This is a genomic window from Winogradskyella jejuensis (genome assembly GCF_900129745.1).
Lineage (GTDB): Bacteria > Bacteroidota > Bacteroidia > Flavobacteriales > Flavobacteriaceae > Winogradskyella > Winogradskyella jejuensis.
The window spans coordinates 1,268,774-1,384,116 of sequence record NZ_FQWS01000001.1; the positions used below are offsets into that span (position 1 = coordinate 1,268,774).

Consider the following 115,343-nt stretch of genomic DNA (forward strand, 5'->3'; position numbering starts at 1 on the left):
TAAATTATTTGGTACGCAGAACCAATTTAAGGACGAAATAGTTACAGAGATTGCTGCTACTTTGGCGTTTTCAGCAACTCAAAACAATGACAAAATAGGACTGATTCTATTTTCAGATGAAATAGAATTATTCATTCCGCCAAAGAAAGGACGTTCTCACGTTTTAAGAATTATCCGAGAGTTGTTAGAGTTTCAACCAAAAAGTAAAAAGACCAATATATCTGAAGCTTTAAAGTTTTTGTCTAATGTTATGAAAAAGAAAGCCATTGTTTTTATGCTTTCAGATTTTGTGGCAGACGATTACAAACAAACTTTAAAGATTGCTGCTGGTAAACATGATATTACAGGTATTAGGGTTTTTGATAGACACGAAGAAGCTATTCCAAATATTGGAATGGTACAAATGCAAGATGAAGAAACAGGAGAACTGCTATTAGTTAATACAGCGTCAAAAAAAGTGAGACAGGATTACACCTCTTTTTACAGAGGAAAAGTAGACTACTACAAAGATGCCTTTACAAAGTCTGGCGCAGGAACTATAGATTGCCGTGTTGATGAAAGTTATGTGAAGAAGCTGTTGGGTTATTTTAAAAGAAGAGGATAAACGAATGAAGAATTACGAATTACAAATGATAAATAAAAGAAACGCTACGAGCTACAGTTTTTTGGCTTCCAGTATTTTTTCTGTTTTCTTTTTTCTCTTCTCATTTGTTTCATTTTCTCAAGTCACTACTGAGGTAGACACAACAAACATAAGAATTGGCGAGCAGATTTCGTACAAAATAAAAGTTGAAACCGACTCGACTAAACTTGTGGTTTTCCCAGAAGGGCAAACATTTCTGCCATTAGAATTGGTTGAAGCGCTCAAAGTAGATACCACTAAAAATGCTTCAAAATTTGAGCTACTTCGCGAATATAAATTGACACAATTCGACTCAGGTTCGTATTATATTCCACCGCAAAAAGTCATCATTGGTGATAATCCATTTTTTACAGATTCGCTAAAAGTTGAAGTCAATACCATTGAAGTAGACACTACAAAACAAGGATTGTTTGATATAAAACCAATTATAGAAGTAGAGAAAAGCGCAAATAAATGGTGGCTGTATTTATTACTAGTCCTAGCCGCATTGGCTTTGATAGGTTTCTTATTGTATTGGTTTATATGGCGAAAAAAACCATTAACTGAAGAAGAAGAAATAGCTCTATTACCAGCTTATGATAGAGCAAAATTAGCCATTTCAAAATTAGAAGAGCAGAAGTATCTTGAACGGTCGGAGTTAAAATCTTTTTATTCGGAATTAACTTTTATAATCAGAAAGTTTTTAGATGAAAAAGTCTATGACCGCTCGTTAGAAAGTACAACTGATGAGCTCGTAGAAAGGCTACAACTTTTAAAAGATGGTAATCAATTCGCATTTAAAAAAGATACAATTTCTAATATCGAAACTATTTTTAAGCGTGCCGATTTGGTAAAGTTTGCGAAGTCAAAACCAGATATTGCTTTAGCAGAACTAGATAAGCAAACCATTGAAAAAGAATTAGAAAACGTAAAGCTCACCTTACCAGAGCCAACAGAAGAAGAAAAGCTACTTGACCAGCAGTATAAAGAGGCTCAAGAACGAAAAGAAAAGCGTAAGAAGATTATAATTACTACTGCGATTTCATTATTCATCTTAATTGCAACGTTTGTAGGTTTTGGTGCTACTTATGGTTTTGGTTATGTTAAAGATAAGCTTATAGGTCATAGCAGTATTGAGCTCTTAGAAGGTGATTGGGTGCAAAGTGCATATGGTTTTCCACCAATTTACATAGAAACTCCAAAGGTTTTAAAACGTCAAGAAATAGAACTTCCAGAAGAAGCTAAGGGTAAAGTTAAAGTGACAGCTTTTGGCTACGGAAGTATGCTTGACGATTTTTATATCGCTACATCTACAACCATAGTGGGCGAACAAAAGGAAGAAGATGCAGATGTACAGAAAGCCATTAATCTCAATAATATAATTGAACAAAGTCTCAAGAATTGGGAGAATCTTGGAGTACAAAATATCATTACTAAAAATGAAGAATTTTTAACGCCCAATGAAGCTCAAGGCATCAAAACTTTTGGTAGGGCAGATTTCCCAAAATCTAAAGACGGTGAATTTTATGAAGGAGAATATACCCTTTTGAGCTTTACTACAGAACAAGTTGTACAACAAGTTATTATCATGTGGCGTGCCGATGATGTTTACGCAAAGGATATTGTAAAGCGTATTATTGATTCTGTTGAGCTAAATCCTAATGTTAAACGCGAAGAAGAAACCAAATAATGTTAGACAACATAGAGTTTTTAAATAAAGAGTTTTTCTGGTTGCTATTGCTTCTTCCAATAGCTATAGCTTGGTATATATTCAAATCTAAACGTCAAACAGCTGAGTTGAAGATATCTTCAATTCAAGGATTTAAAACTTCAGGTTCTTTTTGGGCAAAATTTAAGCATGTGCTTTTTGCATTACGATTAATAGCGTTAGCGTTATTGATTACAGCTTTGGCAAGACCAAGAACTGTCGATGTTTCTACTAGAACAAAAACCACTAGAGGAATTGACATTGTTATGGCTATCGATGTTTCTGCAAGTATGTTAGCTAAGGATTTAGTTCCAGACCGTTTAGAGGCTTTAAAAAAAGTAGCCGCAGATTTTATTAATGGTAGACCAAATGACCGTATAGGTTTAGTAGAATATGCTGGAGAAGCTTTTACCAAAACACCAATTACAAGTGATAAAAATATTGTATTACGCTCGCTTAGAGATATAAAATACAACACCATTATACAGCAAGGAACAGCAATTGGTATGGGCTTAGCCACTTCGGTAAATCGATTAAAAGACAGTAAAGCAAAGAGTAAGGTTATTATTCTATTGACGGATGGTGTAAACAACTCTGGATTTATAGACCCAAAAACAGCAAGTGAGTTGGCAGTAGAATATGGTATTAAAACTTATACCATTGGTCTAGGAACAAATGGGATGGCCTTATCTCCTATTGGTTACAGAGCAGACGGAGGATTTCGTTATGGTCGTGCACAAGTAGAAATTGATGAAGATTTACTAAAAGAAATCGCAGATGCCACAGGCGGAAAATATTTTAGAGCAACAAATAATAAAAAGCTTGCCGAGATTTATGCCGAAATAAATAAACTTGAAACTACAGAAGTGGAAGAGCGTAAATATTACAACTACGAAGAAAAATATAGACCTCTAGTTATTTTAGCTTTGTTTTTGGTGCTGTTAGAGTGGGTTTTAAAACATACAATTTTTAGAAGCTTTGTTTAGATTAGATGAAAAAATATGGTTTTGGACATTGCTGATAATCCCAGCAATCATAGTGCTTTTTATACTTGTTCAAGTATGGAAAAAGTCTGCGCAGAAGAAATTTGCAGATGCCAGATTGTTGAAGCGTTTGAGTCCTAATCAATCTTTATTCAAAAGTATATTAAAGCTTGCTGTTTTGTGTGCAGCATTTGGATTTTTGTCATTAGCATTAGTAAATCCTAAAATAGGAACTAAAATGGAAACGATACGTAGTCAAGGTGTAGATATTGTATTTGCTGTAGACGTCTCAAAAAGTATGCTTGCGGAGGATATTGCGCCTAATCGTATCGAAAAATCAAAGCAGTTAGTTACACAAATCATCAACAACTTAGGAAGTGACCGTGTTGGCATTATAGCTTATGCAGGTAAAGCTTTTCCGCAGTTACCAATTACAACAGATTATGCGGCTTCAAAAATGTTTTTACAAAACATGAATACAGATATGATGACCTCGCAAGGAACTGCCATTCGTGAAGCTATAGAGTTGGCAAAAACCTATTATGATGATGAGGAGCAAACCAATCGTATTTTGGTTATCATTTCAGATGGAGAAGACCATGAAGGAGATGCTGCAGAAATAGCAGAAGAAGCCAATGAGCAAGGCATTCGCATTTTTACAATTGGAGTTGGGGATATTAAAGGTGGACCAATTCCTATAAAACGAAATGGTGTAATTCTTAATTATAAAAAAGATAAAAACAACGAAACGGTAATTACCAAACTCAACGAGGATACTCTAAAGGAAATAGCAAATGAAGCCAATGGTGTTTATATCAATGGGTCTAATACAAATGATGTTGTAGAAACCATAAAAGATTTGCTAGATAAGATGGATAAAAAAGAATTTGAGTCTAAGCAGATAGCAGATTTTAAAGACCAATTTCAATGGTTCTTAGGATTTGGGATATTCTTCTTGTTCATAGATATATTCTTTTTAGAACGAAAAACAGAATGGTTAAAGAAGCTTAATTTGTTCAATGAGCAGTTTTAGTACTATTTTAACGCAATCAAAAACAAGCTTTAGTAATTTTAGATAAAGATGAAAAGTAAATTTAATATGAAAACTTACAGTTTGGTTTTAGCACTATTAGTGTCAGTTTTTGGCTTTTCTCAAGATTTTGAAAAAGAAAGACAAAAAGCTGAACGCAAAGCTAAAGATTTGGTTTATGATGCAAATTCTTTATTAGAAAAAGACGATTTCATTTCAGCAGAAATGGAATATAGAAAAGCCATATCAGCTCAAAAAGACAATGTAGCTGGCGCTTACAATTTAGGGAACTCCTATTACAATAAAGGGAATTATTCAGAAGCACTATTCCGCCATCAGGAAGCGGCAAATAATGCAACGACCAAAGAAGCAAAGCACAAAGCATATCATAACATTGGTAATATTTTGATGCAAAACAAAAAATGTAAAGAAGCTGTTGAAGCCTTCAAAAATGCATTAAGAAATAACCCAAGTGATGAAGAAACACGCTATAATTTTGCTTTAGCTAAAGAATGTGCTAAACAGCAACAAGACCAAGATGGCGGTGGTGATGACCAGAAGGAGGACGAAAAGAAAGAAGACCAAAAAGACAAAGACAAAGAGAAAGAAAACAAAGACGAAGAAAATAAGGAAAAGGATAAAAAGGAAGAAGAAGGCGAAAAAGACAAAAAGAAGGGAGACGATGAGAAAGATGAAGACGGAAAGCCAAAAGATGAGAAAAAAGACGACGGTAAAGGCGATAAAGAAAAACCACAGCAAAAGCCAAAACCACAACCTGGAAAAATGTCTCCTCAACAAATAAAAAATATTCTTGAAGCGATGAACAATCAAGAACAGAAGGTTCAAGAAAAAATAAATGCCAAAAAGCAAAAAGGTGCAAAAATAAGAACCGAGAAAGACTGGTAATCGCAATTTGGCTCCATGAATTTAAAAAATATCATATCAATATTTATTTTACTTCTTGCATCTACAATTTCATTGGCGCAAGTAAAGTTCGAGGCAAAAGTCAGTAAAAAGACACTTGGCATTAATGAGCGACTGCGTATAGATTTTGAAATGAATAAAGATGGCGATAATTTTGTGCCGCCAAGCTTTAAAGATTTTACCGTAGTTGGTGGGCCAAATACATCTGTAAGTAACTATTGGGCTAACGGTAAGCGGTCTTTTACCAAAACCTACAGCTATTTTTTATCTCCCAAAAAACAAGGAAGTTTTACGATAAAACAAGCACAAATAGAAATAGACGGTCAGGTTTATAAAACGTTTCCTGTAACCATAAAAGTGACTAAGGCTATAGAAAAACCAAAAGACCCCAATGACCCTGCTTATTTAGCATCGCAGAATATCCATTTGGTTGCAGAGGTATCAAAGACTAATCCCTATCTCAATGAAGCGATTACCGTAGTTTACAAATTATACGTAGCCTTAGATACTGGTGTTAGTGGTTGGAGAGATAAGCAGACTCCGCAGTTTAATGATTTTTGGAATCAGAATATAGAAGTCAAGGCTTTTAGACCTTTAAGAGGAAATTATAATGGAGAAGAACACCAATACGTAGTACTTAAAAAAGTGGTGCTCTATCCTCAAAAAACAGGTAAACTTAAACTTGACCCATACGTCCTAGATTTAACCGTAGAGGTTCCAACTAGCCGTTATGATATTTTTGGTAACAGAATTGTTAGAAAAGTACCTCAAACTATAACAGCAGGCAAACGTACAATTAATGTTTTACCCTTGCCCGAAGAAGGAAAACCAGCAGATTTTAAAGGAGCAGTAGGATTGTTTGAGTTTAACGTTACAACAAATAAAGTGTCCTTAGATGCTGGAGAATCTTTAGAGGCGAAAGTTGAAGTTTCAGGAAAGGGAAATCTAAAATTATTTGAATTACCAAAGCTCACGCTTCCAAGCTCATTAGAAGTTTACGAGCCAGAACACCAAGAAAACATAAGAACTAATCTGTCTGGAATGCAAGGACGTAGTCTAGATACCTACACCATTGTTCCACAGTATAAAGGCAAATATCCAATACCACAAGTTTCGTTTTCTTATTTTAATCCGGAGGCAAAAGAATATAGGACACTGACTTCGGATGAAATTGTTGTAGACGTTATTAATGGGCCTTCGTCTGTAAATACTTCAGAAAACACTATAGCAAATACCAACAAGCAAGCGGTGACTACAAATTCAAACACCTTTGCTTTTATAAAAACAAATTCAGCTTGGGTGCCAAAAAATAAGACGCCTTTCTTTAAATCTAATCTATTCTGGGGGCTTTTACTGGTGCCATTTATATTTATTCCAGTTGCCATCTTAGTTAGGAGAAATCAAGAAAAGCGAAATGCAGATGTAATTGGTAATAAACGAAGAAAAGCAGACCGTCTTGCAAAAAAATATCTAAGTGAAGCCAAAAAAGCCTTAGGACAAAAAGAAGCTTTTTATATTGCTCTAGAACGTGCATTTCATAATTATTTAAAAGCAAAGCTTCAGATTGAAACTAGCGATTTTAATAAAGAAAAAATTGAAAGTTTATTACTTGAGAGTCATGTAGAGCAGCCTATTGTTTCTGAGTTTATTTCCATATTAGAAAATTGCGAATTAGCACGTTACACTCCAATAACACAAGTAACTATGCAAAATGATTACGATAAGTCTGTAAAAACAATTAGTGCAATAGACAAACAAATACGATAAAATGAGAGTGATAGTTATCTTATTATTTTGCTTGTGTAGTGTTTTTACAAACGCTCAAAACGATGTGCTTTTTAAAGAAGGTAATACGCTTTATAACAGTGGTAAATACGCTGAGGCTATTCAGAAATATGAAACCGTTTTAAAAACAGGAGAGCATTCTTCGGCATTATATTTCAATTTGGCAAATGCCCATTATAAGCTTAACAATGTGGCGCCAAGTATCTATTATTACGAAAAAGCTTTACAGTTAAGTCCTAATGACAAAGACATAAAAAATAATATTGGTTTTGCTCAAAATATGACAATAGATGCTATAGATACTGTGCCAGAGGTAGGTTTTTCTAGAATAGCAAATAATGTTGTTAATACGTTTTCTACAGATTCGTGGGCAAAATTAGCCATAGCAGGTGTTTTGCTATTTGTTCTTTTATTTTTGATGTATCATTTTTCTCAAGCGACAAGGCAAAAAAGGATTGCTTTTATTGTTAGTATTTTTGGTGTGTTTTTAGCGGGTTTTTCTCTGGTTATGGCATTTCAAAAAAGTAGAATAGAAAAGAAAAATAATCCGGCAATCGTATTTGCACAAGAAAGTAGGGTTAAGGTAGACCCTAATAAGTCAAGCGAAGAGGCCTTTAGATTACACGAAGGCACAAAAGTGCAAGTTCTAGAAAACTACAACGATTGGTACAAAATAGAAATCGCCGATAAAACTTCAGGCTGGATTCCACAAGAGGATGTTAAGCTATTAAATGAATTTTAGTAACTTTAGCTTTAGTTAACTAAGTAAATACTATATTAGCTATCCATGATAAAAAAAGCCAGCCATAAAATAGCTATGTTTTTTGCAATATTTTTCATTGTTATTGTTGCTGCGCCTACAGTAATTATTTCGATGGATGACAATGTAGATGTTACTTTTTTCTTTGGCGAAAATGAAGAGGAAGAAAAAGAAAATCTTAAGCTCCTTTTTGAAATAACAACGACAGATTCTGAAAACCAAAGTCTAGTAAAAACTAGGGATAACAGAGATGGTTACACGTTTAAAAACTATCCAAAGCCGCATAGAAATCTAATTTCGCCTCCGCCCGACATCGTATAGATTTCATACAATTTTTATCAAACAGACTTTTTTAAAGTCCTAACTATTTCAATCTGTCTTAGTCATGCTAAGACTCTCAAATTTATTATATGTTTAAATATTTAAAAAATGACTTACCTGCGAGTATAGTCGTGTTTTTCGTCGCATTACCTTTATGTTTAGGTATAGCAGTTGCTAGTGATGCTCCACCTTTTGCAGGGTTAATTGCTGGTATTATTGGTGGTATTGTTGTAGGTGCCATATCTGGTTCCCAAGTTGGTGTTAGTGGTCCAGCAGCTGGCCTCGCAGCAATAGTTCTTGCTGCAATTGCATCCTTGGGATATGAAGCCTTTCTAGTAGCCGTAGTACTTGGTGGTGTTATTCAAATTGCATTTAGTATCCTTAAATTAGGAATCATTGGGTACTATTTTCCATCATCCGTTATTAGAGGAATGCTTACAGGTATAGGTATTATAATTATACTAAAACAAATACCTCATTTCTTTGGTATAGATAAAGACCCAGAAGGTAATTTTGTATTATTTGGAGGAAATAGTAATATATTTTCTGATATCATTAGTATTCCTGCAAATCTTGGAGTTGGTTCTACTGTCATTGCACTTATTGCAATGGGAATTTTAATTTTATGGTCAAGTGTTTTGGTGCATAAGCATCAATTTTTCAAGCTTGTCCAAGGTCCATTAGTGGCTGTTGTTGCCGGCGTAGTTTTCTTTATTGTTGCACAAGGTACATCAATGGAGATTGCTGGCACACACTTGGTAAGAGTCCCTGTTCCAGATAGTTTTGATAGTTTTTTAGGGCAATTTACAACGCCAGATTTTAGCGTAATTGGTTCTCCAGAAGTTTGGATTACTGCATTTACAATTGCTTTAGTAGCCAGTTTAGAGACACTACTTTGTGTTGAGGCTACAGATAAGTTAGACCCAGAAAAACGTGTAACGCCAACCAATCGTGAGCTTTTAGCTCAAGGTTCTGGTAATATACTTTCTGGTTTAGTTGGAGGAATTCCTATTACTCAGGTTATCGTAAGAAGTTCTGCCAATATTCAGTCTGGTAACAGAACAAAGATGAGTGCTATAATTCATGGTTTCTTCTTATTAATTTCTGTGATTATCATTCCTAATGTATTAAACATGATTCCTTTATCTGTTTTAGCTGCGGTTCTATTTATTGTAGGCTACAAACTTGCTAAGCCATCTACGTTTAAGGCCATGTGGTCATCAGGGTGGAAACAGTTTGTTCCATTTATAGCTACAGTACTTATTATAGTTTTTAAAGACTTATTATGGGGAATTGGTATAGGTCTAGCTATTGGAATCGTCGTTACACTATACCACAGTTTTAAAAACTCTCACTTTTTGCATAAAGAAGGAGAAGATGTTGACGATGGTAAGATTAAAATGACTCTTGCGGAAGAAGTGACTTTCTTTAATAAGGCAACTATTTTAAAAGAATTAGACGCGCTTCCAGAGAACACTTACTTAGAATTAGATGTTAGAAATACAACCTATCTGGATCATGATGTTATTGAAATTCTTGAAGATTTTGCTTTTAAGGCAAGAGAACGAAATATTACAATAAAACTAGTTTCGCAAAGAGGCATAGTTGAAAATCCAGAGAGTTTTATTGAGTTTTTTAAACTCGAAAAAATATCATAATAATACTCAAAATAATAATCACTCATGAAAAATATAGCAATAACAAAAGATGTACAGAGTACATTAACACCAGATAATGTTTTACAAGATTTATTAGACGGAAACGATAGATTTGTCAATAGCGATTCTCAAGCTACTGATAACGCAGCTTTAGTAAGTCAGACTACAGGCGGACAATACCCAAAAGCGGTAGTGTTGTCTTGCATAGACTCTCGTGTACCAGTAGAAACTGTTTTAGATCAAGCCATAGGCGATATTTTTGTAGCTCGTGTAGCAGGCAATTTTGAAAACGTAGATATCTTAGGAAGTTTAGAGTACTCATGCAATGTTGCAGGTAGTAAATTGATTTTAGTTTTAGGTCACGAAAGTTGTGGTGCAGTAAAAGCTGCTTGCGATGGCGTAGAGTTAGGTAATATTACAGAGATGTTAAGCAAAATTATGCCAGCTGTAAAAAAATCTGCTGTTGAGGTAGAAGGCGAGGCAAATTCTTCTAATAAAGCTTTTGTTGCCAAAACCGTTGAGAATAATGTAAAATTAACTATAGAACGTATTAGAGAAAACAGTCAAATTCTTGCAGAGATGGAAGATAATGGCGAGATTAAAATCGTTGGAGGTGTTTATAGTTTACATACGGGTAGAGTTGAAATGCTCTAAATTTTAAAATGTAAACACTATTATTCGGTTGGTGTATTTATTTAGTATTTAAATCGTATTCATATGCTTTCAAAATTTTTCGACTTTAAAAACTTCAAAGGAGATTTCACAGGTGGATTAGTCGCTGGAGTTGTGGCTTTACCTCTGGCATTAGCCTTTGGTGTTCAATCTGGTATGGGTGCAACTGCGGGATTATATGGCGCAATTGCCGTAGGTATTTTTGCAGCAATGTTTGGTGGCACAGAGACTCAAGCTAGCGGGCCTACAGGACCTATGACAGTTGTTTCTGCAGCCTTAGTTGCAACAGCTATCGAAATTACGGGAAGCTTAGAAAGTGCGATGAGTATTATTTTACTAAGTTTCCTGCTAGGCGGATTGTTTCAAGTTATTTTTGGATTTTTAAATATCGCAGGATATGTTAAATACTTTCCTTATCCAGTAGTATCAGGCTTTATGAGTGGCGTAGGTCTCATTATTGTAATACTACAATTGTTTCCTTTTGCAGGCTTAGACTCAGCAAAGTCAACTACGGCTGTAATCAAAGATTTTCCTAGGTTATTTGCAGAATTTAATTTGTCTGCACTGCTTTTGGGAGCTATTACTATTGCCGTATATTTTGTGTTTCCAAAAATAACCAAAGCCATTCCAAGTGCTTTAGTTGCTTTAATTGTAGCCACATTAGTTGCTTATTTCTTTAAAATGGATGTGCCTTTGATAGGTGAAATCCCATCAGGACTGCCATCATTTCAATTGGGTGGAATTTTAGAGGTCGATTCTAGTGCATGGGGGATTATTATAGAATACGCGATTGTTTTAGCGGTACTTGGCAGTATAGATTCTTTATTAACCTCAGTTATCGCCGATAATATGACTAAGACAAAACACAATAGCAATCGAGAACTTATTGGTCAAGGTATAGGAAATATGTTAGCAGCTGCTATTGGTGGTATTCCTGGTGCAGGAGCAACCAAAGGAACGGTAGTAAATATCAATGCTGGAGGTCGAACGCGTCTTTCAGGAATACTTCATGGGGTTTTTCTTTTAACAGTTTTGCTGGGATTAGGACAATTAGCATCGCTGATTCCACTATGTGTTTTAGCAGGATTATTAATTCCAATAGGATTTAAGATAATAGATTTTAAAGGTTTAAAGCATCTTTTTAAAGTACCTAGAGCAGACGCTGTTGTTTTAATTCTGGTATTGCTCATTACTACATTTGGTAGTTTAATACAAGCTGTTGGTGTTGGTGTTGCGCTTGCGTGTCTATTATTTATGAAAAAATCTGGAGACATTAGCGAGAAAGGTTTGGAAGTTGGTGCGGTTGCAGATATTGATGGTTCCAAACCGTGGCAAGACGAAATTGAATTCTATGAGGAGTACAAGGATAAAGTAATTATTAAACACTTATACGGACCTTTATTTTTTGGTTTTACATCGTATTTCAAAGATCAAATAACAGCTTTGTCAGGTGAGGTAAAGGCAGTTATCTTGAGGATGGACAGAGTTCCTTACATAGATCAATCAGGATTATACACTTTAGAAGACGTAATCTACGATTTAAGAGAGCAGAATATTGAAGTTCTTTTAATTGGTCTTAAGGAGCAACCAAAAGATATGCTAGAAGCGGTTGATGTTATTCCAGACCTTGTACCAGAAGAAGATATTTTTGAAAATATAGAAGATGGTTTTGTTTACCTAAAAAGTAAACTTAAAAAGTAATATTCTGAAAAGTCGCTATTAGCGACTTTTTTTATGCGTCGCCCTCAACAACTAATTCTTCTCCACTTTTTATTAGTGTTGGAAAAATCATCGGAGCTAAAGATTTCACGGGTTTGTAAAGTATACTTTCTTTTAATTCCTCTTCTTCCATAAATGGTAATGTGTTATTCAACTTATTAAAGACAATAAGTAATACACTAAGGATTAAGCCTATTTTTAAAGCACCAAAAACACCACCAAGTAGTTTATTAAGCATGCCGAGTGCAGCAAAATCAGCAAGTTTGGTAAGTGCTTTTCCAGCAAGGCTAATGGCTAAAACAATAATCACAAAGGTGATACCAAAGGCTACGATATTTATGGTTTTTTCATTCCAATCAAATTTAGGTTCTAACAAATCTGCAGCGAAATAACTAAAATGTATAGCGCCCCAAACACCCAAAACTAAGGCACAAAGTGATGCAATTTCTACAAAAAGACCTTTCATAGCACCTCTTATTAATCCAAACAATAAAAGGGCTCCTAAAACAATATCAATGATGCTCATAATACTAGCGGTTTAAACAAAAGTACATGAAATTTTTAAGTTGAAAATTTAGCGAAATTCAACTTATAAAATTTATGGACTAACGTAGTGGTTCCCTCTATAAAAGGAATTTTTGTAGATTATATTTACTAAAAATTCGTTTCTCTAGAGGAAATATAAATTAACTTTGCCAATTCTATAACGCAATTATAGAGGTATAAATTATGGCAAGAGACGAACAGTTAAAAGAGCGATGGGATTTGGTGGTAGAAAAACTCTCTACTCAATTTGCTGACGGCGATGTTTTAGACTTAGATGCCATCATATATCTCATAGGCGTTCAAGAACTTGGTCAGATACATAGAGAGTACAAAAAAGATCATAAATTAGACTTAATGCACATAGCCATTTGTAAGCTTCTAGAGCCTTACGGTTTTTACGAGTTCGATTTTGTAGATGATGACGGTTGGCCACATTACAAAGTAAAAGCACAATTGCCTCATCTTAAGGCTGGAGAGCAAAGTGTATTGATGAAAGAAGCTATTGTCAACTATTTTGTTGAAACGGAATATATCGAATAAGATTTTTTAAATTTGCGGTCTCAATAGAAGGAAAAGATACTGAACTAAATTCAGCATAAATGATAGATAAGTTAAAAGAACTCATTGCCGAAGCCGAAGCATTTACAGCACAATCTAAAGAAGAGGTTGAGCAGTTTCGTATTAAATATTTAGGCTCAAAAGGCTTACTTAAAGAGTACTTCGCAGAGTTTAAAAATGTTGCTAACGAGCAGAAGAAAGAGTTTGGGCAAACTATAAATCAGCTCAAGAAAACAGCTGAAGATAAAGTAAATGCTCTAAAAGAAGCGTTAGAAAGTCAAGAGGAAGACAACGGACTTTATGGTGATTTATCTCGTCCTGGTGAGCCAATTGCATTGGGAGCACGCCACCCTATTTCTATTGTAAAAAATCAGATTATAGATATCTTTTCTCGTATTGGTTTTAATGTTAGTGAAGGCCCTGAAATTGAGGACGATTGGCATAATTTTACGGCTTTAAATTTACCAGAATATCATCCTGCGCGTGATATGCAGGATACGTTTTTTATACAAACAGACCCAGATATTTTATTGCGTACACATACCAGCTCGGTACAAGTACGTTATATGGAAGAAAACAAACCGCCAATTCGTACAATTTCTCCGGGGCGCGTGTATCGTAATGAAGCTATTTCGGCACGATCACACTGTTTTTTTCACCAAGTAGAAGGTTTATATATAGATAAAGATGTAAGCTTTGCAGATTTAAAACAAACACTTCAATATTTCACTACGGAGATGTTTGGGAAATCTAAAATTAGATTACGTCCATCGTACTTTCCGTTTACTGAACCAAGTGCTGAGGTAGATGTCTATTGGGGTTTAGAAACCGAAACCGATTACAAAATGACCAAAGGTACAGGTTGGTTAGAGATTATGGGCTGCGGAATGGTAGACCCAAACGTTTTGGATAATTGCGGAATTGATTCTAAAGAATATTCAGGATTTGCTTTTGGTATGGGAATAGACCGTATAGCCTTATTACTACACCAGATTAGTGATATCCGTTTATTAAGTGAAAACGATGTACGTTTCTTAGAGCAATTTAAGTCGGCTTTATAAGTTTTGAAAAAAGACATAAAAATACCAGAAGTAAAAGATGTGTACATCGCTGTTGTGCAAGAGCAACATTTAGAATATAAAACTCTGGATTGGAACGCTTATATCATAAATAATACTGATAAAGATTTAGAAACTGTACTTATTGTTTCTCAAGGTTATAATGATAACAAAATGACACCGCCTATGCGTCATACAATTTCAAAATTGCCAGCAAGAAGTTATGCAAAGGTTGAATATTTACAAGACAAAGTTTTGGAGCTTAACAATGTATTTAAAGTAACTTTTTTTGAGGGCAATCAAATGTTTGACAAATCATATACCTTTAGAAAAAACACTATTAATACAAAGGCGCTTCAAAAATTACCTTTAATGCAACTGAAAGGTGTTTTGGTAAAATAGAACCTATTAGTTAAGGACTAATCTAATCCAATTTTTCCGTTAATTTATTAAATACTTTCTTAGGATTTTTGTTTTCGTAGAGTATGGAATAAACCGCATTTATAATAGGCAAACGCGTTTTTTTCATATTCTTTTCATTCAATAAATAGGCGCTTTTAGCAGCATAGTAACCTTCGGCTACCATATTCATTTCCATTTGTGCAGATTTTACGGTGTAGCCTTTTCCAATCATGTTACCAAACATACGATTACGCGAAAAAACGGAGTAGCCTGTTACTAATAAATCACCCAAATAAGCTGAGTTATTGATGTTACGTTTCATTTTGTGCATCTTTTTAATAAAGCGTTTCATCTCACGGATGGCATTACTCATCAATACACTCTGAAAGTTATCTCCATAACCCAAACCATGTGCAATTCCAGCGGCAATGGCGTAAATATTCTTTAGCATTACGGCGTATTCAGTACCAATAATGTCGTCGCTGATTTTTGTTTTTATATAATCGCTAGCTAAAACATTGGCAATAGCTTGTGCTTTTACAGGGTCTGCACAAGAAATTGTGAGATATGACAAGCGTTCTAGAGCAACCTCTTCTGCATGGCATGGCCCAGCAATAACTCCAATATGCTCAAAGGGAATGTTGTAATGGTCATGAAAATGCTCGCCTACTAACAATCCGCTTTCTGGAATTATACCTTTTACGGCAGATACCACAACTTTCTGGCTAATATCAACCTTTAGTTTTTCTAATTCGGAATGCATAAACGCCGATGGAATTACAAAAATGAGCACATCTGCCCAATCGGCAATTTCGTTAATATCGTTACTGAGTTTTAATTGTTCGGTATGAAACTCAACCGAACTTAAATAACTAGGGTTGTGTTGTTCTTTTAAAATATGTTCTTTGGTGTAAACGCTTCGCATGTACCATCCTACTTGGTCAAGGTTTTCGCAAAGCATTTTTACAATAGCTGTTGCCCAACTTCCTGAGCCAAAAACGGCATATTTTGTGGTTTCGTTCATAAGGGTTTTTACTTCAATGTTTACCAAAAATACAAAAATAAAACGGCTTTAAAACCTACGTGATTACTACGATTGTGAGTTTGGCACGCGTTTTGAAATTCTTTAAGTATAAACTTTTAAAACGTGGAATTATGAAGACATTAAAACTACTTTTCGGATTTGTACTAAGTGCAACACTATTAACATCTTGTGTTGTGGATGATGTGGTTATTGTTGATAATAATCCACAACCAATATCTTTAAATCAGTTGTTAAATTCATACGATTTATGGTATGTAGACGTAAATGCAACGCAAGGTTTTGGAGAAGTTCCTTTTTTACAAATAGCTTTCACAGTATCATTTAGAAACGGTGTGTTATGGGTAAATAATAATTTGGTGGGTATAGGAAGTCAAGGTAACGGCTATGGCATACCAATAGGGTATTACGATACTATAGGGATGCAGTTAGATGTAGACCATGATTTAGATGGATACGATTCTTTCGATGTATTTCAAATAGATAATAACACGATTGAATTATACAATCCGTTTACAGATACCTCTTACTTTTTAGATGGTTACCAAAGAGCAAATTTCGATTATGATTTTGTATTCTATGATAACATTCACTATTTCTTACAAGAATATGAGGCTTGGGAAAAAACGTTTACAAGCGAGTTTGGAGCTCTAAATGAGTTTGATAACGAGAACTATTTACAGTTTTTGGCTGCAGGTAATGATTCTGAATTTAGAAGTTCACAAGATGTAAATATCACTAACCCAAATAACATTTTTTGGGATTACACAGGTGTGTATAATGTGAATAATGTTCCTGGTACATTGTACGATAAAACTTTAACACTAGATTATGACTTTTTCAGCAATGAATTCTTCAATCTTAGCGTTATTGATGATGGTACTATAGAGTTGCTACATGCAGCATCGGGTACAGTTTACGAATTTAGAGGTCGTGGTTACATTGAGTTCTTAAGAACAGAAAATGCTCAAGGCCGAATGGTACACCAAGAAAATACGCCTAAAAAACGTAAACAAAAAACGGTTAAGAAAGATAACCCAAGAACAAATACACGAAGCTAAATTTTGGTTGGTTATTTAGTTTCAAAACGCTCAGTCGACATCTGTTGACTGGGCGTTTTTATTTTTTTCAAGAATAAAAGTTTTATATTTAAATACAACGTCATTTTCCTTACCCTCAAAAATTCTTTTTTGACACCAAGCAGTAGGAAATAGAGTGGATTCATTCCAAGAAAAAGGAAATGAATTTTGTCCAAAATCTTTATGATTTATTTGGAGGTTACCTTTACCATGATTTTTCTCTATTACATCAACTATATATAATCCAAGCATAAAAGCTAGCCCGTTTAAGCCATAATCATCTTTTGCAATGATATAATTTTCATGTAAAGCTGAAAGTATTAATTCTACATTATCTATAGACTCGTCGGTAAAATCTAATTCTAAATTACAGTCTTTAGCCAAACTGATAGCACCATCAATAGCTCTTTTCTTTATTTGAAGTATTTCGGAATTATCCATTGATACAGTAAAATTTAAATCTTTTCTTAATTAAAATCTATTTTCCACCAAAAAACTTCTCTAACCCTTCAACATCATAAGGCTTTGCAATAATTTTTTTGTTGGCATCTAAAACAAAATAGGTTGGTGTTGCGGCAATTGCAAAGGTTTGTACTAAAGGATTTTCCCATTTGCCTAAACCAATACCATGAACAAAATCAGGGTATTTTTTAATTTCTTCAGACCAACTAACAGCATCGTTTTCTAATCCGTAGGCAATGACTTTGGTATTAGAAACGGTTTTCATAAAGTCGTTGACTTTAGGCAGTTCTTTAAGACAATGACCACAACCACTACTCCAAAAAATAAGTACGTAGTATTTATCTCCTTTTAGCTCGGATAATTTAAGAGAAGGCTCAGTTTGTATTTCAAAATCTGGCGCAACAGCACCCAATGATGTGTTTTTATAACTTACCAATTGCTGTTCTAAAATCTGATTTCCGGTTTCGGCGGCTAAGCTTAATAAGTAGTTGTCCGAAATATAATTGGCCATATCATGGTTTTCACGACGTTTAAATTCTTGCCATAATAATTCTAAGAGCTGCACTTGTATGTCCTTATCGCCTTTCTTTACGGCATTAGCCACAATATCTACATGAGCTTTGTAGGTGTCTAAATCTGTATTAGGCGAAAGACCAAAAACGAAACCGCTGACACGGTCGGTTAATAGGCTAGAACTTCTTAAAAAGTTGTCATTAAAATCTATATGCTTAAAAAAGTTGGCTTTTAAGTTTTTAGAATACGTCACCAAATCTTCATATTCAGAAGGCATGTATGGTGTGTTGGCTTTTATAAATTTCTGCACCAATTTACCTTCTGCTAAATCCTCGTATTGCTTTTGCGTGTCCTTTAGTGTTTCAAAAATTGATGAGAACGCATTTTTGTCCTTTCCGCCTTTAGCGTAAAAATTACTTATAGTTTGGTTAACAACATCCATACTGTTGAGGTACGAATTCCAAAGCTTATTTTCGGACGACTCATTAAAATTTACACCTTCTTCAAGGCTAAAACTAAAATCAACATCCTCTTTACCATTATAAACCAAATCAAAATTATTTTCCTCTGGAGGAATAGCATAAACTATTTTGTAAATACCAGGTTTTGCATTTGCGTCGAGCGTTAGAGAAAAACTACCTAAACTGTCGAGTTGTGCTCGATTTACATAGTTTGCACCTTCTGGCGTGGCTTCGTATAAAAACGCATAGGTGTAGTCTGATGCGGGAGAAAATGTGCCGCTAACTGTGTGCTGAGCAAAAAGTAAAGTGGGCAGTATTAAAAACGCAAAAAATATCTTTTTCATGAAAATTAAATTTTGAAGGTGTTGAGAAAACAACAACTATTGCGCCAATTTAAAACATTTTATTTTTTCTTAGATCGAATACTTTCAATAATTACAGTTGCTAAAATTAGACTTCCACCAATAAAGGTATTAGAAGTTGGTATTTCGTTTAGAAAAATATAGGCAATAATAATCCCAAAAATAGGCTGCGAACTCCCAATAATACTAGCTGTACTTGCCTTAAAATACTTTAGACTATTTACAAACATGGTATGTCCAATGGCAGTAGTTAATAAGGCTAAAAGAATAACAAAAGGGTACTGAGTAGAAATATTTGAGGAGTCGCCAATTAAAACTACAGGAATTAAAATAACGCTTATAATTGCCACTTGATAAAACATAAGTACAGTTCCATTGTATTTTACAACCTGACCTTTTAACAATAAAATTCTAACAGCATAACAGACGGCTGAAAGCAGTCCAAAAAAGACACCTTGAAGTTGCGAACTTTCAAGATTAAATTCTGGCGCCAGGATATATACACCAATAAGAACTAAAATGCCTAAAAACAAATGAACACTATCAAACTTTAGCTTAGAAAATAGCGGTTCTAATAGTGCAATAATAACGGGGAATGTAAATAAGGTTAGCATTCCAATAGCAACATTAGATAGTTTTAGGGCATAGAAATAGGTAATCCAATGTGCTGCCATAAAAAATGAAGCGATAATAAAAATACGTCGGTCTCTACCAGATTCTATTTTTAAAGAAAAGCCTTTGTATTTGCAAAAGATGAATAGGAAAACACCCGCTAAAGCAGAACGCCACCAAATGATGACGGGTGTTGGCATATCTATAAATTTACCTAATGCTCCCGAAGAACTAATAAAAACGGTGGCTATAGTAAGCCATAGTAAATTCTGAATATGGACGTTCTGTTTCATTCTATTTTAGAAAGCACTGCTAAAGCTTGCGATGTTGATTTAATATTGTCGAAAGTTAAAAGTAAACGCAAACCATTTCGGGTCTGTTTTTCTTTCATCTTACAATATTGTGGATGTTGTTGAACAAATTGTAACACTTTAGTAAAATTATCGCTCTGATAAAACTTGCTCTGTTGGTCTTGGATAAAGTAGCCAATAAGCTTCCCTTTTTTCATGATGAGTTTTTCTAAGCCCATTTTAGTAGCAATCCATTTCAATCTTACACTATCAAATAAATCTAAAACTGGTGTTGGCATTTCACCAAAACGGTCGACAATTTCGGATTCGAACTTTTGTAACTCCTCTTCGGTTTTTATCTCGTTAAGTTTGGTGTAAAGATTTAATCGTTCGGTTATACTATTGACGTAGTCGTCTGGGAAAAGCAATTCAAAATCTGAATCTATAGTGACATCTTTAACGTAAGTTTTTGGCTTACCGTCATCTTTATACAAATCTGCAAATTCTGATTCTTTAAGTTCATCAATAGCTTCATTTAGAATTTTTTGATAGGTGTCAAAACCAATGTCGTTTATAAAACCACTTTGTTCGCCACCCAATAAATCTCCTGCGCCACGGATTTCTAAATCTTTCATGGCAATATTAAATCCACTGCCTAACTCTGTAAATTGTTCTAAAGCTGTAATACGTTTTCGAGCATCTGTAGTCATTGCAGAATACTCTGGTGTAATAAAATAGCAGAACGCTTTTTTGTTACTTCGACCAACGCGACCGCGCATTTGGTGCAAATCACTTAATCCAAAATTATTGGCGTTATTAATAAAAATAGTATTGGCATTTGGGACGTCTAAACCACTTTCTACAATGGTTGTACTCACAAGAACATCAAAATCACCATTCATAAAGGCAAGCATTAACTCTTCTAGTTTTTTGCCATCGAGTTGCCCGTGTCCGATTCCAATTTTTGCATCCGGTACTAATCGTTGTAGCATCCCAGCAACTTCCTTGATATTTTCAATACGATTATGAATAAAAAACACTTGTCCGCCACGTTGTATTTCGTAACTAACCGCATCTCGAATTGTTTCTTCATTAAACCGAATCACATGGCTTTCTATCGGATAACGATTTGGTGGTGGCGTAGTAATTACCGATAAATCACGTGCCGCCATCAAACTAAACTGAAGTGTTCTTGGGATTGGCGTCGCCGTTAATGTAAGCACATCTACATTCTCTTTGATGGTCTTTAATTTCTCTTTTACCGCAACGCCAAATTTTTGTTCTTCGTCAACAATAAGCAAACCTAAATCTTTAAACTTTACATTTTTATTAGCAAGTTGGTGCGTACCAATAATAATGTCTACAGCACCATTTTCTAGACCTTCTAAAGTTTCGCGTTTTTGTTTCGCCGTTCGAAACCGATTGACATAATCTACCGTCACAGGAAAGTCTTTTAGACGCTCTTTAAATGTCCTAAAATGTTGATAGGCTAAAATAGTTGTTGGAACTAAAACAGCAACTTGTTTGCCATTATCCACAGCTTTAAAAGCGGCTCTAATGGCTACTTCGGTTTTACCAAAACCTACATCTCCACATACGAGACGATCCATAGGACGTTCGCTCTCCATATCGGCTTTAATATCTGCCGTAGAGCTTATTTGGTCTGGTGTGTCCTCGTATATAAAAGAGGCTTCAAGCTCGTGCTGCATGTGGCTATCTGGTGCATATTGGAAGCCTTTTCTCAGTTTTCGTTTTGCATAGAGTTTTATAAGATTAAAGGCAATTTCCTTTACACGAGATTTGGTTTTCTGCTTAAGCGTTTTCCAAGCTTTACTTCCTAATTTATAGACTTTTGGAGGCTTGCCATCTTTACCATTAAACTTGGTGATTTTATGAAGCGAGTGAATGCTTAAATACAACACATCGCGCTCGCCATAAACCAATTTAATAGCTTCTTGTTTTTTGCCTTCGACATCTATTTTTTGCAAGCCGCCAAACTTTCCGATACCGTGGTCTATGTGCGTTACATAGTCTCCAATTTCGAGATTTGTGAGTTCTTTAAGTGTAATAGCCTGCTTTTTAGCGTAGCCATTTTTAAGATGAAATTTATGATAACGGTCAAAAATTTGATGGTCTGTATAAACAGCAATATTATGTTCTCTATCAATAAATCCTTGGTAGAGTGAAAGTACTACGGTTTTATAGCGAACGGTTTCATCCGAGTCATCAAAAATATCGTGAAAGCGTTTGGCCTGTTGCTCGCTAACGCAGGCAATGTAGTTGGTTATACCTTCATTATGATTATCATTTAAATCATCAATTAATAAATTGAATTGTTTATTAAACGAAGGTTGAGGTTTTGTATGGAATTCAATGACATTACTACCCTGATTGCTTAGCATGGCAGAAGTCCCAAATTCAACTAAATTGTATTCTAAAAACTGACGTTTCAATAATTGCGAGTTGCAAAACAACTCATTTGGATAAGTATGCTTGATGTCATCAGAAAGCTCATGAAACGCCTCAACCGCTTTTTCATAAAAACTATCAATTCTTGAAAATAATAAAGATGGATTCTTAGAAAATACAACAGTTTTTGAGGAGATATATTTTAAGAAACTTTCGCGTTTTTCCTCAATAAACTTATTGGCCACATTTGGTATAATGCTCACTTTTTTGATGCGCTCTGTTGAGAGTTGCGTTTCTACATCAAAAGTTCTAATGCTGTCCACTTCGTCACCAAAAAACTCTATACGGTATGGCTCGTCATGCGAAAACGAGAATACATCAATAATACCACCTCTAACAGAAAATTCGCCTGGTTCGGTCACAAAATCTACACGCTTAAATTTGTATTCAAACAAAACTTCGTTGACAAAATCAGGACTTAGTTCGTTGCCTACTGTAATTTTAAGCGTGTTTTTTTCAAGCTCCTTTTTGGTGACTACTTTTTCAAAAAGTGCATCTGGATACGTAACAATTATCGCAGGTTTTTTTCTTGAGTTTATGCGGTTTAATACTTCAGCACGTAGTAGAACATTAGCATTGTTTGTTTCTTCTATCTGATAGGGTCTGCGGTAGCTTCCAGGATAGAAAAGCACATCCTTATCGTTAATCAATTGTTCTAAATCGTTAAGGTAATAAGCGGCTTCTTCCTTATCGTCAAAAACAATTAAAAATGGTATGTCAGCACCTTTAAAAACCTCAGATATCACTATAGAAAGTGATGAGCCAACAAGACCTTTTAAGTGCGTTTTTCCTTCGGTTTGGGCAATAGAAGTTTGCAGATTTTGCGTTTGCAAAGTCTGTGCATAGGTTTGGGTAATTGTAGTTTTACTCAATGGCCTTATTTTGAGTGTGCAAATATAAAATTTTTAAGTCTTTATATATTTAAAAATCTTTTAATAGAATTATATTTGTGGCGACTAAAAAAACACAAAAGATATATGTCATTTTCAGATTTATTCGAGAGCGGATTTCAAAAACGTAACCAAGACCATTTTGCAGCGATTGTAAGAGTTGCCATGAGCGACGGAATTATCAATGATGCAGAAAAAGCATTTTTAGACAGATTGGCTACACGACTAGATATTAACGAGCACGATTATAAGGAAATTCTTAAGGATTATGCATCTCATCCAATAAATGCACCACATTCCTATAACGAGAGATTAGAGCGTTTGTACGATTTAGCACGTATGGTTTGGGCAGATCATATCGAAGGACCTAATCAAGTTGCTTTATTAGAGAAGTTATGTATTGGGTTAGGTTTTAACCAAGACAATGTAAAATACATTGCAGATAAGGCCTTAACTTTGGTACACTATGAGGTAGACTTAGACGAGTTTACAGAAAAAATGAAGAATATGAATCAGTAATTATAAAGTACGGATTATAATATAATAAGCGGTTGCCGAAATTTTTGAAGCACCGCTTTTTTTTATGCGTTTCGCATAAATTCTTCAGCTTTTTCTACCATATTTTTACTTCCACAAATAAAAGGCACACGCTCATGAAGTTCGGAAGGTTGAATATCCATGATACGTGTAAATCCATCACTAGCTTTTCCGTTTGCTTGTTCAGCTAAAAATGCCATTGGATTACATTCGTATAATAACCGTAATTTTCCTTTAGCATTCATAGAACTTTTAGGGTACAAATAAATACCACCTTTAATCATATTTCTATGAAAATCTGAAACGAGAGAACCAATATATCTTGAGGTGTAAGGTCTGTCGCCTTCTTCCATTTGGCAATACTTTATATAATCTTTTATACCCTTTGGAAAATGAATATAATTACCTTCATTAACAGAATATATTCTACCGTTTTCAGGAAATTGCATGTTTGGATGCGATAAATAGAAAGAACCAATAGCAGGGTTTAATGTAAAGCCATTTACACCATGTCCAGTCGTATAAACTAACATTGTAGAGGTCCCATAAACCACATAACCAGCAGCCACTTGCTGATTGCCTTTTTGCAAAAAATCCTCAATAGTAACAGGTGTTCCTACAGGAGTAACTCTTCGGTAAACTGAAAAAATTGTTCCAACAGAAACATTAACATCTATGTTTGAGGATCCATCAAGAGGATCTATTAAAACTACATATTTATTTTGGTGATTTTCGTCTTGGCTATTAATAGATATAAAATCGTCTTCCTCCTCACTTGCTATACCACAAACAATATTACGCTTGGTTAAGGTTTTAATAAATGTATCGTTGGCATACACATCTAATTTTTGTTGGTCTTCACCTTGGATGTTAGTGTCGCCAGCAGTACCAATAATATCAACAAGACCAGCTTTATTAACTTCGTGATTTACAACTTTGGCGGCTAATCTAATAGAATTGATGAGTCGAGATAACTCTCCCGATGTGTATTTAAAAGCAGATTGATTTTCAATTATAAATTCCCCAAGAGTTTGGTTGCGGTGGGACATGCAATAGAATATTTGGTTACTAAGGCAAATATCGCATATTTTAAACAACTATAACGTTTTCGTTGTGTAAATAAATTGAAAACTATACCCACTTTCAGTTATATTTGAAAACCTATTTGTAAAAACATGAGCCAAACAAGATTAGCTACTAAAGATGATATGCCTAGAGTTTTTGAACTCATTAAAGAATTGGCAGTTTTTGAAAAAGAGCCTGATGCGGTAATTATAACTCCAGAACAGCTTATAAAAGATGGTTTTGGAGAACAACCAAAGTTTGTTTGTTTTGTGATTGAGGTTGATGGTCGCATAGAAGGTATAGCTATGATTTACCCTAGATATTCTACTTGGAAAGGTGAGGTTATTCATCTTGAAGACTTAATTGTTTCTCAAGCTTGTAGAGGAAAAGGTTTAGGAACTTTATTACTAGATGAAGTGGTTAAATATGGTAAGCAAAAAGGGGTTAAGCGTATTTCTTGGGATGTATTAGATTGGAATGAACCTGCGATTAAATTCTATGAACAAAAGGGAGCAAATGTAATGCGAGATTGGGATATCGTGCAGATGGATGAGGCAGCGATTGATAATTATATAGCCAATATTTAGATGAAAGTTTTCAAATTTGGTGGTGCTTCTGTAAAAGATGCTGAAGGTGTAAAAAATGTAGCTACCGTACTTCAAAAAGTAGGTTACGATAATACACTTATTGTCGTCTCTGCAATGGGAAAAACAACCAATGCCATGGAGTTGGTTATTAAAAATTACTTTGAAAATAAAGCAGAGCTCCAAAGTGCATTACAAGAGGTCAAAAAATTTCATAACGAAATACTGCTCGACCTTTTTGGTAATGAAAGGCACCAAATTTTTGAAGAAGTAAAATCACTTTTTACTGAATTAAGCAATTTCTTCAAAATAAATAAATCTCCAGATTACAATTTTGTCTATGACCAAGTTATAGGTTATGGTGAGTTACTGTCAACGACAATAATTAGTTTCTATCTCAGTGAAATAGGTATACAAAATCATTGGTTAGATGTGCGAAGTTGTATTAAAACAGATAGTTATTACCGCCGTGCTAATGTAGATTGGGAAGTTACCCAAGGACTAATAAATAAGAATTTTAATAAAGACATATTAAATATCACTCAAGGGTTTTTAGGTAGTGATGCCAATAACTTTACAACATCCTTAGGTAGAGAAGGAAGTGATTACACTGCAGCTATTTTTGCCTACTGTCTTAACGCTACAGGTGTTACCATTTGGAAAGATGTGCCGGGTGTTTTAAATGCAGACCCACGTTATTTTGAAAATGCTACGCTACTCCATCAGATTTCGTATAGAGAAGCCATTGAGTTGGCATTCTACGGAGCCTCGGTAATTCACCCCAAAACGCTTCAGCCGCTACAGCGCAAAGAGATTCCGTTGTATGTAAAATCGTTTTTAAATCCAGAAGCAGAAGGTACAAGCGTAAGTAAGGGCAAAACTCTGGAGCCGGAGATTCCTTGTTTTATAGTCAAAAAGAATCAGGTGCTTATTTCGTTATCATCACTTGACTTTTCGTATATCGTTGAAGAAAATATTAGTGAAATTTTCAGTTTACTTCATTATTATAAGATGAAGGTAGATGTTATACAAAATTCAGCTATTAGCTTTTCGGTGTGTTTAGAGAACACCTATAATAATTTAGACAAATTATTACAGCATCTCAAAGCAAAATTTAAGGTGAGATATAACGAAAATGTAAGTTTGTATACAATAAGACATTTCACTGAAAACGCTATTAAAGCCTTAGAAAAAGATAAAACCGTTTTACTAAAACAGTTAACACAACAAACCGTACAAATAGTTACTAAATAAATAATATTACATTTGTTTATATGAGCAAATCATCAAATACAGGATTGGTTTCCGCAAAAGAAGTCGCAAAAGCCATAAACGCAGACAAGTATGGTTTTTTGGGCACATTTGCAGGATGGATTTTGATGAAAGTTTTAAAGATATCTTCGTTAAACAGAGTCTATAATCGTAATAAGCATTTAAATGATTTGGAGTTTTTAGAAGGATTGTTAGATGATTTTCAAATTAAATTTGAAATCCCAGAAGAAGATCTAAAACGGTTACCAAAAGAAGGTCCATATATTACGGTGTCTAATCATCCGCTGGGTGGAATTGATGGTATTTTGCTACTAAAGCTAATGATTGAGCAAAGAAGCGATTTTAAGATTATCGCAAACTTTTTATTACATAGAATAGAGCCACTAAAACCATACATTATGCCTGTAAATCCTTTTGAAGACCGAAAGGATGCAGCAAGCAGCATAACAGGATTTAAAAATGCCATTTTGCATCTAAGAGAAGGACATCCTCTAGGTGTTTTTCCTGCTGGTGAAGTATCAACATATCGCGACGGCAAACTCGTTGTAGATAAACCTTGGGAAGATGCTGCCATGAAATTGATTCAAAAAGCAGAAGTACCAGTAGTTCCTATTTATTTCCATGCGAAAAATAGTAGATTGTTTTACAGACTTTCTAAAATAAGCGATACGCTTAGAACCGCTAAATTACCATCGGAATTATTGACGCAAAAGCGACGTGTTATAAAGGTAAGAGTCGGAAAATCAATTTCTGTAAAAGACCAAAAAGAGCATGAAAGCTTAAAGGATTTTTCAGACTTTTTAAGACAGAAAACGTACATGCTATCTCGTGCTTTTGAAGACAAACCAAAGATTTTAGACAACATCCAATCGACTTTAAAAGTTCCAAAACCCGCAAAGCGAATTGTTACTCCTGTAGATTCTCAACTAATGATAGAAGAAGTTGAGCGTCTTAATGAAAAAGATTGCAGATTACTGAAGAGCAAGAACTACGAAGTCTACCTAGCCACTGCTGATGAAATGCCAAATATTCTCCGTGAGTTAGGACGATTGCGAGAGATTACTTTTAGAGAAGTTGGTGAAGGTACTAATGAGTCTATAGATTTAGATAATTTTGATAAGTATTACCACCACATGTTCTTATGGGATAGTGATGCAAAGCTGATTGCAGGCGCCTATAGAATGGGTTTAGGTTCTAAGATTTTTGAGCGTTATGGTATTGATGGTTTTTATCTTCAGGATTTGTTCCGTTTTGAGCCCGAACTTTATAAAATGATGAGCCAATCTATTGAAATGGGTCGTGCATTTATCATTAAAGAATACCAACAAAAACCAATGCCTCTCTTCTTACTTTGGAAAGGGATTGTACACACCACATTGCGCTATCCAGAGCATAAATATTTAATTGGTGGCGTAAGTATTAGTAATCAGTTTTCTAACTTTTCTAAAAGTTTGATGATTGAGTTTATGAAATCGCATTATTACGACCCATATGTGGCGCAATATGTTCATCCTAAAAAAGAATTTAAGGTGAAGCTAAAGGATGCAGATAAAGATTTTGTTTTTGATGCTACAGAGGCCGATTTAAACAAATTTGATAAAATTATTGATGAGGTAGAACCAGGAGCGTTACGTCTACCTGTTTTACTTAAAAAATACATTAAGCAAAATGCAAAATTAGTAGCTTTTAACGTTGACCCATTGTTTAATAATGCGGTAGATGGCTTAATGTACATCAAAATTGCTGACTTACCAGAAAGTACCGTAAGACCTGTTATGGAAGAGTTTCAAGCGGAATTGGAACGTAAATTCATGGATAACAATGACAAGTAAAATTGTATATATTTTACTGTTCTTTTCTTGCCTAATTTCTCGTGCCCAAACCTTAAAAGGTAAAGTTGTTGATGCTTTTAGTAAAACTCCAATAGAAGTTGTTTCCGTATATTTTAATAACACAACTATTGGAACAACAACAAATGAAAATGGTGAATTTTCTATTGATTATAACAACGCTGTACAATCGCCACTAATTATCTCATATCTAGGTTATGAGAAGGTTGTAATTTCAGATTTTAGAAATTATACCTATTTAGAAGTTGAATTAAAAGAACTTTCAAGCCAGTTAGATGAGGTGGTAATTAATGCAGATGATGGTTTAACTCGAAAGCAAAAGCTCAGTATTTTTAGAGAGAATTTTTTGGGCACCTCTAAATATGGGAAGTCCTGTAGAATTTTGAATGAGGACGACCTTATTCTCAGATACGACAGAAAGGCAAAACAGTTGAGTGCAAGTGCTAAAGCGCCCCTAGAAATAGAGAACAACGCTTTAGATTATCATATTACTTATGATTTGATGGATTTTGAAGTCATCTTTAATTACATAGACCTTTTTAAGAATGATTTTAACGTCTATTCTACGTTTTATTCTGGTACATCACTATATAAAGACGAAAACAAGGAACAAAAAGAGCGTGTTTTAAAAAAACGAGATAAGGTGTTTAAAGGCTCAATCCAACATTTTATGCGTTCTCTATACCGAGGTGATTTAAACGAAGAAAAGTACAAGATTTTTAAACGAGGTTTCGGAGTCAAGTATGCAGAACACATTTTTGTAAAGCCTGTTGATAATTCTAATTTCAAAGAAATTAAGCTTTCGGGTCGCTTAACTTTGTTATATAGAGGTAAAGCGCAATCGGATATTATCCCAAAAGAAAAATCATTTTTTGTCGACAAGTACGGTAATTTTATACCCGTAAAAGCACTGTTTTTTAATGGAGCAATGGGTAATCAGCGTGTTGGTGATGCATTACCGCTAGATTATGGTTTGTCTGAGAAATGAAAAAGCCCAAGACACTAATCTTGAGCTTTACATATTTTATTTCAATAGATTTTACAATCCTTTAAACCATTCTTGAAATTGGTTTCCTAGTAGAAAAGTTGTTTTCTTTTCACCACTTAATGAACCAATTAAACTCATTATCCAAGCTACAAATAACACCACTGCCAAAATCCATCCTACAACTGGTATCCAAGTTAAGAATGCTAATAAAAACAAACCAAGAGTTTGTCTAAGATAAAATGCTCCTAATTCAGATTTATTACCAGAGTGCATAATAAATGAAATTATCCAACCTATGATGGTTATATGTGCAATTATTGCAATATTTTTACCATCGCTAAGAACTTCTTTAGCTTCATCAGCAAATTCTGAGGCTTTCTCTTTAGCTTCTTTCCCTAGTTCTTTAGCATCATCTGCCAATTCACTCGCTTTTTGACTTATTTTTTCTCCTGCTTTTTTTGCGCCTTCTTTAACGTCGCCTATCATATCATCAAGGTCATCACTTAAATTTTTATTGTCTTCAGACATAACTTTTTAGTTTTAGGTTAATACTAGTTAGCTCTTAAAATTACTAAAAAAACAATTCAAAATTATTTAAATGCAGCATCAATAGGCTCCCATAATTCAATCTTATTGTTTTCATTATCAAGTATCCAAGCAAACTTTCCGTATTCATATGTCTGCATATCACCAACAATTGTTACACCTTCTTCTCTTAAAGTTTTTATAAGAGCCTCCAAATCTTCAACACGATAGTTGAACATAAAGTCTTTTTTTGAGGGCTCAAAATAGGTGGTGTCATCTTTAAAAGGACTCCATTGTGTTGTAGCATCATTACCTTGTTTGTCTTTCCACCAAAAGGTACAGCCATAATCGTCTGTGTTAAAACCTAAGTGTTTTTTATACCAGTCTTTGGAGGCTTTTGGGTCTTTAGACTTAAAGAATAATCCGCCAATGCCTGTAACGCGCTTTTTCATGAGTGTTTTTGTTTTGTAGTTGTTATAGATTTTGAAACAAGGGTTTTCAATACATCAACATCGATATCTGATAAGCGATTAATGTACAAACACGATTTTCCTGTTTTGTGTTTTCCCAGTTTTTCTAATAATTCGGGGTTGTTTTCAAAACCTGCAATAATGTAAAGTGATATATCTTTTTTTCGAGGAGAAAATCCTGTTAAAAACCAAGTGCCTTCCGTAGTTTTGTTTTTGTAATTATAGCTACCAAAACCAATCATTTGTTTACCCCAAAGCTTAGCAGGTTCACCAGAAACGTCAGACATAATAGCCATGATATCTAATAAGTCTTGATAGCGTTCTTCGTTTTTAAATTCACTTAAAAATGACCGGACATCAGCATTATTTTCTTGAATTTTCTGCACCATTTTGCTATTACTTTTTTATTGCAGCTTCATAGATGTCTATCCATTCTTCAACCGTCATTTTTCCTAACAATTCTTTAATTAAATCGTATGGAATATCCTCAACTTTTTTAAAACGCACACAGCTTTTACCCATGTCTAGTTTATTCTTAGCATGTTTTGGGTATTCTGCGACAAACCAATCGTATAATTCTTTTTTTGCATAAAGCCCAGAGTGGTATAATGCAATAAAATTTTTTTGAGAAGCCACATTTATAAACGGTAAAGGCGGAAAAGGTTTACAATGATAGCCAGCTGGATAAATTGACTTTGGGACAAAATAAGCTAGCATACCGTAGCCTATACCAGCTTCTAAACCTTCTGGCATATTGTCTTTAATAAGGTTATGCAGTTTTGTAACTGCAGCTTTTCGGTCGTCAGGAAGCTGACTGATATAGTCTTCTGGTGAGTCTGCTTTGTATTGCATGATGCTTGATTTAGTTGTTATTTACGTTGGAGGATGAGTCCAGATACTAAAGATATAATAAAGCCAATAATAGTAACCAAAACCAACATAAAAACTGCAGCTGTAGCACTTGTCATTTCCATTATCTCATCTGCTTTATCTTGGTCTCTCATCATTTGCTCATAATTACTAAAAAAATCAGGATCTATAAATTTTGTATAAGCATAATCTGCAATAGCTATTCCTAAGCCCACCATCAAAGAAATTAGGATTCCCATAGCTAATGCTTTTCCTAGAGATAATGCACCATTATTTATTTTATCTCTATAGTGTTTTAGTCCAAAAAAAATAAAAGAAAGCGATAGAAAAATAGAGATATAACCTAGTATTTCATTAGTAGAGTAATCAAGGTTATTTATACCTAAGGTAAGGTGTAAAGTGAAAATAACGAATCCGGTGATGAGTCCATAAGAGCCAAACTTCAATACAGTATTTTTCATAATAATTGATTTAAAGATTTAATATGTCAAAAGTAAATTTGTTCAGAGATTTTTAGCTCATACTAAAGTACCAAAGTTCTTATACTTTAGTCTAAAACTACCTTAAATCAAAGAATTTCGAAAGATTTTGCCTTTGTAATAGCTTGAGTACGACGCTTGGCATCTAATTTCACCAAAAGACTTGATACGTGAGTTTTAATAGTACTTTCTGATAAAAATAATTGCTCTGCAATTTCTTTATTAGATAAACCTTCAGCTATTTTTTGAAGCACCTCATATTCACGATTGCTAATATCTAGTTCTTTTATTTTTTCCTCATTTATATTAACAACAGTTGTATCCGTTTTAGATAAACTTTTTTTATTAATGTAGATACCAACAAAGAAAAACACAATAGCAATTGCGGCAACAATCAATTCAACCTTTAAATCACCAGAAATAATGGCATACTTACTAAATTGAAATAAGAGAAGCAATGCAAGAATGAGCATTCCAAAAACAAGAATGGTTTTCTTCATTCTCTAAAATTAGCAAAATTTTGCTTTTATTTTATCTATAATAGTTTGTGCTAATTTTTCTTTGCTTTCTTTAGTCCAACCTGCAACATGTGGACTTAAAATCACATTTTCTGCCTGAATTAAATATTCAAATGCTTCTGGCATTTGTTCTGAGGTAAATAGATTTTCAAAAGAAGATTTTTCATATTCCAATACATCTAAACCTGCGCCTTGAATTTTTCCTGACTTTAAAGCTTCAACCAAGTCTGCAGTCACCACACTTTTACCACGAGCTGTATTAATAAGCCAAAAAGATTTTTTAAAGTCATTGATAAATGCTGAATCAACCATGTTGATTGTTAAAGGTGTTTGTGGCGTATGCAGACTCAAAACATCTGCTCTGTCTTGCAATTCTTCTAGTGAAACTTGTTTGCAGTTGGCATCACCAACATTTGGCTTAATATCATAGCACAAGACGTTAGCATCAAAGCCAAGAAGTTTTTTTGCAAAGGCTTTACCCATATTACCGTAGCCAATTAAGCCTACTGTTTTGCCATCGAGCTCAATACCTCGATTGGCTTCTCTAAGCCATTTACCTTGTCTAACTTCGTTGTCAGCTTTATTAAGTTTATTAAATAGGGAAAGTAACATTGCCAGTGAATGCTCACCTACAGCATTACGATTACCTTCTGGGGCGTTAAAGAGCGAAATGCCTTTACTTTCCGCATACTCACAATTGATATTTTCTAATCCTGCTCCAACACGACCAATGAATTTTAAGTTTTTAGCAGCATCTAAAAATTGTTGGTCTATGCTAAAGCGACTACGAATAATAATGCCGTCATAATCTGAAATTTTGGCTTCAATTTCTGCTTTTGAAGACGAATAATCTTCGTGATTAGTGAAGCCTAAATCGTTGAGTTGATTTATGAGGAGTTCGTGATTGCTGTCTATGTGTAATACTTTCATAATTGTCATTCTGAACTTGTTTCAGAATCTTTTTACTTAAAATTTATGAGATGCTGAAACAAGTTCAGCATGACAGAAAATTATATCCAAGGATATTCGGTTTGTGTCATTTCGTCTTTGACATTTCCTGTATGGGCGGTTTCTAGTTTTTCGAATAATAAAAGATGTACTTCTTCACCATCTTTGGTTGATGGATTATGTTCTACGCCTTTTGGGACGACTATGAGTTCGCCTTCTTTTACAACTTCAGTACGGTCACGAAATTGCATATACAATGTGCCTTTTACAACCTGAAATAACTCGTCTTCATTCTCATGGCTATGCCAAACAAATTCGCCTTTAATCTTTGCTAAAATAACTTGCATATTATCTACCATGGCAATGCGATGTGGATGCCATTGTTTAGAAAAAAGAGCGTGCTTATCTTTAATGTTTATTGCTTTCATATTATAAAGTTACAAAAGCCAAGAGAATTAAATGCCTAGAATTAATTTAGCAATCCAGAAATAGAGTAAAATACCTAAGATGTCGTTACTTGTGGTTATAAATGGACCAGTGGCAATAGCTGGGTCAATACCGCGCTTGTTTAAAAATAAAGGAACAAACGTCCCAATAAGACCAGCAATAATAATTACGGCAACTAGAGAAACTGAAATTGCTAAGGCTTTATCCATTTCACCGTTATAAGCCCACACAAATACAAAGAGAAAAATAGCCAAAATAACACCGTTTAGAGCAGCAAGTAACATCTCTTTTATAAGTCTGCTATTAACACTTCCTTTAACATCGTCATTAGCTAAACCTTGTACAATAATTGCGCTAGATTGTACACCTACATTCCCTGCCATTGCAGCAATGAGTGGTGTGAAAAAGAATAAGACAGCATATTGATTAAAAGATTCTTGAAAACCTTCCATGATGATAAATGCCCCAATTCCACCAATTAATCCTAAAAATAACCATGGTAAGCGTGCACGAGTCAATTCTATAATACTATCATCTGAGTCTACATCTTGCGTAATACCTGCTGCTAATTGGTAATCTTTATCCGCCTCTTCTTTAAGGACATCGACAATATCATCAATTGTAATTCTACCAAGTAGGGTTAACTCATCATCTACAACGGGAATAGCTTCTAAATCGTATTTTGCCATGACTCTAGCCACATCCTCCGCATCGTCCTTAACATTGACATAGTCTACATTGTCCTTTGCAATGTCTGCTATTTTTTCTTCGCTTTTTGCTGTGATAAGGTCTTTTAAAGACAATCTGCCTATAAGCTTTTCTTCTTTATTCACAACATAGATAGAGTGTACTCTTGTTACATCTTTGGCTTGTCCTCTTATTCGGCGTATACATCCGGCAACTGTCCATGTACCATAGACTTTTACAAGCTCTTTAGCCATGAGTCCACCAGCAGTGTCTTCGTCATAAGCTAAAAGCTCTTGAATTTCAGCTTTGTGTTCTTCGTCTTCAATCTGAGAGATTACAGCTTCTTGACGAGCTTCGGGTAACTCTGCAATAATATCTGCGGCATCATCGGTGTCTAATTCTTCAACCTCTTCTGCAATCTCTTTTGCTGAAAGGTTTTTAAGAATTTTTTCACGGACATCTTCATCAAGCTCAGTTAAAATATCTGAAGTGGTTTCGCTATCAAGGAGTTTGATAATATAGATAGCTTCTTCAAAATTTATCTCATCTAAAATCTCTGCAATATCTGCATAGTGAAACTCATTAAGAAGCACCTTCAACTGCTTATTATCTTGATTAATGATAAGTTGTTGAACGTTCTCTAAAAGCTCGTCCGTGAGTTGAAATTGGATATTTTCTTGAGTTTCTTCCACAGAGAATTTAAAAGTAATTAGCTTAATTTTTGTCTTTTTCAATCAAAGTCGTCAACTCAATAAATTGAGCGACACTTAATTGTTCTGGACGCTGCCCAAATATAGCATTTGCTTTTAAATTATCGGAAAGATTGAATGTTTTTAAACTGTTACGGAGTGTTTTTCTTCGTTGTTGGAATCCCATTTTTACAACCCTGAAGAACAATTTTTCATCACAAGGTAAGCTGTAGTTTTCTTTTCGTGTGAGTAATAACACTCCAGAATCTACTTTTGGAGGTGGATTAAAAACACTTGGAGGCACTGTAAATAAATAGTCTGCATCGTAAAATGCTTGTGTTAAAACCGAAAGAATACCATAAACTTTGCTGCCTTCTTTAGAGCAAATGCGTTGTGCTACTTCTTTTTGAAACATCCCTGAAAACTCAGGAATTTGATCTCGCATTTCTAAAGTTTTAAATACGATTTGGGATGAAATATTGTATGGGAAGTTACCAATAATGGCAAAGGGTTTACCTTTAAAAACTTCATTTAGATCGTAGCGTAAAAAGTCTTTTTCGTAAATTCTATCTGCCAAGTGTAGATAGTTATTTTTAAGGTAATCTACAGATTCGGTATCGATTTCTACAACATGAGTTGTCGTTGGTTTTTCTAGCAAATATTTTGTGAGTACGCCCATTCCAGGGCCAATCTCTAGTACATTATCATAACCATTTAATGAAAGCGTATCTGCTATGTCCTTAGCAATGTTTTCGTCTTTTAAAAAGTGCTGACCTAAGTGTTTTTTGGCTTTTACGCTCATGGTTTTTATGTTATTTAAAGTTTACAGCATATTCGTCGATAACCTCTAGCTCAGTTCTAAAAGCTAACATTTTATCGGCAAACTTTTTTAAACCTTCTTGGCGTAATTTATCTGCATCTTCTTGATAGTATAAGTCTAGTGCTTTTCTAGAATAAGAACGGTATTGAATAGAATAGGTTTGTCCGCCCATTTCTTCTTCGACCATAACTTTAGAAAACGTAGCACGGTCAAACTTACCGGTAGCCAATACTTTTGGGATGTGTTCTTTTATCCAGATTAACCATTCGTCGTGAACGGAATTGTCTATGTTTACAGTTACGTTGTAAATTATCATTTAAAGTTGTTTTTCATACAAGAGAAGGTCTTCATTCTTCTCAAAAGGATTGACGGTTTTTTTATAACTGAATCCTAATTTTTCAATCAGTCCTATGGATACTTTATTAATGGGTAATGTTATGGCACAAAGCGTTTTAATGTTGAAAGCGTCTTTAGCTAAATTTAGAAGCTCAGAAGACGTCTCAAAGCCATAGCCTTTTCCATGAAATTCAGGCAAGATTGAGAAGCCAATATCTACATGTTCTAATTTGTCTCTTTTGAGCAAGCCAGCTGTACCAATAGGTTTAAGATTGTCAGATTTTAGTTGCATTTTGTAATAGCCAAAATTATGCTTTTCGTAGCATTTTAGCTGATTGTTTTTAATGTATTCTGCAGCTTCATGTACAGTTTTTACATTTCTATCGCCAATAAATTTTAACCAGCCTGGTGTATTCATCAATTCCAAAACAAAAGGCGCATCTTCCACTGTGATTTTTGAAAGAATTAATCGTTCGGTTTCGGCTACTTTCATCCTAGAACTTAATTTATAGTATCTCCACGAAGCATCCGGAATTTTTTTCGAGCCTCTACAAAATAGATGCTATCCTCATGATTGAAGATGATTTTTTCGTAAAGCGGTTTGGCTTCTTCAGGTTTTGCTAGATGTGTATTGTAAAGTTCTGCTAAATAATAATAAGCATCATCTATAAAAATGTCTTCGCGATAATCCGCAATTATTTTTTGGTAATTAACTTCGGCTTTTTCAAACTGATTTTGCTTTTCGTATAATTTTGCTTGTGTAAAAAGGGCTTGGTCTATAATGCTTTCGCCATTGTGTTCGGTTAATACCTTATCTAAAACCTTGATTGCCTCGTTTGTTTTATTCTGAAACGCTAATAAATCTGCTTTTGCATAGTACTTTAGTGCTGTTTGGGTGGTATCATCGTATTTATTATCCGAAATCAATAGTTTTAAATCTAAAGCATCATTGGCAATGAGTTGCGATGTTGATGCTTTTAAAACCTTAAGCTGAGATTCGGCCCACTCAAAATCACCTTTGTAGTAACTTGTTTTTGCAATCTTATAAGAAGCCTCCTGTGCAATAGTACTATTCTTTAAGTTTGCTTTTATTTGAGTGTAGTAAATCAGGGCTTCATTAAACTTTTCTTGAAGCACTAAAATATCTGCTAATTTTAGTTTTACCAATGCTTCTTGATATGGTGAAATATCTAATTTGTAGGATGCTTTTAAGAATTTTGAAGCTTCTTCCGGCTGATTAAAGCTAAAGGCTAAAAATTGACCATAAGATAATTGAAGCGGTAAAGAAATTTCTGTTTTTCCGTAATTCTCAAATAATGCTAAGTATTTGTCATTGATTTCTTTTAGGGTTTTCTCATTTGCATTTTCAGCTTCAATTTCTAAAATAGATTGGTGAGCAAGTAGCAAAACATCTAAATCTTGTGCGGTTTCTATAATGTAGTTGAAGATATTGCTAGCAGTAGTTTTATCATCGTCATCTTTTGCGGTAAAAGCCAAATCTATAATGCGTTCTAGACTTTCGGGGTTACGTCTGTAAAGTGCTTTTTCCTGAACAAAGGATTTTCCGTATTGTTTCTCTTGTACATAAAGCCAACTCAATAGTTGATACCAATGCGCATAAGGATTGGACTGAATGCGTTTTAGCAATAAGACTCTAAGCGACTTATTATTTTCGGTATCCTTATTTTCAGAGATAAACTGACTCAGATTTCGCTTAATATTATTTAGTGCATTTGGTTTAAAAGCCACATAATCTATGTAATTGGCAAACATGTTTTTTACATCACCTAAATCTCCATAAATCCTAGCTAATTGAACGCTGAAGTTTTTGTCTGGCAATTGCTCTGCTCCTTTTTTATAAGCTTTTATGGCTTGAGGAAGGAGTGAATGTTTCTCAAAACGTTGACCTATACCATAGACATAAGTTGGTTTTTCGTCAATGGAATTTATGGCTTCCTCAAAAAGAGCATCTGCTTTAGAGATACTATCCATCAATTGATAGTTATATCCCAATTCAACCAGTATTATCGGAATTCTATTCTTTGTAATGCGTTTCTCTAGAAGTAATCTTGCTTCATCATACCTCTCAAGTTGTTGGTAGGTGTCTACCATTTTATACATATAGTTGTAAGCGTATGGCTTAGTGTCGTAAAGTTTTTTGTAGATAATTAAGGCTTTAGAAAACTCCCCTTTTTTAAAATACTCGTCACCTACAGCCAACTGTTTTTGGTCTTCGCGTTGACCTAATACAGAAAATGAGCAGAGAACAACTAGGATGAGAGATAATATGTATTTTCTATATGCCATAAGTTGTAAATATAACAAATGACAGCTTTAGATATTGTAAATGCTTTCATAAAAAAATGCCCAAGTTTCCTAGGGCATTCATTTAGTCATTTAAGACTATTACTAGTTAATGATATCAAATCCTGTATATGGAATTAATACTTCAGGAATTTTTATGCCTTCTTCAGTTTGATAATTCTCAAGGATACTTGCCAAAATACGAGGTAATGCTAAAGAACTACCATTAAGTGTGTGGGCTAATTCGTTTTTACCATCAGCATTTTTAAAACGAAGTTTTAAGCGGTTAGATTGAAAAGTTTCAAAATTTGAAACCGAAGACACCTCTAACCAACGCTCTTGAGCTGCTGAGAAGACTTCAAAATCGTAAGTCAACGCAGAGGCAAAAGTTAAATCACCACCACACAATCTAAGAATACGATAAGGCAATTCTAGTTCTTTTAAAATATCTTGAATATGAGATACCATACCATCCAAGGCCTCATAAGATTTTGAAGGGTGTTCTACACGGATAATTTCAACTTTATCAAATTGATGCAAACGGTTTAAACCTCTTACATGAGCGCCATAACTACCTGCTTCACGTCTAAAACAAGGTGTGTAACCAGTAATGCCAATAGGTAAGTCACTTTCATTAAGAATCACATCTCTAAAAATATTAGTCCCGGGAACTTCAGCTGTAGGAATAAGATATAGATTGTCTTCTGTAACGTGGTACATTTGGCCTTCTTTATCTGGTAATTGCCCAGTACCAATACCTGAAGCTTCATTAATTAAATGTGGTAATTGGTATTCTGTATAGCCAGCATCCGTATTTTTATCTAAAAAATAAGCAATTAAAGCACGTTGTAAACGAGCACCTTTACCTTTGTAAACTGGGAAACCTGCACCAGTAATTTTGTTACCAAGTTCAAAATCAATGATGTCGTATTTTTTGGCCAACTCCCAATGTGGTAATGCACCTTCATGTAATTTAGGTGTTTCTCCGTCACAAAGTGTTTCTAAATTATCTTCATCAGAATTTCCGTTTGGTACAATTGGGTTAGGAACATTAGGTATTTTGTAAAGCGTATTGGTTAAAGCTTCTGCTTTTTCATTAAGCTCTTGTTCAAGAGTTTTTATGGTTTCTTTAAGCTCAGATGTTTTAGCTTTAAGTGTGTTTGCTTGTTCTGCTTGTCCAGATCTAAATAAATTTCCAATCTCTTTGGACATCGCATTCATTTCAGCCTTTGTTGCATCTAATTGCGTTTGTAATTGTCTGCGTTGTTCATCAAAGTTTAAGACATCATCAATCATTGGCTTTGCATCAATGTTTCTGATGGCCAAAAGTTTAATAATGCTTTCGCTGTTTTCTCTTATGTGCGATACCTGTAACATGCGTACTTAATTTTTGCGCCGATTAAGCGCTTATTAGCAAAGGGCAAAAGTAAAAAGATTTTATGGCTAGTGAAACAAAAAGCAGCCTATTTTGAAGGTAGTATCCACGAATTGTGTTTGAAGTGATTCCACTCAACCTTAGCCAAATCAATTTCAGGGTTTATAAAGCGTTTTGAAGGTTTTCCATTAACGCTAACATAAGAAGTTACGAATATGGATACGGTTTTACCTTCACTTTTGAACTTGTCTTTTAGACGTTGCGAGAATTGCCAGATAAAATCGGGTTTGGTTTTTAAATTTCGCTGCTGCTTTTTAGTCAAATAATCGTTTAAATTAATCGGAATTATTGAATTATTTGATTGGTCTACAACTCTAAAATGAATACTTCCGCTTTTAGCTCTAAGCATCATACGCCAAGACAGACGATGGCCTTCTTCTGTCCAAAGCACATTATCTTCAATAAAGTGATGGCGAAGAGGTAATGCGATTTGAATTATGAAATAGGTGACAAAAACGAGTTTGAAGACGTTTGCATAATTGGGTGTTTTAATCGTGTTTCCAGAATAAATCTCTTTCTTTTTAAGGAATATATTCCGAATAGTTTTTGGTTCAAAAAAGAACAGGCAAAATGCTAAAGATAAAAATGGAAAGATACCTATGTGGAATACTGCCGAATTAAATAAATGGAAGAAGATTGAAGCAAAAAAGGCATACTTCCGCGTCGGCTTATATAATAAAAGAGGAATAATTAGGCCATCGAATATGATTCCTGAATACGCTATAAAATAATGCACATATTCATTTTGAAGAAAACCGCCAATTATTGGAAAATGAGACTTGCCTTGCATTAATAACTTTATAACTGAAGCATCTAACCAGTCAGGGTATAATTTTGCAACTGAAGCGTAGGTGTAAATTATAAATAACTGAATAAAAAACACCAATTTACACCAATTAGGCATGGAGATTTGCTTTAGCTTAGGATTTAGCTTTACATCTATAGAGGCATACCTGTTAGCGGGCATTGCAACCATTATAAAACTCAGCAAGAACAATAAATAATAATGATTATTATATGCTGACTTTTGCATAAAATAGATGGCGCTCCACATAAGTGCAAACATTAATGCGCTAAATCTGTATTTATACCCCACCATTATTAGTAAGCCAAAAATGCCCATTACTGCATAGAAGGTATACATCCAATTACCAGACAGTGGTTGAAGCCAATCAAAACCTATAAAGTTAAAGGTAAACTGCGGATCAACAAGTGTGCGTTTTACCCAACCCGTAACTATTGCGCCAACTGATTCTAGAAAGCAGAGTAGTCCAAAAAATATTCTAAAAACAATTAGAGACGTGTTATCTATATGCTTAAAGAGGAGTGTGTTCATCGGTTTGTTTTCAAATAAGTAAGCGAAGCTTTTTTGTCTTTTTTCAGTTGAGTTTTTAGAGCATCAACAGTTTTAAATTTATGTTCATCTCTTAATCGATGTAACATTTCTATTACAACTTCTTTACCATATAGGTTATCTTCAAAATCAAAAAAGTGAACTTCAATAGAACGTGGCTTGTTTTTAATAGTTGGGTTAGAGCCTATATTCATCATCCCATAAACTTCTTTTGAATTCACAAAAGATTTAACAACATAGACACCATCTTTAGGGATTAGTTTGTAATCTTCTTCTATATATATATTTGCTGTAGGGAAGTCAATGGTGCGCCCTATACTGTGTCCACTAACAACTTTACCTGTTAGGAAATAATTGTAACCTAAATAAGTATTAGCTAAAGAAACGTCGCCGTCGTTGAGAGCATTTCTAATTTTGGTAGAGCTCACGGTAACTTGTTCTATATCTTCTGCAGATATTTCTTCTATTTCAAAATCGAACTCTTCTGAAAACTTGATGAGGTCATTAATATTTGCGCTTCTGTTTTTCCCAAAATGATGGTCATAACCAATAACTATCTGTTTGGTATTTAGTTCTTCAACTAAAATATTCTTTACATAATCTCTTGCTGAAAGGTCAGCAAATTCTTTCGTGAAGGTTTTAACACATATTAATTTTACACCAAATTTCTCCAATAGGAATTTTCGTTCGGATATAGTATTCAATAATTTTATGTCTTCATTTTGCTTGAGCACCATTCGCGGATGAGGAAAAAAAGTTAATACACTGGGTATTAGGTTTTTCTTTTTTCCGAGATTTTTGACTTTTTTTAATATAGCTTGATGGCCAATATGCACACCATCAAAGGTTCCAATTGTTAAAATTTTAGTAAAACGACCCGTATTTAGTGACATTGAAAGATTTCTTCAAAAATTGTTAAGGAAATGTAAAAAAAAAGTATAAATTTGATGCTAATTTAATAATACTGTACTTAATGCATATGGCAAAAAAACTACATTTAATTCACTTAACTAAATATTTAAACTTTTTTAACTAACCATTAGGTTGTCTTTCACAAAGCACATTAGTGTGGTTGAAAGACTTTTTATATTACATTAATTAAACTCACTTCAAATGAAAAAAAATCTTTACTTTTTAGTAGCTGCTTTTTTCTTTATTTCTACGCCGATTTTTGCACAGGAACGAACATGTGCTGCGGCTGAAAATCTAGAATTGCAACTGCAAAAAAATCCTAATCAAGCTGAAACATTAGCGAGATTAGAAGAACGAACAAGGCTTAGAGCAAACAATGACCCAAGCGTTCAAAGAATGGATGGTATTCTTTATGTTCCAGTGGTAGTTCACGTTGTTTATAATAACGATGCTCAAAATATTTCTGATGCTCAAATTCAATCACAAATAGATGTGATTAATAAGGATTTCAGAGGAACTAACATTGAGTTTGACGACATTCAAATGAATCAATGGCCTCAAGCAGCGGATATGGAGATTGAGTTTTATTTAGCTCAAATAGATCCAGATGGTAACCCAACAAATGGAATCACAAGAACTGAAACAAGTATTGCTTCTTTTGGTTTTGAAGAGACTATGAAAAGTACTGCTGCAGGTGGTAAAGATCCATGGGATACTAGTAAATACTTTAATTTCTGGACAGTAAACTTCTCAGGAGGTCTATTAGGATTTGCTCAATTCCCTGGAGGAGATCCTTCAACAGATGGTATTGTAATGGGGTACAACTTCTTTGGCTCTTCGGATGACGATGATGGAAGCTTTGTATTATCAGCTCCTTTCGATAAAGGAAGAACTACAACCCATGAAATGGGTCACTTTTTCAATCTTAGACACATTTGGGGAGACGGACCATGTGGTGCTGATGATTTTGTAGATGATACACCTGAATCCGATGCCTCTAATGGAGGTTGCCAAACAGGATCCGTGTCTTGTGGGTCAGTTGACATGGTAGAAAATTATATGGATTATAGTGATGACGCTTGTATGGGGTTATTTACTCTAGGACAGAAGAACAGAATGAGAGCAACACTAGAGCCGGGAGGTCCTAGAGACTCTTTAGAGCAGCCGCCATTTCCATTTATAGTAAGTGTTGATGCGGGTAGTCAAGAACAAGACGTTTGTACTACTGCTTCAGCTAATATAAACTTCACATATACTTTAGTAGACCCGGCATTCACTTCTCCAGTAACATTCTCTGCTTCTGGTTTACCTGCTGGTGCAACGGCGACTTTTAGTCCAGCATCAGTTACTGCTGATGGTACTATGGTTACTTTAACTATAGACAATCTTGGTGGAGCGACGATAGATACTTATTCTATTTTAATTGAAGCTACAGATGGAAACGACGTAGTTCCAACAGGAGCTTCTTTAAGCGTATATGATACAAACTTCGCAACTTTAGGAGCTGTAGCACCTGCAGACGGTTCTATAGATGCTAATCCTACAGCTACAATAGAATGGACAGAAGATACAAATGCAGCTGCCTACGAAATTGATGTTGCAACTGATGCAGCTTTCACAAATATTGTAGCATCTGGTGTGCCAGATAGACCAGAATTTGAAGCAATGCTTATGAATTCAACTCAATATTTTTGGAGAGTTAGATCTGTAAACGATTGCGGTATTGGAGCGTATTTAACAGCTAGTTTCACTACAGGTAATATTCAGTGTGATGTATTTGATTCTACAGATACTCCACTTGCAATTCCAGATGGTTTTGGTTTCTTTGGCCCAGCTGATGGACCTCCTGCAGAATCACAACTTCTGGTAATTTCTGCAACTTCTATTACAGATGTAAATGTAACGGTTGATATTTCTCATACTTGGGTTTCAGACCTAAGACTCGTATTAACTGCTCCAGACGGAACTGATGTTGTTTTAGCAAATAATATTGGAGGTTCTGATGACAACTATACAAATACTGTTTTTGATAGTGATGCTCCAACTTCAATCAACTCTGCTTCAGCACCTTTTACGGGGACATTTGCTCCAGATGGTGATTTATCTACTCTTAATGGACAAATTGCAACAGGAACATGGACACTAACTGCTGTTGATAATTTTACTGGTGATACTGGTACAATAAATAGTTGGTCAATCGAAGTTTGCGGTGTGCCATTACCAGATGCAGATGGAGACGGCATCCCAGACGATTCTGATAACTGTCCTGATATTGTTAATACTGATCAATCTGATATCGATGGAGATGACATAGGAGATTTGTGTGATGATGATATTGATGGTGATGGTGTATTAAACATGGATGATAACTGTCCTGAAACTGCCAACCCAGATCAAGCCGATTTAGATAATAATGGCATAGGAGAAGCTTGTGATGAGATATGTAATTTTGGACGTTCTGAAGATACCCCAATATTCATTCCCGAAGAACCAGACGATATTCCATTTGTAGTAATTTCTGAAATTTTTATTGAAGATAATTTTATTATCAATGATATTAATGTATCTGTTGATATTACTCACACATGGACAGGTGATTTAAGAATAGCGCTAATTGAGCCTACCGGAACGGATTTTATCTTACTATCTGACCAAATTGGTGGAAGTGGTGATGATTATGCAAATACAGTATTTGATGATCAGGCTTCTACACCTATTACTGCAGGTTCTCCTCCTTTTACTGGAGTGTTTAGCCCAGAACAACCATTATCTACATTTAATGGAACATTCTCAAGAGGAACATGGTTATTAGGAATCGTAGATTTTGCAAATTTTGACGGTGGTTCTTTCAACGAGTGGACTATAGAAATTTGTGGATTGAGAGATCCAAGCGACTATGATGGAGATGGTGTATTAAATGACGATGACAATTGTGTATTAGTATATAACCCTGATCAGGCAGATAATGATGGAGATGGAGAAGGTGATGAGTGTGATCCTGATGATGATAACGATGGTGTTCTTGATGTAAATGACAACTGTCAGTTTGAAGCAAATGCAGATCAAGCAGATAATGATGGCGATGGTGAAGGTGATGTTTGTGACCCTGATGATGATAACGATGGTGTGTTAGATGAGGACGACAATTGCCAATTTACAGCCAACTCAGATCAAGCAGATGTAGATTTCAACGGAGTTGGAGATGTCTGTGATAATTTATACGCTAATGATGTATTATCACCAAACGGAGATTCTGTAAATGATACATGGACTATTATTGGAATTGATAGATTCCCTGGAACAAAAGTGAAAGTATATAGTAGATGGGGTAATGAAGTTTTTGCTTCTGATAATTATGGTAATAATTGGAATGGTACTGGACCTGGAGGTAATTTATTACCAGCTGGATCATATTATTATGTTTTAGACCAAGGCGGTACAGGTGAAACTATCATTGATGGATGGTTAGTTATCATTTTCTAAGAAGTAGAATTATTAAATTAAATCAATACAATGAATTTTCTTAAAAACTCAATAAAAATTGGTGCACTGTTAATGTTTGGAGCTATATATGCCCAACAACAGCCTAACTATGCACTTTATAGATATACAATGAATGCTATCAACCCTGCATATGCAGGGGCTGATGGTGTTTCAAGACTTACAGCGAACTTTAGGAGCCAATGGGTGAATATTGAAGACGCACCTGAAACACAAACACTATTTTTTGAAACCTCTTTAAATGATAAAGTTGGTTTAGGGCTAAGTGTTGTTAACGATGATGTGTATGCTAACCAGAATACTACATTTATGGTAGATTTTTCTTATAAGTTACAGTTAAATGAATCTACAGATATTTTTCTTGGACTTAAAGGAGGCGGAAGCGTATATAGTTTTATATCAAGTGATTTAGCAAACAATGCTTTTCCAGTTGATCCTGCAATAAATAACATTGATACTGGTTTTAGACCAAATATTGGAGCGGGTGCATATTTAGTTCATGATAAGTATTTCATATCACTCTCTATCCCTTCAATTTTATTAAGTGAGAGAATTAATCTTAACGAAAATGGTGTGGTAACAACTGTGAATGAAAAGACACATTTTTATCTATCAGGTGGATATAATATTGATCTTGCTACAGATTGGGAATTTAGACCATCTACAATGATTAGAGCTGTAAGCGGGTCACCTGTATCTGCGGACTTGACTGCTGCTTTCAGATATAATGAGCGCTTTGAACTAGCTCCTATGTACAGAACTGATGGTGGATGGGCTGGAACAATGATGTTTAATCTTTCAGACTGGATGGATTTAGGATATGCTTATGAAGGGTCTTCTAGAGAAGTACTTAATAATTCTAATGATGGAACTCATGAGATTATGGTACGTTTTAACTTCTAGAACATAGACTTTATACATCTTAATATTAAAAAAAGCCACTCATTGAGTGGCTTTTTTATTTTCCATTATAAGTGTTCATTGTGATACTTGGCCCGGACAAAACAAAAGATTCAATAATTTTATGACACATTTCGAGTCGATTTTTTATATCTAAAGTTTCTTGTTCTGACCAATTTCCTAGGACATAGTCTACTTGCCTTCCTTTAGAGTAATCCGCACTTATACCAAATCTTAACCTATTATATTTTGTAGTTTGTAGTTTATCTTGCGTATCCTTTAATCCATTGTGACCACCGTCGCTTCCTTTTGTTTTTAATCTTAAAGATCCAAACGGAAGGTTTAAATCGTCTGTTATAACCAGAATGTTCTCTAAAGAAATTTTTTCTTTAGTCATCCAGTATTTAATGGCCTTTCCGCTTAAGTTCATAAAGGTATTTGGCTTTAAAAGAACGAGTGTACGTCCTTTTATTTTATAATATGCGATATCACCAAGCTTCTGTGTTTCAAAAGATATATCTTTTTTCGTGATGTAACTGTCTAGAATTTTAAAACCAATATTGTGCCTAGTGTTTGCGTACTTTTCACCAATATTACCTAAGCCAACAATCAAGAATTTTTTCATTGGGTCAATTTTTTCTTTAGATTTAAAAAGGGTCGTCAACCATTTTAGCATAATCTTATTGTTTATTCAAAAATAAAAAAGCATCCTGATTAACAGAATGCTTTTTATGAGATAAATATAAGTCTTATTTATTCTTGGCTAGTTTCAGTTGCTGCTGCATCCGTAGTTGTTTCTTCAGTGTTTTCTGCATCTACATCTTCATCTTCGTCTTCTACATCTACAACTGCTAATCTACTACGTCTTACTTGACAAACAACAACGTTGTCTGGATGAAGTAGCTTATAGTCATCATTTTTTAATTGAGAAATATAAAACTTACTTCCAATTTTTAAAGGTGTAATATCTATTTCTATAAATTCTGGTAATTTTGATGGAATAGCCTTAACTCTTAACTTTCTGTAAGGAACCCTTAAGTTTCCACCGTTTAAAACACCTCTTGAGGTACCGACAGTTTTTACAGGAATTTCCATCGTAATTTCCTTGTTTTCAAAAATTTGATAGAAGTCAATGTGTAAGATTTTGTCTGTTACTGGATGAAACTGAATATCCTGCATTACAGCATTGTAAGTTTCGCCATTATCTAGGGCAATCACAACTGTATGCGCGTCTGGTGTGTATACAAGTTTAGAGAATGCCAATTCTGGTGCTGAGAAATGCAATGGCTTGTCTCCTCCGTATACTACGCAAGGAACCTGACCAGCATTACGTAAGGCTTTTGTTGACTTTTTGCCTACGCTTTCTCTTTGAGATCCATTAATTGTAATTGATTTCATTTTAAAAGTTTAAATTAAAAAATTATTAAAATCCTCATTTTGAGGGCTGCAAATGTAGTAATATATTATGAAATACAAGAATTTTAATTAAAAAATGGCTTCTTTTACATCACAAATTTTGAGCTAATTGATTTGTTGTGATGTACATTATGCATTACTTCTGCAAACAAGTCAGCACAACTTAAAACTCTAAGTTTTTCAGATTCTTGTGTAAGAGGAATTGAATCAGTAATAATCAACTCTTCTAATTTTGAGTTTTGAAGTCTTTCATAGGCTGAGCCTGATAAAATGGGATGCGTACAAATTGCTCTTACGCTTAGAGCACCTCTTTCCATCATGAGATCTGCAGCTTTAGTTAGTGTACCTGCGGTATCTACCATGTCGTCTACTAAAACTACGTTTTTTCCTGTAACATCACCAATAAGTTCCATGTGAGATATGACATTAGCTTTAGCACGTTGTTTATAGCATATTACAACGTCACTCTCCAGAGCCTTAGAGTAAGCATAAGCACGTTTAGAACCACCCATATCTGGTGAAGCAATAGTCAAATTATTTAGGTTTAAAGATTTTAAATATGGTAAAAATATTGTTGAGGCAAAAAGGTGATCCACTGGTTTTTCAAAAAATCCCTGTATTTGATCAGCATGCAAATCCATCGTTATAATGCGTGTTGCACCAGCAGCTTCTAACATTTTTGCAACTAATTTTGCAGCAATTGGTACTCGAGGTTTGTCTTTTCTGTCTTGTCTTGCCCAACCAAAATATGGTAATACAGCGGTTATATGTCTTGCAGAAGCTCTCTTTGCGGCATCAATCATAAGCAACATTTCCATAAGATTTTCAGGACCGGGATGTGTAGATCCAATGATAAAAATTCGAGTTCCTCTTATAGATTCTTCGTATGAAGGTTGAAATTCGCCATCGCTATATCTAGAGGTTATTACATTGCCAAGTTTTACGCCATAGGCTTTCGCAATTTGCTCGGCTAGGTATCTACTTTGTGAGCATGTAAAAATCTTTGCTTCAGTTGTTTCGTAAGGCATGAGTTGTGTTGTTGTTAGTTGTGTTTTTAGAATGCTCAAATTTAGAAAATTATTTTGCTAGCAAGAATTATATATCGCACAATTTTACTTGCTTTTACTAGTTAATTTTTTCTATTTTTGCAAACCAATTAAAAAGCTCAAGTGGCGGAATTGGTAGACGCGTCGGATTCAAAATCCGATTTCTTCGGAAGTGTGGGTTCGATTCCCACCTTGAGTACAAAAAAGCCTGTTTAGTATTACTAAAACAGGCTTTTTTGATTTATATTAGCCATGATGATTAGATTATTTTTAATATCAATTTTTGTTGTATTTGCTAATATATGTGTAAATGCTCAACAATTCACCGATGTGACTTCAACCTCGGGATTGCAATTTGTGGCGATTATGCCAGATTTGTTTGGAAGCGGAGCTTCTATTGCAGATTATGACAATGATGGAGACTTAGATTTTTTTGCAGGAACAGAATTTGGATTAACGAACTTACTTTATAATAACAATGGGAATGGAGTGTTTCAAGAAGTGGCAGTTGCTTCTGGAATTACATCTACCTTTAGGTGTAGGGCCTCATTATGGGTAGATTATAATGGAGACGAATTATTAGATTTAGTTTTATTAGGAGACTGCTTAGGTATAGATAATTCTTGTACAAATAGGCTTCAAGTATTTTTGTATCAACAAACAAGTTCAGGAAATTTTACTGAAGTGTTAAATTCTGGATTAGATTTTAGTGACAGGTATAATATTCTAAACATAGATGATCCTGTAGTAGGTGGGATAGCTGCTGGCGACATCAATAATGACGGCTGGTTAGATATAATTATTACGGCTTGGGGAAGAATGTTCGCTGGAGCTGAAATGTCTATGTTCTTAAATAATGCTAATGGGACATTTACCGATATCACAGATATTAGTTTTCCTATGCAGCCAACAAAATCTAGATATCAGCCTATATTTCATGATTTTAATGATGATGGCTATTTAGATGTATACATAAATGTAGATTTTACCGAGAATGAGTTTTGGTTAAATAATGGAGATAATACATTTCAAGATATAAGTGCTACCATTAATGCAAATAGTGCATTTAATGAAATGGGAATGGCAGTAGGTGATTATGATAATGATGGGGATTTCGACTTATATTCTACTAATATATCAAGAGTTGAAGACGGAGTTCTAAGGCATAATATTTTTTTAAAAAACAATTGGATTGAAAATGGAGTGCTAGGTTTTGATGAGGTTTCAAACAATGCAACTTTTAATGTAGGGAGCAGTGGCTGGGACTGGGGAACCACTTTTTTTGATGCAAATAATGATGGTTTCATTGATTTAGCAGCTACTAATGGTTGGGGTCAGGGATGGAGTCTAGACCAATCAAAATTATGGTTGAATGTTGATGGAATTGCCTTTACAGATATATCTACATCTTCAAATTTTAATGACACATGGGATGCCACATCTTTAATGGCTTTTGATATGGAAAGAGATGGCGACCTAGATTTACTTCAATCAATGAAAACTAATGGTAGTAATAACAATCTTGTTAGAGTTTATCAAAACAATTACGCTTCTACTTTAAATTCCAACAATTATCTCGTTATAAAGCCAAGAATGAATGGAGCTAATCATTTTGCTATCGGTGCAGTGGTCAAAATAGCTTATGATAATGGAACCACTGGAATGCGTCTAATTACGGCAGGAACAAGTTTTTATGGTCAAGAACCAGCTGAAGCTTTTTTTGGCTTAGCCGATAACACCATTGTAGATGAATTAAGAATCGAGTGGCCAGACAACACCGTAACTGTTGTAGAAGATATTGCAGCTAATCAAGTAGTAACAATTACAAACGATAATGTATTGGATGTTAATACTTCAACTATTTCAAGTATAATAGCTTTTCCTAATCCAGTAGTTGACACTATACATTTAGAAAGTATTTCTTCAATTGAAAGTGTTGAAATTTATAATTTGATAGGTCAACGCGTTTTTCAGAAAACTTATACATCTAAAGAAGTAGAGTTAAATATGTCTTCTTTTGTATCAGGTAGTTATTTTGTAAAGATTAAAAACTCAAACTCTTACATTGAAACGGTCAGAGTTTTAAAACAATAACATTTAGTAAAAACTTCAATCTTCCCCTATGAGCGAATTTTTTTTCAATGTAAAATATGGTCTTAATCATGTTTTAGACATCAATGGTTACGACCACGTTTTATTTTTAATGGTGCTTTCAGTTCCTTACTTATTTAAAGATTGGAAACGTGTTTTGGTTTTGGTATCACTTTTTACTTTAGGTCACACATTATCATTAGTTTTAGCAGCTTACAATATAGTATCAGTTAACGGTGCTTTAGTCGAATTTTTAATTCCTATTACAATCCTCATTGGAGCTGTTTATAATGTTTACACTGGTGGAGATAATAATAAAAGTAAGAGTGTTAGTGTTTTATTTTTTACTGCATTGTTTTTTGGTATTATCCATGGACTTGGATTTGCTAGAGAATTCACCATGGTTTTTGGTGACGCTGAAAATAAACCTTTAGCACTTTTAGAATTTGCTCTTGGTATAGAGTTGGCTCAAGTAATTATAGTTTTTATTGTTATGTTTCTCGGGTTTCTTCTTCAAACTATTTTTAGGTTTTCTAAACGCGATTGGGTTATGGTACTTTCCTCAATTGTCATAGGTTTAGTCATACCTATTTTAATAGAAAATAACATCTTTTAATTCAGTTAAAGTTTGGTAAAACTTTAACGACGAGCCATTGCTTATAAAATACGAAGCCATTATATTCGTTAATTACTTACATTTTTTAATATATGGCTGAAGAAGCAAAACAATTAAGATATGATAAAGCCTATTTGCGCATGGCAAAAGAGTGGGGAAAACTGTCCCATTGTAAACGCAAACAAGTCGGAGCTATAATTGTAAAAGGCAGAATGATAATTTCTGATGGTTATAACGGTACACCTACTGGTTTTGAAAACTATTGCGAGGATGATGAAGGTTACACAAAATGGTATGTTTTACATGCAGAGGCTAACGCTATTCTAAAGGTGGCTTCTTCAACACAATCCTGTAAAGGAGCTACGCTTTATATTACACTTTCGCCATGCAAAGAATGTAGCAAGCTCATCCATCAGGCTGGTTTTGTTAGAGTTGTTTATTCTGAAGCGTATAAAGATAATTCAGGTTTAAAATTCTTAGAAAAAGCAGGTGTTCAGCTAGATTTAATAGAAGCCATAGAAGCATAAATGTCCAATACCAAGAAATACATACCGTTAATTACTGGGATAGCAATAGCTATTGGTGTCTTCATTGGAGGTAAACTAAATTTCACAGACACTTCTGACCGTCTCTTTACAACTAATAGCAAAAAAGATAAACTTAACAGGCTGATAGATTATATCGACTATGAATATGTCGAAGAAGTTAATACAGACAGCATAGTTGATGTTACTGTAAATGGAATTTTGGATAATCTAGACCCACACTCTATATACATTCCAAAAAAAGATTTAGAACGTGTAACAGAAAACATGAGAGGCGATTTTGTAGGTATAGGTATCAACTATTACCCTTACAAAGACACTCTTGCTGTAATACGCCCTACAGAAGGCGGTCCTAGTAAAAGAGCTGGCATTAAAGGAGGTGACAGAATCCTCCTAGCGGATGGAGATACTATTTATGGTAATAAATTCAATACCGAAGAAATAGGGAAAAAGCTCAAAGGAAAAAAAGGCACTAAAGTAAAGCTCAAAGTGTATCGCCCACAAACCAAAGAGTATTTAGATATTAGTGTGAAACGAAACAGCATTCCAATAAAAAGTGTTGAGGCCTATTATATGCTTACAGATAATTTGGGCTATATAAAAATGAATCGCTTTGCAGAATCTACCTATAAAGAATTTAAATCTGCTTTAGATAAACTACAAGACCAAGGCGCAACAAAACTCGCGTTAGATTTAAGAGACAATCCAGGTGGTTTTTTGGGCATTGCAGAACAAATAGCAGACGAATTTCTTGAGCATGATAAATTAATTTTCTTCACCAAAAATAAAAAAGGAAGACGTGAAAATGCTTACGCTACTAGCAGAGGTGATTTTGAAGAAGGTGAAGTTTATATTCTTGTAAACGAAAGTTCTGCTTCAGCGAGTGAAGTCATTGCAGGAGCGCTCCAAGACAATGATAAAGGAACAATTGTAGGGAGGCGTTCTTACGGTAAAGGACTTGTACAGCGCGAAATGGCCCTCGGAGATGGTAGTGCAGTGCGCCTTACGGTGTCTAGGTATTACACGCCAACAGGACGCTCAATACAACGACCATACGACAATGGAAAAAGTAAAGCGTATTACAGAGATTACTACAAGCGATTGAGTAGTGGGGAACTTATGGATTCTGAGAATATTGTAATAGACGACTCTTTAAAGTTTACAACACCAAACGGAAAAGTAGTTTACGGTGGTGGTGGTATTGTTCCAGATGTCTTTGTGCCTATCGACCGCTCTTTTGATAACGAAACCATTAACTACCTCAGACGTTCAGGACATTTTGGATACTTTGTTTTTGAAGAATTAGATAAGAATAGAGCAATTTACGATGGCGTTTCCAAAAGAGATTTTATAGATAATTTCTCGGTTAGTGATGATGTTGTTGTGCGTTTTCAAGACTATGTTAATAGGTTAGAAGGCACTAAAATTAGCTTTGTAGCTTTTAATGATGTTATACAAAGACTCATCAAAGCCACTCTAGCGAGACAGCTTTACGACGATAACGCTTTTGAAGAAGTCATCAACAAAAGTGATATTATGATAGATGAAGTGATTCTCCTGAGCCAAGAAGCAGAAAGAGAGGCTAACTAGAAACCTTATCGTGTATTTTGGTGTGTTTACTGTTATTCCAAAGTGTTAAGATATCAGTAGCTACTTGAGCTCCACTTCCACTAGCAATAGCAAACTGACTACGCCCACCGGCCAAAGTGCCTGCCACAAAAAGTCCATTTTCAATAACATGGTCTTTATTTCTAAGCCAAATTCTATCTTTTTCAATATTGGCTTTTGGGTGCGGTTCCACATAATGTTCTAAGCCTTTGATGGTTAAAAGATTAGTGTAGCCAACGGCAATAACAGCAATTTTTGTCTGGTAGCTATTCTTATTAGTTTCAACAAGAAAACCTTCGTTAGATTTTGAAATAGATTTTACCTTTTCTTTTTCTATTTGTTCTACATGAGGGTATAAATCTTTGAGTTGTTGCTTGCCGCTTTCTAATATATCTTTTCCAAGAGTTCCTGGACTAAGACCTAAGACGTTATTAAAAAGTGCTGTTTGTAAATGCGAGGTTTTTTGATGAGTAATAATACCTATACGCTTATCTTCAGCAAAAGGTTTTAGTTTTGCTGAGCCTAAAACCAATGCGCAAGATAAACCTGCGGCACCACCGCCAATAATCAGAGTATCATACATCATGATTTACGCTTATTCAGTTTCTCTATTTTTTTTGAAACTCTAAAAATTTGAAGTAATAGAATGGCACAGAGTCCAGCTATAATGGTCATAACAGCTGTTGCGCTTTCACCTTCTAAGAGTGCGTCAAAATTTAGTTTTGTAGCATTGAATATTACTAGTGCAATAGCTACAATGGTAGCAATAAGGGTAAATGCTTTCATAATCTTTTATATTAATAAGGCTTTAATATTTGCTGTAAATAATTTTACAGCTATGGCTAACAAAATTACGCCAAAAACTTTTCTTATAATTCTAATGCCGTTTGGACCTATTAAACGTTCAATTTTTGATGATGTTTTTAAAACGACATAAATCACCAATACGTTAATAATAACGGCGAAGATGATATTTTGTATATCAAATTCAGCACGAAGAGATAATAAGGTTGTTAAACTTCCTGGGCCAGCAATTAAAGGAAATGCAAGCGGAAAAACTGAGGCTGTTATAGCGTTGCTTTCCTCTTCTCTATACAGTGTTATGCCTAGAATCATTTCTAAAGCAATAAAAAATAAGATAAAAGCACCAGCTACAGCAAAAGAATTAACATCCACACCAATAAATCTCAGAAGCCGTTCACCAACAAATAGAAATATAATCATGATGATACCAGCAATTACTGAGGCCTTTTCACTCTGAATATGCCCTACTTTTTTTCGTAAGTCTATAATAATAGGAATATTACCGATAATATCTATAACGGCAAATAGTACCATAAAAGCTGTAAATATCTGTTTGATATTGAATTCCATATCTAAATAAATTATGAAGATTTATAAAATCGGCGCAAAGTTGCAACTAAAAAGCTGATTTACAACATTAAATTTTTGTAAAGTTAATATGGAGTTTCACTGAATAATCTAATAAAATAGACAATAAGTTTAGTTATTTTTGCCACATGTTTCAGTTAGGAAAAACTATAGTATCAGAAGACATCATTGAAAAAGACTTTGTCTGCAATCTTTCTGCATGTAAAGGCGCTTGTTGTATTGACGGAGATGCAGGTGCACCTCTCGATAAAAACGAAGCTAAAATTCTTGAAAATGTCTATCCTAAATTAAAACCCTTTTTGCGAAAAGAAGGTATCGAAGCTATAGAAAAACAAGGAACATCCATAACCACTGCTTTTGGCGATTTAGAAACACCTTTAATTAATGGAGCAGATTGTGCTTATGTTATTTTTGATGAAAAGAAAACAGCGCTTTGTGGTATAGAAGAAGCCTACAATCAAGGTGAAGTAGATTGGAAAAAACCCGTATCCTGCCACCTCTATCCTATAAGAGTAAAAGAGTACTCTGAGTTTTCTGCGGTTAACTACGACAAATGGGAAATTTGTGATGACGCCTGTTCACTAGGAAAAGAATTGCAAATGCCTATTTATAAGTTTGTAAAAGAAGCACTCATTAGAAAATTTGGTGAAGATTGGTATGCCGAGTTAGAAACGGTTGCAAAATCAAGATTCAACAAATAATTTTCAAGTATTCAAGGGTAATTGACTTTTACGCCTAAAATCAAAGTATAATTTATTCAAAGTTGTAAACATTTTTTGTTCATCTTATGGATTTATTTTCTATTCTAATAATTGCCCATTTTCACACTTGTTTAGCGATTTTTTAATAAGTATATTCTTACAAATTATGAATAAACAAAATTTATTTAAATTACTGAAAATCAATATTTTAAATACTTTTTTCGGAAATCTATTCAATTTTGACAGAATTTTCTCTTTGTTAAAAACTTGTTGAAAAGCTTTCGGCAAAAAGCAAAAAATAAGTAAATGATTTTGTCATATTTGTTAGTCCCAAGTCACTCGAAAAAATAATTTAACACAACTCAAAAATTTAAGAACAATGTCGCAAGCAGTAGAGCCCATTTTACAAGAGAACAAGGATAGATTTGTAATATTTCCAATTCAACACCACGATTTGTGGGAATGGTACAAAAAATCTGAAGCTAGTATTTGGACTGCTGAAGAAATTGATTTGCACCAAGACATTACAGATTGGTCAGATAAATTAAATGACGATGAGCGTTATTTTATAAAACACATCTTAGCATTTTTTGCAGCAAGTGATGGTATTGTAAATGAAAATTTAGCTGAAAACTTTGTGAATGAAGTTCAGTATACAGAAGCTAAGTTTTTCTATGGCTTCCAAATTATGATGGAAAATATTCATAGTGAGACTTATTCTTTATTAATAGACACTTACGTAAAAGACGAGACCGAAAAAGATAAACTTTTTAAAGCTATTGAAAATTTCCCTGCTATTAAGAAAAAAGCGGAATGGGCATTAAAGTGGATTGAATCTCCAAGCTTTGCAGAACGTTTAATTGCTTTTGCAGCCGTAGAAGGTATCTTCTTTTCTGGGTCGTTCTGTTCTATTTTCTGGTTAAAAAAGCGTGGATTAATGCCTGGATTAACATTCTCTAACGAGCTAATTTCAAGAGACGAAGGTATGCACTGCGATTTTGCGGTTCACTTACACGAGCACCACTTGGTTAATAAAGTGCCAAAAGAACGTATTAAAGAAATCCTAGTCGATGCCCTTGATATCGAAAGAGAGTTTATTACAGAATCTCTTCCTGTTAGTTTAATAGGTATGAATGCTAATCTAATGTCGCAGTACTTAGAGTTTGTAACAGACGGACTTCTTGCAGATTTAGGCTGCGAAAAAGTGTATAATACACCAAATCCATTTGATTTTATGGATATGATATCGCTTCAAGGAAAAACTAACTTCTTCGAAAAACGAGTTGGTGATTACCAAAAAGCAGGAGTACTTAACAAAGAAGTCGAAGAGGACAAGTACAATATGGATTTCGATTTTTAGTATCGAGTCTTTCAATAAAAAAACTATTTTTTAGATAATCTACAATCCCTTACAGGATTTGTATTACCTAATTTCAAAATTAATCATTGAACTACCACAGTTATCTGTCTTTTTATCAGGTAATTATGGAATTAGAATAACTAACTAACCCTTTTTCTGAACTGGCGTTTTCAGAAAAACTAAAACTAAAAGTGTAACCTATGTTTGTAATCAAAAGAGACGGAAGAAAAGAACAAATCATGTTCGACAAAATTACGGCGAGAGTCCGTAAATTATGCTATGGCTTAAACGAGCTTGTAGATCCATTAAAAGTAGCGATGCGTGTTATCGAAGGACTTTACGATGGTGTAACTACAAGTGAGCTAGATAATTTGGCGGCTGAGATTGCAGCGACAATGACAACAGCTCACCCAGATTATGCACGTTTGGCAGCACGTATTTCTGTTTCTAACTTACACAAAAACACAAAGAAGACGTTTAGTGAAGTCATGGAAGATTTATACACGTACGTTAATCCACGTACGAGTAAAAAAGCACCTTTATTATCTGATGAAGTTTATAACGTCATTATGGAAAATAAAGACCGCTTAGACTCTACCATTATCTATAACCGTGATTTTGGTTACGATTACTTTGGGTTTAAAACATTAGAGCGTTCTTACCTTTTAAAATTAAATGGTAAGATTGCTGAGCGTCCACAGCATATGCTTATGCGTGTTTCAATTGGTATTCATTTAAATGATTTAGATGCCGCTGTTGAGACGTATGAGTTAATGTCCAAAAAATATTTTACACACGCCACGCCAACATTATTTAATTCTGGTACGCCAAAACCTCAGATGTCTTCTTGTTTCTTGTTAACAATGAAAGACGATAGTATTGATGGTATTTACGATACACTAAAACAAACAGCTAAGATTTCTCAATCAGCTGGTGGGATAGGATTATCTATACATAACATTAGAGCTACAGGAAGTTATATAGCTGGTACCAACGGTACATCTAACGGAATTGTACCGATGCTAAAAGTATTTAACGATACAGCACGTTACGTAGACCAAGGTGGCGGAAAGCGTAAAGGAAGTTTTGCAATGTACATTGAGCCTTGGCATGCAGATATCATGAGCTTCTTAGATTTAAAGAAAAACCATGGTGCTGAAGAATTACGTGCACGTGATTTATTCTATGCGATGTGGATGCCAGATTTATTTATGAAGCGTGTTCAAGAAAATGCAGAGTGGACGTTAATGTGCCCTAACGAATGCCCAGGTTTATCAGATGTACATTCTGAAGAATTTGAAGCATTATATACAAAATACGAAGCTGAAGGTAAAGGTCGTAAAGCGATTAAGGCCCGTGAGCTTTGGGAGAAAATCTTAGAATCTCAGATTGAAACAGGTACGCCGTACATGTTATATAAAGATGCTGCTAACCGTAAATCTAACCAGAAGAATTTAGGGACAATTAAGTCGTCTAACTTATGTACGGAGATTATGGAGTACACATCTCCAGATGAGGTTGCGGTATGTAACTTAGCATCTATTGCCTTACCAATGTTTGTAAAGAACGGAGAGTTTGATCATAAAGAATTATTCCGTATCACAAAGCGTGTCACAAAGAACTTAAACCGTGTTATCGATAGAAATTACTATCCGGTTAAGGAAGCGGAGAATTCTAACTTCCGTCACAGACCAGTAGGTTTAGGAGTACAAGGATTAGCAGATGCATTTATTAAATTGCGTATGCCATTTACAAGTGATGAAGCTAAAGCCTTAAATCAAGACATTTTTGAAACGCTTTATTTCGCAGCTGTTACAGCATCTATGGAAGAGGCAAAAGCAGATGGCCCTTACGAAACTTACGAAGGTTCGCCAATAAGCCAAGGACTTTTTCAGCATAACTTATGGAATATTAAAGATGAAGAATTAAGCGGTCGTTGGGATTGGGAAAAACTACGTAAGCAAGTGAAAAAGCATGGTGTACGTAACTCCTTATTAGTAGCGCCAATGCCAACAGCATCTACATCTCAAATCTTAGGAAATAACGAATGTTTTGAGCCATACACCTCTAACATTTATACACGTCGTGTATTATCTGGTGAGTTTATCGTAGTAAACAAACACCTGTTAGAAGACCTTGTAGAATTAGGTCTTTGGAATGATGGCTTAAAGAACGAAATCATGAGAGCTAATGGTTCTATCCAAAATATAGATGGTATACCAGAAGACATTAAGGAATTGTACAAGACGGTTTACGAAATGAGTATGAAAGACATTATAGATATGTCTCGTCAGCGTGGTTACTTCATTGACCAATCGCAATCTTTAAACTTATTTATGGAAGGAGCGACCATGGCAAAGCTGACATCTATGCACTTCTACGCATGGAAAAGCGGCCTAAAAACAGGAATGTACTACCTGCGTACAAAGGCTGCTGTAGATGCTAAGAAATTTACAGTGACAAGAGAAGTGAAGAAAGAGCCTGTTGCACAAAATGTAGCATCAGAATCTATAAAAGTTGCTGACGCTGCAGTTGTAGAACAACAAAAGCAAAAAGCCGCAAAAACTGCGGCAAAATTTGCTGGAAAAACCGAGACTCCAGAAGCAGAACCAATGACGGCAGAGGAGATGAAAGCATTAATTGCTCAAGCTAAAGAAGCAGAAGGTGATGATTGCTTAATGTGTGGGTCTTAGTATTTTAAATTAAGTGTTATAAAAAGCATCTCAGAAATGAGATGCTTTTTTGATATAATTTATAAAACAAGCATGAAAAAGTTACAATGGTTCTTCTTAATAATTTTTTTGTTGATGATTGCCATAACATTGTTTTACAAAGAGCCTTTTAATCAAAAAAACACCAATTGGATTATAGAGGAGTACAATGATGGAAAATGCCATTATCCTTTTGACATTGATAATGATTCAAATTATTATTTTACTCATGGAGCAACTCTACAATTAAAAAGGTCAAAAATTATTATCACCCTTAATTATCCAAAAGAGCAATACTATGGAAAGTATAAAAGTTTTGAAAAAAATGATTCCAATTATATAGAGTTATATAATTTCAAAAATGAAAAATTAAATGGGATTTATGAATTAGATTTTAATCAATTTATGGAAAGTAATAATTTAAAATCCTACGAATTAATATTGAAATCAAATACTGTATATATTCAGGCAAAAAGATCTGATTTTAAGCTCAATTTTTAATTCCCCAAAGTATCGGTTCCCAAATACTTATCATCTTTGTTGTAATACCAAGCGCGTACTTTTGGCATTTTAATGCCGTTTACGGTTTCCTCTTCGGTAAGTAAAATGTATTCACCTGAGTCAGGTTTTACCTTGCCATTATCGTCTGTTTTATAAAACTGATAGACTTCCATAGCATAAGTTTTTGGATTGAAATAGAAGTACCAAACATCAGAGCCAACTTCGGCATCGTAAGTGACTTTTAATACCAAATAGTCTTTACCTTTAAAGGTTTTGCGTTCTACTGTTGGGTCAATGTTTGTACCGTCATCCTTTAACTTAATTGGTAAACCGTACAAATAAGTATAGTAGTTTTTATACATATTGGCACGCTCACAAGACATTTTCTTCTCTTTGGCAGCAGCCTCATCTAATTCAGTTTCGTTATAAAACAACGAGCAATTGTCTTTTCCAACGGTATAGGTTTGGCTGTTTTCATTTCTAACAGCGGTTACACTAAAGAATTCTGAAGGTAGATTAATATTAATATCGCTAACACGGGCACTTTGATTTGGTGTAGTCATAGTGACTTTAAAATTTCCTGAGAATGTTGGCCAATTGCCGTTAGGGTCGTGATAAGAAATGGCTTTGTCAAGAAGTTGTTGTCCGGTAAGGTTTTGCGCATCAAGATAGCTGAAAAATAATACAGCAATTAATAGGGCATATAATGACTTCATAGTATTTTAAGTTTTGTGTGTAATCCAAATATACAAAAGGAAATACACCTTACTTAAAACCTTTTAGTCTTCTGTAGAAATTGTGGCAGGTTCAACAGAACTATCATGAGAGTTAAAGTACTCTTCTAGTAGATTCATTGTAGCGGTTAACAAATCTTTAGTTTCAAGAAGTAAACCAAAATATAGCGTTGTGTTTTTAGGACTAGATTCCTCATTCCTTGTACGCTCTACTTGCTTTTGGATTTTTTCTTTTACCACATTAAACATTTGGGATTTGTTGTTTAATATAGCACCAATTTCTTCAAAAGAACGCGACTCAAATGCACTTTGCATTTCTGCAAATAGGGTTTCTAATTGCTCGTCTAAATCCTTAAGCTCCTTAATCTGGCTAAACTTCAATTTCTTGTGGTTATTGTTAACGTGCTTATGACTGACCTTAGAGATGTACTCTAAAGATTGCGTTATGTCTTGCAAATACCCTAAAATATTGATGTAAAAATTACTAGCAGAGAGACTAGGTTCTTCAAGGTTTTTTATAAAATAAAAGATGTTATCTCTTAACTCATCGACTTCAGTAGATAGCTTTAGAATTTGTTTTTTACTTGTTTTTAGCAAAGCTAAATTCTGCGTAGCTAAACCATTAATAGCAGAAGTATAAATACGATTACCACGTTTTACAACCTTTGCAATAGTGGCAGCACTTTCATGAATTACGCCTTGAGTGGAACTACTTTCAGATTTTTGAAGTTCGTCTTCTTCTTTGAGAACTTGTGATTTTTTTCGGTGTGATAAATAATTTTTAGCTAAAAGCATTATCGCTACAACAATTAGAGCTGTTAAAGCATAGCCTTTTCCGTAGAATAAAATAATAGCCATTATGGATGCGGCAACAAATGCGCTAAAGGCTGTAAAGAACCACCCGCCAATAACGTTTAGTACTCCAGCAACTCTATATACGGCACTTTCGCTTCCCCATGCACGGTCAGCTAAAGACGTACCCATTGTTACCATGAAGGTAACGTAAGTAGTGGATAACGGTAATTTCATCGAAGTAGCAATAGATATCAATACACTAGCTACCATTAGATTTACTGCAGCTCTCACTAAATCAAAGGCAGGAGCATCTTGCGCGCTAACTACAGGAACAGGTTTAATAAATTGCTTGTCCGTCCATTTGCGGTAAGATTCTAGTAATATGCTATTGATACTATTAGATAATCCAATGGTTAATCTTACAATGTTTCTAGATAAAAAGTTAGGATTAAAACGCTCTTTACCTTCATCCTGTCTTGCTAAGTCAACAGAAGTTTTTACGACGGCTTTAGCTTTACTAGAAAACCATAAAGTAAGTACCATTATCAACCCAGCAATAAGTAATAAATAAGGTTCAGTTTGTACAGGTTCGCCTAAAGCTATCATTCCATATTTTGAAGCTTCAATACCACTGGCTGACCAGACTTCGTAAGAATTCCATGCGGCAATTGGCACACCAATAAAGTTAACTAGGTCGTTTCCTGCAAAGGCAACCGCTAGTGCAAAAGTTCCTATAACAATGATTATAGTATAAATTTTAGCATTAAATATTTTTACAGCTAAATAGGATAATAGGGTAAACACTAAAAAATTAATACTTATAAATGCAACTGGATTTGTACTCAAGAATTCTTTAATCGAAAGTGGCATAAATGTAGCATTCTTAAGACCTTTAACGATAATGAAATACATGATTGAAGTCACTGCAAAACCACTAAAAATAGCACTATACCAGATGGGTTTTTCTTCAAATTTAAAAGATAACAATATCCTTGATACATACTGAATAATGGCACCAATGGTAAAGGCGACCACTACAGAAAGGAGTATCCCAAGGATAATTTCTATGGCTTTAGAATTGTTGATGTAGTTGGTTAAATCTGTTATGTTTTGTCCACTGCCATCAGCATATATTTTAATTAAAGCTACAGCTACCGATGCGCCCAAAAGCTCAAAAACAATAGAAACGGTTGTAGATGTTGGCAGACCTAACGTATTGAAGAAATCTAGAAGCAGAATGTCTGTAAGCATTACAGCCATAAAAATGACCATAATTTCGTCGAACATAAACTCTCCAGGATTAAAAATACCTTTTCTGGCAACTTCCATCATACCACTAGATGTCATTGCACCTACGGCAACACCAATACTGGCAACAATCATAATGGTTTTAAAAGAAACGGCTTTAGAACCTATAGCAGAATTTAAAAAATTAACGGCGTCATTACTAACACCAACTACTAAATCTGCTATTGCTAAAAATGCTAGAGCTGCTAGCATGTATAGGTAAAGGTTTTCCATGTAAACGGATACTAAAAAATTGTATGCAAAATACCTTAATTATTTTGAACTCAACGTTATCTAAACGTTATTTTAGGACATCTAAATTAAGTAAAACTGCTCATAAATACAGCCTGCAATATCGGTCAAATAATTTTTAATTAATAACTCCTGTGAAACATATTGGTTTAGACTTTTAAAATAAAAGACGTAAGGATAAATAGCTTTTCCTCTGCCTTTATATTTAAAGCTTCAAAACGATATTCTAACCCAAATTGAATTTTTGATTTCTCACTAATAAGCCATCCAATTTGGCCAGTGGTTCTATGGTCTAATTCTGGTGCTATCTTTCTGCTGTTACTTAGTAAAACTTCCATAGAGGTGACCAAATAGCTTTCGCCAATATCTAATTTTTCGCCATTTAAAGGAAAATCTAAAGCAAGACGATAGCGAGAGCGCAAAATAGTTAATTGGTCAAAAATTCGTTGTTCAAATCTAACTCTATGACCAAAGCGTAAAGCTTGATTAGTTTTGGTGTAGTTAAATTGCTGAGTGAGCCTTAGCTCATTAGCTCCGCCATCAAAAGATTCTCTAAAACGGTATTGAATGCCTAAGCTCAAGCTATGGTTGTAGTCTAAATTAAGAGTTGAAAAGTGTACTATATCTAATTGCCGATTTTGAAAACTGAAACTATCATCTTGATATAGATAGTAGCGCGAACGCGCAGAAAAATTAATTTTATAAGCGTCTGAAATTTTATGATTTAAGGCAAAACCAGTTTCACCTAAAGTTTCAAAACTATTTTGAGAGAACAAATTTAGCCCCAAAAAGAGACTGCTAAGAATAGTCAGAATTCTAATATAAGACATGCTCGTAAGATGTTGGATTTAGAATTCTTGAGCTTAAAAATTTGCCTTTACTGTTAAAAGTAAATTCTCTAATATCTCTTTTTTTGTCTGTTGTTACTTCGGCTATGATTTCATAATTAGCAGAAGTTGTATTAGGTTGTTTTATAGTATTGTTTATAAATGTATTGGTATTTAAACGACTATTGTACACATACTGTTTTTGAATTTTTATAAACTTATGCTTTTTAAAAGATTGATTATAATACGCTTTAATTTGATGCTTTATAGAATCATCAATCTTATTAAATTTAGTAATAACCTCGACATCCTCCAGCAGACCATCTTCCGAAAATTCAATGCTGTAATAGTGTTTTAGATATTTAAATTTTACCTCATAACTTTTCTTATCTCCATCGGTTTCTTTATAAAATTTAAGTCGCTTACAGTTTTTGGGTAAGTCACCAATAACATTCTGAACTGCTTCTGGAAATTTTGAAATTTTAATTCGCTGCTCTTTTTCATTTTTAGTCTGACTCAATGAATACGGGCAGATTAAAGATGATATTAAGATGACAAAAATAAATCTAGATTTCATGGGTAAATTGTTAGACCTCTAATGTAAAGATTATCCATTTTATACAGTAATTATTTAAGTATAGATAAAGCTTTATAAAGTCTAAATATGCAATCTTAAAATAATTAATAATTTGAAAATCAAATATTTAAAATCCTAATGTTAATTTAATGTTACGCAATTGTTGTTTAAACGTAAAAAAAATGTTATGTTTGTTACATAATAATTAATAAACCCAGATTGATATGAAAAGGATAGTCATTGTTTTACTAATGTTTTGTGTAGGTTTTACTTACGCACAAGAGGATAGAACTTTAAAGTTTAATAAAGAAAAAGAGCTTATAGAAGTTGTTTATTACCATGATAATGGTCAGATAAGTCAAACAGGGTTTTACACAAAAGAAGGCAAGTTACACGGCGATTGGTACAGCTATTGCCAAGAAGGAAACAAAATCACTTCGGCTAAGTATGATAACGGTCAGAAAGTGGGTAAATGGTTTTACTGGAGTGGAGATGTACTTAAAGAAGTAGATTATTCTAAAAACAGAATTGCCAAGGTAAGCGAGTGGACAAACAAAACAACAGTCGCTTCAAATAAATAACAATCTGAATAAGTAATAAAAAAAAAGAGCAGCTGTCTAAGCTGCTCTTTTTTTAGTATAGTTTTGAGATTAGATAAATCTTCTCTCTTCTTTCTATTAGTTTCTTGTCCAACCAGAGTTCCAAGAATTATAATCTGCTCCAGTTCCTGTACCAACGCCGCTAAAAAATGAACTTGCATCAAAAGCTGCATTGGTATCATTTTTTAGTGTAGTTATTACGTCATCAAATGTTATATCAGTAACAGTAGTTTCATTAGCAAGAACGCCGGTTCCAGTTTCCTCATCATCTAAATCGTATCCTTCTTCAAATCCTTCTATCAGAACATTGTTAAATGTAGCACGAGTTCCTGCTCTTAAGCGGATGGCTTCATTACCATTACTAGAACCTAATCCATTTATAGTTATGTTGTTTATTGTAGGAGCACTCCAAAAAATAGGGCTAGAGTTGTTTCCAATATCAGTATTAAAACCATCTCCTTCTATACCTTTGTCATGAGATTGTCTATGTTCTATGTATACATCTGTAAGTGTACCAGTAAATCCTTCAGTCCAATCTACAGAGTCATCTTGAGCGCCGACCACAGAGATGTGAGACGCGTTAACTGTTCCGCCGAAAAATTCTACACCATCGTCAGCACCTTCAAATGCTTGAATAAAATCTATAGTTGTTCCGTTTCCAACACCGTAAAAAGAGAATCCGTTATTTTCTGAAGCAGCATCCGCAGCACCACCAGAATACTCTATACGTACATATCTTATAATTCCAGAATTATCGTTAGTAATATTTCCACCATAAGGTAAACCTCCAATTTCTGAAGTAGAAGTGGCATCTCCACCAACTACAGAGTTTATAGGAGCACGACCTAAGACGATAAGACCACCCCAATCACCTGGATTTGGTGTTGCAGAATTAGAAGTAAATACAATAGGATTAGAAGATGTACCTTCTGCCATAATAACTCCTCCTTGCTGTACAGCAACATATACATCAGAACCTGTGGTAGCTCTAACAACTACTCCTGGTTCTATGGTTAGTGTTATACCTTCAGGGACAATAAGAGCGCTAGTTAAATCATACTCAGTTCCTGTGGTAAGTGTAAGGTTTTGAGTTAGTGTCCCGCCAATTACTAAGTCTGAAGGATTAGTTGGAGTTCCTCCATTACCTTGGTTAATTGTTACGTCTGCTGTGTCATCTGCTGCACAACCAACAACAAAAAGTGTTGCAGCTGCTAAAAGTCCTAATAGAAATTTGTTTGCTTTCATTTTGTTTGAATTAATTTAACGTTCGTTTTTTAATTGTTTGGTTAGAATTTATACTTGAATTGAATGCTTGCGTTAATACCTCTTTTGTAACTAGATAAGGCAAATTCAGAAAGGTTAGGATTTATCCCTAAGTCATTTGCTAGCGTTGGGTCAAAAGACACATTTTCACGTACACGCTGTATTGTAGGGTCTAATATGTTTTTTACACTTGCATTAATCTCAAAGTTCTTGTTAATCGTATTTTTCCATACAAAATCTAGTGTAGGAACTCCTTTTTCTATGATATTTCCTAACTGACCAGAACCTAAAGCATCGATACGGTCTGAGAAATAAGAAAATACCAGGTTTGCAACAGGCTTGTATTCTCCAAAAGTTGGGCTATAACTTACATCAGCATTTATAAGTAATGGTGAAGCGCCTTGAAGCTCGTCAGAATCTCTATTGAAATTAGTGTTAAATGTTCCAGAAACAGTCTTTAAATCTTGTGTTGTAGATGTATACGTAATATTCATTCCTGCGGATAAGACGCTATTTTCATCTTCATCTTTAATAAGTCTTTTTCTTGCTTCAAGTTCAATTCCAAAAACATCAGCACGGTCTCCTGTTCTAAAGAAACGTTGCGTTCCTGTAGCATCATTTGCTGAGACTAAGTTTACAGGGTCATTAATTGTTTTATTAAAAAGTCCTAAAGAAAGTATCTCTCCACTATTAATAAACCATTCGTACTTTAAATCTAAATTTACGATAGTAGAAAATGCAGGATCATTTAAAAGGTCTGGATTACCTCCAATACGATCAGTTACATTCTCGTATACAAACGGAGCCACTTCTTTAAACTCAGGGTTAGAGACTGTTCTACTTGCAGAAAAACGAAGATTCTGATTTTCTGTTAGTGCATATTTTACATTTAAACTAGGAAGGAAAAACGTTTCGCTAGCTTTGTTACTGCCAGGATTATTAAAAGAAAGATTAATTACATCGTAACTGATTTCTTGATTAAATTGCTCAACACGTAATCCAGGAACAAATGTCCATTTTTCACCTAACTTGTATACAGCATCAGTATATAATGCATGCACATTAAGGTTACCTTTATAGGTGTTTTCTAATTGTCCAGGTAAGTTTTCTCTTCCTAAACCATTAGCTGGATCTAAAGGACGGAATACACTTGTATTATATAATACGCCTTGGTTTTCTATTGAAAAGAAAGCATCGAAGTTGTTAACATCACTAATCTCAGTAAGCGGATTAATAATGTCATAACCATAACGTTGGTTGTCAAACGTACGCTCTTTAGTACGGCCATTGTAACCAAAGTTAAACTTCAAATTTTCAGATTGTTCGTAGCTTAAATTAATACGTGCATTAAATTCTCCATCTTCTATATTCTGAAAATATCGCTGATTATCAAATTCAACATTTCTGTAGAAAATAGCATTTGTAGATGGGTCGTTATCTAGAGTGTTTTCAAAACGTTCTAAAGCAATACGTTTACGGTCTGGTTGACGCGCTAATACTTTGTTATAACCTAATCCATAATCTAGATTTAGTTTTTCGTTAATTGTACTTGTTCCTAGAATTTGATTTACAAAAATCATATCCTGCTCAAACTGTACATTCTGTGTAAAGAATCCAAAGTCATCATTATCGGCAATTGTATTACGGTTATAACCACGACCATCGATACCAAAACGTCCTATCTCGTCTGTGGCGTCGTTAATAAATAAAGAATTGAATTTTACTTTATGATTGTTATTGATTCGGTATACGACATTAGCCATTGCTGTTGTATTACGAGTAAACTCGAACTCTTCAGCATCCTGAAAGATGGTGTTTGCCGCAGCGGTAACATTAGCAAATTGCCCTCTTCTATATTCAAAACTACTACCAAAAGCAGCTGTTGTAAACACGCTTAAACGAGATTCTTCACCAATTTCCCAAGAATCACCAGCAGAAAAATTTCCTTCTACTCCCAAAGAACCGTCAATGCCTTGAGGGTCTACACCATGTGATAAAATTACAGCATATGGATTATTACGGTATCTGTTATAAAAACCAAAATAACCTGTGCCTTCACTTTTTACAAAGTTTTTGCCAATGGCATTTGAGTTAAAGTTTGAACCTAGATTAACATCTAAGAAAAAATCTCCAGTATGTTCCTTAGCCACAATATCTACATTTCCTGCAGCAAAATCTCCATAAAAATTGGCAGCATAAGTTTTACTTACTCCAACATTTTGAATAACATCAGAAGAGAATAGGTTAAGGTCCATATTTTTCTTTTCAATGTTGTTAGCTGGAAGCGTAAGACCATTATAAGTTGTATTTAAATAGCGGTCACCAAGACCACGAACATAAACGTTACCGCCACCTTCTTGCTTAGAAATACCAGATATTTTAGTAACAGCTCCTGCGGCATCACTTACGCCTTTTCGAGAAAGCTCTTGTGCCCCAATACTTTGTTTAATAGTGGTTGCTCTTTTCTGATCTAAAAGGAGTGCTGTTTCAGTCTCTTTTTTAGCAGTTGTTTTAATAACTACTTGGTCTAGTGTTGCAGCACTTGCGCCCATAATAACATCTATTGTAGTGGTTTCACCGGCTACGATTACGGCTTGGCGCTCTATAGTTTCGTATCCTACGAAACTAAAAATCACTGTGTATGTTCCAGGACTTAAATTTTCGATAATGTATTTACCATCGATATCAGAAGTTGTTCCAGTAGTAGTTCCTTTTATCAGTATGTTGGCAAAAGGCAAAGGCTCATTATTAAAGTCTTTATCTGTTAACTTACCTGCAACAGCACCAGTGTCTTGGCCAAAAGAAATAGCGGTTAAAAGGATTGTAAAAAGTATAGTAATATGTCTCATCAGTTTTTTTCTAAATTGATGATGCAAAGAAAGCGCTACTTTCGAGTTTTGAGGTTAATCAAAAATTAATGATTAGTAATAAAAAGGTTATACAATAGTTAGCTTAATATTAAGAGGTAACTGCTTTAGGCAACAATTTATTAACATTAAAAAGGGGATTACTTTTAGTCTAAAAGCTAATAGGTTCTTTTGCAATTTATCTATATTGCTTCAGTAAAAAACAAGAACGATGAATTGGGAACAACTACTCTCATTAAAGCGCTATGGCGATGTAAATAAAAGACTTAGAAAAGAGCAGGATGAAACGCGTTTGGGCTTCGAAGTAGATTACGACCGTATTATTTTTTCTTCGGAATTTAGAAGCCTTCAAGACAAAACACAAGTTGTACCATTATCTAAGACAGATTTTGTCCATACCCGATTAACTCACAGCTTAGAAGTTAGTGTTGTAGGGCGTTCATTAGGACGACAAGTTGGACGATTGTTACTAGAAAAACATCCACATCTTCAAAATATTCATGGGTATCAAATCAATGATTTTGGTGCCATTGTTGCCGCAGCTGCCTTAGCTCACGATATTGGAAATCCGCCTTTTGGACATTCAGGAGAAAAAGCAATTGGGGCCTATTTTAGTGAAGGAGAAGGTAAACATTTTAAAAGTCAGCTTACAGATAAGCAATATCAAGATTTATGTGATTTTGAGGGTAACGCTAATGGTTTTAAAATTCTTACTGAAAGTAGAGAAGGGCGTGAAGGAGGATTACGATTAAGCCATGCCACTCTTGGAGCATTTATGAAATACCCTAAGGCCTCATTACCAAAGAAGCCAACACCTCATATAGCAGATAAAAAATATGGGTTTTTTCAAAGTGAGGAAGCTACTTTTACTGCAATTGCAAAGGAGTTAGGTCTTTCCGTTAGAGACGATAAAAATAATGCCTACGCTAGGCATCCATTAGCGTATTTAGTTGAAGCTGCGGATGATATTTGCTACACCATAATAGATTTTGAAGATGGTATTAATCTAGGATTAATTGAGGAAGAGTACGCTCTAGAGTATTTAATTAAGCTTGTAAAAGACACTATAAATACCAAAAAATATAACGCGTTAAAAACAACACAAGACCGTGTAAGTTACCTTAGAGCATTAGCTATAGGAACACTAATTAACGAAGCGGTCTCGATTTTTATGAGTAATGAAGAAGCCATTCTAGCTGGCGAGTTTGAGACAGGACTTTTGGATGTGAGTAGTTATAAAGCGCAAATAAAAGATATTATTAATATTAGTATAAAAAATGTATATCAATCCTCTGAGGTCGTAAATAAAGAGATTGCAGGTTATAAGGTGCTAGATGGTCTTCTTTCGGTCTTTGTAAAGGCAGCTGGTAATGTATACAATGGTCATTTGTCTAGTTATGATAAATTGGTTTTAAAAGTGCTACCAGAGACTGTAAGTCTTTCAAACACATCGTTGTATGATAATATTATGGCGGTTTGTTTATACATTTCTAAGCTGTCAGACTCTAATGCAATGCTCTTATACCACAGAATTAATGGAAATACAATTTAATAAAGCATTGATAATCAGTGTATATAAAATATTATTATGTATTTCATCGATAAAATTTGTTTTTTAACGATATAGTGCTTTAATTTGACTTGTTAGAACCCCAAATCTACCATGACTTATGAAAAATAATGTACTTAGTGCTTTTGTAGTCTTTTTTGCTGTTGTGGCGTGCCTATTAATAATAGATGATTTATCTCATAATTCAAATAAATCAAGTGTTGACGCTTCAGAAGTTAATGCAAAACCTAATCAACAGAATAGTGACAGTTTCGCTACACTAGATTTTAAGGCTAAAGAATAGCTCTTTCAATTTTTTCTTTAGGCTTGTTTCATCAATTTGATTTATCTCCTTCAACTCGCCTACAGTACCGTGCTCTGTAAATTTGTCTTTAATACCTAATATTTCAACTTTAGTTTTATAGTTGTTAGCATTAGCAAATTCTAAGATAGCACTTCCAAAACCACCAATAATAGTCCCATCTTCTATGCTTATTATCACCTTATATTTTTTGAACAAAGTGTTAAGTAAATCTTCATCAAGAGGTTTTACAAAACGCATATCGTAATGTCCAACGGTTTCAAATTCTGTATTGTTTTGTAATACATTAATCACAGTGTTAGATGTTGTTCCAACTGATAGAATAGCAATATTTTTCCCTTCTTTTAAACAAACACCTTTGCCTATTTTAATCGTTTCAAAAGGAAGTTTCCAATCTAAAAGTTTACATCGACCTCTCGGGTAACGTATAGCAATAGGAAAGTTAATGCCTTGTTGAACGGTATACATTATATTTCGAAGTTCAATAGCATTTCTAGGCGCAAAAATCATCAAATTTGGGATGCAACGTAAATACGCCAAATCAAAAACGCCATGATGTGTAGCACCATCCTCACCAACTAAACCAGCACGGTCTAAACAAAAAATAACAGGCAAATTTTGTGTCGCTACATCATGAATCACTTGATCGTAAGCGCGCTGTAAAAATGTAGAATAGATATTACAAAACGGAATAAGTCCCTGTGTTGCCATTCCAGCAGCTAATGTTACAGCATGCTGCTCAGCAATACCGACATCAAATGCACGCTCTGGAATTGCTTCCATCATATATTTGAGAGAACTACCTGTTGGCATAGCGGGTGTAATCCCAACGATTTTTTCATTCTCTTTTGCTAATTCTACTATAGTTTCACCAAAAACATCCTGAAATTTTGGAGGTTCGCTCAAGCCAGATTTAGCAATTAATTCCCCAGTTTCCGCATCAAATTTTCCCGGAGCGTGGTATTTTACTTGATTTTCTTCAGCTTGTTTTAGACCTTTCCCTTTTGTAGTGATTACATGTAGAAATTTTGGACCTTTTACTGATTTTAATCGTCTTAATTCTGAAATCAATTTGGGTAAGTCATGTCCATCAATAGGTCCAGAGTAGTCAAAATTCAAGGCTTCAAAAATATTGTCTTGCTTTTCGGTTCCTTTTTTTACGTTGGTTAGATACTGTTTTAAGGCACCAACACTTGGGTCGATACCAATAGCATTATCATTCAAAATAACAAGTAAGTTAGCATCTGTAACACCAGCATGGTTTAAGCCTTCAAAGGCCATGCCGCTTGCAATGGAAGCATCACCAATAACCGCGATGTGTTGTTTTTCTAAGTCGCCCAATACTTTAGAAGCAATAGCCATTCCAAGAGCTGCAGAAATTGATGTAGAAGAGTGTCCAACACCAAAAGTATCATATACGCTCTCGTCACGTTTTGGAAAACCACTAATGCCACCGAGTTGCCTATTGGTGTCAAAAATTTCTTTTCGCCCAGTCAATATTTTATGTCCGTAGGCTTGGTGACCTACATCCCAAATCAATAAATCCTCAGGTGTATTAAATACATAATGCAGTGCTATGGTTAATTCAACCACACCTAAACTAGCACCCAAATGCCCTTCTTTTGTAGCTACAATGTTGATTATAAACTCACGTAACTCCTTGGCAAGTTGTAATAAATCATCTTGCGATAATTGTCTTAAATCTTTTGGGAGATTGATATGGTCTAAGAGTTGTTTTTGCACAAAGCAAAGCTACAATAAATGACTATAAGTTTTGTCATTATGTCCCGAAGCTTCGGGATTATTTAAGAATCTATTATTTTTAATTATAACTCGGTTAGAATAGAATAACTTATTTTTTATTTTTACTAATATGATAAACCCTTTCGATGATACATACTTTATGAAAAAAGCACTTCAGGAAGCCGAAGCTGCTTTTGAAAAAGGTGAAATTCCTGTTGGTGCTGTTGTAGTTATTAACGATAAAATTATTGCCCGTTCTCATAATCTCACTGAGTTATTAAATGATGTGACAGCACATGCCGAAATGCAAGCCATTACAGCTGCGGCTAACTTTTTGGGAGGAAAATATCTTAAAGGTTGTACGTTATATGTGACCTTAGAACCCTGTCAAATGTGTGCAGGGGCTTTGTACTGGAGTCAGATTTCTAAGATTGTTTATGGAGCGTCTGATGAGCAGCGTGGTTTTAAAGCAATGGGAACACAGTTGCACCCAAAAACAAAAGTAATAGGTGGAATTTTAGAGCAAGAAGCATCAGAACTCATGAAACGCTTCTTTATTGAGAAACGGAATTTAAATTAAAAGCAAAAAAAACGCCCAACCATAGGTTGAGCGTTGAAACTAATAAAGTATATCTTATTCTTAAAGAATGCTTACGTTTGCAGCAACCATTCCTTTGCGTCCTTCTTCTTCTGTGTACTCTACGTTATCGCCTTCGCGAAGTTCTAATCCATTAAGGTTTGATACGTGTACGAAGATGTCTTTTCCTGTTTCTTCGTTTGTAATGAATCCAAATCCTTTTGAATCATTAAAAAATTTAACTGTTCCAGTCATTATAAATAAAAATAAAAAATTAAAGCACAAAGGTACAGTTAAAAACATTACCTCAAGGGAATAAAGCATTTTATTTCAAAAAGTTACATTTTCTTAATATTTACCGCGTTTTTGATTTTCACGCATTTTGTCTAGACTATCTTTTGTAATCATATAGTCTTTAGGGTCTTTATCTTTCCAGCGGTAGTAAGAGAATAGCGGAAAAACCACAAAGAAAACACCCATGACACCAAAACCTATGAGTTTTTGAGAATAATCTACATCCATTGTAAAGCCACAAATGACACTCACAAATGAAGCAATAAAAGCGATAAAGGTTATAATTTTGATGAGTCTCATATCAAGATGTAAAATTAATCAATTCCTTTCGGTATGCCGTTAGTAGTTTAGATTTTGAAACAAAGCCAAAATACTTTTCGTCCTTAATTACAGGAAGATTCCACGCACCAGATTCCTGAAATTTTTTCATTACATCTTGCATCGAATCTTTTTCATAGATAATAAATTCAGGCGGGCGATGCATAAAAGTTTCCACAGTTGTAGAGTCGTAAAGCGATTGGTCAAACATGACTGTTCTAATATCGTCTAGTAGAATTATACCCATAAAATTATTCTCATTATCCGTTACAGGAAATAAATTCCGACTAGATTTAGCCACACCATTTTTAAGCATATCTCCAAGAGTCATTTCAGGATTTAGAACTATAAAGTTCTTTTCTATAACAGCATCTAAGTTCATTAACGTCAATACACTTTTGTCCTTGTCTTGGGTCAATAACGCGCCTTTCTCTAATAATTCTTTTGTGTAGATGGTATGGTCTAAAGCATTTTTGTTAATAATAAAAGACATAGAAGCCGTAATCATCAAAGGCACAAAGAGTTGATAACCACCAGTAATTTCAGCAATTAAAAAGATTGCTGTCAAAGGCGCATGTAATACACCAGCAATCAGTCCTGCCATACCAATAAGAGTGAAGTTTGCTTCGGAAACCGAAAAGCCTAAACCGCAATTATTAATTATTTTGGCGACTAAGTTTCCTAAAGAGCTTCCCATGACTAAGGTTGGGATAATAATTCCGCCAGTTCCGCCAGCGGCAAAAGTTGTGGTCATGGCAATAGCTTTAAAAACGGTAATGCCAAAAAGCAGTCCAATCACAACCCAAATGTTATCTAAATAATTGTCAAAAAGAGAGGCGCCAATCGCTTGCTTATCGTTACCTAACATTAAATCGTTTATAAAACCAAAACCTTCACCGTAAAGCGGTGGAATAAAATAAAGCATCACACCAATAGCTAAACCACCAACAATCAGTTTTTGTCTGGCAGATTTAAAACGATTAAAGATGGAAGTCACTCCAAAATAAATTTTTGTAAAATAAATAGAAGCAACGCCTGTTCCTATTCCTAAAAGGATATAAAAAAGTGTGTCTTTAATTTGAAATTTTTCTGAAACTGTAAAATCAAAAAGAACACTATCGCCCAAGAAAAAGTAAGAGGTAATTACGGATGATACTGAAGCAATTAAAAGCGGTAAAAGTGACGCGAATGTTAGGTCTAAACTAAAGACTTCTATGGCAAAAATAATGGCGGCAATAGGAGATTTAAAGATGGAAGCAATAGCACCAGCCGAAGCACAACCAATAAGTAAACTTCGTGTTTTTCTATCGATATGAAGCAACTGACCTAAACTAGAACTAATTGCCGATGCTGAAGCTATTGCAGGACCAAGTAACCCAACCGAACCTCCAAAACCTACCGTTAAAGGTGCTGTGATTAGTGGTAAATAAATTTTACGTCTGCTAATTAATCCATTTCGTTTAGACAACGAAAAAAGTATGGATGGTATAGCATGTTCGCTAGGTTTTTTAGATACATATTTTACAAACAAATAGACCAAAAACAATCCAATAACAGGTAATATAAAATAGATGCTATTTTCTGATAGGATAATGCCTTTTTCAAAAATAGCCTCAATAGCAAAGGTGATATTTTTTATAGTCACCGCGACCAAACCTGAAAGTAATCCAATGACTAAGGCCAGTAAAAACACGAAGTTTTTTTCGGAGATATGTTTGTACCTCCAAATAAGTAGGCGTCTAAAAAAAGTGGACTTCGTTGGCATAGTTTAAATCTAACAAAAAATCCTGCAAAACCAGGATTTAATTAAGCTCTTTCCTTAACTTCTCTAAATCTTCAATATAAATTTGCCTCATAGTTTCAACATAAGGGCGTTGGTTAAAATAGCCGTTGTTAAAATCTGAAATGGCATCGTTTATTAGTCGCTTGGCTTCGTCTTTGTTTGTTTCTTTAAGAATTAAAGCTTTGTAATATTTGGCATCTGCGGATTGCCCACGATTGTATTTTAAAACTTTATCAAAATCTATGAGCGCTTTTTCATGCTGATTGGTTTCGTACAAAACAATGCCTCGGTATAAAAAGCCTGTAACTTCAACAATATCTTCTCCCCATTCTTTAGTTTCGGTATCAATAAATTTATTGAAAAAACTTAATGAATTCTCATAGTCTTTGAGGCCTAAATAGGCAATGCCGCGCCAGTAGTCTACACTGTGGCCTTGTGGAGCATCAATAAAGTTTGGAGTTAAAGTGTCTGTCGCATTAAAATCCTGAATAGCTTTTTTATAATCTCTGTAAAACCACAAATAATTGTAACCGCGATAGCCTTGCCAAATTGTTGGATTGAGTTCAACGGCTATATCAAGTCTTTTTTTCCATTCATGAGGGATACCTCGTTTTAAGTAGCCTATAGATAATTCCCTTATGGCTTCGTCGTACGTTGGGTCTACTTTGATAGCGTCAATTATTCCATTCTGAAACTCAGCTGTACCTTGGTAATATTTTATTGCTTCAGCATATATTTTTTCTGCTTTTTCTCTGTTTGCTGAAGAAGACTCTGCGGCTTTATCACTGCATGAAATGCAATGTAAGACTAGAGCAAAACTAAGGTAGTATTTCAGTAATTTCTCCATTTTCTATTCTGTAAGATATATACATTGAGGAATCAACGTATTCTCCACGAATAACGTTTGGATTCCATTTTTTTAACTTCATTGTTAAATTCAGAAGTTCTGTTTTTAGCTGTGGATTGAATTTTTGAGGTTCTAGGTCTAAATTGTTTTCATATACTTTATAGCGACCAGCTTCGCCTTTACAGTTGATAACAAATAAAATATTTAAATATCCTGAATCTGAATACTTATCAGAGTTATAGTTAGATAATATATAGTCTCTTAGATTATTTTTTCCTCCACTATACGAAGCAGATTGTGGATTATAGTAGTTGAAAATAATATTGTCATTACAAGTTTTAAAATCTTTATTACCTAAAGCTGTTTCTGGATTTATATATTCTACTGAGTTGTCTATTTTTTGATAAATATCTGATGGTACTGTATTTTTTTTACAACAAAGAAGTGACAAACATAACAGCGTGAGTGCTGAATAAAAATTTAGAAAATATTTAAAGTTGTATAGTTTCATTATCTAAATCTAATAAAAAATCCTGCTTTGCAGGATTTAATAATTTAAGATTTCAAGTTAAGTTTTAAACTTAATTCTGTGAGTTGCTCATCGTCTATTGGTGCAGGCGCATCAATCATAACGTCTCGACCTGAATTGTTTTTTGGGAACGCAATAAAATCTCTAATGGTTTCCTGTCCCCCAAGAATGGCAACCAATCTATCTAGTCCAAAAGCAATACCACCATGCGGTGGCGCACCATATTCAAATGCATTCATTAAGAAACCAAATTGTGCTCGCGCTTCTTCTTCAGAGAATCCGAGGAGCTTTAGCATAATAGCTTGTGTTGATTTATCGTGAATTCTGATAGAACCACCACCGATTTCGTTTCCGTTTAAAACCAAATCATAAGCATTGGCTTTTACTTCGCCTGGCTTTGTGTCTAATAACTCTAATTGACCTGGTTTTGGTGAGGTGAACGGATGGTGCATGGCGTGGTAACGCTCTGTATCTTCGTCCCATTCTAAAAGTGGGAAATCCATAACCCAAAGCGGTGCAAATTCATCAGGCTTACGTAAACCGAGACGTTCAGCTAGTTCCATACGTAACGCACTTAATTGTGCACGTACTTTGTTGGTTTCGCCAGAAAGCACACAGATTAAATCACCAGCTTTTGCACCAGTCACTTCTGCCCATTTTTCTAAATCGTTTTGGTCGTAAAACTTATCTACTGAAGATTTAAATGTGCCATCATCATTACAACGACAGTAAACCATACCGAGTGCTCCAACTTGTGGACGTTTTACCCAATCAATCAGTTTATCTATTTCCTTTCTTGTGTATGCATTTCCGCCAGGAACAGCAATACCAACAACCAATTCTGCCGAATTAAATACGTTAAAATCTTTATGTTGTGCTACAGCGTTTAGCTCGCCAAATTCCATCCCAAAACGAATGTCTGGTTTGTCATTTCCGTATAAACGCATGGCATCATCGTAAAGCATTCTTGGAAATTTATCGACTTCGACTCCGTTAATTTCTTTCAGCAGGTGACGTGTTAAACCTTCAAACGTATTTAAAATATCTTCTTGCTCAACAAAGGCCATTTCGCAATCTATCTGTGTAAATTCTGGCTGTCTGTCAGCACGTAAATCTTCGTCTCTAAAACACTTTACAATCTGAAAATATTTATCCATTCCACCAACCATCAACAATTGCTTGAAAGTTTGAGGCGATTGCGGAAGCGCATAAAACTGACCTTCATTCATGCGAGAAGGCACAACAAAATCTCGAGCACCTTCTGGTGTCGATTTTATAAGATAAGGTGTTTCTACTTCAATAAAATCTTGGTTAGATAAATAATTTCTAACCGCTTGCGCAACTTTATGTCTAAAGATTAAGCTCTCTTTTACTGGATTACGACGAATATCGAGGTAACGGTATTTCATACGTAAATCGTCGCCACCATCGGTTTTATCTTCGATTGTAAACGGCGGAACAATTGAGCTGTTTAGTACAGTTAATTCTGTAACTAAAACTTCAACTTCTCCAGTTGGAATATTCGGATTTTTAGAAGCCCGCTCTTGGACTTTTCCCTTAACTTGAATAACAAACTCACGGCCTAATTTTTGAGCACGTTCTAAAATAGCTGCTGCCGTTTGCTCTTCGTCAAAATACAATTGGGTAATGCCATAACGGTCACGTAAATCGACGTAAACCATAAATCCTTTATCTCTAACACCTTGAACCCAACCGCTCAGAGTGACTTCTGTATTTGTATGCGTGGCTTTTAACTCGCCACAAGTATGACTTCTGTACATAATTATTTAATTTGATTCGCTGTCGCTAAAGTTATGGCGAATGAAGTTGCAAATTTAAGCCATTTCTAAGATTATCAAATAAAAAAGCCTCAACATTATTGAGGCTTTTAAAGACTATTTAAATCTGTAATCTACGCAGCAACCGTTTCACCTTCGCGTTCTAAAACATTTTGAGTTGTGCTCGGTTTTGTATTTAATCGCATTTTTAGTCGTGTTGCTAAATAAAATAATACAGGTACAACAATCAACGTTAAAAATGTAGCTATAAATAACCCATAAATAACTGTCCAAGCTAATGGCCCCCAGAAAATTACGTTATCTCCACCAAAATATATATTTGGGTCAAAATCGCTAAATAAGCTAAAGAAGTTAATATTTAGACCTATTGCTAGTGGGATTAACCCCAAAATGGTGGTAATAGCGGTTAACAATACAGGTCTTAAACGTGCTTTACCAGCTTTAATGATTTGTTTTAATAGTTCTTCTTTTGGCAAATATTCAGTAATATCTAAATCGAGTTCGTTCTTTTTTCTATCAATAAGTAATTGTGCGTAGTCAAGCAGAACAACACCGTTATTTACCACAATTCCCGCTAAGGATATAATACCCATCATGGTCATTAGGATTACGAAAGATGCGCCTGTAATCACAATACCGCCAAATACGCCAATTAGACTCAAGAAAATAGCAATCATGATAATCGCTGGTTTTGAAACTGAATTAAATTGGAATATGAGAATAAGGAAAATTAAAAATAAACCTGAGAAAAAAGCACCCATTAAAAAGGCCTGTTCTTTGTTTTGTTCTTCAATTTGCCCTGTGTAATCAATTTTTATATTATCTGGTAAATTATCAAAACTTTTCATTTCATCTTGGATACGTGTCACCACAGCTTGTGCATCTACATAGCCAGGTGCTAAGGCCGAATATACCGTAACCACACGTTTGGTATCTCTGTGTTTTATGGCGCTAAATCCAGAATTGTTCTTTTGATTTGCAACTGCAGAAACCGGTATTTCACGAACTTGACCAGAAGCCATGTCTCTAAATATGATTTTCTGATTAAATAACGCACTTGTATTGTATCTTAAATCTTCATTAAAGCGTACATAGATGTCATAGTCGTCGCCATCTTCTTTGTAAATACCTGCTTTTGCTCCAAATAAAGAGTTTCGTAATTGTTGGCCAACTTGTCCTGTGCTAACGCCTAACTCACCTGCCTTTTCACGGTCAACAAGAACTTGCATAGCTGGTTTGTCTTTGTTAACATCTATTTTAAGCTCGTCTATAGCTGCAATATTTTTTGAATTTATAAAACGACGCATGCGTTCTGCAATAGAAATTAATTCGTCGTAATCATCGCCTTCGATTTCGATGTTAATCGGAGGTCCTACTGGTGGTCCATTTGCATCTTTTTCTACAGAGATTAAAACGCCTGGATACACATCGGTTAATGCTTCTTGTACTTTTTGACGAAGCACTTCACTATCCTTGCCATTACGGTATTTATACTCACGCATGGATGCCGTGATTTTTCCTTTGTGCGGCATTTCTGCGGCAGAACCACCATCGGTTTGCGGATTTCCTGCACCTTCACCTACTTGTGCGACTGAGCTTTCTACCAAGAAATTTTCACCATCTTTTATATATTCATCAGCATATAAAATGCTATAAACTTTGGCTTCAACTTCTTTAGTGATTTTATTGGTTTTTTCGATATCTGTACCTTCAGGGTATTCGATATAAACGATAATTTGGTTTGGCTTGTTATCTGGAAAAAATTCAATTTTTGTACGCTGAGTAGCTACTGAAGCACCAAATCCTCCAAAAGCTATGAATAGCAAGATTAGACTTCCAAAAGCGATTAGTTGAGGTTTCCATCCTTTTAACGAGGTAGAAAGGGTTTTTTCGTAGAAATTCTCTAATCGTACCAATGCCTTAGTCTGAAACCAATTGGCTGCATCGCGTAATACTAAACGGTAAAACCAGAGTAATATGGCTGTGAAAATCATTACTGAACCTAAACCTCTGTATGAGCCCCCAAAAATAAGTATAAGCACACCAAAACCTACTAGAATTCCAGAGATACGAATAATTTGCTTCAAGGGCATCTCTTTGTCTTCCGTAGTCATAAACTGAGATACGAGCACCGAGTTGAAGAAAATTGCTACGACTAAAGACGACCCTAGAACAACGGATAAGGTAATGGGAAAATAAATCATAAACTGTCCCATTAGCCCTGGCCATAGACCCAGAGGAATAAAGGCGGCGATTGTGGTTGCTGTAGAAATAATTATTGGGAATGCAATTTCGCTAATCCCTTTTTTTGCGGCTTCAACACGTGTTAAGCCTTCTTCGTCCATTAAGCGATAGACATTTTCTACAACCACAATACCATTATCAACAAGCATACCTAATCCCATGATTAATCCAAATAAAATCATGGTATTCATAGTATATCCTAAAGCGTTTAGAATCATTAAAGACATAAACATAGACATTGGGATAGCGAAGCCAACAAACAACGCATTTTTAAATCCTAAAAAGAACATTAATACGGTAACCACAAGGAAAATACCGAAGATGATATTATTTACTAAATCATCTACTTGTCCTATAGTTTTAGAAGATTGGTCATTGGTTGTTGTAACCCTTAAATCTGGAGGAAAAACATCTGATTTTGCTTTTTTAACTATTTCTGAAATTTTCTCTGCGGCTGCTACCATGTTTTTTCCAGAACGTTTTTTAACGTCTAACATTACCACTTCTTCGCCTTTACCAGTTTCAGGATTATACTCACGAGCGTAAGTCGTTTTATCCTTTGGTTTAAAACTTATCGTTGCAATATCTTTTAAGTAAATAGGATTATTATTTTCGGACTTAACTACAAAGTTTTTTAAGTCTGATGGTTCGTCTATTTCGCCTATTATACGAATTGTTCTTCGCTGTCCGCTTGTGATAAAATTACCTGCTGACATCGTCATATTACCATTGGCAATGGCGCCTGTAACATCGTTGAAGTTTACTTTAGAAGCCATCATTTTGTAAACATCTACAGCAACTTCAACCTCTTTGGTTTGCGCGCCTCGGATGTCTACTTTTTTTATTTCCGCTAAATCTTCAATTTCATCTTCAAGGTATTCCCCAAATTCTTTAAGCCGTTCAACAGGATAATTTCCTGAAATATTAATATTTAGAATTGGGATTTCCTCAGACATACTTAATTCAAAAACATTAGGCTCTACTTTGGCGCCATTAAAGGTAGGCCAGTCTTCACTAGAGGTTTCCGTATCTATTTCGTCTTTTACTTTTTGTTTGGCGGATTCTACATCGACATCATCATCAAACTCAACAACAATCATAGAGTAATCTTCTTGAGATGTTGATGTTATTTCAACGACATTACTTACGTTTTTAAGTTTGTCTTCTAGTGGGTCTGTAATGAGTTTCTCGATATCCTCAGCGGTATTTCCAGGGAAAAGCGAGCTCACATAAATTTTAGTTTCTTGAATTTCTGGGAAATTCTCTCGCGGCATATCAAAATAAGCTTTTCCACCTAAGAAGAGAATAAGAATAATAGCCACATACATGGTGGTTTTATTGTTAATAGCCCAAGTAGATAAGCCAAATTCTTTATCTACTATTTTTTTTATTTTCTTTTTATTGGTCATGAGACTGTTTTTTTGTTTTAAGGACGAGATACGCTTAATTATACTTTAGGTTCTACCTCTCTTACTGCTTGTCCATTTTTTACACTACGAGCACCTTCATCAATAATTTTATCTCCAGCACTTAAACCATTTAAAACTTCAATGACGTCACCCTGCGTTTTTCCTGTTTCGATAATTACCTGTTTAGCGGAAGATATATCATCCTTTGTTTCTAACACATAGATGTATTGCTCACCATTTGCATTCTCTGAAATAATTCCTTGTGGAATTAAAATGGCGTCTTCACTTGTGTAATCATTTATTTTTAGACGTGCTGTAAGATTCGGTTTGATGTTTTTGTCTTTGTTTGGTACAGCAATTTCTACCTTAAACGTTCTGTTTGCAGGATTAATAAAGTTACCTGTTTGTCTCACTTTTGTATCAAGGGTTTTCCCTAAAATTGGAAATGTAACTTCGACCTTTTTTCCTTCTGTAATTGTCGTGATGTAAGATTCCGGTATGTCTGTAGTAATATACATATCAGAAAGATTTACAAGTCGCATTAAAGGTGTTTGTCCAGGAGCAACAACACTACCTTGTTCTGTAATTACATCATCGATAACACCAGAAAACGGTGCTCTTACAGCAGTTTTTGCTAATTGTTGATTAATCTGGTTTACAGATTCTTCTAAGGCTTCATAACTCGACTTAGCACTTAGATATTGAATTTCACTACCAATTTTTTGTTCCCAAAGACGTTTTTGTCTTTCGAAAGTTGTTTTAGCTAAATCTGACTGAATCTGTAATTGTGCTTTTTGCTGTGCTAAACCACCATCATCAATTCTGGCAAGAATCTGACCTTTAGAAACATTGTCACCTTCTTTTACAAAAACTTGTTTAAGAATGCCACCCATTTCTGGAGTCAACACCAAATTTTGTTTAGTCTCTACACTTCCTTGTAATTCGAGATAGTGATTAAATTTTTCAGTTTTAGCAGTAATTGTTGTAACTAACGGTACGTTGCGTTCTGGATTAAGTACTTTTAAACTGTCATCCAGTTGTTTTATTTTTTTTGATAATTCCTGTTGTTGTGCAATTAAATTGTCTTTTCTGGTTTGTATAGCTTTGACATCTCCTGTTGCTAAAATGTCTTCTATGCTTTGTTTTTTATCACCACCACAAGATGCAAATAACAGTGACAAAATGATTAGTTTAATTATGTTTTTCATTTTAAAGGAATTTAAAATTTTGATGTTTGGTTAGTAATAGTTTCTAGCTCTGCTTTAGAATTAATAACGTCCAGCATAGTTTGTAAAAACTCTTGTTGTGCTGAGTATAATTGTGTTTGTGCTTGTCTTAGCTCAAAACTAGAGCCAACACCTTCAAAAAATTTGGTCTGATTTTTTTGTTCTATCCGTTCTGCTAAAGCCAGATTTTGTTTTTTGTTAGCATAATCTTCTACGGCAAACCTATAATTACTTTTGGCTGTTTCTATCTGAAGATTTAATCGCTGTTCCGTTTCTGTGAGTAAATCTGTAGATTTTTCTAGATTAATTTTTGCACGCTGTGTTGCTGCACTACGTTTACCAGAACTAAAGATGGGAAGATTAAGATTAACACCAACAGCAGAGAATCCAAACCAACGGTTATTGCTGTCTAGGAAAACAAAATCGTCTGAAAAGCTATTGTATCCCCCATTTAAAAATGCGCTAAGTGTTGGTAATGCTTTGCTTTTTTCTAGCTTAAGAAGTAATTCTTTAGAGCGCTTATCGTTAGCCGCAATTTTATAGTCAATAGTAGCTTCAACATTACTTTCACTTTCTAATGCTTCTAATGAGATATTTTGCACAGTGAGGGTTTCTAGAGTATCGGTTAGCTGAATGGTTGAATTAAACTCAATACCCAAAGTAATGTTTAGCATTTGGTATGCTATGTCTTTTAATCGTTCAGTATTTTTTAAATTACTCTCTACGTTAGAAAGTGTAATTTGTAGTTGCTCTACACTTTCTTCTTCACCGAGACCGTTTTCGTAAATTTTAGTGGTTTCGTATAAATTCTTTTTAAGTACTTCGATATTTCGTTTTAATATAGCAATACTTTCTTCTGCCAGTAACACATTACCATAAGCGTTAATTACAGCTTTTCGGACTTCTAAATCTGTTTTTACTTTGGCGTTTTCAGAAATATCTAAGAATACTTTGGCAGATTGTAAGCCTACCAAGTAAGAGCCATCAAACAACAACTGATTTAAAGTTGCGGTAGCCACGGCATTTTGTTTAGTTCCAAAAATAACCTCTGCAAATTCTCCTGGATTCCCGCCAAAAAATTCTGCTGGCACCACCGAAACCTGCTGTTTTAAGAAGTTTTGGTAGTTTATGGAAGCATCTAATTGCGGGAGCCCAGTTGCTGTAGTTTCCCATTTTTGTTTCTTCGCCGCAGTAATATCACGCTCTGCATTTTTTGCAGTTCTATTATTTTCTAAGGCATAATCAATGGCTTCTTGTAAGCTAAAACTACTCGGAATATCCTGAGAAAAGCCAAGAAAACTTGATAAGATTAGAAAACAGATAATTATATGTTTCATTAGTGTTTTGATTGTGTTTTGTTGATAAATTGATTTAAAATCTCGAACCCTTTTTCGGTTACAATAGCTCTGAGATGGTATTCTAGAAAGTTTTCCATGAGATATTCCATATTAAATTTACTCTTTGGGAAAATCGATTCGTCTTTTATTCCTGTCATTCCGTTAAAATAAAGTCGTGAGATAAACTCTACATCTATATTTGGTCTAAACATGCCAGAGTCAATGCCTTTTTGCAAACTTTCTGAGACGGAGTCGTGCATTTTATCGAATTGTTTTCCTTTTAGATTCTCGTAAATCTGTGGGTAATATTTTTTAAGTTGAAATTGAGGTGATGCTTGTTCGTTTTTTAGATGTTGCATCACATACATTTTAATATCGTACAACTCATTAATAGGATTAGATGATGTATCGCAAATACAATCGATACCATCGCAGATATTTTCGAATAGCGTAAAGGTTACGGCTTCGACAAGTTTTGTCTTGTTACTGAAATGAACATAAATAGTCTTTTTAGAGATGCCCATTTCAGTAGCAATATCGTCCATGGTAACACTTTTAAAACCAAGTGTTAAAAAGAGCTCAGATGCTTTATGTATAATTTTTTCTCTCATAATTAGACAGCAAAAATAAGCTAGGAAACTTTAAGAACAAAAAAAGTTTCCAAAGTTTTAATGATTTTTTAACATTCGTGATGTTGAGTTTAAATATGCCGAAAGCTGTATTTTTGTATTATGAATAACATTAAGACTTACCAATCTGCCTTTGTAGACTATTTAGAAACATACATAGTCGAGCGAGAGCCTAAAAACCTTTACGACCCCGTTAATTACATACTTAATCTTGGCGGAAAGCGATTACGTCCTGTCTTAACTTTAATGGCGTGTGATTGTTTTGGTGAAGATTACCACAAGGCTTTGGATGCCGCACTAAGTGTCGAGGTTTTTCATAACTTTTCTCTCGTCCATGACGATATTATGGATGATGCGCCAATTCGAAGAGGCCAACAAACCGTGCACGAAAAGTGGGATGTTAATACAGGAATTCTCTCTGGTGATGTGATGCTGATTATGGCGTATCAGTTATTCGAAAACTATAAGCCAGAAACCTTCCAAGCATTAGCAAAGTTATTTAGCAAAACGGCCACTGAAGTTTGTGAAGGGCAGCAATACGATGTGGATTTTGAAACTAGAAATGATGTTACCATTGACGAGTATTTAAAAATGATAGAGTACAAAACGGCCGTTTTAGTAGGTGGCGCTATGAAAATGGGAGCTATTGTTGCAGAAACCTCCGAAGAAAATCAAAATGCGATTTACGACTTTGGGCGATATTTAGGTATTGCTTTTCAATTACAAGACGATTATTTAGATGCCTTTGGAAATCCAGAAACTTTTGGTAAACAGGTAGGTGGTGATATTATAGAAAATAAAAAAACGTATTTATACCTCAAAGCTTTAGAATTTGCCTCGGAAGAAGACAAGGAAAAACTCCTAGATTGGTTTTCTGCGCAGCCTGACGAATCTTCTGAAAAAGTAGATCAAGTCAAACAAATTTTTACAAGTACAGGGGCCAAAGCAGCAACTAAGGAGGCTGTAGAGCAGTATACCGAAAAGGCATTTTCTTTATTAAAAATGATGAACGTAGATGAAGAGAAAAAGCAAATCCTTAAGCAATTTGGCTTAGGTTTAATGACACGCAACGTTTAATGCAACTACCATCGACTTTCGAAGCTTTAGTTGAAGAAGCAAATGGATTAAAACTCTATAAAAAGCTTATCATTCAGCTTAACAAAGATTTATTGTATGCTAATGTAGATTTACAATTTGACGATGAGGTACTCCCTACAAGTCTAAAACTTATTTTGCAAGAAGAAGTTTATAATCTGATTCAAAACAAATTTAATGAGTATCTTAATTTCCTTTACATTGTAGATGTTGCTGAAGCCAAAGTAAAAACACTAGACGGGAGTGATGCTATTAAGCTTTCAGAAGATATTACATTTTTAATTCTCCAACGCGAATGGCAAAAAGTTTGGTATAGAGCTAAATTCAGTTAAGTAAAGACAGTTTGCTATCAAGTAGATACTCTAATTTTTCGTGCTTTTTGGCTTTCTTTATAATTTCAAAAAGCTGTTTTTTTAAGCGTTTAAAGGTTGCAATATTCTTAGTGACTTTAGCCTGTAATAAAAGATGCTTATCTACAAATTCTTCTTTAGTTTTAGATGTGCTATCTAAAATGCAGTTATCTAAGCACTCTAGATGGTTTTCTACAGTATTAATTAGCATGCAATTACGCTTTTCAGACCTGTTTATTGCATCTATAATTTCTTCACGTTCTATTTGAGTATCATCATTTGTAATCTCTAATGTGGTTTCGTTAGTAGCATCTAACAAAAATTTGTGTTCGTCTTTAATAAACAACAAATCACTTAGCCAAGATTTAGTTTTTTCGTTTAATATAGTTGCATTAAATGGTGTTGAAGTCGTTTCCATAATCTTTGTTTTAACTATTACCAAGTTACTTTAATAGTAAAAAAGAAAATATGATATCTATCAGCTAAGCGTCACCTTTAATTCTTTAATACTGACGTTTGTCATAATTTATGATTAGAGATTAGTCTAATTTTAGTAGACTAATTAAAAACTAAAAGTATGGAAAGAGGTGTGCCAATTTCTACGATAATGACTAAAGATGTCATTACGTTGAGCCATAAAGACGATTTAGAGACTGCTGAGATGCTATTTAAGAGGCATAAGATTAGGCATATTCCAGTAGTAAAGGAAAAAGCTATTATTGGAATACTTAGCTATACGGATTTGCTAAGAATAAGTTTTGCAGATGCTGTAGATGAGTATGAAAGTGATATTGATACCGTGGTTTACAATATGTTTACAATAGAACAAGTTATGGCTAAAAATGTTGTAAGTGTTCCGCCTTATGCAACTATAAAAGAAGTTTCAAGAATTCTTGGAGAAAAGGAATTCCATGCGCTACCTGTTGTAGAAAACGGTAAACTTGTAGGTATAGTTACTACAACGGATTTGATTAAATATCTAATTAAGAAACTTTAAAAATAGATTAAAACCAAAACCTAACAAAAGGCAACCAAGGATCCGCATATATGCTTTCGTCTTCGTCGTAAAGTACATCGTATCTTATGCCAAAAACAACATTACCTGCTCGGTAGCCAACGCCAAGAAATAAGGCATTGGCCCAAAAGTTATCTCTATTTTGTCCTGAGAATTGAGAGTCAAAATCTGTGTTAACATTAACCTGCTCAAACTCAGCAGAAATCTGTACCTCGGGATAAGGATTAGTCAGTGCAATAAGGCTTCCACCTAAAATAGTAGAATTGAATACATCTCGCTGACTACTATAGCTTCCTGTTAATCCTACACCAGCAGAAAAGTAGGGATTAAAATCATAAATGGCTTGGGGAGCTAGTGTTCCGCTAAAAAAACCGTTACCAAAATTTAATCCAACACCTCCACCAAACCGTACATTATTCCAAAAACTAGAATTTTGGTTGTCTTGCGAAAAGCTAAAAAAACTCAATAGAACAAAAGCAGCGGATAGCAGAAGTGACTTCATTAGAACAATTTTTTGAGTAATGGTTATAAATATACTAAAAGTGTTAATGAAAACATGAAAAGTTGTACTTTTGCTTAAATTTTATTGAAACGAAAACGTCTCAAAAAAACAAATGGATAAATATTCCTTTCTTAACGCAGCACATACAGCATATTTCGCTGATTTATACGACCAATATCTTAAAAATCCTGACTCCGTAGAGCCAAGTTGGCGAGCCTTTTTTCAAGGGTACGATTTTGGTGCAGAGACTTATGGTTTGGAAGGCGAAATTGTAGAAGGTGTTTCTACGCAAATTCCTGAGCAGGTTCAAAAAGAATTTCAAGTTGTAAAACTTATTGATGGATATAGAAGTAGAGGACACTTATTTACAAAAACTAATCCTGTAAGAGCCAGACGTAAATATGCTCCAACATTAGAAATTGAAAATTTTGGGTTATCTCAAAACGATTTGCAAACCAAGTTTTCTGCTGGAGAAATTATTGGTTTAGGTTCTGCGACACTTCAAAATATTATTGACCATTTAGAAAGCATTTACTGCGATTCCATTGGTATTGAGTATATGTATATTCGTCAACCAGAAGAGATTGATTGGATTCAGAAAAAGTTGAATATCAATGACAATCATCCCAAATTTTCTGCAGACGAAAAGAAGAATATTCTAAGAAAGCTAAACGAAGCAGTTTCATTCGAAACATTTTTACATACCAAATATGTTGGGCAAAAACGTTTCTCTCTTGAAGGAAACGAGTCTTTAATTCCTGCGCTTGATGCTATGATAGAAAAAGCAGCAAACTATGGTGTTAAGGAGTTTGTAATGGGGATGGCTCACCGTGGACGTTTAAGTACATTAACTAATATTTTTGGCAAGTCTGCAAAAGATATCTTTAGTGAGTTTGATGGTAAGGATTATGAAGAAAAAGTCTTTGATGGTGATGTAAAGTATCATTTAGGCTGGACAAGTGACCGTGAGACAGATACAGGAAAAAAGATAAATTTAAGTATAGCACCAAACCCTTCACATTTAGAAACTGTAGGCGCGGTTGTTGAGGGTATTTCGCGTGCTAAACAAGATAGAAAAGAGATAGAAGACCCTTCGCAAGTACTGCCAATAGTAGTTCATGGAGATGCTGCAATCTCTGGGCAAGGCTTAGTCTACGAAGTTGTACAAATGGCACAACTAGACGGTTACAAAACCAATGGTACGGTTCATATTGTAGTTAATAATCAAATAGGATTTACCACGAACTATCTAGATGGCCGATCGAGTACGTATTGTACAGATGTGGGTAAGGTTACGTTGTCTCCAGTGCTTCATGTTAATGCAGACGATGCAGAAGCTGTTGTTCATGCTACAATATTTGCTCTAGATTTTAGAATGCAGTTTAAACGTGATGTTTTTATAGATTTATTAGGCTACAGAAAGTATGGTCATAACGAAGGTGATGAACCAAAGTTTACACAACCTTTACTTTATAAGGCCATATCAAAACAAAAGAATCCTAGAGATATTTATGCTGACCGATTAATAGCTGAAGGTGTCATTGATGAAGGTCACGTTAAGAAAATAGAAACAGACTATAAAGACCAGCTTGAAGAAAAATTAGTTGATTCTCGTAAGATTGAAAAGACTAAGATTTCACCATTTATGCAAGAACAGTGGAAAGATTTTGTTCGCGTAGATGAAAAAGAAATGATAAAATCAGTAGATACCAAAGTATCTAAGGATGTACTGAAAGATATCACTAAGACGATTTCAAATTTGCCTGAAGACAAGAAGTTTATTCGTAAAATTCAGCGTTTGGTAGAGTCTCGTCAAACCATGTTCGATGAAAACAGATTAGACTGGGCTATGGCTGAGCATTTAGCTTATGGTTCTCTGTTGTCAGAAGGGTTTAATGTTCGTATTTCAGGTCAAGATGTAGAGCGTGGTACCTTCTCTCATAGACATGCTGTAGTAAAAGTAGAAGATAGCGAAGAAGAAATCATCTTACTCAAAAACGTTTCTAAAGACCAAGGGCAATTCAATATTTACAATTCATTGTTATCAGAATATGGTGTTGTAGGTTTTGATTATGGTTATGCTATGGCTAGTCCAAATACACTGACCATTTGGGAAGCACAATTTGGAGATTTTAGCAATGGCGCACAGATAATGATAGACCAGTATATTTCCTCTGGAGAAGATAAATGGAAAACTCAAAATGGCTTAGTAATGTTGTTGCCTCATGGCTATGAAGGTCAAGGTGCAGAGCATTCTTCTGGGCGTATGGAGCGTTACCTGCAGGTATGTGCTAAGGATAATATGTATGTTGCAGATTGTACAACACCAGCAAATATGTTTCATCTGTTGCGTCGACAAATGAAGGCAAATTACAGAAAGCCTTTAGTTGTTTTTACACCTAAGAGTTTGTTGCGTCACCCAAAAGTAGTTTCAACTGTAGATGAGTTTGCTAACGGTAGCTTCCAAATGTTAATTGATGATGCTAATGCAAAAGCAAGTAAAGTAAAAACTTTAGTTTTTGTTACGGGTAAATTCTATTACGATTTATTAGAAGAGCAAGAGAAGCTGGGAAGAAATGATGTGGCACTCGTTAGAATAGAGCAATTATTCCCATTACCAGTCGATGATATTAAAGCTATTTTAGAGAAATATAAAAATGCCGATGATGTAGTTTGGGCACAAGAAGAGCCTCGTAACATGGGTGCTTACAGCCATATGCTAATGCACTTAGAAGAAGCAAAAACGTGGAGAGCAGCAAGCAGAAGGCCATACGGAGCACCAGCAGCAGGAAGCTCGGTGAGGTCTAAGATACGTCATCAAGAAGTCATCGACTTTGTTTTTGACAAATCGAAAGACAATCAGAAAAAATAACAAAATAAAATAATACTCAAATCAGAGCTTAAATAAATAAAAAACGATGATTTTAGAAATGAAAGTGCCTTCGCCAGGCGAATCAATTACAGAAGTCGAAATTGCAGAATGGTTAGTGCAAGATGGAGATTATGTAGAAAAAGACCAAGCCATTGCTGAGGTAGATAGTGACAAAGCAACTCTAGAGTTACCAGCAGAAGCTAGTGGAATTATAACACTTGCAGACGCTGATGGGAATAGATACGAAGAAGGTGATGCCGTAGTCGTCGGCGCTGTTGTATGTTTAATAGATACAAGCGCAGATAAGCCAGAAGGAGGTTCTGATGATACGCCAAAGACTGAAAAGAAAGAGGCGCCTAAAAAAGAAGACCCAAAGCCTGCTGCATCAGAAGCTAAAACATATGCTACAGGAACTCCGAGCCCAGCAGCTAAAAAAATACTTGACGAGAAAGGCATAGACGCAAAATCTGTTTCAGGTTCTGGTCGTGATGGAAGAATTACTAAGGATGATGCGGTTAATGCTGTGCCATCTATGGGAACACCTTCTGGAGGAAACAGAGGAACATCTAGAAGCAAGATGTCTATGTTACGACGTAAAGTAGCTGAACGTTTAGTTGAAGCAAAAAATACAACGGCCATGTTAACTACGTTTAACGAAGTTGATATGTCTCCAATTTTTGACTTACGTAAGCAATACAAAGAAGACTTTAAAGCTAAGCATGGTGTAAGTCTTGGGTTTATGAGTTTCTTTACTTTAGCTGTAGTACGTGCTTTAAAATTGTATCCTGCCGTTAATTCTATGATTGATGGTAAAGAAATGATTTCTTACGATTTTGTTGATGTAAGTATTGCTGTTTCTGGTCCAAAAGGATTAATGGTGCCTGTGATAAGAAATGCTGAAAATTTATCTTTCCGTGGTGTGGAGTCAGAGGTTAAGCGTTTGGCTTTAAGAGCTAGAGATGGTAAAATTACAGTTGATGAAATGACAGGAGGAACCTTCACCATTTCAAACGGAGGTGTATTTGGCAGCATGTTATCTACGCCAATTATTAATCCACCACAAAGTGGAATTTTAGGGATGCACAACATTGTTGAGCGTCCTGTAGCTGTTAATGGAGAGGTTGTAATAAGGCCAATTATGTACGTAGCTCTATCTTATGATCATAGAATTATTGACGGTAAAGAATCGGTAGGCTTCTTAGTAGCTGTAAAAGAGGCTTTAGAAAACCCTATTGAATTATTAATGAATAATGATGTTAAGAAGGCTTTGGAATTATAAGATTTCTTTTCATTAATAAATAAATAAAATCCCCTAGAAATAGGGGATTTTTTATGAGCAAAATCTAAAACAAAAAAAGCGCAATTCCCCCAAATTGCGCTTTTAAAATTTTTAGATACCCTTTATATCTAAAAGCTAACTAAACTAATTAACTAAAAAAAATCACAGAGATATTAGCTGTAATTATAGCAACAGTACTTACAATAAGTAGTAACACAAATATTTTACTGTTGTTATTTTTCAAAACTCAAATAATTACTCTGCAACAATATATTGCTGATGTTAGCAGTTGTAAATTTCAGAATAATTATTGAAACCTATATCCGTAAAACTACGTGTTTTTCATTTTTTTTCATTTTTTTAAAACGTTGAAAAACAGATAGTTGAATAAAAATTGTTAAAAAAGTGATATTTTAGAGCTTCAGATAAAGGTACTTTTTGTCATAGTCAATAATACCTTTTCCTTTTTTAAGAACATCAGCACCTATAATACCATTAACTATATCAGCATTATGATTTAATAATCCTTGGTTTACGTGATTAAGGTCAAACAAAACAATAGACATTCTATTTTTTCTCCATTTTCCAATTTTTATAGAATTTGATTTGGAGAGCTTAGTCTCCATGTTTGACGCTCCTGCACCAACGGCCTTAATTTCAGAATCCACAACTTTGAGTTTAAATTCTTCAATAGCTTCAAATCCCATGCAACTACTCGATGCTCCTGTATCTAATATAAAACGACCTTTTACGCCATTGATTTCTGCCTTTATTTCAAAATGATTGGTCTTAGTAAGTTTCAGCTTTATTTTAGAATAACCTTTTAAGGTTAAAAAATCTCTAAGTGTGTCTTGCATTTCTATCATAGAATTTAAAGGCTAAAAATAGAATTATTAATACTGCTAATACACCAAAAACTAACAAATAATTATGTTGCTGTGAAGATTTTAATTCTTGTAAATCTCCATAGAAAATAAAAGCGCCCCAATAGTATGGCGATTTTTTTGCATTGCTAATAGTTTCATTATTTAGATAGTCTATTTTAGATTGCTTATTGGAGAATATGGCTGATTTTCCCTCACTAAAATGATTATAGAATTCGGTTATTATTTTCGAGGTGCTTAAATCGTTAATCTGCCATAAAGAGAACAAAATATTTTCAGCTCCAGCATATTGAAACCCACTAGCCACACTCATAACGCCTTCTCCTTTTAGAAGTTTACCAACACCTGTCTCGCAAGCGCTCAAAACAACTAAATTGGGCTTAAGATTTAGAGCATAAAGATTATTTAGAGATAAGTCTCCATCTGAAAATGATAATGTAGCAGGCTTAAAAAAATCACCAGAAGACGCATGGGTTGAAATATGTAAAATCGAATAATCTTTAGCCTGATTTATAAAGTTTTTCTTAGTTGCAAACTGATGCATCAAAAGTTTAGACGGGATTTGTTTTTCTATAGCTTCAGCTTCATCGATAGTGTAAATAAGTTCTTGATTTGAGTTTTTAAAAACTGGAAAAACACCAAGTAAATTATCATCGACTCTCTCAGTTTCGTTTCTTAAATAAAACAACAGGCTAGAGTTATAAGCCAAAGCTTGATTTTTGATGACAAAAGGCATTTTAGAAAATGCAGTAGTTGCTGTTTTTTCAGTTAATAAAGTTTCAAAAGGAATAAAATTGATAAATCCGTCGGGTATTACTACTGCTTTGTCAATACTATTTATGGCTTCAAAATTCAGTAAGCGATAAATGGAATACGCATCTTTTGTAAAGGCTTGTATATCATTAGTTATTTTTGAAGCATCATTGAAATACCCTATAAAATCAACTATTTCTTGAGTTCTGGTTGCATCGATAGGTATTTTATTAAATGCATAATCTTTCTTCGTGAACACAAATTGGTAGATAGCATTTTTGCCATAGAAATATTCTACAATCCCAGTCTTTGATTTTTGTAATTTAGACGTTATAGACTCAAGAGTAATGATTTCCGTAGTACGAATAGCATACTTTTTATCGATGGTTTCTTTAAGTGATTTTAAAGTGGTACTTATCTCTATCAATCGAGACCTAATACTATCTTGTTTTTTGAGGTAACTCTGGTTTGTTGAAAAATTCAGTAATCGATTTATTAAAAGTTTTTGCTCTTTTAATAGTTGATTTTCTTTTACAAGCAAAGTGTCATTATTGCTATATTTTTCTAGAAGCTCCTTTCTAATAGAATTGTTTTTCAGATAAGAAACTTTGTTTCGTTCGGCAAAGTTTATAGCTTGTTCTATGATTGAAGTGGATTTTTTATTTTCGTAAAGCTGGTATAAAATATCGATACACTTTTCACTTCTATTTTTGTTAGCCCTTGCCTTAATAAAGTAGCTTTCTTCGTTGGTTGTTTCCTTATCCAAAAGAGAAGCAACATAAAAACTAAGATTGTAATTCAATAGTTTTTTAGTGGGGTTTTGCTCAATAGCAGCTAATAAATCAAACACATCTATAAACGTATTTTCTGGATACAAGTCTGTTTCGTTTAGCGATTGGTTAGTTTTAAAACCAGGAACAAGAATAGCAAGTGTGTTTTTTAATTCATTTAGTGCTTTATTGGGTTCGTTTAAAAGATATAGTAGTTGCGCTTCTTCAAAACTTAGTCTTGCAAACTCTCTTTTAGACGTTAGTTTATTCTTAAGATGCTTATTTTTTATCTGATTGAAGTAACTATAAGCCTTTTTGTAGTCCTCTTTTTCTTTAGCAAGTTGATAATTTTGTTCTAAAGATTCAAGATTATCTCTAGTATTGAAAACAATATCACCATCTAACAAAAGGGTATCTTGGTTAGTCTTCATTAAAAGAAGACTTGTTTGTTTTATAGAATGAAGACGTTGCAACTGTGATTTAGAGATACCATCGAATTCTAGAGTTTTATCAACTATAGATATAACACTTTTATGCTTGTTTAAAGATTGATATAGCTTGGCAAGGTTAATACTACCTGAAATTTGTTGTGTCTTGTTATCTTGCTGTTTTGCGAGAGAAATGTAATGCTTGGTAATGTTTTCTGCTTTGATGTAAGCATTGGTTTTGTGGTAAAGAATACCGAGTGGAATCAAACAATACTCAACAATATCATAACTATACACTTTGTTTTTCGTGTAAAGTTGGTGCGCCTTTTCGTAAGCTGAAATAGCTTGTTTTAGATAATTATTCTCGCTTAAGTAAAAGGCTTTATTTACAATAAGATTGATGAAGGCAAAATACTCGTCTTCTGTCTTTAATTGAGGTTCATATATTTTAATTTCAGTATTTAGAATTTGTAAGTTTTTGAGATTTGGCTCACTATAAAATTGTTCTGTAGATGCGTAAATATCCTCCTCTAAAGTTTGAGAAAAGCAAAGCGATATGCTTAAAACAAAAAGAAGAAAGAAGAGGTTTTTCATGAGTTTATTTTTATTGTTCTTTATGGTCACATGGAACATCCTAAATAATCATCTCTATAAGTGACTAAAATTTAGTCATGGATGTTTCATTTAAACTTTAAAAGAATTTAAAACTTCCAAATACCGTACAATTGAAGATAATTAAAATTATCCTTGAAGCTAAAGACATAACGCGCTCCAAAGCTAGGCCCAATTCTGGCAAAACCTCCTGTAACTTCAACTAAAAAACCAGTCCTGAGATTAGTAAAAGAATCTGTAAACTCGGAGGATGTGTTTAGAGTTTCTATGATTGGTGCTAGTGGATTTGTACCTTCAAAACGTTCTATTAAAAGTGATTCATCTCTTTTTTCACTGAGAGTTATCATGTTGTTGAGACCCGCGCCTAATCCTATGTAGTTATTAATATTGTATCTAACCAAAATAGGAACTTCCCAATCGATATTCTGAAAACTAGACGAAGCCGTTGTACGCTGTAACTGCTCAAAACCTTGAGCGCCTCCTATAATCTCTTCAGTAACTGTAGTCTCAGAATCATAATTATGAAAGCTATTTAAAAGCTCTACTTGCCAGTACCATCTGTAGGATTTGTAAGGAGAAACAGTTGCGCCTACAAAGTAGCTCTTAGAGTCTTTTAAATCTGGGAAATAATTGTAACCTGCCTTTGCACCAATTGAAATACCGGGTAAAAACCGAGTTGTAGAATAATTGGTGATTATAGGTTCGTTTTTATCAAAAATTATAGCAGTTCTACTTCTGGTTTTTTTCTTATGAAAGTCTTTAGAGAATTTAATTTTATACTTCACAAAACCTTTTGTAGAGTCGTATTCTTTTACATTTTTTTGCTCACTGCCAGGTAAGTAAATATTCTTGAATGTAAAGATAGCTTGCTTGTCTGTAAACGTAGTGTCTAGACAACTATACTGAACCTCTTGTTTAGGGCAAATTTTAACCTTAGGATACATGTCAATGACTTCAATGGTTTGCTTATCTAGCATCTCTGGTATGTCTGTTTCTAGGCGTATTTTACGTGCTGGGCCTTCGCCATTATTCTGAAACTTAATTTTATATTTCAAAGTTTTAAAACGGACTAATCTATAATTTAAAAATGTACCATTGCTCGACATTTTGTTAGGGTCATGAGACGTTACTATTTCCATTTCCATTTCTTTTACAGTATGGTTACTGAAATTAGAATCTGGGACATAAACACCACGAACAGAAATAATAGCGCTAGTGTCTTTAAGCATTTCTGGAGTGGTTTTAAGTGTGAAAAAGACATTACGCTCCTCTTTGGGCTCCATGTTTTTAAACTCTAATACTTTAGAGTTTTTGTAGTAGTCATTCGATTCTTTAAGTGTTTTTGGTAAATCAGTTTTTTTAGTAGAGTCTTGCTGTTTTTGGTAGTAGGTTAGAGAATTATTCTCCGTTGAAGCTAACAAAGTGCCTTCAAAATCGTCTTTTGGATTATTGTAAACAACGTCATTATTAATAAAATCTTGTTCGCCATGATGGGTACGCGTGTCAATCAATTCAAAATTATCCGCGGCATATTTTTGTTCATTATAAAAGAGGTAAAGTCTTCCGTCTGATAGATAATCGTTTTCATTTTTATAACTCATTATTAAAACCATGTCTTGGTCTGGTACAGGTTCTCTATTGCGTTGTAGAGTAAAGTCTTCGGTCATTGATGCTTGCGCTTGAAAATCGTCATCAGTTTTTGCAACATTAATCTTTTTTGGCCTAGTTACTGGTGGTTTCCCTGTATCGTAATTATTAGTAACCCATAGCTTCACTTCATAGTCACCTTTGTCTTTGTAGATATGCTTAGGATTTTTTTCTTTACTGTAGTTGCCATCTCCAAATTCCCAGTAGTACGTGTAAAATGCTTTTGGAGCACCAGCTATTTGCTCTAATGGTGGTGTATCTGCTGTAAAAGATAAACTATCTCCCGCAGTTTTATAATTTATTGAAGCTACTCTTGGTTTTATAGAATCAGTAGCGGTGTTTTGTTGAGAAAACACCGTTAGAAAACTTAAAAGAAAGCCAAAGACAAAAGCATTAGTTTTCATAGTTATATTGAGTTGATTGTATTTAAAGATATAAAAAAAGCGGTGACAAAGTCACCGCTTTCACAGATTAAGAATTATGGTAGGGCATTTATGGCGCTTGTTAATTCAGCATCTGTTGCCGAGATTAAGTCGCCAGCATTAAAAGTAATCTGGTCATTAGCTGCAATAGTCACCGATTGAATATGATATACCCATCCCCCAGTATCATTTGGTGCTGCAAAAATAACGTGACACTCTAATCCTATTGGAATTTGACCATAATGCTCACTAAATAATCCTAATCCACTATCGTAAACATCCATATTAGCAAGTCCTGTTTCCTCACCGTCATATGAAATATACACGGCGCTATTTGTGTTGTCGTATCCAGCAGGAGGAGCAACTAAGATTGTAGTTTTTGGTCTTGGGTCGTTGTAAAAACGGTCTACATTACTCCATCCAAAATCGTTAAAGAATGCATAGTATTGTCCACCTTCGTTAAACACTTCACCTCCCATACCTTGAGGACCACCTTCCATTTCGTCCCAAGTAATATTATCGTTTTCATCTACTCTTCCTGTCCAAAGCTCCATTGCTGGGTCAGTACCTCCAGTAAGGTTAGATGGTATTTGTAATTCTAATGGACAGTTAGTTACAACTTCGTTTCCATTTTGAAAAGCTTCAATTAAAAACTCACCACCAGTTAAAAGCATAGCTTTATCGCCTCCAACTGTTGTTCCTAATGTTGTTCTATTAGTTTTTAGCATTGTGGCTTTGTCAAAAATTTCAATAAGCTCTACATCTATCACTCCTGTAGCAGGGTTTCCGTTTACGGTTAAACATGCCCCATTAATACTTACGCTTACACCGTTTGCTGTTGTTAGCGTTGTAATTCCGTCTTCAACAGTAAGTTGAAAATCTTGTTTTAAAGCTTCACGAGCGTTTTCTTTAAGATTTTGAAATTCCGCAGCTGAGGCTGGATTGCATACGACACCATCGCAGTCGTTATCTCTGTCGTCTGAAGTTTCACAACTTGTAAATGTGATTGCTGCGATTAATAAGGTTTTGAAAATTGATTTTAAAGTTTTCATAATTTCTAGTTTTTAGTGTTTTACATTTTTATATCAACAGGGTAATTGTTTTGTTACCCTGTTTTTTAATTTTTATTTTCTTTTTTCGCTAGTAATGATTTTATAGCTGATGATTTCTCCTTTAGATACTAAGTCTATTATCTCTCTCGCTTTGTTCTCAGAAGAAGAGAATCCTTTGGCATTACCGTTAGTAGATTTTACTTCCCAGTAATAGGTTCTATTATCTGCATTTTTTGCTTCAGATTTTAATATGTAATAGCTTGTAATCTTTTTTTCAAGGACAGCTTCGTTACGGCTAAAAAGTGCAATCATCTCTTTTGCGTCTTCAAGGCTAGATGATGTTCCAGAGCTTTTACCTGATACTGTTTTTACAGACCACTCATAAATTTTAGTGATGTGGCTTTCTGTAATTTCTGTTTCAACAATTCCTTTAGCAGAAGTTGTTTCTAAAGTTGTAGCATTAATATTTAAGACTGATAATACTACCGTACTAATAATTAAAATTGATTGTTTCATGATTTCTAATTTTTAATGAATTAATTTTCTTGTTACAACCTTATATCAGCATGCTCTTGAAATTGTTACCCTATTTGTTTAAAGTTTTTTTAAATTAGTAGAAAATACAAGGCTTAGTGGGCGAAAAAAAAATTCATGAGGACCAGAAGTACATCACCGGATTGTTACAAAACAATTCGTTTGTAATACAATCTATCTACGATAAGTATGTGCCCAAAGTGGTTAACTATATAAAGCAGAATAGCGGAAGTGCTGATGAAGCACAAGACATTGTGCAAGATGTAATTATTACCATATATAATCAGGCAAGTCAAAAAAATCTCCAACTTACATGTCCTTTTGACGCCTATTTCTTTCTGCTATGTAAACGTAAGTGGTTAAACTATCTCAAAAAAAATTACAATAAAGAGGTAACAATTAATGAGTCCACAGTATCTATAAGTGATAATGCACAAGAATTAGCCTTTGCAACCGAACTTTTTGGAGAGAAACAAGCTTTATTTTCCGAGATGTTTAAACAATTAGGTGATGCTTGTAAGGATTTGCTTAAAGCAACTTTTAAGATAAAATCTATGGAAGAAGTTGCCGAAAGTTTGGGCGTAACGTACGCTTATGCCAGAAAGAAAAAATCCTTATGCATTGGTAAATTAACCGAAATGGTGCGTAAATCGCCCAAGTTTAACCAGCTTAAGTTATAATGAAAGAAGAAAATTACATAGCGTTCGATAACTACTTGTCTCAATCTTTATCTCAAGAAGACCTTTTTGCTTTTGAAGAAAAGTTAAGCACAGACGAAGATTTTAAAGAGGCTTTTGAAACTTACAGAGAATTGTCTGGGTTTTTAGAGCGTAGCTTAGATGATGGTCACGCTTCAAAAGAGTTTGAAACTAATCTCAAATCAATTTCTCAAAACTATTTTGAAAAGGAGAAGAAACAAACTCAACCTACAAAAGCATCAAGAACATTTAGAATAAGTCAATTAGCCATAGCAGCATCAGTAGCTGTATTTTTAGGGCTATTTATTTTTAATACGTTCTCAGGTCCAGATTACTATGATTATTCAAATCATGATGCAATTAGTTTAACCGTCAGAGGAAACACAGAAGATGTAGTTTCTAAAGCACAAAATGCTTTTAATAATAGGGATTTTGAAGCTGCTGAAAACTATTTTACCCAAATTCTTAAAACTAATACTGAAAATATTGAAGTAAAACTTTACAAAGCCATTAGCCAAATAGAACAAGATAAGTTTAACGAAGCAGATGCTATGCTTAGTGAAATTGCTTCTGGACAATCAGCTTATAAATATGAAGCAGTGTGGTATGCAGCTTTAAGTAAACTAAAACAAAATGATGATGAAGCTTGTCTTTTGTTACTTAGAGAAATTTCTGAAGATGCAGATACATACAAAAAAGCGCAAAAACTAATTAATAAGTTAGACTAAAAAGATGTGTATTTTTGCATCATGGTTATAACAGACACGCATACACATTTATATAGCGAATCCTTTGACGAAGACAGGCATATTATGATAGCCAGAGCAAAGGATGCCAATATAAAACGCTTTTTTATCCCAGCAATCGATTCTAGCTATACAGAATCTATGTACAAGCTAGAAGCTGATTTCCCCGATGAGGTGTTTTTAATGATGGGTTTACATCCTACGTCTGTTAAGGAAAACTACAAGGAAGAATTAGCACATGTCGAAGCGCAATTCAAAAAACGAAGTTTTTATGCTGTCGGCGAAATAGGAATTGATTTGTATTGGGATAAAAGTACCTTGCCTATCCAGATAGAAGCTTTTAAACACCAGATTAACTTAGCAAAGAAGTATAAACTTCCTATTGTTATACATTGCAGAGAAGCTTTTGATGAAATTTTTCAAGTTTTAGAAGAAGAAAAGAGTGACGATTTATTCGGGATATTTCATTGCTTCACAGGAACTATAGAGCAGGCAAAACAAGCCATATCCTATAATATGAAATTAGGCATCGGCGGTGTAGTAACCTTTAAAAATGGAAAGATAGACCAGTTTATCAATCAAATAGATTTAAAACACATAGTTTTAGAAACCGACTCGCCTTACTTAGCGCCTAAACCTTACAGAGGAAAACGAAACGAAAGTTCTTATATAATTAAGGTCGTAGAAAAGCTTTCAGAATTATATGGTATTTCTGAGGAAGAAATAGCCAAAATAACAACAGAAAATTCTAAAGCCATTTTTGGTATTTAAATATGAGCAAACCAAACATTCTTTTAATATATACAGGCGGAACCATTGGTATGGTAAGAGATTCCGATACATGTGCTCTGAAGGCTTTCGATTTTAATAACCTTCTAAAGCAAATACCAGAGTTACGCTTACTAGATTGTAATATTGAAACGGTTTCTTTTGAAACACCAATAGATTCCTCTAACATGAATACCAGATATTGGTGCGATATTGCAGATATTATAAAAGATAACTACAAGACTTTTGATGGTTTTGTGGTGTTGCATGGCAGTGATACGATGAGCTATTCTGCTTCAGCCTTAAGTTTTATGCTAGAGAATTTGGCAAAACCAGTAATATTTACCGGGTCTCAATTACCAATAGGAGATTTAAGAACAGATGCCAAGGAGAATCTAATCACTTCAATCCAATTAGCATCACTACATGAGAATGAAGTTCCAGTTATTAGAGAAGTAGGCCTCTATTTTGAATATAAATTGTATAGAGGAAACCGTACAACAAAAATTAATGCAGAGCATTTTGAAGCGTTTGAGTCTTTAAACTTTCCTCATATCGCTGAATCAGGTGTACATCTTAAAGTAAACAAAGAAGCCTTATTAAAACCTAATTTAGGTCAGGAATTAAAGGTGAATAAAAATATGGACACTAACGTGGCTGTTTTAAAATTGTTTCCTGGAATTGCTAAGCCTATTTTAGAGGCTGTTTTAACCAGTAAGTTAATTAAAGGACTTGTTATTGAAACCTATGGCGCAGGAAATGCTACAACAGAAAAGTGGTTTGTAGATTTATTAGAAAAAGCAATAAAACGTGGTGTAAACATTATTAATGTATCTCAATGTGCTGGCGGCAGTGTACGTATGGGTCAGTACGAAACGAGTTCCCAGCTAAAAAAAATAGGTGTTATATCTGGAAAAGATATCACTACCGAAGCAGCAATTACCAAACTCATGTACCTTATTGGTCAGAAAATTAGTCCTTTAGATTTTCAATCTATTTTCGAGACGTCTTTACGTGGGGAAATGTCGTAAAATTAACGCAGCAAATTTTAGTGTTTAAAGTTTTTTTCGTTATTTGGCGTTCTGTAATTTTAAGAAACTTACAGAGAGGTGGCCGAGTGGTCGAAGGCGCACGCCTGGAAAGTGTGTAAACGCCAAAAGCGTTTCGAGGGTTCGAATCCCTTCCTCTCTGCTGATGTTTTGCTTAAATAGTTACATATTTTTTTTATCTTTAACACTTTAACTAATAAAATTAAGATTCAAGACAATGAAAAGATTATTTTCTATCCTAGCCATTACATGTTTAATGGTTATCGGAACTGTTAATGCAAATGCAACAACAACAGTAGCAGCAGCAACAACAACTGTTGCAAATGTAGCCCAAGATGACACAGCAGAGACTGAAGATTTAGGGTTTCATCAAGAATTAAAAAAGAGATTTATTGAAGGTGGTCCTGGGTTTATGGGAATCGTTTTGTTATGTTTAATTCTTGGTTTAGCAATTGCTATTGAAAGAATTATCTTTTTAAACCTTTCTACAACTAATAGTAAGAAATTAACTCAAAATGTTGAGGACGCTCTTGCATCTGGTGGTATTGAAGCAGCTAAGGAAGTTTGTAGAAATACAAAAGGGCCTGTAGCTTCTATCTTCTACCAAGGTTTAGACAGAGCTGACGAGGATATTGATGCTGCTGAAAAAGCTGTTGTAGCTTATGGTGGTGTACAAATGGGTCAATTAGAAAAGAATGTATCTTGGATATCATTATTTATCGCTCTTGCACCAATGCTTGGTTTCATGGGTACGGTAATTGGTATGATTCAAGCCTTTGATAAAATTGAAGCTGCTGGTGATATGCAACCTTCTTTAGTAGCAGGTGGTATTAAAGTAGCACTTTTAACAACAGTATTTGGTCTTATTGTGGCTATTATTCTTCAGATATTTTACAACTATATCATCGCTAAGATTGATAGTATTGTAAACGATATGGAAGACTCATCTATCACATTGATGGATTTATTAGTAAGACACAAAAAATAAGAACATAGTATTATGCACAAAATATTAAAAATAGTAGCAGCTCTTCTTGGAGTTCTTGGTATTGTTTTTCTTGTCAGAATTATTTCTGCAGGAGATGAAGCAATCAAGAGCGGCGAAAAAGCTGGTTTAGTAGATCCTATGGCATACATAGCCTATGTAATTTTAGGATTAGTATTGGCTTTTGTTGTATTTTTTGTAATTAAAAATTTATTTACAAACACAGCAGGCCTTAAGAACACATTAATTGGAGTAGGTGCTTTTGCAGCAATTTTAGTTATCTCTTATGTTGTATCTGGTGGAGACCCATTACAATATAAATTACAAGAGGGTATTGCTACAGAAGGTCAATCTCATATGGTAGGAGCTGGATTGACAGCATTCTACATATTAATAGTTGTTGCTGCATTAGCAATGATTTTCTCAGGAGTTAAAAAAGTATTAAGTAAATAAATAGTAAACTATGGCAAAAAGAGCAGCACCAGAGGTTAATGCCGGTTCAATGGCTGACATTGCTTTCTTACTATTGATATTTTTCTTAGTAACTACAACTATTGAGAAAGATAAAGGTATCTTAAGAAGTTTACCTCCAATCGATGATTCTCAAACAGAACCACCAATTATTAAACAAAAGAACTTGTTTACTATTTTGGTGAACAGAGACGACCGTCTCTTGGTTGAAGAAGAAGAAATGGATATCAAAGACTTAAGACAAGCAGCGATTGAGTTTTTAGATAATGGTGGAGGTGTTAATCCCGAAGGAGAATCTTGTGATTACTGTAGAGGGAAGAAAGACCCAGAGTCTTCTGATCATCCAGATAAGGCAATTATTACTCTAAAGCACGACCGTGAAACGACTTATGGACGTTACATTGAAGTACAGAACGAGTTAGTAGCAGCCTACAATTTCTTAAGAGAAAGAGAAGCACAACGTATTTTCAACCGTTCTTTCGCTTCTATGTTAGAAGAGAAAGAAAAGAATCAGTTTAACAAGGATGAAAAGCTAAATGCTAACATCCAGAGAATAAAGGATATGTATCCTATGAAACTCTCAGAAGCTGAACCAGATAAAAGTTAATTAGTATGTCTAAGTTTAAGAAGAAAAAAGGTGGTGATTTACCGGCGATATCGACGGCATCTTTACCAGACATTGTATTTATGTTATTATTCTTTTTTATGGTTGCAACCGTAATGAGAGATAACTCTACAATGGTAGAAAATGTGCTTCCTAATGCTACAGAGATTGAGAAGCTAAAAAAAGACAGAACTATGTTTATTTATGCTGGTAAGCCAAGCGAGCAGTATAAAAATTTAGGTACAGAAGGACGTATTCAGATTAATGATGCTTTTGTTAATTTAGATGCCATTCAACCTGCAGTTTTTGAATACATAGCAACACTTCCTGAAGAATTAAAAGACAGAGTAGTTGTTGGTTTAAAAGTAGACGAAAACACTAATGCAGGTATTGTTTCTGACGTAAAACAAGAACTTAGAGAGGCAAATGCCCTTAAGATTATGTACGTAACAGGTCAGAAAAAAGAAGAATAATATATCTTAATTTTATAAAAAGCGTTATGATTTTATCATAGCGCTTTTTTTATGCCTGGTGCTAACTTAAATTTTATAGATTTACAATATGAGATTGTATGTTAATTTGTTTATTTTTCTTTTTGTTACTCTGTCTTTTTCTCAAGATAGCTTGTCAGTTGAGGTAGATGACAGATACAGAGAAGATCAGTTTTATGCTTCAATAACTTATAATATACTTTCAGATAATCCAAGTGGTGTAAATCAAACCGATTTTTCTACAGGATTTCATGCAGGTTTTATCAGAGACATGCCTTTTAACGAGAAAAGAAATTGGTCAATAGGACTTGGTTTAGGTATTTCTACAAATTCCTATAATCAGAATTTGGTTATCACTGAAGATGTAAGCGGAGTCAACTTTGCACTTACTGACGCTTCTTTGGGAAATGTGAGTAAAAATAAATTCACAACGTATCTAATAGATGTGCCTTTTGAACTTAGATGGCGAACGTCTAATGCCACAGATTATAAATTCTGGCGTATTTACCCAGGTTTTAAATTGAGTTACTTAGTATATAATTCTACCAAGTTAAAAAGCGATGCAATAAACACGAAACTGTCTAATCTAGATGTTTTCAATAGACTTCAATATGGTTTAACGCTGAGTGCCGGTTATGGGACGTGGAATTTTCAGTTGTATTATGGCTTAAATCCTATTTTTAAAGATACGGCTAGCTTAAATGGAGCATCTATAGATACCAAAGCCGTACGCGTAGGTGTTATGTTCTATATTCTATAACCACCATTTTAAGAGTAGTAACTGCGGTATTAATCCGGTTAAACTCCCAATAATTAATTCAGGATACGTATGAGCTTTTAGGTGAAGACGAGAAGTTGCAATGGCACCAAGTAAAATCATCATTAAAGCAATAGTACCGTTAATATTTATTTTAAAATGAATTCCTAAAGCAACCGCAAACATAAAAAAACCACTAGCAGCTAGCATATGAATACTAGCTTTTACTTTGAAAATTGCTAATGCAAAACAAGCCAAAGTTGAAGCCAATATCCCAACAAAAAAATAGTATAATTCTACAATTTCATTAGAGGTGAAAACTCTCGTAATAATCAAGCTTATAATAACTGAATTGATTAATAATGGAAGCTTTCGCTCGTTTGTAGATTTAAGGTAGATGCTCTCTACTTTATTTAAAGTTCTTAATAAATAGTAGACCAATAACGGAAGTATTATTGTGAGCAATACTGTAGAAAATATCTTAGCGTGCTGTATTGGGTCAGGAATAAAACGAGGTGTCTTAGAAAAGTAAAATAATACACCTAATAATGGCATTATCAAGGGATGTAGGACGTAAGATATACTTTTTAAGATGAAATCCATGATGCGTAGGTTACTATATTTTTTTACGTAATCGCGCTACAGGAATGTCTAATTGCTCTCTATATTTTGCAACAGTCCGTCTTGCAATTGGATACCCTTTTTCTTTTAAGATACCTGCAAGTTTATCGTCAGTGAGTGGCTTCTTCTTATCTTCTTCTTCAATAACAGTCTCAAGTATTTTTTTAATTTCTCGTGTAGATACTTCTTCACCTTGGTCATTAGTCATAGACTCGGAGAAAAACTCTTTAATCAGTTTTGTTCCGTAAGGTGTATCTACATATTTGCTATTTGCCACACGAGAAACCGTAGAAACGTCCATATCTATCTCGTCTGCGATATCCTTAAGAATCATTGGTTTTAGCATGCGTTCATCACCAGATAAAAAATAATCTTTTTGATAGTGCATAATGGCACTCATAGTCACAAAAAGTGTTTGTTGGCGTTGCTTTACAGCTTCTATAAACCACTTCGCTGCATCCAGTTTTTGCTTTATGAATAATACAGCGTCTTTCTGAGATTTTGATTTTTCTTTAGACTCTTTATAACCTTTAAGCATGTTATTATAGGTACGGGATACATGCAGCTCTGGTGCATTTCTGCCATTTAGCGTTAATTCTAATTCACCATCAATAATTTTTATGGCAAAATCTGGCACCACGTGTTCCACCATACGGTTGTTTCCAGAGTAAGAACCTCCAGGTTTTGGGTTAAGCCCTTCAATTTCTTCAATAGCATCTTTAAGTTGGTCTTCAGTTATACTGAATTTTTGAAGTAGTTTTTTGTAATGCTTTTTGGTAAACTGTTCAAAAGCTTTATCTATAATTTTTGTTGCCAATTCTACATCAGGATGCTGCTCTTTTCTATGTAATTGAATACTCAAACATTCTTGAAGATTTCGCGCACCTACACCAGCAGGATCAAGTTGATGAACAATACCTAGAACTTTCTCAACCTCTTCTTCTGTGGTGTATACATTTTGAGTGAATGCCAAATCATCTGTAATATCAGATAAAGATCTACGTATATAACCACTCTCGTCTACACTACCTACTAGAAACTGTGCTATTTCGTATTCTTGGTCGTTTAGTCTAAAGGTGTTTAATTGATTGGTTAAGTGTTGTGTGAAAGACGTTCCAGCAGCATAAGGTACAGATTTCTCGTCATCGTCAGCGCTATAGTTGTTGGCGTGTGTTCTGTAATCAGGAATTTCGTCATCACTGAGATATTCATCAACATTGATGTCTCCAGCATCTATAGTCTCACTGTCATTATAATCGTCTTGAGAGTTATCAAACTCATCATACTCGTTATCCTTAGCATCACTTTCCTTTCCTGTATCCAAAGCAGGGTTTTCTTCCAACTCTTGCTTTAAGCGTTGTTCAAAAGCTTGCGTTGGCAGCTGAATCAACTTCATAAGTTGAATTTGCTGAGGAGATAGCTTCTGTGATAACTTAAATTGTAGATACTGTTTTAACATTGGTTGGTACAGGATTTAGTTAAAAATAAAAAAACAATCTAAAACTATACCGTTCTTAGATTGTTTTCTGAAAATTTTAAATCTTTTTTAAAATTCTGCATTTTGAGGTGTCCGTGGATAAGGAATCACATCTCTAATATTACTCATTCCTGTTGCAAACATAACAAGACGCTCGAAACCTAATCCAAAACCAGAATGTACTGCTGTGCCATACTTGCGTAAGTCTAAATACCACCATAATTCTTCCTCTGGAATATCTAAAGCAGCCATTTTTTGTTTTAGAACATCTAAACGTTCCTCACGTTGTGAGCCACCAATAATTTCGCCAATGCCAGGGAAAAGTACATCCATGGCTCTTACCGTTTTTTCATCATCATTCAAACGCATGTAGAAGGCTTTAATATTCGCTGGATAATCAAATAAAATTACAGGGCACTTAAAGTGTTTTTCAACTAGAAAACGCTCATGTTCAGATTGTAAATCTGCACCCCATTCATTAATGAGATATTTAAATTTTTTCTTCTTATTTGGCTTTGAATTCCTAAGAATATCTATGGCTTCGGTGTAACTAACACGCTTAAAGTTATTATCGGTAACAAACTTTAGTTTTTCTATTAAACGCATTTCGCTACGTTCTGTTTGAGGCTTAGATTTTTCTTCATTAAATAAGCGCTCATCTAAGAATTTTAAATCTTCTTGATTGTGTTCTAAAACATAGCTAATTACTGATTTAATGAAGTCTTCGGCTAAATCCATATTACCTGCCAAATCCATAAACGCTACTTCTGGCTCAATCATCCAAAACTCTGCTAAATGTCGTGATGTGTTAGAGTTTTCAGCTCTAAATGTTGGGCCAAAGGTATAGACTTTGCCAAGAGACATAGCATAAGTTTCTGCTTCTAATTGCCCAGAAACCGTAAGATTGGCTTCTTTTCCAAAGAAATCTTGCTTAAAATCGACATCTCCATTTTCATCTAAGGGAGGATTTTTTGCGTCTAAGGTGGTAATCCTAAACATTTCTCCTGCACCTTCAGCATCACTTCCTGTAATCATAGGTGTATGCATATTATAAAATCCATTCTCAGTAAAATACTTGTGGACGGCAAAAGATAATGTAGATTTTATTCGCATTACAGCACTAAATGTATTTGTACGTGTACGCAAATGTGCATTTTCTCGTAAAAATTCAAATGTGTGCTTTTTTGGTTGAATAGGATAGGTTTCAGGGTCAGAATCACCTAAGACTTCAATCGAAGAGACTACGATTTCAACGTTTTGCCCTTTACCTTGGCTTTCTACTAATTCGCCTTCTATATGAATTGCCGCACCTGTTGTGATTCGTTTTAAAAGTGCTTCATCAAAATTCTCAAAATCAACAACACATTGAATATTATTTATAGTAGAACCGTCATTTAGAGCAATAAAACGATTAGCTCTAAAGGTACGTACCCAGCCTTTTACACTGACTTGTTGCAGTGTGACATCTTGCTCTAATAATTCTGAAACGGATTTAGTATTCATTTTTAATTTATTTAAATCTTAATTAAGGTCAATAAAATGTTATTCTTTTTCATCGGTTTTATCCTCTGGAATAATATTTATCGAAGGTTCTTTTAATACTTCCTTATTGGCTATACTTCGTTCTAGAGAAAGTAAAAGCGAAGGCAATAATAATAAATTTGATAACATTGCAAATAATAGCGTTGCAGAAACTAATCCGCCTAAAGCTACTGTACCTCCAAAACTTGAAATAGTAAACACAGAGAACCCAAAAAACAAAACAATTGATGTATAAAACATACTTACGCCAGTTTCTCTGAGAGCTGCGTAAACCGATTTTCTAATCTTCCAATGATTGGCTTGAAGTTCTTGTCTGTATTTTGCTAAAAAATGAATGGTATCATCTACCGAAATACCAAAGGCAATGCTAAACACTAAGATTGTAGACGGTTTTATGGGTACACCTAGATAACCCATCATACCTGCGGTTACCAATAATGGTAATAAGTTAGGTATTAACGATACCACAATCATTCTTACAGACCTAAACATATATGCCATAAAAATGGATATAAGAAAAATAGCTAATGTTAAAGATATTACTAGGTTGCGGACTAAATATTTGGTTCCTTTTTGAAAGACTAAGGCCTTACCCGTAATAGTGACTTCGTAACGTTCTTTAGGAAAAACTTTGTTTATTTTATTCTGAAGGTCTTCCTCAATACGTTGCATTTTATCAGTACCAATGTCCTTCATAAATGTAGTTATACGGGCATACTGACCAGTACTATCAACAAAGTTTTTTAATAAATCTAAGTCTGAAGAGGATTTCTTAACATAAGAACTAATAAATAGGTTTTCTTGACTAGTTGGAAGCTGATAATACTTAGGGTTTCCATTGGTATAGGCTTGCTTGGCATATTTCACCAAACTCACTACAGAAATTGGTCTCGAGAGTTCAGGAATCTCATCAATAAGTTCTTCGAGTTCATTCATGCGCTTTATAGTCGCCAATTTCATGACGCCTTTTTTGCGCTTTGTATCTACCATAATTTCTAATGGCATAATACCATTAAACTCAGATTCAAAAAAACGAATGTCATTAAAAAATTCTGTTTTTTTAGGCATGTCTTCAATAAGACTCCCTGAAATAACAATCTTATTAATTCCCAAAAGACTAGCGATTAATAAAATGAGCGCCGTGACATAAATTGTAATTTTTTTATGCTTTACCATACGCTCCATCCAATCTACAAAGCCATTAATCCATCTTTTATTAAGATGCTCCAGGTGTCGAGGTTTTGGATAAGGTAAAAATGTATAAAGTATTGGGATAATTAACAGACAAAGTATAAATATGGCAAGTATACTTAGTGAAGCAACAATACCAAACTCTTTTAATAATTGACTCTCTGTTAATATGAATGTTGCAAAACCCGAAGCCGTGGTAACGTTAGTCATTAATGTAGCATTACCTACCTTGGTGATAACGCGCTGTAAAGACTTAACCTTGTTGCCATGTAAGCGGACTTCGTGCTGATATTTGTTAATAAGGAAAATACAATTAGGTATACCAATAACAATAATTAAAGGCGGAATTAGGGCCGTTAAAACCGTTATCTCATATTTTAAAAGGCCAAGTATGCCAAAGGTCCACATAACACCAATACATACAACAATTAGAGAGATAAACGTGGCTCTAAAAGACCTAAAGAATAAAAAGAAAATAAGAGAAGTTACGGCGAGTGCAGCCCCAATAAAAAGACTAATCTCATCAACAATGTTCTGAGAGTTGAGTGTTCTTATATATGGCATTCCTGAGATGCGAACATCTAGATTAGTTTCAACTTCAAAAGCATCAATTTTTTCTTTGAGCGTTTTTATAACAAAGTCTTTTCGTAGAGGTGTATTTACAATCTCTTTTTTGAGGTAAATAGCTGTGCGAATCGTTTTTGTGTCTTTATTAAATAAAAAGTTGTCGTAAAAAGGATATTTTTTAAAAAGCTCTTCCTGAAGTTTGTCTATCTGTTTTACAGAAGATATAGAATCTTTGATAAAAGGTTCTAAATCAAACCTCTCTTCTTTTGTGTTTTTTACAAGTTTTTGTAAGTCTTTTATGGAGAGTACTGTTTCAACTTCGTCATAAGCTTTAAAGTCTTCAGAAAGTTGATTCCAAGCATTAAATTTATCTACATTAAATAGCGTGGAGTCTTTTACACCAAGTATAATAAGATTGCCTTCTTCACCAAAAATATCAAGGAAGTTATTGTAAGTAAGATTTACTTCGTGCTCGTCTGGTAACAGGTTGGCTTCAGTATAGGTAAAACGCATGTGTTTCCATTGCATACTAAAAAAGATAGTATACAAAATCACAGTAATGAGAATAGCAATTTTGTTACGCAGAATTAATCGCGCGACAGTTTCCCAAAAGCCTGTTGTTAAAAGTTTAAACATGCATTTTTCAATGAGCCGCAAAGGTAGAAAAAACGTGGGTAAACATTATGAATTTTATAGTTTATTAATACAATAAGACTAAGTTAAATATTTGCTGTAAGTAATAAACATTTAACAATACCTTATAAAGCTCGAATTATACAAATACGTAACTTTTATTTCATTAATAACAATTGATTTTGTCTAGTTAAATATGAGTATAAATTTTAGAATTTCGTTGTTGATTTTACTTTTTTTTAATGAGTTGTCTTTTGCTCAAAACAAAAAAGATTTCAATAAAACTGCGTTAGCAGAAAAGATATATCTTCAGTTAGACCATAAGATTTACACTACAAATAAAACGGTTTGGTTTAAAGCAATTTTAGTAAATACAGCAACACATAGTACTAAATTTTCGAGTGGTGTTTTATATGTTGATTTAATAAATTCTGACAATGAAATTGTTGAATCTAAGATTATTAAAGTCGCAAATGGTATAGGTAATGGGTATTTTGATTTAGAAAGAGGTTATAAAAGTGGCACTTATCAAGTTAGAGCTTACACAGAATGGAATAAAAACTTTGATAATAATTTCATTACAAAAAAAACGATTTCTATTTTCGCGGAAACAAAAATTCGGGAAAAGAATAGACTGAAAAATGACATCGAAGTAACAAAAAATAGACAGACAAAAAACGATTCAATAATCTTAAAGTTTTTTCCTGAAGGAGGAAAACTCATTGCAAATCTTGAAAATAAAATAGGCTTTAAATCCACAAGTATCAATGGTAAAGGTTTTGCTGCTCAAGGTGAAATAATTGACGAGAAAGGTAATATTATTGCTAAGTTTAAAAGCAATAGACTAGGTTTAGGAAGTTTTGTTTTGCCTCCCATTTCTAGCTCTGAAGTCTATCAAGCCAAACTCCAAAACTATGAAAAGACTTTTGTTTATCCGTTGCCTAAAACTTATTCCCAAGGATATTTACTTTCTATGACTTCGAGAAAAGATTTTATTGTTGCAACAATAAAACACAATACGGAGTTAAATGCCGAAATAAAACTTTCGGTAGCCCTTAGAGGAAAAATTTATTTTGAAGAAAAAGCTAATTTAATTGATGGTAGGTATATTTTTACACTTCCAAAAATTCTTTTTCCAGAGGGCGTTTTAGAGATTAAACTACTTAGTCAATCCTCTAAACCTATTGCTGAACGCCTTTATTTTAATAATCGTAAATCTTATAGATTAAGTCTAGATGCAAAAATTGCGATAAATAAAATTTCTAAACGAGAAAATATAGACATTGTTTTAAAAACTAAAAACCATAGAGATTCTATAGTACAAGCAAACAGCTCTGTGTTGGTTCTAGACAAGAATTTGTATGGCAAATTTGAAGCCAGTAAAGAAAATATTCTAACTTATTTTTTATTGAGTTCTGATATAAAAGGAGAAATAGAGGAAGCTTCAGCTTACTTTAATGAAAACTCAGATTTAAATATAGATGACTTATTGTTAACTCAAGGCTGGAGAAATTATAAATACAGCGAATCACCTAAAAAGATACAGTATACTATGGAAAGTGGGCTACAATTAAGAGGTGTAATTAATAAAAAGAGCGTAAAAGCTAAACGTAATAATCTTGATATCGTACTAATGACTTTTGGAGATGACTCATCCGTCTACGCAGGAAATGTTGATGTGCCAAGTAATTTTAATTTTCAAATTGGTGATTTGTATGGTGGCGAACGAAAGTTAATAATAAAACCTTATGGAATTACTGAAAAAGAGAGCAAAGACTATAAAATATCGTTAACAAAAAACGAAAAGTTGAAACCAAATTTTATTTTTAATGAGGTTAAAAATTTTGAAGAAGAAAAAGATAGTTTAATAAAAGAAATAGTAGCAGTTAATGAAATTAAAAAAAGTATCGAGAATAAATATTTTACAGATATTAAAGGGGTCAATCAATTAGATGAAGTTATTGTAGATGCCTACAAAATGACACCAAAAAGAAAAGAGGTGTTTGATAAATATGGTAAGCCAGATGTTATTATCGATGGAAAAGAGATTAATGAAAAGACTAATAAATATTCAACAGGATTATATAGTAATTTAATTGGTTTTCACGATAAGGTTTTTATAAGAAGAGATGCCCTTCGAAATTATTATGCAGAAACTACAAATGGCGGTAAAGGACACGTAAATATGGTTTTAGTAGACGGCGTAGCAGTTACTCCTGATAATTATTTGTTAATTCAAAGAATAGACCCAAAGGAGGTTACCAGTTTTGAAATTATTGACAATCCTTTTAGAGCAAGACAACTTTACGCAACTATT

The 115,343-nt window shown here is 34.3% G+C and carries 106 protein-coding genes and 2 tRNA genes (2 of these 108 running past the window's edge); 51 read left to right on the forward strand and 57 right to left on the reverse strand.

What is annotated here, in order from left to right; genetic code table 11:
- The 11 genes from BUB95_RS05905 to BUB95_RS05955 all read left to right on the forward strand — a co-directional run.
- On the forward strand, positions 1–604 hold the 3' portion of the coding sequence (locus BUB95_RS05905; RefSeq protein ID WP_073084206.1) for a DUF58 domain-containing protein. The gene continues 263 nt to the left of window position 1, outside the view; the window shows 604 of its 867 coding nt (coding positions 264–867); its start codon lies beyond the left edge, outside the window; the stop codon is at positions 602–604.
- 25 nt (positions 605–629) lie between these two features.
- A complete protein-coding gene (locus tag BUB95_RS05910; RefSeq protein WP_083573346.1) occupies positions 630–2,312 on the forward strand; it encodes a hypothetical protein in 1,683 nt (560 codons plus the stop codon).
- Positions 2,312–3,316 (forward strand): vWA domain-containing protein, encoded by a 1,005-nt coding sequence (locus BUB95_RS05915; protein ID WP_073084211.1) that lies wholly within the window; start codon positions 2,312–2,314, stop codon positions 3,314–3,316. Before BUB95_RS05910 ends, BUB95_RS05915 begins: the two co-directional genes overlap by 1 nt.
- Complete coding sequence (locus BUB95_RS05920; RefSeq protein ID WP_073084213.1) at positions 3,309–4,346, forward strand: vWA domain-containing protein; 1,038 nt, start codon at positions 3,309–3,311, stop codon at positions 4,344–4,346. The genes BUB95_RS05915 and BUB95_RS05920 overlap by 8 nt, the downstream gene beginning before the upstream one ends.
- A 66-nt stretch (positions 4,347–4,412) precedes the next feature.
- Positions 4,413–5,249 carry a tetratricopeptide repeat protein gene (locus BUB95_RS05925; RefSeq protein WP_073085112.1) on the forward strand — a complete coding sequence of 279 codons (837 nt, stop codon included), beginning with the start codon at positions 4,413–4,415 and terminating at the stop codon, positions 5,247–5,249.
- A 15-nt stretch (positions 5,250–5,264) separates the two neighbouring features.
- Positions 5,265–7,034, forward strand: a complete 1,770-nt coding sequence (locus BUB95_RS05930; RefSeq protein ID WP_073084215.1) for a BatD family protein — start codon at positions 5,265–5,267, stop codon at positions 7,032–7,034.
- A gap of 1 nt (position 7,035) precedes the next feature.
- Positions 7,036–7,794 carry a tetratricopeptide repeat protein gene (locus BUB95_RS05935; protein ID WP_073084217.1) on the forward strand — a complete coding sequence of 253 codons (759 nt, stop codon included), beginning with the start codon at positions 7,036–7,038 and terminating at the stop codon, positions 7,792–7,794.
- A 45-nt stretch (positions 7,795–7,839) separates the two neighbouring features.
- Positions 7,840–8,133 carry a hypothetical protein gene (locus BUB95_RS05940; RefSeq protein WP_083573321.1) on the forward strand — a complete coding sequence of 98 codons (294 nt, stop codon included), beginning with the start codon at positions 7,840–7,842 and terminating at the stop codon, positions 8,131–8,133.
- Between the two features lie 89 nt (positions 8,134–8,222).
- Positions 8,223–9,791: a SulP family inorganic anion transporter gene (locus tag BUB95_RS05945; RefSeq protein WP_073084219.1), complete on the forward strand. Its 1,569-nt coding sequence runs from the start codon at positions 8,223–8,225 to the stop codon at positions 9,789–9,791.
- 24 nt (positions 9,792–9,815) lie between these two features.
- Positions 9,816–10,445: a carbonic anhydrase family protein gene (locus BUB95_RS05950; RefSeq protein WP_073084221.1), complete on the forward strand. Its 630-nt coding sequence runs from the start codon at positions 9,816–9,818 to the stop codon at positions 10,443–10,445.
- 63 nt (positions 10,446–10,508) lie between these two features.
- Entirely contained in the window at positions 10,509–12,164 is a 1,656-nt protein-coding gene (locus BUB95_RS05955) for a SulP family inorganic anion transporter (RefSeq protein WP_073084224.1), read from the forward strand.
- 31 nt (positions 12,165–12,195) lie between these two features.
- Here the strand turns inward: BUB95_RS05955 and BUB95_RS05960 are convergent, their stop codons facing one another.
- Complete coding sequence (locus BUB95_RS05960) at positions 12,196–12,708, reverse strand: CvpA family protein (RefSeq protein ID WP_073084227.1); 513 nt, start codon at positions 12,706–12,708, stop codon at positions 12,196–12,198.
- A gap of 203 nt (positions 12,709–12,911) precedes the next feature.
- Between BUB95_RS05960 and BUB95_RS05965 the strand changes: the two genes are divergently transcribed.
- From BUB95_RS05965 to BUB95_RS05975, 3 genes are read left to right on the forward strand one after another with little or no spacing between them, the layout of a single operon-like run.
- Positions 12,912–13,268, forward strand: a complete 357-nt coding sequence (locus BUB95_RS05965; RefSeq protein ID WP_073084229.1) for a hypothetical protein — start codon at positions 12,912–12,914, stop codon at positions 13,266–13,268.
- A gap of 59 nt (positions 13,269–13,327) precedes the next feature.
- Positions 13,328–14,347 carry a phenylalanine--tRNA ligase subunit alpha gene (pheS, locus tag BUB95_RS05970; protein ID WP_073084232.1) on the forward strand — a complete coding sequence of 340 codons (1,020 nt, stop codon included), beginning with the start codon at positions 13,328–13,330 and terminating at the stop codon, positions 14,345–14,347.
- Between the two features lie 3 nt (positions 14,348–14,350).
- A complete protein-coding gene (locus BUB95_RS05975) occupies positions 14,351–14,746 on the forward strand; it encodes a hypothetical protein (protein ID WP_073084234.1) in 396 nt (131 codons plus the stop codon).
- A gap of 22 nt (positions 14,747–14,768) precedes the next feature.
- On the opposite strand, the gene BUB95_RS05980 is transcribed toward BUB95_RS05975, so the two are convergent.
- Positions 14,769–15,770 carry an NAD(P)H-dependent glycerol-3-phosphate dehydrogenase gene (locus BUB95_RS05980; protein ID WP_073084237.1) on the reverse strand — a complete coding sequence of 334 codons (1,002 nt, stop codon included), beginning with the start codon at positions 15,768–15,770 and terminating at the stop codon, positions 14,769–14,771.
- A gap of 131 nt (positions 15,771–15,901) precedes the next feature.
- Between BUB95_RS05980 and BUB95_RS05985 the strand changes: the two genes are divergently transcribed.
- Positions 15,902–16,849: a nicotinic acid mononucleotide adenyltransferase gene (locus tag BUB95_RS05985; protein WP_073084239.1), complete on the forward strand. Its 948-nt coding sequence runs from the start codon at positions 15,902–15,904 to the stop codon at positions 16,847–16,849.
- A gap of 30 nt (positions 16,850–16,879) precedes the next feature.
- On the opposite strand, the gene BUB95_RS05990 is transcribed toward BUB95_RS05985, so the two are convergent.
- From BUB95_RS05990 to mfd, 4 genes are read right to left on the reverse strand one after another with little or no spacing between them, the layout of a single operon-like run.
- Positions 16,880–17,308 (reverse strand): hypothetical protein, encoded by a 429-nt coding sequence (locus tag BUB95_RS05990; RefSeq protein ID WP_073084241.1) that lies wholly within the window; start codon positions 17,306–17,308, stop codon positions 16,880–16,882.
- A 37-nt stretch (positions 17,309–17,345) separates the two neighbouring features.
- A complete protein-coding gene (locus tag BUB95_RS05995) occupies positions 17,346–18,647 on the reverse strand; it encodes a TlpA family protein disulfide reductase (protein ID WP_073084243.1) in 1,302 nt (433 codons plus the stop codon).
- 59 nt (positions 18,648–18,706) lie between these two features.
- Positions 18,707–19,570: a DMT family transporter gene (locus BUB95_RS06000; protein WP_073084245.1), complete on the reverse strand. Its 864-nt coding sequence runs from the start codon at positions 19,568–19,570 to the stop codon at positions 18,707–18,709.
- Positions 19,567–22,908: a transcription-repair coupling factor gene (mfd, locus tag BUB95_RS06005; RefSeq protein WP_073084247.1), complete on the reverse strand. Its 3,342-nt coding sequence runs from the start codon at positions 22,906–22,908 to the stop codon at positions 19,567–19,569. The genes BUB95_RS06000 and mfd overlap by 4 nt, the downstream gene beginning before the upstream one ends.
- Positions 22,909–23,013: 105 nt before the next feature.
- Between mfd and BUB95_RS06010 the strand changes: the two genes are divergently transcribed.
- Positions 23,014–23,445 carry a tellurite resistance TerB family protein gene (locus BUB95_RS06010; protein ID WP_073085116.1) on the forward strand — a complete coding sequence of 144 codons (432 nt, stop codon included), beginning with the start codon at positions 23,014–23,016 and terminating at the stop codon, positions 23,443–23,445.
- 62 nt (positions 23,446–23,507) lie between these two features.
- On the opposite strand, the gene fbp is transcribed toward BUB95_RS06010, so the two are convergent.
- Positions 23,508–24,512: a class 1 fructose-bisphosphatase gene (gene fbp, locus BUB95_RS06015; protein ID WP_073084249.1), complete on the reverse strand. Its 1,005-nt coding sequence runs from the start codon at positions 24,510–24,512 to the stop codon at positions 23,508–23,510.
- A gap of 126 nt (positions 24,513–24,638) precedes the next feature.
- On the opposite strand from fbp, the gene BUB95_RS06020 reads away from it, so the two are divergent.
- From BUB95_RS06020 to BUB95_RS06035, 4 genes are read left to right on the forward strand one after another with little or no spacing between them, the layout of a single operon-like run.
- Entirely contained in the window at positions 24,639–25,115 is a 477-nt protein-coding gene (locus BUB95_RS06020; RefSeq protein WP_073084252.1) for a GNAT family N-acetyltransferase, read from the forward strand.
- On the forward strand, positions 25,116–26,366 hold the full coding sequence (locus BUB95_RS06025; RefSeq protein ID WP_073084255.1) for an aspartate kinase: 1,251 nt from the start codon (positions 25,116–25,118) through the stop codon (positions 26,364–26,366).
- Between the two features lie 20 nt (positions 26,367–26,386).
- A complete protein-coding gene (locus tag BUB95_RS06030; protein ID WP_073084258.1) occupies positions 26,387–28,216 on the forward strand; it encodes a GNAT family N-acyltransferase in 1,830 nt (609 codons plus the stop codon).
- Positions 28,206–29,222, forward strand: coding sequence for a carboxypeptidase-like regulatory domain-containing protein (locus tag BUB95_RS06035; RefSeq protein WP_073084261.1), 1,017 nt, complete (start codon positions 28,206–28,208; stop codon positions 29,220–29,222). The genes BUB95_RS06030 and BUB95_RS06035 overlap by 11 nt, the downstream gene beginning before the upstream one ends.
- Before the next feature lie 51 nt (positions 29,223–29,273).
- Here the strand turns inward: BUB95_RS06035 and BUB95_RS06040 are convergent, their stop codons facing one another.
- The 16 genes from BUB95_RS06040 to BUB95_RS06115 form a co-directional block, all read right to left on the reverse strand.
- Positions 29,274–29,750 (reverse strand): YtxH domain-containing protein, encoded by a 477-nt coding sequence (locus tag BUB95_RS06040; RefSeq protein WP_073084264.1) that lies wholly within the window; start codon positions 29,748–29,750, stop codon positions 29,274–29,276.
- 62 nt (positions 29,751–29,812) lie between these two features.
- Positions 29,813–30,199 (reverse strand): VOC family protein, encoded by a 387-nt coding sequence (locus BUB95_RS06045; protein WP_073084267.1) that lies wholly within the window; start codon positions 30,197–30,199, stop codon positions 29,813–29,815.
- Positions 30,196–30,606 carry a DUF1801 domain-containing protein gene (locus tag BUB95_RS06050; RefSeq protein ID WP_073084270.1) on the reverse strand — a complete coding sequence of 137 codons (411 nt, stop codon included), beginning with the start codon at positions 30,604–30,606 and terminating at the stop codon, positions 30,196–30,198. The genes BUB95_RS06045 and BUB95_RS06050 overlap by 4 nt, the downstream gene beginning before the upstream one ends.
- A gap of 7 nt (positions 30,607–30,613) precedes the next feature.
- Positions 30,614–31,069, reverse strand: coding sequence for a DUF1801 domain-containing protein (locus tag BUB95_RS06055; RefSeq protein WP_073084273.1), 456 nt, complete (start codon positions 31,067–31,069; stop codon positions 30,614–30,616).
- A gap of 17 nt (positions 31,070–31,086) precedes the next feature.
- Entirely contained in the window at positions 31,087–31,548 is a 462-nt protein-coding gene (locus BUB95_RS06060) for a DUF4199 domain-containing protein (protein WP_073084275.1), read from the reverse strand.
- A gap of 107 nt (positions 31,549–31,655) precedes the next feature.
- A complete protein-coding gene (locus tag BUB95_RS06065) occupies positions 31,656–32,066 on the reverse strand; it encodes a response regulator transcription factor (protein ID WP_073084277.1) in 411 nt (136 codons plus the stop codon).
- A 9-nt stretch (positions 32,067–32,075) separates the two neighbouring features.
- Positions 32,076–33,014 (reverse strand): 2-hydroxyacid dehydrogenase, encoded by a 939-nt coding sequence (locus BUB95_RS06070; protein ID WP_073085118.1) that lies wholly within the window; start codon positions 33,012–33,014, stop codon positions 32,076–32,078.
- Positions 33,015–33,094: 80 nt separating this feature from the next.
- A complete protein-coding gene (locus BUB95_RS06075) occupies positions 33,095–33,460 on the reverse strand; it encodes a cupin domain-containing protein (RefSeq protein ID WP_073084280.1) in 366 nt (121 codons plus the stop codon).
- 27 nt (positions 33,461–33,487) lie between these two features.
- On the reverse strand, positions 33,488–34,858 hold the full coding sequence (gene mgtE, locus BUB95_RS06080; RefSeq protein ID WP_394333620.1) for a magnesium transporter: 1,371 nt from the start codon (positions 34,856–34,858) through the stop codon (positions 33,488–33,490).
- A gap of 22 nt (positions 34,859–34,880) precedes the next feature.
- Entirely contained in the window at positions 34,881–35,657 is a 777-nt protein-coding gene (rsmA, locus tag BUB95_RS06085; RefSeq protein ID WP_073084283.1) for a 16S rRNA (adenine(1518)-N(6)/adenine(1519)-N(6))-dimethyltransferase RsmA, read from the reverse strand.
- Positions 35,658–35,667: 10 nt separating this feature from the next.
- Positions 35,668–35,991, reverse strand: coding sequence for a DUF4286 family protein (locus tag BUB95_RS06090; RefSeq protein ID WP_073084285.1), 324 nt, complete (start codon positions 35,989–35,991; stop codon positions 35,668–35,670).
- The gene (locus tag BUB95_RS06095; RefSeq protein ID WP_073084288.1) at positions 35,992–36,504 is read right to left on the reverse strand and encodes a GNAT family N-acetyltransferase; all 513 of its coding nucleotides are present in this window, start codon (positions 36,502–36,504) and stop codon (positions 35,992–35,994) included. It abuts the gene before it with no gap.
- 8 nt (positions 36,505–36,512) lie between these two features.
- Positions 36,513–38,318, reverse strand: a complete 1,806-nt coding sequence (locus BUB95_RS06100; protein ID WP_073084290.1) for a tetratricopeptide repeat protein — start codon at positions 38,316–38,318, stop codon at positions 36,513–36,515.
- Between the two features lie 102 nt (positions 38,319–38,420).
- On the reverse strand, positions 38,421–39,692 hold the full coding sequence (serS, locus tag BUB95_RS06105) for a serine--tRNA ligase (RefSeq protein ID WP_073084293.1): 1,272 nt from the start codon (positions 39,690–39,692) through the stop codon (positions 38,421–38,423).
- Positions 39,693–39,778: 86 nt separating this feature from the next.
- On the reverse strand, positions 39,779–41,086 hold the full coding sequence (locus tag BUB95_RS06110; protein WP_073084295.1) for an HTTM domain-containing protein: 1,308 nt from the start codon (positions 41,084–41,086) through the stop codon (positions 39,779–39,781).
- The gene (locus tag BUB95_RS06115) at positions 41,083–41,997 is read right to left on the reverse strand and encodes a bifunctional riboflavin kinase/FAD synthetase (protein WP_073084298.1); all 915 of its coding nucleotides are present in this window, start codon (positions 41,995–41,997) and stop codon (positions 41,083–41,085) included. Before BUB95_RS06115 ends, BUB95_RS06110 begins: the two co-directional genes overlap by 4 nt.
- A gap of 220 nt (positions 41,998–42,217) precedes the next feature.
- On the opposite strand from BUB95_RS06115, the gene BUB95_RS06120 reads away from it, so the two are divergent.
- Both BUB95_RS06120 and BUB95_RS06125 read left to right on the forward strand, forming a co-directional pair.
- The gene (locus tag BUB95_RS06120; RefSeq protein WP_073084301.1) at positions 42,218–45,499 is read left to right on the forward strand and encodes a thrombospondin type 3 repeat-containing protein; all 3,282 of its coding nucleotides are present in this window, start codon (positions 42,218–42,220) and stop codon (positions 45,497–45,499) included.
- A gap of 30 nt (positions 45,500–45,529) precedes the next feature.
- Complete coding sequence (locus BUB95_RS06125) at positions 45,530–46,420, forward strand: PorP/SprF family type IX secretion system membrane protein (protein WP_073084304.1); 891 nt, start codon at positions 45,530–45,532, stop codon at positions 46,418–46,420.
- Positions 46,421–46,475: 55 nt separating this feature from the next.
- Here the strand turns inward: BUB95_RS06125 and pth are convergent, their stop codons facing one another.
- The 3 genes from pth to BUB95_RS06140 all read right to left on the reverse strand — a co-directional run bounded on the left by pth (position 46,476) and on the right by BUB95_RS06140 (position 48,861).
- On the reverse strand, positions 46,476–47,093 hold the full coding sequence (pth, locus tag BUB95_RS06130; RefSeq protein ID WP_073084306.1) for an aminoacyl-tRNA hydrolase: 618 nt from the start codon (positions 47,091–47,093) through the stop codon (positions 46,476–46,478).
- 77 nt (positions 47,094–47,170) lie between these two features.
- A complete protein-coding gene (locus tag BUB95_RS06135; RefSeq protein ID WP_073084309.1) occupies positions 47,171–47,815 on the reverse strand; it encodes a 50S ribosomal protein L25/general stress protein Ctc in 645 nt (214 codons plus the stop codon).
- Between the two features lie 104 nt (positions 47,816–47,919).
- Positions 47,920–48,861: a ribose-phosphate pyrophosphokinase gene (locus tag BUB95_RS06140; RefSeq protein WP_073084311.1), complete on the reverse strand. Its 942-nt coding sequence runs from the start codon at positions 48,859–48,861 to the stop codon at positions 47,920–47,922.
- A gap of 135 nt (positions 48,862–48,996) precedes the next feature.
- Between BUB95_RS06140 and BUB95_RS06145 the strand changes: the two genes are divergently transcribed.
- From BUB95_RS06145 to BUB95_RS06165, 5 genes are all read left to right on the forward strand, one after another.
- A tRNA-Leu gene (locus tag BUB95_RS06145) sits at positions 48,997–49,078 on the forward strand.
- 53 nt (positions 49,079–49,131) lie between these two features.
- On the forward strand, positions 49,132–50,973 hold the full coding sequence (locus BUB95_RS06150) for an FG-GAP-like repeat-containing protein (protein WP_083573322.1): 1,842 nt from the start codon (positions 49,132–49,134) through the stop codon (positions 50,971–50,973).
- 28 nt (positions 50,974–51,001) lie between these two features.
- Positions 51,002–51,586, forward strand: a complete 585-nt coding sequence (locus tag BUB95_RS06155; protein ID WP_073084316.1) for a HupE/UreJ family protein — start codon at positions 51,002–51,004, stop codon at positions 51,584–51,586.
- A 92-nt stretch (positions 51,587–51,678) separates the two neighbouring features.
- Positions 51,679–52,113 carry a deoxycytidylate deaminase gene (locus BUB95_RS06160; RefSeq protein WP_073084318.1) on the forward strand — a complete coding sequence of 145 codons (435 nt, stop codon included), beginning with the start codon at positions 51,679–51,681 and terminating at the stop codon, positions 52,111–52,113.
- Positions 52,114–53,721 carry a S41 family peptidase gene (locus BUB95_RS06165; protein WP_073084321.1) on the forward strand — a complete coding sequence of 536 codons (1,608 nt, stop codon included), beginning with the start codon at positions 52,114–52,116 and terminating at the stop codon, positions 53,719–53,721. It abuts the gene before it with no gap.
- Here the strand turns inward: BUB95_RS06165 and BUB95_RS06170 are convergent.
- The 3 genes from BUB95_RS06170 to BUB95_RS06180 are packed head-to-tail and all read right to left on the reverse strand — an operon-like array spanning position 53,714 to position 55,113.
- Entirely contained in the window at positions 53,714–54,322 is a 609-nt protein-coding gene (locus tag BUB95_RS06170) for an FAD-dependent oxidoreductase (RefSeq protein WP_073085122.1), read from the reverse strand. The genes BUB95_RS06165 and BUB95_RS06170 overlap by 8 nt on opposite strands.
- Entirely contained in the window at positions 54,322–54,525 is a 204-nt protein-coding gene (locus BUB95_RS06175) for a hypothetical protein (protein WP_073084323.1), read from the reverse strand. Before BUB95_RS06175 ends, BUB95_RS06170 begins: the two co-directional genes overlap by 1 nt.
- A 6-nt stretch (positions 54,526–54,531) precedes the next feature.
- Positions 54,532–55,113, reverse strand: a complete 582-nt coding sequence (locus BUB95_RS06180; protein WP_073084326.1) for a MarC family protein — start codon at positions 55,111–55,113, stop codon at positions 54,532–54,534.
- A 146-nt stretch (positions 55,114–55,259) separates the two neighbouring features.
- On the opposite strand from BUB95_RS06180, the gene BUB95_RS06185 reads away from it, so the two are divergent.
- The 4 genes from BUB95_RS06185 to BUB95_RS06200 all read left to right on the forward strand — a co-directional run bounded on the left by BUB95_RS06185 (position 55,260) and on the right by BUB95_RS06200 (position 60,404).
- Positions 55,260–55,832 (forward strand): DUF3109 family protein, encoded by a 573-nt coding sequence (locus tag BUB95_RS06185; RefSeq protein ID WP_073084328.1) that lies wholly within the window; start codon positions 55,260–55,262, stop codon positions 55,830–55,832.
- A 379-nt stretch (positions 55,833–56,211) separates the two neighbouring features.
- The gene (locus tag BUB95_RS06190) at positions 56,212–57,192 is read left to right on the forward strand and encodes a ribonucleotide-diphosphate reductase subunit beta (RefSeq protein ID WP_073084331.1); all 981 of its coding nucleotides are present in this window, start codon (positions 56,212–56,214) and stop codon (positions 57,190–57,192) included.
- Positions 57,193–57,392: 200 nt separating this feature from the next.
- The gene (locus tag BUB95_RS06195) at positions 57,393–59,885 is read left to right on the forward strand and encodes a ribonucleoside-diphosphate reductase subunit alpha (RefSeq protein WP_073084333.1); all 2,493 of its coding nucleotides are present in this window, start codon (positions 57,393–57,395) and stop codon (positions 59,883–59,885) included.
- Between the two features lie 72 nt (positions 59,886–59,957).
- Positions 59,958–60,404, forward strand: coding sequence for a hypothetical protein (locus tag BUB95_RS06200; protein ID WP_073084335.1), 447 nt, complete (start codon positions 59,958–59,960; stop codon positions 60,402–60,404).
- Here the strand turns inward: BUB95_RS06200 and BUB95_RS06205 are convergent.
- The 4 genes from BUB95_RS06205 to BUB95_RS06220 all read right to left on the reverse strand — a co-directional run bounded on the left by BUB95_RS06205 (position 60,401) and on the right by BUB95_RS06220 (position 64,876).
- Positions 60,401–61,120: a DUF6503 family protein gene (locus BUB95_RS06205; protein WP_073084336.1), complete on the reverse strand. Its 720-nt coding sequence runs from the start codon at positions 61,118–61,120 to the stop codon at positions 60,401–60,403. The two genes, BUB95_RS06200 and BUB95_RS06205, sit on opposite strands and share 4 nt — an antisense overlap.
- 63 nt (positions 61,121–61,183) lie before the next feature.
- Positions 61,184–63,454, reverse strand: a complete 2,271-nt coding sequence (locus BUB95_RS06210; protein ID WP_073084339.1) for an inorganic phosphate transporter — start codon at positions 63,452–63,454, stop codon at positions 61,184–61,186.
- Between the two features lie 167 nt (positions 63,455–63,621).
- Entirely contained in the window at positions 63,622–64,302 is a 681-nt protein-coding gene (locus tag BUB95_RS06215; protein ID WP_073084341.1) for a DUF2490 domain-containing protein, read from the reverse strand.
- On the reverse strand, positions 64,289–64,876 hold the full coding sequence (locus BUB95_RS06220; protein ID WP_143185567.1) for a hypothetical protein: 588 nt from the start codon (positions 64,874–64,876) through the stop codon (positions 64,289–64,291). The genes BUB95_RS06215 and BUB95_RS06220 overlap by 14 nt, the downstream gene beginning before the upstream one ends.
- 224 nt (positions 64,877–65,100) lie before the next feature.
- Here BUB95_RS06220 and BUB95_RS06225 point away from each other — a divergent pair, with 224 nt between their 5' ends.
- Positions 65,101–65,457 carry a toxin-antitoxin system YwqK family antitoxin gene (locus BUB95_RS06225; RefSeq protein ID WP_073084345.1) on the forward strand — a complete coding sequence of 119 codons (357 nt, stop codon included), beginning with the start codon at positions 65,101–65,103 and terminating at the stop codon, positions 65,455–65,457.
- Between the two features lie 96 nt (positions 65,458–65,553).
- Here the strand turns inward: BUB95_RS06225 and BUB95_RS06230 are convergent, their stop codons facing one another.
- Positions 65,554–66,720 (reverse strand): multidrug transporter, encoded by a 1,167-nt coding sequence (locus BUB95_RS06230; protein WP_073084348.1) that lies wholly within the window; start codon positions 66,718–66,720, stop codon positions 65,554–65,556.
- 41 nt (positions 66,721–66,761) lie between these two features.
- Positions 66,762–69,587 carry a TonB-dependent receptor gene (locus BUB95_RS06235; RefSeq protein ID WP_073084351.1) on the reverse strand — a complete coding sequence of 942 codons (2,826 nt, stop codon included), beginning with the start codon at positions 69,585–69,587 and terminating at the stop codon, positions 66,762–66,764.
- A gap of 229 nt (positions 69,588–69,816) precedes the next feature.
- Between BUB95_RS06235 and BUB95_RS06240 the strand changes: the two genes are divergently transcribed.
- Together BUB95_RS06240 and BUB95_RS06245 are read left to right on the forward strand one after the other, a co-directional pair.
- A complete protein-coding gene (locus BUB95_RS06240) occupies positions 69,817–71,157 on the forward strand; it encodes a deoxyguanosinetriphosphate triphosphohydrolase (protein ID WP_073084353.1) in 1,341 nt (446 codons plus the stop codon).
- 118 nt (positions 71,158–71,275) lie between these two features.
- Complete coding sequence (locus tag BUB95_RS06245; RefSeq protein ID WP_073084356.1) at positions 71,276–71,458, forward strand: hypothetical protein; 183 nt, start codon at positions 71,276–71,278, stop codon at positions 71,456–71,458.
- On the opposite strand, the gene BUB95_RS06250 is transcribed toward BUB95_RS06245, so the two are convergent.
- Entirely contained in the window at positions 71,435–73,219 is a 1,785-nt protein-coding gene (locus BUB95_RS06250; RefSeq protein ID WP_073084358.1) for a 1-deoxy-D-xylulose-5-phosphate synthase, read from the reverse strand. The two genes, BUB95_RS06245 and BUB95_RS06250, sit on opposite strands and share 24 nt — an antisense overlap.
- A 130-nt stretch (positions 73,220–73,349) precedes the next feature.
- Here BUB95_RS06250 and BUB95_RS06255 point away from each other — a divergent pair, with 130 nt between their 5' ends.
- A complete protein-coding gene (locus BUB95_RS06255) occupies positions 73,350–73,799 on the forward strand; it encodes a nucleoside deaminase (protein ID WP_073084361.1) in 450 nt (149 codons plus the stop codon).
- A 60-nt stretch (positions 73,800–73,859) separates the two neighbouring features.
- On the opposite strand, the gene BUB95_RS06260 is transcribed toward BUB95_RS06255, so the two are convergent.
- The 10 genes from BUB95_RS06260 to BUB95_RS06305 form a co-directional block, all read right to left on the reverse strand.
- Complete coding sequence (locus BUB95_RS06260; protein WP_073085124.1) at positions 73,860–74,051, reverse strand: cold-shock protein; 192 nt, start codon at positions 74,049–74,051, stop codon at positions 73,860–73,862.
- 93 nt (positions 74,052–74,144) lie between these two features.
- Entirely contained in the window at positions 74,145–74,390 is a 246-nt protein-coding gene (locus tag BUB95_RS06265; RefSeq protein WP_073084363.1) for a hypothetical protein, read from the reverse strand.
- A 1-nt stretch (position 74,391) separates the two neighbouring features.
- Positions 74,392–76,173, reverse strand: a complete 1,782-nt coding sequence (locus tag BUB95_RS06270; protein ID WP_073084366.1) for a chloride channel protein — start codon at positions 76,171–76,173, stop codon at positions 74,392–74,394.
- Positions 76,174–76,210: 37 nt separating this feature from the next.
- On the reverse strand, positions 76,211–77,038 hold the full coding sequence (locus BUB95_RS06275) for a tetratricopeptide repeat protein (protein WP_073084368.1): 828 nt from the start codon (positions 77,036–77,038) through the stop codon (positions 76,211–76,213).
- The gene (locus tag BUB95_RS06280) at positions 77,010–77,549 is read right to left on the reverse strand and encodes a hypothetical protein (protein WP_159432641.1); all 540 of its coding nucleotides are present in this window, start codon (positions 77,547–77,549) and stop codon (positions 77,010–77,012) included. The genes BUB95_RS06275 and BUB95_RS06280 overlap by 29 nt, the downstream gene beginning before the upstream one ends.
- 44 nt (positions 77,550–77,593) lie before the next feature.
- A complete protein-coding gene (gene aspS, locus BUB95_RS06285) occupies positions 77,594–79,348 on the reverse strand; it encodes an aspartate--tRNA ligase (RefSeq protein WP_073084372.1) in 1,755 nt (584 codons plus the stop codon).
- Positions 79,349–79,479: 131 nt separating this feature from the next.
- On the reverse strand, positions 79,480–83,019 hold the full coding sequence (locus BUB95_RS06290; protein ID WP_073084374.1) for an efflux RND transporter permease subunit: 3,540 nt from the start codon (positions 83,017–83,019) through the stop codon (positions 79,480–79,482).
- Between the two features lie 38 nt (positions 83,020–83,057).
- Positions 83,058–84,227 (reverse strand): efflux RND transporter periplasmic adaptor subunit, encoded by a 1,170-nt coding sequence (locus tag BUB95_RS06295; RefSeq protein WP_073084377.1) that lies wholly within the window; start codon positions 84,225–84,227, stop codon positions 83,058–83,060.
- Positions 84,228–84,238: 11 nt separating this feature from the next.
- Complete coding sequence (locus BUB95_RS06300) at positions 84,239–85,582, reverse strand: TolC family protein (RefSeq protein WP_073084379.1); 1,344 nt, start codon at positions 85,580–85,582, stop codon at positions 84,239–84,241.
- Positions 85,582–86,193, reverse strand: a complete 612-nt coding sequence (locus BUB95_RS06305; RefSeq protein ID WP_073084382.1) for a TetR/AcrR family transcriptional regulator — start codon at positions 86,191–86,193, stop codon at positions 85,582–85,584. Before BUB95_RS06305 ends, BUB95_RS06300 begins: the two co-directional genes overlap by 1 nt.
- Positions 86,194–86,313: 120 nt before the next feature.
- Here BUB95_RS06305 and BUB95_RS06310 point away from each other — a divergent pair, with 120 nt between their 5' ends.
- Positions 86,314–87,288 carry a polyprenyl synthetase family protein gene (locus BUB95_RS06310; RefSeq protein WP_073084384.1) on the forward strand — a complete coding sequence of 325 codons (975 nt, stop codon included), beginning with the start codon at positions 86,314–86,316 and terminating at the stop codon, positions 87,286–87,288.
- Positions 87,288–87,638, forward strand: a complete 351-nt coding sequence (locus BUB95_RS06315) for a hypothetical protein (protein ID WP_073084387.1) — start codon at positions 87,288–87,290, stop codon at positions 87,636–87,638. The genes BUB95_RS06310 and BUB95_RS06315 overlap by 1 nt, the downstream gene beginning before the upstream one ends.
- On the opposite strand, the gene BUB95_RS06320 is transcribed toward BUB95_RS06315, so the two are convergent.
- Positions 87,631–88,074, reverse strand: a complete 444-nt coding sequence (locus BUB95_RS06320; RefSeq protein ID WP_073084389.1) for a hypothetical protein — start codon at positions 88,072–88,074, stop codon at positions 87,631–87,633. The two genes, BUB95_RS06315 and BUB95_RS06320, sit on opposite strands and share 8 nt — an antisense overlap.
- A gap of 159 nt (positions 88,075–88,233) precedes the next feature.
- On the opposite strand from BUB95_RS06320, the gene BUB95_RS06325 reads away from it, so the two are divergent.
- Complete coding sequence (locus BUB95_RS06325) at positions 88,234–88,653, forward strand: CBS domain-containing protein (protein WP_073084391.1); 420 nt, start codon at positions 88,234–88,236, stop codon at positions 88,651–88,653.
- Between the two features lie 7 nt (positions 88,654–88,660).
- Here BUB95_RS06325 and BUB95_RS06330 read toward each other — a convergent pair whose 3' ends face one another.
- Complete coding sequence (locus tag BUB95_RS06330) at positions 88,661–89,173, reverse strand: alpha-ketoglutarate decarboxylase (protein WP_073084393.1); 513 nt, start codon at positions 89,171–89,173, stop codon at positions 88,661–88,663.
- 112 nt (positions 89,174–89,285) lie between these two features.
- On the opposite strand from BUB95_RS06330, the gene BUB95_RS06335 reads away from it, so the two are divergent.
- Both BUB95_RS06335 and odhB read left to right on the forward strand, forming a co-directional pair.
- Positions 89,286–92,045: a 2-oxoglutarate dehydrogenase E1 component gene (locus tag BUB95_RS06335; RefSeq protein WP_073084395.1), complete on the forward strand. Its 2,760-nt coding sequence runs from the start codon at positions 89,286–89,288 to the stop codon at positions 92,043–92,045.
- 46 nt (positions 92,046–92,091) lie between these two features.
- Positions 92,092–93,324 carry a 2-oxoglutarate dehydrogenase complex dihydrolipoyllysine-residue succinyltransferase gene (odhB, locus tag BUB95_RS06340; RefSeq protein WP_073084397.1) on the forward strand — a complete coding sequence of 411 codons (1,233 nt, stop codon included), beginning with the start codon at positions 92,092–92,094 and terminating at the stop codon, positions 93,322–93,324.
- 413 nt (positions 93,325–93,737) lie between these two features.
- On the opposite strand, the gene BUB95_RS06345 is transcribed toward odhB, so the two are convergent.
- From BUB95_RS06345 to BUB95_RS06365, 5 genes are all read right to left on the reverse strand, one after another.
- Positions 93,738–94,181 (reverse strand): retropepsin-like aspartic protease, encoded by a 444-nt coding sequence (locus BUB95_RS06345; protein ID WP_073085126.1) that lies wholly within the window; start codon positions 94,179–94,181, stop codon positions 93,738–93,740.
- A complete protein-coding gene (locus BUB95_RS06350) occupies positions 94,165–96,753 on the reverse strand; it encodes a CHAT domain-containing protein (protein WP_159432642.1) in 2,589 nt (862 codons plus the stop codon). The genes BUB95_RS06345 and BUB95_RS06350 overlap by 17 nt, the downstream gene beginning before the upstream one ends.
- Positions 96,754–96,860: 107 nt before the next feature.
- Positions 96,861–98,822, reverse strand: coding sequence for a PKD domain-containing protein (locus BUB95_RS06355; RefSeq protein ID WP_073084400.1), 1,962 nt, complete (start codon positions 98,820–98,822; stop codon positions 96,861–96,863).
- Between the two features lie 74 nt (positions 98,823–98,896).
- Complete coding sequence (locus tag BUB95_RS06360; RefSeq protein WP_073084402.1) at positions 98,897–99,892, reverse strand: riboflavin synthase family protein; 996 nt, start codon at positions 99,890–99,892, stop codon at positions 98,897–98,899.
- A 72-nt stretch (positions 99,893–99,964) separates the two neighbouring features.
- Positions 99,965–100,408 (reverse strand): hypothetical protein, encoded by a 444-nt coding sequence (locus tag BUB95_RS06365; protein ID WP_073084404.1) that lies wholly within the window; start codon positions 100,406–100,408, stop codon positions 99,965–99,967.
- A gap of 116 nt (positions 100,409–100,524) precedes the next feature.
- Here BUB95_RS06365 and BUB95_RS06370 point away from each other — a divergent pair, with 116 nt between their 5' ends.
- The 10 genes from BUB95_RS06370 to BUB95_RS06415 all read left to right on the forward strand — a co-directional run bounded on the left by BUB95_RS06370 (position 100,525) and on the right by BUB95_RS06415 (position 106,998).
- Positions 100,525–101,106, forward strand: coding sequence for an RNA polymerase sigma factor (locus BUB95_RS06370; protein ID WP_073084406.1), 582 nt, complete (start codon positions 100,525–100,527; stop codon positions 101,104–101,106).
- The gene (locus BUB95_RS06375) at positions 101,106–101,852 is read left to right on the forward strand and encodes a tetratricopeptide repeat protein (RefSeq protein WP_073084409.1); all 747 of its coding nucleotides are present in this window, start codon (positions 101,106–101,108) and stop codon (positions 101,850–101,852) included. Before BUB95_RS06370 ends, BUB95_RS06375 begins: the two co-directional genes overlap by 1 nt.
- Positions 101,853–101,873: 21 nt before the next feature.
- The gene (locus BUB95_RS06380; RefSeq protein ID WP_073084411.1) at positions 101,874–102,641 is read left to right on the forward strand and encodes a TatD family hydrolase; all 768 of its coding nucleotides are present in this window, start codon (positions 101,874–101,876) and stop codon (positions 102,639–102,641) included.
- A gap of 2 nt (positions 102,642–102,643) precedes the next feature.
- Positions 102,644–103,669: an asparaginase gene (locus BUB95_RS06385; protein ID WP_073084414.1), complete on the forward strand. Its 1,026-nt coding sequence runs from the start codon at positions 102,644–102,646 to the stop codon at positions 103,667–103,669.
- A 72-nt stretch (positions 103,670–103,741) separates the two neighbouring features.
- Positions 103,742–103,829 (forward strand) — tRNA-Ser (locus BUB95_RS06390).
- A gap of 75 nt (positions 103,830–103,904) precedes the next feature.
- Positions 103,905–104,675, forward strand: a complete 771-nt coding sequence (locus BUB95_RS06395) for a MotA/TolQ/ExbB proton channel family protein (protein ID WP_073084416.1) — start codon at positions 103,905–103,907, stop codon at positions 104,673–104,675.
- 12 nt (positions 104,676–104,687) lie between these two features.
- On the forward strand, positions 104,688–105,125 hold the full coding sequence (locus BUB95_RS06400) for a hypothetical protein (protein WP_073084418.1): 438 nt from the start codon (positions 104,688–104,690) through the stop codon (positions 105,123–105,125).
- A 10-nt stretch (positions 105,126–105,135) separates the two neighbouring features.
- A complete protein-coding gene (locus tag BUB95_RS06405; RefSeq protein ID WP_073084421.1) occupies positions 105,136–105,750 on the forward strand; it encodes an ExbD/TolR family protein in 615 nt (204 codons plus the stop codon).
- A gap of 5 nt (positions 105,751–105,755) precedes the next feature.
- The gene (locus BUB95_RS06410; RefSeq protein ID WP_073084423.1) at positions 105,756–106,220 is read left to right on the forward strand and encodes an ExbD/TolR family protein; all 465 of its coding nucleotides are present in this window, start codon (positions 105,756–105,758) and stop codon (positions 106,218–106,220) included.
- Positions 106,221–106,308: 88 nt separating this feature from the next.
- Entirely contained in the window at positions 106,309–106,998 is a 690-nt protein-coding gene (locus BUB95_RS06415) for a porin family protein (RefSeq protein WP_073084426.1), read from the forward strand.
- Here BUB95_RS06415 and BUB95_RS06420 read toward each other — a convergent pair.
- The 4 genes from BUB95_RS06420 to BUB95_RS06435 form a co-directional block, all read right to left on the reverse strand.
- Positions 106,993–107,598 carry a hypothetical protein gene (locus BUB95_RS06420; protein WP_073084428.1) on the reverse strand — a complete coding sequence of 202 codons (606 nt, stop codon included), beginning with the start codon at positions 107,596–107,598 and terminating at the stop codon, positions 106,993–106,995. The genes BUB95_RS06415 and BUB95_RS06420 overlap by 6 nt on opposite strands.
- A 13-nt stretch (positions 107,599–107,611) precedes the next feature.
- On the reverse strand, positions 107,612–109,075 hold the full coding sequence (gene rpoN / locus BUB95_RS06425; RefSeq protein ID WP_073084431.1) for an RNA polymerase factor sigma-54: 1,464 nt from the start codon (positions 109,073–109,075) through the stop codon (positions 107,612–107,614).
- 87 nt (positions 109,076–109,162) lie between these two features.
- Positions 109,163–110,596 (reverse strand): asparagine--tRNA ligase, encoded by a 1,434-nt coding sequence (asnS, locus tag BUB95_RS06430; protein WP_073084434.1) that lies wholly within the window; start codon positions 110,594–110,596, stop codon positions 109,163–109,165.
- Between the two features lie 39 nt (positions 110,597–110,635).
- A complete protein-coding gene (locus BUB95_RS06435; protein ID WP_073084436.1) occupies positions 110,636–113,029 on the reverse strand; it encodes an efflux RND transporter permease subunit in 2,394 nt (797 codons plus the stop codon).
- A gap of 193 nt (positions 113,030–113,222) precedes the next feature.
- Here BUB95_RS06435 and BUB95_RS06440 point away from each other — a divergent pair, with 193 nt between their 5' ends.
- A protein-coding gene (locus BUB95_RS06440) for a hypothetical protein (protein ID WP_073084439.1) crosses the window boundary here: on the forward strand, positions 113,223–115,343 show its 5' portion. Its footprint extends 375 nt past the window's final position; 2,121 of the gene's 2,496 nt are visible here — the first part of the coding sequence; it begins with the start codon at positions 113,223–113,225; its stop codon lies off the right edge, out of view.

Coding starts and splice junctions, on each gene's coding strand:
- BUB95_RS05910 (WP_083573346.1), top strand. CDS start 630: ATGATAAATAAAAGAAACGCTACGAGCTACAGTTTTTTGGCTTCCAGT.
- BUB95_RS05915 (WP_073084211.1), top strand. CDS start 2,312: ATGTTAGACAACATAGAGTTTTTAAATAAAGAGTTTTTCTGGTTGCTA.
- BUB95_RS05925 (WP_073085112.1), top strand. CDS start 4,413: ATGAAAACTTACAGTTTGGTTTTAGCACTATTAGTGTCAGTTTTTGGC.
- BUB95_RS05930 (WP_073084215.1), top strand. CDS start 5,265: ATGAATTTAAAAAATATCATATCAATATTTATTTTACTTCTTGCATCT.
- BUB95_RS05935 (WP_073084217.1), top strand. CDS start 7,036: ATGAGAGTGATAGTTATCTTATTATTTTGCTTGTGTAGTGTTTTTACA.
- BUB95_RS05940 (WP_083573321.1), top strand. CDS start 7,840: ATGATAAAAAAAGCCAGCCATAAAATAGCTATGTTTTTTGCAATATTT.
- BUB95_RS05945 (WP_073084219.1), top strand. CDS start 8,223: ATGTTTAAATATTTAAAAAATGACTTACCTGCGAGTATAGTCGTGTTT.
- BUB95_RS05950 (WP_073084221.1), top strand. CDS start 9,816: ATGAAAAATATAGCAATAACAAAAGATGTACAGAGTACATTAACACCA.
- BUB95_RS05955 (WP_073084224.1), top strand. CDS start 10,509: ATGCTTTCAAAATTTTTCGACTTTAAAAACTTCAAAGGAGATTTCACA.
- BUB95_RS05960 (WP_073084227.1), bottom strand. CDS start 12,708: ATGAGCATCATTGATATTGTTTTAGGAGCCCTTTTATTGTTTGGATTA.
- BUB95_RS05965 (WP_073084229.1), top strand. CDS start 12,912: ATGGCAAGAGACGAACAGTTAAAAGAGCGATGGGATTTGGTGGTAGAA.
- pheS (WP_073084232.1), top strand. CDS start 13,328: ATGATAGATAAGTTAAAAGAACTCATTGCCGAAGCCGAAGCATTTACA.
- BUB95_RS05980 (WP_073084237.1), bottom strand. CDS start 15,770: ATGAACGAAACCACAAAATATGCCGTTTTTGGCTCAGGAAGTTGGGCA.
- BUB95_RS05985 (WP_073084239.1), top strand. CDS start 15,902: ATGAAGACATTAAAACTACTTTTCGGATTTGTACTAAGTGCAACACTA.
- BUB95_RS05990 (WP_073084241.1), bottom strand. CDS start 17,308: ATGGATAATTCCGAAATACTTCAAATAAAGAAAAGAGCTATTGATGGT.
- BUB95_RS05995 (WP_073084243.1), bottom strand. CDS start 18,647: ATGAAAAAGATATTTTTTGCGTTTTTAATACTGCCCACTTTACTTTTT.
- BUB95_RS06000 (WP_073084245.1), bottom strand. CDS start 19,570: ATGAAACAGAACGTCCATATTCAGAATTTACTATGGCTTACTATAGCC.
- BUB95_RS06010 (WP_073085116.1), top strand. CDS start 23,014: ATGTCATTTTCAGATTTATTCGAGAGCGGATTTCAAAAACGTAACCAA.
- fbp (WP_073084249.1), bottom strand. CDS start 24,512: ATGTCCCACCGCAACCAAACTCTTGGGGAATTTATAATTGAAAATCAA.
- BUB95_RS06020 (WP_073084252.1), top strand. CDS start 24,639: ATGAGCCAAACAAGATTAGCTACTAAAGATGATATGCCTAGAGTTTTT.
- BUB95_RS06025 (WP_073084255.1), top strand. CDS start 25,116: ATGAAAGTTTTCAAATTTGGTGGTGCTTCTGTAAAAGATGCTGAAGGT.
- BUB95_RS06030 (WP_073084258.1), top strand. CDS start 26,387: ATGAGCAAATCATCAAATACAGGATTGGTTTCCGCAAAAGAAGTCGCA.
- BUB95_RS06035 (WP_073084261.1), top strand. CDS start 28,206: ATGACAAGTAAAATTGTATATATTTTACTGTTCTTTTCTTGCCTAATT.
- BUB95_RS06040 (WP_073084264.1), bottom strand. CDS start 29,750: ATGTCTGAAGACAATAAAAATTTAAGTGATGACCTTGATGATATGATA.
- BUB95_RS06045 (WP_073084267.1), bottom strand. CDS start 30,199: ATGAAAAAGCGCGTTACAGGCATTGGCGGATTATTCTTTAAGTCTAAA.
- BUB95_RS06050 (WP_073084270.1), bottom strand. CDS start 30,606: ATGGTGCAGAAAATTCAAGAAAATAATGCTGATGTCCGGTCATTTTTA.
- BUB95_RS06055 (WP_073084273.1), bottom strand. CDS start 31,069: ATGCAATACAAAGCAGACTCACCAGAAGACTATATCAGTCAGCTTCCT.
- BUB95_RS06060 (WP_073084275.1), bottom strand. CDS start 31,548: ATGAAAAATACTGTATTGAAGTTTGGCTCTTATGGACTCATCACCGGA.
- BUB95_RS06065 (WP_073084277.1), bottom strand. CDS start 32,066: ATGAAGAAAACCATTCTTGTTTTTGGAATGCTCATTCTTGCATTGCTT.
- BUB95_RS06070 (WP_073085118.1), bottom strand. CDS start 33,014: ATGAAAGTATTACACATAGACAGCAATCACGAACTCCTCATAAATCAA.
- BUB95_RS06075 (WP_073084280.1), bottom strand. CDS start 33,460: ATGAAAGCAATAAACATTAAAGATAAGCACGCTCTTTTTTCTAAACAA.
- rsmA (WP_073084283.1), bottom strand. CDS start 35,657: ATGAGCGTAAAAGCCAAAAAACACTTAGGTCAGCACTTTTTAAAAGAC.
- BUB95_RS06090 (WP_073084285.1), bottom strand. CDS start 35,991: ATGATAATTTACAACGTAACTGTAAACATAGACAATTCCGTTCACGAC.
- BUB95_RS06095 (WP_073084288.1), bottom strand. CDS start 36,504: ATGAAAGTAGCCGAAACCGAACGATTAATTCTTTCAAAAATCACAGTG.
- BUB95_RS06100 (WP_073084290.1), bottom strand. CDS start 38,318: ATGGCATATAGAAAATACATATTATCTCTCATCCTAGTTGTTCTCTGC.
- serS (WP_073084293.1), bottom strand. CDS start 39,692: ATGTTACAGGTATCGCACATAAGAGAAAACAGCGAAAGCATTATTAAA.
- BUB95_RS06110 (WP_073084295.1), bottom strand. CDS start 41,086: ATGAACACACTCCTCTTTAAGCATATAGATAACACGTCTCTAATTGTT.
- BUB95_RS06115 (WP_073084298.1), bottom strand. CDS start 41,997: ATGTCACTAAATACGGGTCGTTTTACTAAAATTTTAACAATTGGAACC.
- BUB95_RS06120 (WP_073084301.1), top strand. CDS start 42,218: ATGAAAAAAAATCTTTACTTTTTAGTAGCTGCTTTTTTCTTTATTTCT.
- BUB95_RS06125 (WP_073084304.1), top strand. CDS start 45,530: ATGAATTTTCTTAAAAACTCAATAAAAATTGGTGCACTGTTAATGTTT.
- pth (WP_073084306.1), bottom strand. CDS start 47,093: ATGCTAAAATGGTTGACGACCCTTTTTAAATCTAAAGAAAAAATTGAC.
- BUB95_RS06135 (WP_073084309.1), bottom strand. CDS start 47,815: ATGAAATCAATTACAATTAATGGATCTCAAAGAGAAAGCGTAGGCAAA.
- BUB95_RS06140 (WP_073084311.1), bottom strand. CDS start 48,861: ATGCCTTACGAAACAACTGAAGCAAAGATTTTTACATGCTCACAAAGT.
- BUB95_RS06150 (WP_083573322.1), top strand. CDS start 49,132: ATGATGATTAGATTATTTTTAATATCAATTTTTGTTGTATTTGCTAAT.
- BUB95_RS06155 (WP_073084316.1), top strand. CDS start 51,002: ATGAGCGAATTTTTTTTCAATGTAAAATATGGTCTTAATCATGTTTTA.
- BUB95_RS06160 (WP_073084318.1), top strand. CDS start 51,679: ATGGCTGAAGAAGCAAAACAATTAAGATATGATAAAGCCTATTTGCGC.
- BUB95_RS06165 (WP_073084321.1), top strand. CDS start 52,114: ATGTCCAATACCAAGAAATACATACCGTTAATTACTGGGATAGCAATA.
- BUB95_RS06170 (WP_073085122.1), bottom strand. CDS start 54,322: ATGTATGATACTCTGATTATTGGCGGTGGTGCCGCAGGTTTATCTTGC.
- BUB95_RS06175 (WP_073084323.1), bottom strand. CDS start 54,525: ATGAAAGCATTTACCCTTATTGCTACCATTGTAGCTATTGCACTAGTA.
- BUB95_RS06180 (WP_073084326.1), bottom strand. CDS start 55,113: ATGGAATTCAATATCAAACAGATATTTACAGCTTTTATGGTACTATTT.
- BUB95_RS06185 (WP_073084328.1), top strand. CDS start 55,260: ATGTTTCAGTTAGGAAAAACTATAGTATCAGAAGACATCATTGAAAAA.
- BUB95_RS06190 (WP_073084331.1), top strand. CDS start 56,212: ATGTCGCAAGCAGTAGAGCCCATTTTACAAGAGAACAAGGATAGATTT.
- BUB95_RS06195 (WP_073084333.1), top strand. CDS start 57,393: ATGTTTGTAATCAAAAGAGACGGAAGAAAAGAACAAATCATGTTCGAC.
- BUB95_RS06200 (WP_073084335.1), top strand. CDS start 59,958: ATGAAAAAGTTACAATGGTTCTTCTTAATAATTTTTTTGTTGATGATT.
- BUB95_RS06205 (WP_073084336.1), bottom strand. CDS start 61,120: ATGAAGTCATTATATGCCCTATTAATTGCTGTATTATTTTTCAGCTAT.
- BUB95_RS06210 (WP_073084339.1), bottom strand. CDS start 63,454: ATGGAAAACCTTTACCTATACATGCTAGCAGCTCTAGCATTTTTAGCA.
- BUB95_RS06215 (WP_073084341.1), bottom strand. CDS start 64,302: ATGTCTTATATTAGAATTCTGACTATTCTTAGCAGTCTCTTTTTGGGG.
- BUB95_RS06220 (WP_143185567.1), bottom strand. CDS start 64,876: ATGAAATCTAGATTTATTTTTGTCATCTTAATATCATCTTTAATCTGC.
- BUB95_RS06225 (WP_073084345.1), top strand. CDS start 65,101: ATGAAAAGGATAGTCATTGTTTTACTAATGTTTTGTGTAGGTTTTACT.
- BUB95_RS06230 (WP_073084348.1), bottom strand. CDS start 66,720: ATGAAAGCAAACAAATTTCTATTAGGACTTTTAGCAGCTGCAACACTT.
- BUB95_RS06235 (WP_073084351.1), bottom strand. CDS start 69,587: ATGAGACATATTACTATACTTTTTACAATCCTTTTAACCGCTATTTCT.
- BUB95_RS06240 (WP_073084353.1), top strand. CDS start 69,817: ATGAATTGGGAACAACTACTCTCATTAAAGCGCTATGGCGATGTAAAT.
- BUB95_RS06245 (WP_073084356.1), top strand. CDS start 71,276: ATGAAAAATAATGTACTTAGTGCTTTTGTAGTCTTTTTTGCTGTTGTG.
- BUB95_RS06255 (WP_073084361.1), top strand. CDS start 73,350: ATGATAAACCCTTTCGATGATACATACTTTATGAAAAAAGCACTTCAG.
- BUB95_RS06260 (WP_073085124.1), bottom strand. CDS start 74,051: ATGACTGGAACAGTTAAATTTTTTAATGATTCAAAAGGATTTGGATTC.
- BUB95_RS06265 (WP_073084363.1), bottom strand. CDS start 74,390: ATGAGACTCATCAAAATTATAACCTTTATCGCTTTTATTGCTTCATTT.
- BUB95_RS06270 (WP_073084366.1), bottom strand. CDS start 76,173: ATGCCAACGAAGTCCACTTTTTTTAGACGCCTACTTATTTGGAGGTAC.
- BUB95_RS06275 (WP_073084368.1), bottom strand. CDS start 77,038: ATGGAGAAATTACTGAAATACTACCTTAGTTTTGCTCTAGTCTTACAT.
- BUB95_RS06280 (WP_159432641.1), bottom strand. CDS start 77,549: ATGAAACTATACAACTTTAAATATTTTCTAAATTTTTATTCAGCACTC.
- aspS (WP_073084372.1), bottom strand. CDS start 79,348: ATGTACAGAAGTCATACTTGTGGCGAGTTAAAAGCCACGCATACAAAT.
- BUB95_RS06290 (WP_073084374.1), bottom strand. CDS start 83,019: ATGACCAATAAAAAGAAAATAAAAAAAATAGTAGATAAAGAATTTGGC.
- BUB95_RS06295 (WP_073084377.1), bottom strand. CDS start 84,227: ATGAAAAACATAATTAAACTAATCATTTTGTCACTGTTATTTGCATCT.
- BUB95_RS06300 (WP_073084379.1), bottom strand. CDS start 85,582: ATGAAACATATAATTATCTGTTTTCTAATCTTATCAAGTTTTCTTGGC.
- BUB95_RS06305 (WP_073084382.1), bottom strand. CDS start 86,193: ATGAGAGAAAAAATTATACATAAAGCATCTGAGCTCTTTTTAACACTT.
- BUB95_RS06310 (WP_073084384.1), top strand. CDS start 86,314: ATGAATAACATTAAGACTTACCAATCTGCCTTTGTAGACTATTTAGAA.
- BUB95_RS06315 (WP_073084387.1), top strand. CDS start 87,288: ATGCAACTACCATCGACTTTCGAAGCTTTAGTTGAAGAAGCAAATGGA.
- BUB95_RS06320 (WP_073084389.1), bottom strand. CDS start 88,074: ATGGAAACGACTTCAACACCATTTAATGCAACTATATTAAACGAAAAA.
- BUB95_RS06325 (WP_073084391.1), top strand. CDS start 88,234: ATGGAAAGAGGTGTGCCAATTTCTACGATAATGACTAAAGATGTCATT.
- BUB95_RS06330 (WP_073084393.1), bottom strand. CDS start 89,173: ATGAAGTCACTTCTGCTATCCGCTGCTTTTGTTCTATTGAGTTTTTTT.
- BUB95_RS06335 (WP_073084395.1), top strand. CDS start 89,286: ATGGATAAATATTCCTTTCTTAACGCAGCACATACAGCATATTTCGCT.
- odhB (WP_073084397.1), top strand. CDS start 92,092: ATGATTTTAGAAATGAAAGTGCCTTCGCCAGGCGAATCAATTACAGAA.
- BUB95_RS06345 (WP_073085126.1), bottom strand. CDS start 94,181: ATGCAAGACACACTTAGAGATTTTTTAACCTTAAAAGGTTATTCTAAA.
- BUB95_RS06350 (WP_159432642.1), bottom strand. CDS start 96,753: ATGAAAAACCTCTTCTTTCTTCTTTTTGTTTTAAGCATATCGCTTTGC.
- BUB95_RS06355 (WP_073084400.1), bottom strand. CDS start 98,822: ATGAAAACTAATGCTTTTGTCTTTGGCTTTCTTTTAAGTTTTCTAACG.
- BUB95_RS06360 (WP_073084402.1), bottom strand. CDS start 99,892: ATGAAAACTTTAAAATCAATTTTCAAAACCTTATTAATCGCAGCAATC.
- BUB95_RS06365 (WP_073084404.1), bottom strand. CDS start 100,408: ATGAAACAATCAATTTTAATTATTAGTACGGTAGTATTATCAGTCTTA.
- BUB95_RS06375 (WP_073084409.1), top strand. CDS start 101,106: ATGAAAGAAGAAAATTACATAGCGTTCGATAACTACTTGTCTCAATCT.
- BUB95_RS06380 (WP_073084411.1), top strand. CDS start 101,874: ATGGTTATAACAGACACGCATACACATTTATATAGCGAATCCTTTGAC.
- BUB95_RS06385 (WP_073084414.1), top strand. CDS start 102,644: ATGAGCAAACCAAACATTCTTTTAATATATACAGGCGGAACCATTGGT.
- BUB95_RS06395 (WP_073084416.1), top strand. CDS start 103,905: ATGAAAAGATTATTTTCTATCCTAGCCATTACATGTTTAATGGTTATC.
- BUB95_RS06400 (WP_073084418.1), top strand. CDS start 104,688: ATGCACAAAATATTAAAAATAGTAGCAGCTCTTCTTGGAGTTCTTGGT.
- BUB95_RS06405 (WP_073084421.1), top strand. CDS start 105,136: ATGGCAAAAAGAGCAGCACCAGAGGTTAATGCCGGTTCAATGGCTGAC.
- BUB95_RS06410 (WP_073084423.1), top strand. CDS start 105,756: ATGTCTAAGTTTAAGAAGAAAAAAGGTGGTGATTTACCGGCGATATCG.
- BUB95_RS06415 (WP_073084426.1), top strand. CDS start 106,309: ATGAGATTGTATGTTAATTTGTTTATTTTTCTTTTTGTTACTCTGTCT.
- BUB95_RS06420 (WP_073084428.1), bottom strand. CDS start 107,598: ATGGATTTCATCTTAAAAAGTATATCTTACGTCCTACATCCCTTGATA.
- rpoN (WP_073084431.1), bottom strand. CDS start 109,075: ATGTTAAAACAGTATCTACAATTTAAGTTATCACAGAAGCTATCTCCT.
- asnS (WP_073084434.1), bottom strand. CDS start 110,596: ATGAATACTAAATCCGTTTCAGAATTATTAGAGCAAGATGTCACACTG.
- BUB95_RS06435 (WP_073084436.1), bottom strand. CDS start 113,029: ATGTTTAAACTTTTAACAACAGGCTTTTGGGAAACTGTCGCGCGATTA.